This window comes from Haloferax sp. ATB1 (assembly GCF_000730175.1).
In genome coordinates this window covers 1-105,715 of the sequence record NZ_JPES01000041.1, presented here as the reverse complement: position 1 = coordinate 105,715, position 105,715 = coordinate 1, and the positions used below count along the sequence as shown (strand labels likewise).

At 53.9% G+C, this 105,715-nt stretch carries 90 protein-coding genes and 10 pseudogenes; 52 read left to right on the top strand and 48 right to left on the bottom strand.

Translation table 11 applies throughout. From position 1 onward, the window contains the following. Positions 1-401: 401 nt before the first annotated feature. Positions 402-746, bottom strand: coding sequence for a hypothetical protein (locus tag ATB1_RS24530; RefSeq protein WP_042662881.1), 345 nt, complete (start codon positions 744-746; stop codon positions 402-404). 104 nt (positions 747-850) lie between these two features. On the opposite strand from ATB1_RS24530, the gene ATB1_RS06985 reads away from it, so the two are divergent. Continuing rightward, a complete protein-coding gene (locus ATB1_RS06985; protein ID WP_128081425.1) occupies positions 851-1,918 on the top strand; it encodes a hypothetical protein in 1,068 nt (355 codons plus the stop codon). 216 nt (positions 1,919-2,134) lie between these two features. Here the strand turns inward: ATB1_RS06985 and ATB1_RS20460 are convergent. Continuing rightward, positions 2,135-2,371, bottom strand: a pseudogene (locus ATB1_RS20460) (tyrosine-type recombinase/integrase); the annotation flags it as partial. Positions 2,372-2,435: 64 nt separating this feature from the next. Between ATB1_RS20460 and ATB1_RS06980 the strand changes: the two are divergent. Then, the gene (locus ATB1_RS06980) at positions 2,436-3,602 is read left to right on the top strand and encodes an ISH3 family transposase (protein ID WP_042662877.1); all 1,167 of its coding nucleotides are present in this window, start codon (positions 2,436-2,438) and stop codon (positions 3,600-3,602) included. A gap of 138 nt (positions 3,603-3,740) precedes the next feature. Here ATB1_RS06980 and ATB1_RS24525 read toward each other — a convergent pair whose 3' ends face one another. Further along, positions 3,741-4,025 (bottom strand): site-specific integrase, encoded by a 285-nt coding sequence (locus ATB1_RS24525; RefSeq protein WP_052367829.1) that lies wholly within the window; start codon positions 4,023-4,025, stop codon positions 3,741-3,743. A 1,157-nt stretch (positions 4,026-5,182) separates the two neighbouring features. Here ATB1_RS24525 and ATB1_RS06970 point away from each other — a divergent pair. Together ATB1_RS06970 and ATB1_RS06965 are read left to right on the top strand one after the other, a co-directional pair. Further along, positions 5,183-6,109, top strand: coding sequence for a MarR family transcriptional regulator (locus ATB1_RS06970; RefSeq protein ID WP_042662875.1), 927 nt, complete (start codon positions 5,183-5,185; stop codon positions 6,107-6,109). Continuing rightward, the gene (locus tag ATB1_RS06965; RefSeq protein ID WP_042662874.1) at positions 6,106-6,909 is read left to right on the top strand and encodes a DUF6036 family nucleotidyltransferase; all 804 of its coding nucleotides are present in this window, start codon (positions 6,106-6,108) and stop codon (positions 6,907-6,909) included. The genes ATB1_RS06970 and ATB1_RS06965 overlap by 4 nt, the downstream gene beginning before the upstream one ends. Positions 6,910-6,922: 13 nt before the next feature. On the opposite strand, the pseudogene ATB1_RS06960 reads toward ATB1_RS06965, so the two are convergent. Both ATB1_RS06960 and ATB1_RS06955 read right to left on the bottom strand, forming a co-directional pair. Then, a pseudogene (locus tag ATB1_RS06960) lies at positions 6,923-7,332 on the bottom strand (hypothetical protein); the annotation flags it as partial. 218 nt (positions 7,333-7,550) lie between these two features. Then, positions 7,551-7,991 (bottom strand): hypothetical protein, encoded by a 441-nt coding sequence (locus ATB1_RS06955; RefSeq protein WP_042662872.1) that lies wholly within the window; start codon positions 7,989-7,991, stop codon positions 7,551-7,553. 1,055 nt (positions 7,992-9,046) lie between these two features. On the opposite strand from ATB1_RS06955, the gene ATB1_RS06950 reads away from it, so the two are divergent. Further along, a complete protein-coding gene (locus ATB1_RS06950) occupies positions 9,047-11,107 on the top strand; it encodes a DUF262 domain-containing protein (protein WP_157837725.1) in 2,061 nt (686 codons plus the stop codon). A 133-nt stretch (positions 11,108-11,240) separates the two neighbouring features. Continuing rightward, entirely contained in the window at positions 11,241-12,845 is a 1,605-nt protein-coding gene (locus ATB1_RS06945) for an ion channel (protein ID WP_042662870.1), read from the top strand. A gap of 90 nt (positions 12,846-12,935) precedes the next feature. Here ATB1_RS06945 and ATB1_RS06940 read toward each other — a convergent pair whose 3' ends face one another. From ATB1_RS06940 to ATB1_RS06880, 13 genes and pseudogenes are all read right to left on the bottom strand, one after another. Next, positions 12,936-14,459 carry a primase-associated protein gene (locus tag ATB1_RS06940; RefSeq protein WP_042662869.1) on the bottom strand — a complete coding sequence of 508 codons (1,524 nt, stop codon included), beginning with the start codon at positions 14,457-14,459 and terminating at the stop codon, positions 12,936-12,938. Continuing rightward, positions 14,456-15,337: a DNA primase gene (locus ATB1_RS06935; RefSeq protein ID WP_042662868.1), complete on the bottom strand. Its 882-nt coding sequence runs from the start codon at positions 15,335-15,337 to the stop codon at positions 14,456-14,458. Before ATB1_RS06935 ends, ATB1_RS06940 begins: the two co-directional genes overlap by 4 nt. Continuing rightward, entirely contained in the window at positions 15,334-19,185 is a 3,852-nt protein-coding gene (locus tag ATB1_RS06930) for an ATP-binding protein (RefSeq protein ID WP_042662866.1), read from the bottom strand. The genes ATB1_RS06935 and ATB1_RS06930 overlap by 4 nt, the downstream gene beginning before the upstream one ends. Further along, positions 19,178-21,381: pseudogene (locus ATB1_RS06925) on the bottom strand (VirB4 family type IV secretion system protein). The gene ATB1_RS06930 and the pseudogene ATB1_RS06925 overlap by 8 nt, the downstream one beginning before the upstream one ends. After that, positions 21,374-22,495, bottom strand: coding sequence for a hypothetical protein (locus tag ATB1_RS06920; protein ID WP_042662864.1), 1,122 nt, complete (start codon positions 22,493-22,495; stop codon positions 21,374-21,376). The pseudogene ATB1_RS06925 and the gene ATB1_RS06920 overlap by 8 nt, the downstream one beginning before the upstream one ends. Before the next feature lie 2 nt (positions 22,496-22,497). Next, positions 22,498-23,559, bottom strand: coding sequence for a hypothetical protein (locus ATB1_RS06915; protein WP_042662908.1), 1,062 nt, complete (start codon positions 23,557-23,559; stop codon positions 22,498-22,500). Continuing rightward, positions 23,552-24,424 carry a hypothetical protein gene (locus tag ATB1_RS06910; RefSeq protein ID WP_082256310.1) on the bottom strand — a complete coding sequence of 291 codons (873 nt, stop codon included), beginning with the start codon at positions 24,422-24,424 and terminating at the stop codon, positions 23,552-23,554. The genes ATB1_RS06915 and ATB1_RS06910 overlap by 8 nt, the downstream gene beginning before the upstream one ends. Then, positions 24,421-26,157, bottom strand: a complete 1,737-nt coding sequence (locus ATB1_RS06905) for a hypothetical protein (RefSeq protein ID WP_042662862.1) — start codon at positions 26,155-26,157, stop codon at positions 24,421-24,423. The genes ATB1_RS06910 and ATB1_RS06905 overlap by 4 nt, the downstream gene beginning before the upstream one ends. Before the next feature lie 29 nt (positions 26,158-26,186). Then, positions 26,187-26,600 carry a hypothetical protein gene (locus tag ATB1_RS06900; protein WP_008094371.1) on the bottom strand — a complete coding sequence of 138 codons (414 nt, stop codon included), beginning with the start codon at positions 26,598-26,600 and terminating at the stop codon, positions 26,187-26,189. Positions 26,601-26,604: 4 nt separating this feature from the next. Continuing rightward, positions 26,605-26,853 (bottom strand): hypothetical protein, encoded by a 249-nt coding sequence (locus tag ATB1_RS06895; RefSeq protein ID WP_004968218.1) that lies wholly within the window; start codon positions 26,851-26,853, stop codon positions 26,605-26,607. A 467-nt stretch (positions 26,854-27,320) separates the two neighbouring features. Then, the gene (locus ATB1_RS24330) at positions 27,321-27,848 is read right to left on the bottom strand and encodes a hypothetical protein (RefSeq protein WP_042662858.1); all 528 of its coding nucleotides are present in this window, start codon (positions 27,846-27,848) and stop codon (positions 27,321-27,323) included. Then, positions 27,845-28,381 carry a helix-turn-helix domain-containing protein gene (locus ATB1_RS06885; RefSeq protein ID WP_042662856.1) on the bottom strand — a complete coding sequence of 179 codons (537 nt, stop codon included), beginning with the start codon at positions 28,379-28,381 and terminating at the stop codon, positions 27,845-27,847. The genes ATB1_RS24330 and ATB1_RS06885 overlap by 4 nt, the downstream gene beginning before the upstream one ends. A gap of 166 nt (positions 28,382-28,547) precedes the next feature. Then, the gene (locus ATB1_RS06880; RefSeq protein WP_042662855.1) at positions 28,548-28,922 is read right to left on the bottom strand and encodes a helix-turn-helix domain-containing protein; all 375 of its coding nucleotides are present in this window, start codon (positions 28,920-28,922) and stop codon (positions 28,548-28,550) included. A gap of 403 nt (positions 28,923-29,325) precedes the next feature. Between ATB1_RS06880 and ATB1_RS06875 the strand changes: the two are divergent. From ATB1_RS06875 to ATB1_RS20445, 7 genes and pseudogenes are all read left to right on the top strand, one after another. Beyond that, positions 29,326-29,731, top strand: a pseudogene (locus tag ATB1_RS06875) (winged helix DNA-binding protein). 404 nt (positions 29,732-30,135) lie between these two features. Beyond that, complete coding sequence (locus ATB1_RS06870) at positions 30,136-30,456, top strand: hypothetical protein (RefSeq protein ID WP_042662853.1); 321 nt, start codon at positions 30,136-30,138, stop codon at positions 30,454-30,456. Positions 30,457-31,130: 674 nt separating this feature from the next. Next, complete coding sequence (locus tag ATB1_RS06865) at positions 31,131-31,988, top strand: ParA family protein (RefSeq protein WP_008094379.1); 858 nt, start codon at positions 31,131-31,133, stop codon at positions 31,986-31,988. Beyond that, positions 31,988-32,419 (top strand): hypothetical protein, encoded by a 432-nt coding sequence (locus tag ATB1_RS06860; protein ID WP_008094382.1) that lies wholly within the window; start codon positions 31,988-31,990, stop codon positions 32,417-32,419. The genes ATB1_RS06865 and ATB1_RS06860 overlap by 1 nt, the downstream gene beginning before the upstream one ends. A gap of 833 nt (positions 32,420-33,252) precedes the next feature. Beyond that, on the top strand, positions 33,253-34,536 hold the full coding sequence (locus ATB1_RS06855) for an orc1/cdc6 family replication initiation protein (RefSeq protein ID WP_042662905.1): 1,284 nt from the start codon (positions 33,253-33,255) through the stop codon (positions 34,534-34,536). A 982-nt stretch (positions 34,537-35,518) separates the two neighbouring features. Then, the gene (locus ATB1_RS06850; RefSeq protein ID WP_042662849.1) at positions 35,519-36,094 is read left to right on the top strand and encodes a hypothetical protein; all 576 of its coding nucleotides are present in this window, start codon (positions 35,519-35,521) and stop codon (positions 36,092-36,094) included. Further along, positions 36,091-36,537, top strand: a complete 447-nt coding sequence (locus tag ATB1_RS20445) for a hypothetical protein (RefSeq protein ID WP_049913505.1) — start codon at positions 36,091-36,093, stop codon at positions 36,535-36,537. The genes ATB1_RS06850 and ATB1_RS20445 overlap by 4 nt, the downstream gene beginning before the upstream one ends. Positions 36,538-37,337: 800 nt before the next feature. Here the strand turns inward: ATB1_RS20445 and ATB1_RS06840 are convergent. Next, entirely contained in the window at positions 37,338-39,185 is a 1,848-nt protein-coding gene (locus ATB1_RS06840) for a DUF4365 domain-containing protein (RefSeq protein ID WP_042662845.1), read from the bottom strand. Between the two features lie 469 nt (positions 39,186-39,654). After that, on the bottom strand, positions 39,655-40,836 hold the full coding sequence (locus tag ATB1_RS19815; RefSeq protein ID WP_052367823.1) for a hypothetical protein: 1,182 nt from the start codon (positions 40,834-40,836) through the stop codon (positions 39,655-39,657). A 390-nt stretch (positions 40,837-41,226) separates the two neighbouring features. On the opposite strand from ATB1_RS19815, the gene ATB1_RS23025 reads away from it, so the two are divergent. Together ATB1_RS23025 and ATB1_RS06830 are read left to right on the top strand one after the other, a co-directional pair. Beyond that, positions 41,227-41,844 (top strand): hypothetical protein, encoded by a 618-nt coding sequence (locus tag ATB1_RS23025; RefSeq protein ID WP_241768111.1) that lies wholly within the window; start codon positions 41,227-41,229, stop codon positions 41,842-41,844. Further along, positions 41,730-42,755: an SIR2 family protein gene (locus ATB1_RS06830; protein ID WP_343122538.1), complete on the top strand. Its 1,026-nt coding sequence runs from the start codon at positions 41,730-41,732 to the stop codon at positions 42,753-42,755. The genes ATB1_RS23025 and ATB1_RS06830 overlap by 115 nt, the downstream gene beginning before the upstream one ends. A gap of 55 nt (positions 42,756-42,810) precedes the next feature. On the opposite strand, the gene ATB1_RS06825 is transcribed toward ATB1_RS06830, so the two are convergent. Next, positions 42,811-43,491 carry an IS6 family transposase gene (locus ATB1_RS06825; RefSeq protein WP_042662843.1) on the bottom strand — a complete coding sequence of 227 codons (681 nt, stop codon included), beginning with the start codon at positions 43,489-43,491 and terminating at the stop codon, positions 42,811-42,813. 303 nt (positions 43,492-43,794) lie between these two features. Here ATB1_RS06825 and ATB1_RS06820 point away from each other — a divergent pair, with 303 nt between their 5' ends. Then, a complete protein-coding gene (locus ATB1_RS06820) occupies positions 43,795-44,607 on the top strand; it encodes a hypothetical protein (protein WP_241768110.1) in 813 nt (270 codons plus the stop codon). A gap of 71 nt (positions 44,608-44,678) precedes the next feature. On the opposite strand, the gene ATB1_RS06815 is transcribed toward ATB1_RS06820, so the two are convergent. Both ATB1_RS06815 and ATB1_RS22350 read right to left on the bottom strand, forming a co-directional pair. Beyond that, a complete protein-coding gene (locus ATB1_RS06815) occupies positions 44,679-45,152 on the bottom strand; it encodes a hypothetical protein (protein ID WP_042662839.1) in 474 nt (157 codons plus the stop codon). 117 nt (positions 45,153-45,269) lie between these two features. Beyond that, positions 45,270-45,446 (bottom strand): hypothetical protein, encoded by a 177-nt coding sequence (locus tag ATB1_RS22350; RefSeq protein WP_198526055.1) that lies wholly within the window; start codon positions 45,444-45,446, stop codon positions 45,270-45,272. 94 nt (positions 45,447-45,540) lie between these two features. Here ATB1_RS22350 and ATB1_RS22345 point away from each other — a divergent pair, with 94 nt between their 5' ends. The 9 genes from ATB1_RS22345 to ATB1_RS21460 all read left to right on the top strand — a co-directional run bounded on the left by ATB1_RS22345 (position 45,541) and on the right by ATB1_RS21460 (position 54,130). Beyond that, positions 45,541-45,798: a hypothetical protein gene (locus tag ATB1_RS22345; protein ID WP_198526054.1), complete on the top strand. Its 258-nt coding sequence runs from the start codon at positions 45,541-45,543 to the stop codon at positions 45,796-45,798. Further along, positions 45,788-46,189 (top strand): hypothetical protein, encoded by a 402-nt coding sequence (locus tag ATB1_RS22340; protein ID WP_198526053.1) that lies wholly within the window; start codon positions 45,788-45,790, stop codon positions 46,187-46,189. Before ATB1_RS22345 ends, ATB1_RS22340 begins: the two co-directional genes overlap by 11 nt. A 256-nt stretch (positions 46,190-46,445) precedes the next feature. Then, positions 46,446-47,174, top strand: a complete 729-nt coding sequence (locus ATB1_RS06805; RefSeq protein WP_042662838.1) for a DEAD/DEAH box helicase — start codon at positions 46,446-46,448, stop codon at positions 47,172-47,174. Positions 47,175-47,248: 74 nt separating this feature from the next. Then, positions 47,249-49,216 carry a helicase-related protein gene (locus tag ATB1_RS06800; protein ID WP_042662836.1) on the top strand — a complete coding sequence of 656 codons (1,968 nt, stop codon included), beginning with the start codon at positions 47,249-47,251 and terminating at the stop codon, positions 49,214-49,216. A 229-nt stretch (positions 49,217-49,445) separates the two neighbouring features. Continuing rightward, complete coding sequence (locus ATB1_RS06795; RefSeq protein ID WP_128081423.1) at positions 49,446-49,964, top strand: hypothetical protein; 519 nt, start codon at positions 49,446-49,448, stop codon at positions 49,962-49,964. A gap of 51 nt (positions 49,965-50,015) precedes the next feature. Further along, positions 50,016-50,561, top strand: coding sequence for a hypothetical protein (locus ATB1_RS06790; RefSeq protein WP_128081422.1), 546 nt, complete (start codon positions 50,016-50,018; stop codon positions 50,559-50,561). Next, the gene (locus ATB1_RS21465) at positions 50,548-52,023 is read left to right on the top strand and encodes an AAA family ATPase (RefSeq protein WP_128081421.1); all 1,476 of its coding nucleotides are present in this window, start codon (positions 50,548-50,550) and stop codon (positions 52,021-52,023) included. Before ATB1_RS06790 ends, ATB1_RS21465 begins: the two co-directional genes overlap by 14 nt. Positions 52,024-52,260: 237 nt before the next feature. After that, positions 52,261-52,725 (top strand): hypothetical protein, encoded by a 465-nt coding sequence (locus ATB1_RS19810; RefSeq protein WP_052367822.1) that lies wholly within the window; start codon positions 52,261-52,263, stop codon positions 52,723-52,725. Positions 52,726-53,089: 364 nt separating this feature from the next. Then, positions 53,090-54,130 (top strand): hypothetical protein, encoded by a 1,041-nt coding sequence (locus tag ATB1_RS21460; RefSeq protein WP_128081420.1) that lies wholly within the window; start codon positions 53,090-53,092, stop codon positions 54,128-54,130. Here ATB1_RS21460 and ATB1_RS06775 read toward each other — a convergent pair. Both ATB1_RS06775 and proB read right to left on the bottom strand, forming a co-directional pair. Further along, positions 54,120-55,319, bottom strand: a complete 1,200-nt coding sequence (locus ATB1_RS06775; RefSeq protein WP_042662829.1) for a tyrosine-type recombinase/integrase — start codon at positions 55,317-55,319, stop codon at positions 54,120-54,122. The two genes, ATB1_RS21460 and ATB1_RS06775, sit on opposite strands and share 11 nt — an antisense overlap. A gap of 411 nt (positions 55,320-55,730) precedes the next feature. After that, positions 55,731-56,564, bottom strand: coding sequence for a glutamate 5-kinase (gene proB / locus ATB1_RS06770; protein ID WP_042662902.1), 834 nt, complete (start codon positions 56,562-56,564; stop codon positions 55,731-55,733). A gap of 375 nt (positions 56,565-56,939) precedes the next feature. On the opposite strand from proB, the gene ATB1_RS24520 reads away from it, so the two are divergent. Then, positions 56,940-57,320 carry a dihydropteroate synthase gene (locus tag ATB1_RS24520; RefSeq protein ID WP_082256309.1) on the top strand — a complete coding sequence of 127 codons (381 nt, stop codon included), beginning with the start codon at positions 56,940-56,942 and terminating at the stop codon, positions 57,318-57,320. A 107-nt stretch (positions 57,321-57,427) separates the two neighbouring features. Here the strand turns inward: ATB1_RS24520 and dapA are convergent, their stop codons facing one another. Both dapA and ATB1_RS06760 read right to left on the bottom strand, forming a co-directional pair. Continuing rightward, positions 57,428-58,333: a 4-hydroxy-tetrahydrodipicolinate synthase gene (gene dapA, locus ATB1_RS06765; RefSeq protein WP_198526052.1), complete on the bottom strand. Its 906-nt coding sequence runs from the start codon at positions 58,331-58,333 to the stop codon at positions 57,428-57,430. A gap of 156 nt (positions 58,334-58,489) precedes the next feature. Continuing rightward, positions 58,490-60,004: an aldehyde dehydrogenase gene (locus tag ATB1_RS06760; protein ID WP_042662827.1), complete on the bottom strand. Its 1,515-nt coding sequence runs from the start codon at positions 60,002-60,004 to the stop codon at positions 58,490-58,492. Between the two features lie 1,111 nt (positions 60,005-61,115). Here ATB1_RS06760 and ATB1_RS06755 point away from each other — a divergent pair. The 3 genes from ATB1_RS06755 to ilvA all read left to right on the top strand — a co-directional run bounded on the left by ATB1_RS06755 (position 61,116) and on the right by ilvA (position 65,938). Then, entirely contained in the window at positions 61,116-62,579 is a 1,464-nt protein-coding gene (locus ATB1_RS06755; protein ID WP_042662898.1) for a sodium/proline symporter, read from the top strand. A gap of 563 nt (positions 62,580-63,142) precedes the next feature. Continuing rightward, the gene (locus ATB1_RS20435; protein ID WP_042662826.1) at positions 63,143-64,351 is read left to right on the top strand and encodes an FAD-dependent oxidoreductase; all 1,209 of its coding nucleotides are present in this window, start codon (positions 63,143-63,145) and stop codon (positions 64,349-64,351) included. Positions 64,352-64,720: 369 nt separating this feature from the next. Then, positions 64,721-65,938 carry a threonine ammonia-lyase gene (gene ilvA, locus ATB1_RS06745; protein WP_042662824.1) on the top strand — a complete coding sequence of 406 codons (1,218 nt, stop codon included), beginning with the start codon at positions 64,721-64,723 and terminating at the stop codon, positions 65,936-65,938. A gap of 133 nt (positions 65,939-66,071) precedes the next feature. Here the strand turns inward: ilvA and ATB1_RS06740 are convergent, their stop codons facing one another. Beyond that, the gene (locus tag ATB1_RS06740) at positions 66,072-66,383 is read right to left on the bottom strand and encodes a hypothetical protein (RefSeq protein ID WP_198526051.1); all 312 of its coding nucleotides are present in this window, start codon (positions 66,381-66,383) and stop codon (positions 66,072-66,074) included. A 29-nt stretch (positions 66,384-66,412) separates the two neighbouring features. Continuing rightward, positions 66,413-67,873 (bottom strand): sodium-dependent transporter, encoded by a 1,461-nt coding sequence (locus tag ATB1_RS06735; protein WP_082256308.1) that lies wholly within the window; start codon positions 67,871-67,873, stop codon positions 66,413-66,415. A 42-nt stretch (positions 67,874-67,915) separates the two neighbouring features. Between ATB1_RS06735 and ATB1_RS23020 the strand changes: the two are divergent. After that, positions 67,916-68,208, top strand: a pseudogene (locus ATB1_RS23020) (IS630 family transposase); the annotation flags it as partial. A 263-nt stretch (positions 68,209-68,471) separates the two neighbouring features. Here the strand turns inward: ATB1_RS23020 and ATB1_RS06725 are convergent. Further along, on the bottom strand, positions 68,472-68,852 hold the full coding sequence (locus ATB1_RS06725; protein ID WP_042662822.1) for a Rid family detoxifying hydrolase: 381 nt from the start codon (positions 68,850-68,852) through the stop codon (positions 68,472-68,474). Between the two features lie 118 nt (positions 68,853-68,970). On the opposite strand from ATB1_RS06725, the gene glyA reads away from it, so the two are divergent. The 9 genes from glyA (at position 68,971) to ATB1_RS19790 (ending at position 80,578) form a co-directional block, all read left to right on the top strand. Then, a complete protein-coding gene (gene glyA, locus ATB1_RS06720; RefSeq protein WP_042662821.1) occupies positions 68,971-70,218 on the top strand; it encodes a serine hydroxymethyltransferase in 1,248 nt (415 codons plus the stop codon). Between the two features lie 228 nt (positions 70,219-70,446). Then, positions 70,447-73,020: an FAD-dependent oxidoreductase gene (locus tag ATB1_RS06715; RefSeq protein WP_042662820.1), complete on the top strand. Its 2,574-nt coding sequence runs from the start codon at positions 70,447-70,449 to the stop codon at positions 73,018-73,020. Between the two features lie 251 nt (positions 73,021-73,271). After that, the gene (locus ATB1_RS20430; protein ID WP_082256307.1) at positions 73,272-74,033 is read left to right on the top strand and encodes an IclR family transcriptional regulator; all 762 of its coding nucleotides are present in this window, start codon (positions 73,272-73,274) and stop codon (positions 74,031-74,033) included. Positions 74,034-74,995: 962 nt separating this feature from the next. Continuing rightward, entirely contained in the window at positions 74,996-75,793 is a 798-nt protein-coding gene (locus ATB1_RS06710; RefSeq protein ID WP_042662819.1) for an IclR family transcriptional regulator, read from the top strand. A 103-nt stretch (positions 75,794-75,896) separates the two neighbouring features. Further along, a complete protein-coding gene (locus ATB1_RS06705) occupies positions 75,897-76,862 on the top strand; it encodes a D-isomer specific 2-hydroxyacid dehydrogenase family protein (protein ID WP_042662818.1) in 966 nt (321 codons plus the stop codon). Between the two features lie 303 nt (positions 76,863-77,165). Next, complete coding sequence (locus ATB1_RS06700) at positions 77,166-78,077, top strand: ABC transporter substrate-binding protein (protein WP_042662815.1); 912 nt, start codon at positions 77,166-77,168, stop codon at positions 78,075-78,077. Between the two features lie 21 nt (positions 78,078-78,098). After that, the gene (locus ATB1_RS06695; RefSeq protein ID WP_052367809.1) at positions 78,099-78,926 is read left to right on the top strand and encodes an ABC transporter permease; all 828 of its coding nucleotides are present in this window, start codon (positions 78,099-78,101) and stop codon (positions 78,924-78,926) included. A gap of 1 nt (position 78,927) precedes the next feature. Continuing rightward, on the top strand, positions 78,928-79,734 hold the full coding sequence (locus ATB1_RS06690; RefSeq protein ID WP_042662813.1) for an ABC transporter ATP-binding protein: 807 nt from the start codon (positions 78,928-78,930) through the stop codon (positions 79,732-79,734). Between the two features lies 1 nt (position 79,735). Continuing rightward, positions 79,736-80,578 carry an ABC transporter permease gene (locus ATB1_RS19790; RefSeq protein WP_157837724.1) on the top strand — a complete coding sequence of 281 codons (843 nt, stop codon included), beginning with the start codon at positions 79,736-79,738 and terminating at the stop codon, positions 80,576-80,578. 197 nt (positions 80,579-80,775) lie between these two features. Here the strand turns inward: ATB1_RS19790 and ATB1_RS06680 are convergent, their stop codons facing one another. Next, positions 80,776-81,471, bottom strand: coding sequence for an MBL fold metallo-hydrolase (locus ATB1_RS06680; RefSeq protein WP_052367805.1), 696 nt, complete (start codon positions 81,469-81,471; stop codon positions 80,776-80,778). 209 nt (positions 81,472-81,680) lie between these two features. Between ATB1_RS06680 and ATB1_RS06675 the strand changes: the two genes are divergently transcribed. From ATB1_RS06675 to ATB1_RS20425, 5 genes and pseudogenes are all read left to right on the top strand, one after another. Continuing rightward, entirely contained in the window at positions 81,681-82,046 is a 366-nt protein-coding gene (locus ATB1_RS06675; RefSeq protein ID WP_042662812.1) for a VOC family protein, read from the top strand. Positions 82,047-82,189: 143 nt separating this feature from the next. Next, on the top strand, positions 82,190-82,936 hold the full coding sequence (locus tag ATB1_RS06670; RefSeq protein WP_241768109.1) for an HpcH/HpaI aldolase/citrate lyase family protein: 747 nt from the start codon (positions 82,190-82,192) through the stop codon (positions 82,934-82,936). Between the two features lie 59 nt (positions 82,937-82,995). Further along, positions 82,996-83,487, top strand: coding sequence for an HD domain-containing protein (locus ATB1_RS06665; protein WP_157837723.1), 492 nt, complete (start codon positions 82,996-82,998; stop codon positions 83,485-83,487). A gap of 144 nt (positions 83,488-83,631) precedes the next feature. Continuing rightward, positions 83,632-83,759 (top strand): annotated as a pseudogene (locus ATB1_RS24515) (IS1595 family transposase); the annotation flags it as partial. A 133-nt stretch (positions 83,760-83,892) separates the two neighbouring features. Then, positions 83,893-84,067, top strand: a pseudogene (locus ATB1_RS20425) (IS5/IS1182 family transposase); the annotation flags it as partial. A gap of 328 nt (positions 84,068-84,395) precedes the next feature. Here the strand turns inward: ATB1_RS20425 and ATB1_RS06660 are convergent. From ATB1_RS06660 to ATB1_RS06650, 3 genes are all read right to left on the bottom strand, one after another. Continuing rightward, positions 84,396-85,121 carry an HXXEE domain-containing protein gene (locus ATB1_RS06660; protein WP_052367800.1) on the bottom strand — a complete coding sequence of 242 codons (726 nt, stop codon included), beginning with the start codon at positions 85,119-85,121 and terminating at the stop codon, positions 84,396-84,398. Positions 85,122-85,531: 410 nt separating this feature from the next. After that, positions 85,532-86,173, bottom strand: a complete 642-nt coding sequence (locus tag ATB1_RS06655; RefSeq protein ID WP_042662807.1) for an HXXEE domain-containing protein — start codon at positions 86,171-86,173, stop codon at positions 85,532-85,534. Positions 86,174-86,465: 292 nt separating this feature from the next. Further along, positions 86,466-87,128: a helix-turn-helix domain-containing protein gene (locus ATB1_RS06650; RefSeq protein ID WP_042662805.1), complete on the bottom strand. Its 663-nt coding sequence runs from the start codon at positions 87,126-87,128 to the stop codon at positions 86,466-86,468. 236 nt (positions 87,129-87,364) lie between these two features. Here ATB1_RS06650 and ATB1_RS06645 point away from each other — a divergent pair, with 236 nt between their 5' ends. From ATB1_RS06645 to ATB1_RS06620, 6 genes are all read left to right on the top strand, one after another. Further along, a complete protein-coding gene (locus tag ATB1_RS06645; protein ID WP_042662803.1) occupies positions 87,365-88,123 on the top strand; it encodes a glucose 1-dehydrogenase in 759 nt (252 codons plus the stop codon). 510 nt (positions 88,124-88,633) lie between these two features. Further along, complete coding sequence (locus ATB1_RS19785; protein WP_052367798.1) at positions 88,634-89,329, top strand: HXXEE domain-containing protein; 696 nt, start codon at positions 88,634-88,636, stop codon at positions 89,327-89,329. Positions 89,330-89,565: 236 nt separating this feature from the next. Then, positions 89,566-91,497, top strand: a complete 1,932-nt coding sequence (locus ATB1_RS06635) for a COG1361 S-layer family protein (RefSeq protein WP_042662801.1) — start codon at positions 89,566-89,568, stop codon at positions 91,495-91,497. After that, positions 91,494-92,261, top strand: a complete 768-nt coding sequence (locus tag ATB1_RS06630; protein ID WP_052367796.1) for an ABC transporter ATP-binding protein — start codon at positions 91,494-91,496, stop codon at positions 92,259-92,261. The genes ATB1_RS06635 and ATB1_RS06630 overlap by 4 nt, the downstream gene beginning before the upstream one ends. Next, positions 92,258-92,977, top strand: coding sequence for an ABC transporter permease (locus ATB1_RS06625; RefSeq protein WP_042662799.1), 720 nt, complete (start codon positions 92,258-92,260; stop codon positions 92,975-92,977). Before ATB1_RS06630 ends, ATB1_RS06625 begins: the two co-directional genes overlap by 4 nt. A 170-nt stretch (positions 92,978-93,147) precedes the next feature. Further along, a complete protein-coding gene (locus ATB1_RS06620; RefSeq protein WP_241768108.1) occupies positions 93,148-94,089 on the top strand; it encodes an NADP-dependent oxidoreductase in 942 nt (313 codons plus the stop codon). A 178-nt stretch (positions 94,090-94,267) separates the two neighbouring features. On the opposite strand, the pseudogene ATB1_RS24510 reads toward ATB1_RS06620, so the two are convergent. The 4 genes and pseudogenes from ATB1_RS24510 to ATB1_RS06615 all read right to left on the bottom strand — a co-directional run. Next, positions 94,268-94,735: pseudogene (locus ATB1_RS24510) on the bottom strand (PQQ-binding-like beta-propeller repeat protein); the annotation flags it as partial. Between the two features lie 88 nt (positions 94,736-94,823). Further along, positions 94,824-95,030 carry a PQQ-binding-like beta-propeller repeat protein gene (locus ATB1_RS20415; RefSeq protein ID WP_157837722.1) on the bottom strand — a complete coding sequence of 69 codons (207 nt, stop codon included), beginning with the start codon at positions 95,028-95,030 and terminating at the stop codon, positions 94,824-94,826. Positions 95,031-95,096: 66 nt separating this feature from the next. Further along, complete coding sequence (locus ATB1_RS24505; protein ID WP_394324766.1) at positions 95,097-95,318, bottom strand: PQQ-binding-like beta-propeller repeat protein; 222 nt, start codon at positions 95,316-95,318, stop codon at positions 95,097-95,099. Between the two features lie 185 nt (positions 95,319-95,503). Then, positions 95,504-96,431, bottom strand: a pseudogene (locus ATB1_RS06615) (transcription initiation factor IIB family protein). Positions 96,432-96,813: 382 nt separating this feature from the next. Between ATB1_RS06615 and ATB1_RS06610 the strand changes: the two are divergent. Continuing rightward, positions 96,814-96,999 carry a hypothetical protein gene (locus tag ATB1_RS06610; RefSeq protein ID WP_042662797.1) on the top strand — a complete coding sequence of 62 codons (186 nt, stop codon included), beginning with the start codon at positions 96,814-96,816 and terminating at the stop codon, positions 96,997-96,999. 37 nt (positions 97,000-97,036) lie between these two features. Here ATB1_RS06610 and ATB1_RS20410 read toward each other — a convergent pair whose 3' ends face one another. The 8 genes from ATB1_RS20410 to ATB1_RS06575 form a co-directional block, all read right to left on the bottom strand. After that, positions 97,037-97,444, bottom strand: coding sequence for an SWIM zinc finger family protein (locus ATB1_RS20410; RefSeq protein ID WP_082256301.1), 408 nt, complete (start codon positions 97,442-97,444; stop codon positions 97,037-97,039). 173 nt (positions 97,445-97,617) lie between these two features. Continuing rightward, positions 97,618-98,229: an HD family hydrolase gene (locus ATB1_RS06605; protein ID WP_042662795.1), complete on the bottom strand. Its 612-nt coding sequence runs from the start codon at positions 98,227-98,229 to the stop codon at positions 97,618-97,620. Positions 98,230-98,452: 223 nt separating this feature from the next. Further along, entirely contained in the window at positions 98,453-99,382 is a 930-nt protein-coding gene (locus ATB1_RS06600) for a hypothetical protein (protein WP_042662794.1), read from the bottom strand. Between the two features lie 75 nt (positions 99,383-99,457). After that, entirely contained in the window at positions 99,458-99,796 is a 339-nt protein-coding gene (locus tag ATB1_RS06595) for a hypothetical protein (RefSeq protein ID WP_042662793.1), read from the bottom strand. A 98-nt stretch (positions 99,797-99,894) separates the two neighbouring features. After that, the gene (locus tag ATB1_RS06590; RefSeq protein WP_042662792.1) at positions 99,895-100,290 is read right to left on the bottom strand and encodes a hypothetical protein; all 396 of its coding nucleotides are present in this window, start codon (positions 100,288-100,290) and stop codon (positions 99,895-99,897) included. Positions 100,291-100,445: 155 nt separating this feature from the next. Then, positions 100,446-100,706 carry a hypothetical protein gene (locus ATB1_RS06585; RefSeq protein ID WP_042662791.1) on the bottom strand — a complete coding sequence of 87 codons (261 nt, stop codon included), beginning with the start codon at positions 100,704-100,706 and terminating at the stop codon, positions 100,446-100,448. A gap of 18 nt (positions 100,707-100,724) precedes the next feature. Next, a complete protein-coding gene (locus tag ATB1_RS06580) occupies positions 100,725-101,216 on the bottom strand; it encodes a hypothetical protein (RefSeq protein ID WP_042662790.1) in 492 nt (163 codons plus the stop codon). A 631-nt stretch (positions 101,217-101,847) separates the two neighbouring features. Continuing rightward, on the bottom strand, positions 101,848-102,327 hold the full coding sequence (locus ATB1_RS06575; protein ID WP_128081419.1) for a hypothetical protein: 480 nt from the start codon (positions 102,325-102,327) through the stop codon (positions 101,848-101,850). Positions 102,328-103,598: 1,271 nt separating this feature from the next. On the opposite strand from ATB1_RS06575, the gene ATB1_RS06570 reads away from it, so the two are divergent. Continuing rightward, positions 103,599-103,883 carry a PadR family transcriptional regulator gene (locus ATB1_RS06570; RefSeq protein ID WP_042662788.1) on the top strand — a complete coding sequence of 95 codons (285 nt, stop codon included), beginning with the start codon at positions 103,599-103,601 and terminating at the stop codon, positions 103,881-103,883. A 35-nt stretch (positions 103,884-103,918) separates the two neighbouring features. On the opposite strand, the gene ATB1_RS20405 is transcribed toward ATB1_RS06570, so the two are convergent. Beyond that, complete coding sequence (locus ATB1_RS20405) at positions 103,919-104,419, bottom strand: hypothetical protein (protein WP_082256300.1); 501 nt, start codon at positions 104,417-104,419, stop codon at positions 103,919-103,921. Positions 104,420-104,655: 236 nt separating this feature from the next. Continuing rightward, a pseudogene (locus tag ATB1_RS06565) lies at positions 104,656-105,554 on the bottom strand (SOSS complex subunit B family protein). Positions 105,555-105,715: the final 161 nt, after the last annotated feature.

Below are 105,715 nucleotides of genomic sequence, written 5' to 3'. Positions count from 1 at the left end.
CAACGGCAGCGCGAAACGCCCGGGCCCGGCAGGAACGGTCTGCCCGCCGGAGCGCGCGCAACCCGAGCAGTCGCCCCCCAAACGTACCGACACGATTCACTTACCGAACACGTGAGGTAGCCTACCAACGAAAGCCCTCCTCAGTAGATGAGTGTCTGAAAGGATTGAGGACCGTATCCAAAGTACGAGTCGAGGAGACATTCGATGGGTTCAACCCCGATCTGGTCGCCCCCAAGCGGCGGCGAAGCACAGTTCAACCAAGGGAAGCGATCACGGTGGGCATCGAAGGTTGGAGTGCGGAGGAGTTCTTCCAAGCAACCTCTCGTGTTCCCTGTAGACTTCGCGGTGAACGAGTTTTGTTGTCGGCCTACCGAGCCAGCCTACCCGATGTTGTCCATTCGTCAGCCGACGAGCGTCACTCCAATCAGGCTCCCAACGCCGTCGGTGAGGACCGCAGCAGCGAGTCCAATTCCGACCTGACACAGTCCGGAAAAGAGCACGAACGCCCTGTGAGAAGCGTGATGCCGGCGCTGATAGCGAATATCCGAGATTGTTTCGTCGGTTTGCTGGTGGGGCTCCTCACCGGTGAGCAGATTGTGGTCATCGAGGAATGTGCGTCTGTCCTCGGTGATACCGAGGTTTGGCGGCTGAAAATCGGGAACAGAGGCGGAACAGTAGATCACCGCGTGTTTTTCGATGTCGACGATGATGGCCTGGTCTTTCTCGCAGTAGAACACTGGGACCACGCATACCAATAGAAAAACTCGTGGTTTTGTCGACTGGCTGGTAACAAAAATCCGGATTGGGTTTTATATTAGTCAGGTCAATAACACGTAGATAAGAACCAAGTATGGAAGACCAAACGCTATCCAAAGCTGTCAAACAAGGCTTAGAACCCCAACGTGGCAGAAAAAGAAGAACGCTACTCAAACAGCTCGGGGCTGCCAGTACAACACTTCTCGCAGCAGGATGTACAGGAAATGCACCACACGAAACAACAAATACACCTACAGAAACAACAGCTGAAAAAACAACCACAGAAGCCGTCGGAAACCAAACAACAGCAAGAAACCAAGGGCCAAAACTAGACATACCAGAATGGATAGGAAAAGACGAAGAAATATACAATCCAGAAGGAAACGTCGAAGAAACCCTAAGAATGACCAGAGGACAATCATCACGAGATAAGAACCCAACTAGACACAAAATGCTCGAAGATACCTACATCTCCGCAAACAACGTGATGGGAAGAAGCAACCGACGAGAAGCAGTCGCAATATGGAACGTAGCCGCCGACAACCTACACACAGAAGGCTATTACAACTTCAACGTAGGACAAGACACGCATATACTACCAGAACTCGGTATACTCAACGGAATCCTACAAAGCGGCACAGTAGTCTTCATCGATGAAAACGGCAACCAAAGATGTCAATTTATGGAACCCGACATAGGGGTGGAGCTAAAAGACGCCAAAGGATCAGAGGCATACACAGTAGAAGGAGACGACGTCTACGAACACGCATCATTCGCCTCAGGCCACGCAGTGGCAGGCTATCTAAAAGGGATAGGATACCTAGAAGACGATACAGAAACAACAGAATTCTGGGAAAACATACACACCAATGTCACTAAATCGCTGAACGGCATTATCCCAAGACAGAATGGTGTAGCTACAAACTTCCAGACACAATTAGAGGTCGGGAGACGAAGAACCAACCCCGATGAAGGAAACATAGTAGAATTCACCAGAGACCACCTAGATGCCATAAGACAAGCACAGAGACAGAGCCATGAAAGTGGAGTCGTTGAGCAGGTAATATACGAAAACGGCGAGTTCACACATCAACCAAGAAATCGCCAAGACATAATACGGGAATATGAAGAAGATCTCAGAACGTATGCCGAATCTATCTGACTCACCACCCGATCTGCCCACATCCTTCAGAAAGAACAGTTACTGTATTCTAACAAGCCAGTGAGATCAACTTCAAGAAAGACTTCTCAAAGAAAAAAGAACCAGATCAGTTGAACCAGACAACTCCGAAAACCGGCTTCTGAATCAGCCTTGAAACTGTTAACGACTAACCACCGTACTATGATCTCTGCCCCTCGAAAGGGTAGAGCGAGACAGTTAGTCGATGTTGTTGACCGCGTTGCTTTGCCGAGTCACTGAACTGTGTTCGTATTTTTCTGTGGTGCGCTTGGATTTGTGCCGGCACTGTGCGGCTGCGACAGCTAACCCTTCCTGTTCAGCTACGTACGTCGCCGTTGAGTGACGGATGCTGTAAGGCGTCAAATCCCGGTTCTCGAGGTCGAGGCCGGCTTCGGTGGCGATGGTGCGGAACACGGTTCTGAAACTGTCCTTGTTGTATCGGTTTCCATACTCAGTACATCACAAAGCCGGTTAGTTGAGACGTCTGCTTGCAGAAGGTGTGTTCAAAACCCAGCAAGCAGACGGTGAAATCCACGAGGACCAGCTCCTTAACTTCCTCGTCAATTCCCTTGACGAGGAAGTTGCTCTCACTCTCGGTGAAAACGCTGAACTTGATGCTGAAGACATCTACGAGGTCCTCGTCGGCGCGTGCGCCGACGGGACCTCGGTCTCAACGCTCTGTGAGAGAAGCGAAGATGCACCCCACAAAAACTCGGTTCTCTACCATCTCCGCACTAAATTCGACCTAGAGACGCTCGAACAAGTTGGCAACACGCTCCTCCAGAAAGACGTTCTTGACGTCCTCCCCAAGCAGGTGGAGGTCGTTTCAGACCTCCACCTGCGGCCCTACTATGGTGACGAAGATGACACGGACGGTCTCTATCACTCCCAAGCGAAGCGTGGAACCACTGCGTTCCACGCTTACGCGACACTCTACGCGCGTGTGAAGAACAAGCGCTACACGCTGGCGGTGCGCCGTCTCGAAGACGGCGACACCGCCAGCAGTGTCCTCGCTGAGTTTCTTGGTCTCCTCGACGGCCTTGACCTCGACGTCAAGGCCGTCTTTCTTGACCGTGAATTCTACGACAGCAAGTGTTTGACGCTGCTTCAGGCGCACAACCACGCCTACGTGATGCCGATCGTCCGCTGGGGAAAAACCATCAAGCAGGAACTCTCGGAAGGCTGGAGTCGCGTAATTCAGCACAGCCTGACGGCGAAACTCGACGGTCACAGCTGGACCGTCGAGTTTCCCGTCTACATCGACTGTACCTACCAAAACGGACGGTACGACGACCATGGCGTGGCGCGTCACGGCTACGCCGCTGACGCGCCGTTCATCGACTCACCACGAGACGCTCGATACCACTACGCGAAACGCTTCGGTATCGAGGCGAGCTATCGACTCTCTGAACAAAGCATTGCGACGACCTCGACACAAAATCCGGTCGTGCGGCTGTTGTACGTCGTGGTGAGCTTGCTGTTACAGAACGTCTGGCGGTATCTGCACTGGGAGTACGTGGCGACGCCCCGCCGAGGCGGGCGTCGCCTCTGGCAGTGGTCGTTCAAGGAGTTCACCAACATGATCCGACGGGCAGCGTGGACGGCCCTCGCGACGCGTCGGGCCGTCCCCGCAAACCGACCACCGGACGACCGGTTCCACCGGTAATCACCACCCAGACAGCCTCCAGCGGGAGTGGCGACGCTGTCGCGTCGGCGGCAGCCGCCGCCGACAGCGACGTCTCTGCATCGATTCGTTTCTGATTCTCTCGTCAAGACCGTCAGTGCAACCGCTTCGCCACAGAACTCAGGCTTCAGAAACAACTAGCCGAGGATGCTTTGTGAGGTACTGATACTTGGTCAGCCACAACGCAACCCGGCCGTTGTACTTGGATTTCTGCTTTCGTTCTTCTATCCAGCGTGAGAGGATGCTGCTGGTTTCGGGTTTCAATGCGACAATCCAGTTCTCCCGGTTTTTCGAAGATTCCTCTCGTGGAATCCGGAGTACGGAGTTGTCAACATCTACCCAGTGAATGTTCGCCCGGTTGATCTCGATGGGTCGGAGACCAGCGTCTAATGCGGTATAGATCATCGAGGTGTACTTGAAGCTGTTCGCCTGGTTCCAATCCGTTTTCGAGACCTATTCTTTGGGTTTTTGAAGGCGTCGTTGTGCGAGATAGATATTCCACTGTTCTCGCTCGGCAGGTGTTACAGAGTTATAGTGGGGTATACTGCCATATTCCATTGCGGCTTCTCGCAACCGCCTTCTATCCTGTTTGGTCAGGTAATCCCGTGGTTGGTAGCTTGTGGATGGATCACTGTATTCGATTTCAGGATTCCATTCAGTGTCTTGGTTGCGTGCGCAGCGTTTCCACTTGAACAGTGTTTGTGCTGCTTTCTGATAGTGGCATTTGGTGGATTCTTTGTGGTCCTGTCGTGCGAGGTATCGCATCCAGCTGTCAGCGTGTTTTGTCGTGAGTTCTTGGATGAATCGGCCTTCACGCTCCCAGACAAAACGGGAGAAGAGGTCTAGGCGGTTTATCCGGTTTTTGACCGTGCTGTGACTGTAGCCTTCGGCTTTACCCGGGTTTCCTCGAGTGCGAGCATCCATTCTGCGAGATCACGTCTGTGTTCGCGGTAGGTGAGTTCCTGGAGAGTTGGTTACGATCCGACTTCGGAGTGAAAGGGGATGAGGGAACCTTCTGACGTGTATCAGGTCGGGCACCCCGAGACACGCCAATGCTGGTGGGTTAGAGGCACTCAGCACGAGTGTAGCCGTTCACGGGTGTATTTAATTTGGCGATTGGGGCTATCCTTGAGATATCGATCGGAGATTTTGATCGTGAAACAGAGAGAGTACTGAGCCCACCGGTCGTGAACAAATCCCCTAGTCCACTCGTCGTTGACGATTCATGGAGATACGTATTACCAGTACCACACCGCAATTTCCAGTAAAGCACCTCAGTTTCGGTCTGCTAGGCCTCGGTGTGGCTTCGTCCGCAGTCCGCAGGTCCTGCCGATCGCTCACGGGCGTCTACGAACCTGTCACGTACGTGGCGACGATGTCGAGAGGAAGTCCTGATAGGGCAGTGGTGGTATGGAGGACACCATAGCTCAACTCAAGTTAACCAACATAGTCCACGGATCATAATTTTTGTTGGTTAAGACGATGTGGGGCGGTTCTCGCGATTACTGACTGTAACACTACTCGAAACTTCTTTATATATAAGTTTCGTACTATGTTACACCATGCTCCGGCGCATCGAACTCGAGGTCCTCGCCACGGTCGACCGCGGCGACACGATCTCCGAGCTCGCGACGAAGCTCGACCACAGCGAGAGCTACCTCTCCCGTGCCGTCGGCGACCTCGTTGAGAAGGGGCTCGTCTACACGGAACGCGATGGCCGGCGAAAACGCGTCGTCCCGTCGGATGCTCGCGCCGTCGAACTTTATCGAGACCTTGTTCGCCAACACTCCCACATCGAGTTCCCCGAGCTGCTAACCGGCAAGGCACTCGAGGTGCTGTACTACCTCGACCAGCCGCGAACCGTCTCCGAGATCGCCGACCGGAGCGACAACTACCGCAACACGGTCAACCGGATTCTCAAACGGTTCCGCGACCGTGGTCTCGTCGGGACGGCCGACGGCCACTACGAGTTCAACGCCGACTTCGACCGCCTCCACGCGTTCGCCCGTGAACTCGCACACCATCTGCATCGTCAACGCCTCGAAGCCGTCGCCCCGAAGGGCACGATTCTCTGGGAGGACTACGACGAATTCCTCGCCCAGGCCGAGACGGAGATCGACGCGGAGGCGTTCCACGAAACCGGCCTCGCTCGGTTCGCGGCTTTCGACCTCCAGTTCCTGCTCACCGGCCACCGCTACTACGTCTACTCCGAGGAACTCGACGCAGTCTCGCCGGCGGAGCTCTGCTGTCATACCCTCTTAATCGACGACGGCAGCCGCCACCGCTCGTACTGTCTCCTCCTGCTCAGCCACGTCGACGTCGACGAGGAGGACCTCCGAGCGCAGGCGGCGAAGTATGGACTTGAAGACGAGATCGACGCCTTGCTCCGCTACCTCGAGACCCACGGCGAGGTCGATGATGACTGGCTCCCGGCGTGGGATGAGTTCCAGGAGCTGGCGGCTGACTACGAGGTGCCACTACCACAATGAGACCAACATTCGGACGCGAGTACATCGAGAACGAATTCCAGCGAATCGGGGACGGGCTATCTGAACCGCTCACGGTCTACCTGATCGGTGGTGGCGCGATGTCGCTGCGCGACCTCAAGGGAGCGACGAAAGACATCGACCTGGTCGTCCCGGATGGCGACGCGTACGGCCAGCTGTGGGCCGTCCTAATGGACCTCGGGTATGCGGAGGTCCAGTCTCTGGATCCAGATTACCGGGCGCTGGGCGCGACGAGCTGTGTCGAGAACGACGATGGGTGTCGCCTCGATATCTTCAACCAGCAGGTCGCGAACAAGCTCGTGCTCACCGACGGGATGCAAGAGCGCAGCGAGCCGTTCCTCGACACGGATGGACTGACGGTCCGGCTGGTCAGCAACGAGGATATCTTTCTGTTCAAGGCGATCGCCGGTCGCGACGACGACATCGAGGACATGAATATGCTCGTGCAGGCCGGCCTCGATTACGACGTCGTCCGGGCTGAACTCGAAGCCCAGATCGAACGCCTGGGAGACGATCAGTTCGCCACGTTCGCGAACGAGGCCCTGGTCGAACTTGAGGAGCGGTATGGGGTGACCACGCCAATCGAGGCCCGCGTCCAGGAGCTCACGAATAGGTACTACCGGGGGCTCGAAGTCCTCCAGGCACTCGATGAACCGATGACCATCGACGAACTGGCCGCCGAACTGGAGCTGGATACCGACGAGGTTCGCGACCGGATCGCGTATCTCGCGACGTTCGACCGAGTCAAACGAGATGGCGACACAGTCCGTCCCGTGGAGTAGCTCACTCGTCGGCCTACTGGGAAGGAAGGCGGCCGTCTGGGCGGGGAACGCGGCCCCGTTTGATCTCGTGATCGACGCGACGCAGGTGCTTGCAGCCGCCTTCGGGTGAACGCTGCTGCCAGTCGGGACAGGTACATGATTCGTCGACGATGTCGACTTCGCACCTGTTGCCGGACGCGGACTGCACCTCGTAGCGGCCACCTTTCGAGAGAAGTGAGACGTCCATCGCTTCGGCGACGGCACGCTTCGTGAGGGGCTCAAGATCGTCCTGTGACTCTGGGTTCTTGTCAACGACCAGCCGGTCGCGAACGTCCCCCGTTCGACCTCCGTCGGGAGCGACGGCTTCTGCAGGGCCACTGAGCCGCTCGTGGAGCACTTCCTCCACCGATGGCCTTCCGGCCACAGGTAGTGGACCTCACGGCGCGCGCTCAGTTTGGTGACCTCCTCGACGACGACCATACTCGCACTCGACGAACAGTGCCCCGATAAAACCCGTCGCGACGGGCGTTCGAGCGGACCGGCCGCCAGGATACACTCACTCGAGGGACAGAGCGGTGGGTGGGGGCGAGGGAGTGGATCCAGCCCCAGAGTTAACCAACACGGTGTCGGTATCGGTTCGGAATGTTGGTTAAGTCTAGCCGCTACGGGTTCTGGAGCTCTCGAACTGGCGTCACGACGAAGGTATCTGGCTCGCTGGCTGCTTCTTCACCTGACCGCTCCGCCGTCGTTGACGCCGACCGCGTGAGCTGAGTGATGAGTTCGTCGCGAACGGTTCGTCGAGGGACGGTGGTCTCGTGCCAGCCCAGCCGGTCGTCGAAGTGCCGCTTCTGGAACTCCTCGCCGACGTCGTCGGCCGCGACGTACTGCGTCCGCGTCGACCGCCCGACCTGCCGGGAGATGAAGACGGCTCCCACGGCCTCGTGCGTGAGCTCGACGAGAGTACACTCCACGAGCGCGACGACCGACGCGTGATTCCGGTCGGTCGGAACCGTCATCTCGAGGTCCGCCCACGGCGCCTCACCGTCAGTGGTAGTTGCTGCGTGATCCGCTGCTCGTGTCTTACTGCGTTGTTCCGAAGCCATCGTCTATTGGGGGGCACGTGACGCGCCCCGCCACCCCCTCGCGGGGGCAACAGACCCCACCGAAACGCACCCTGTCAACCAATGCGCTAAATCTGATACTTCCGTAGTTCCGCTACCCCTGTGATGGCCCCTCGGCCTGAGAGAGCCGGCGGCCTTCGCACATTGCATATCGTCTCTTTCTTTGGACGAAAACCGCGATATGCAAGACAATATGACGTCCTCAAATCGAAGAAGAACCCCGTCGGGCCGATTTGAGGCGGTAGAAAATACCTCGACGAGTTCCAAAGTAATGATGTAATCTCAAAAATTGCTCGACGGCTGGGTAACGAAGGTGATTACGGCCGGATCTGGATACCTTGGAACCGCTGCATTACCTGTGCTGAGTCTCTCGAAGTCCTCCTGATCGGCCCTTATAATCGTGAAATACCCTCGGTTCTCCCAATTCCGGTCGTGTTAGCCTCTGAGAATTGCTCGACGGAAGTTCAGAAGAACCTAATTCTTGTCTGCAGTATAATTTTCGATATGCTGAGAGGAGCGGATCTGCTGGAACCTTCCTAACTCACACACCTGGCTTGCTGAACACATGGGATAAATGCAGAATGTTGCCAATGTTTGCTTCGCACCTTCGATAGAGAATTGGCCGTTAATTAGGTGTGCTCAACTACCACAGGGACTATGCCGTAATATCTAATATCTTTACCATGGACAGTGAAGATGCCCCATATATTGTCGGTGGAGAAGCGAATTCCTTGCCATTGTGCTAGCTACCTTCCTGCTCGGGGTTCTGCAGTCATTCACAATATTCGTAACCCGGACAGTCGGAGTCGATATTATTGCTGGTGCCGGAGGTTTTCTTCTGACTGGCTGGTCTCCCACACTGACTGTGCATACCCGCTCACGGGGCTTTCACCGACGGTAATATTGAATAATAGGATTTCAACGAAGCCATTCATCAGCAATAGATAGTACTCTCGTTTGCCCTGCTTCGTTTCTGCAGGTGCTACCCGACTTCAGAGCCTCCACAGTAACTGTCAGGGATTATATTTGCGTGGCTTGTGAGACGTTCATATGGCCAACCCGGGACCAGTTATGAGGGAGATATCGAACTAAGCCACTCACGGACGTCCGTTGAATCGATTCTTGGCCGCCTAGTAGACCCCTACCAATCTGATTCACTCACTGATGAAGCGCCGGTGTTCATCCCTTCCCTCCAACGGGAATTCTGCTGGGGGCTGGAAGATATTGAGGACCTCTTTGATTCACTCCTCCGCGGGTTGCCCATCGGGACGCTCCTGCTGTGGAACGCAACGGCTGACGATGCAGATCCAAACCAGGAAGCGAAATACAAATTCATTCGGCACTATGCAAATCGGTCGAACTTCCCCAATACGGACGCGCCGGAGACGGTCAACTATCATAGTGAGAAAGTAGCTACCGACGCGGCGTTTGAGTCCTACACGTTCGCTCTCGATGGGCAACAGCGGTTGACCTCGTTTCTGATCGCCCTTCGCGGGAGTTTCTACGACCACCGCTATCGGAAGCACACAGACAAATACAACTCATATCACCAGAAGCAGCTGTGTCTGGACCTCCTGACGGACCCTGACCGGTCACGACCGGATGACGCCCAAGAGAACATCTACCGCTTTGAGTTCCGCCGCGAGAGCAAGCAGGACTACGCAAACGAGGCCGACGCATACGACCTCGAAAATGACGAGTACTGGTTCCCGATCAACGCCGCTTGGCGTGACCACAACGAGATATCCGTTGACGGGCTCCTTTCACCAGCATCCTTCGGTGCCGATGAGTTGCCCGAGAGAGTCGCGGTGAACCTCGAGCGGTTGGAACGCGCCCTGACGGCTGAGCAAATCCCCTGTGAGGAAGTTCGGGACATGGTGAGTGAAGAGGCGCTTGAACTGTTCGTCCGCCGGAACAAGGGCGGTGAGGAACTCAGCAATTCCGATATCGCGTTCTCTCTGATTACGGTGTACTGGGACATGTTCGATGAGGATGGAAGCGACCCAAAGGACGTTTTTGAGAGTCGCGCTTCCCAGCTCACAAGCGAATTCAGCACGTACAGTTTCGGCTTCGGGAAGGGGTTCCTCATCAGGTCGTTGCTGTATCTGAATGGCGAGAAACCCTCGTTCGAACAGGACAATCTCGTTCCGGAAACGATTAGCCCACTTGAGGATGTTTGGGGAGACTCGTTCTTCGACACGGTTCGAATGGCGTTCACTCTCGTCACTCAAGAGTTCGGTTTAACTGGGAAGTGTCTCACCGGGAAAACCGCCCTGTTACCAATTATGCAGTACTGCTGGGAGGGGCGTGAGGATCTGGACTCCTACACCGATATCTCATCCGATGACCGGAGACGGATGGAGTACTGGCTTCAGCTGACCGTCTTGAACAACATCTTCAATGTGAGTTCCTCGATGAGCGTGCTGACTGATGTACGGGAGTACGTCGCTGCTGAGTCGTTCAACGTTGCTGCACTCCTCAAAGAGTACCGCGATGGCTCAGTTACCCTCGGGGTTCATGTAAGCGATACCGACACGCCAGCAGCTGAATCGGTCGGTCGCAGCGTCACGTCTCTGGTTACCGACGCCGACCACAGCTCTCGGACGACGGCTCGTAACTACCTCTTGACGAAACTCTATGCCGAACGTGGTGTCGGAAAGGATTTCGACCCTGACGATGACGCGATTACGCTACTGGAAATAGAGGCCAAAGACGACGTTACTTCGATCGAGATCGACCATTTCTACCCGGCAGGCAAACTCCGGAACAAGGATAACTATCTTGAAACCAAACTCACGGCGGCCGAACTGGACGCCGAGGAAATCGAGAGGATAATCTCGTTCTGTGATGAAAATGTGAACCAGTTTGCGAACTTCACACTCCTTCCTCACGGGGCTGGCAATCAATCGAAAGGTGAGAAGGACCCCGAAGATTGGCTCTCAAGTTCTAGCGTCGATAGACGGCTTGCAAAGGAGATTCACCACCTCCCGGACGCTGGCGCCTACACCTATCCACGGTATGAAGAGTTCTTGGAACATCGCCAAGATGCGCTGATCAACATTCTCGAAACAGAGCTCGTGGTAGAAGACAACCTCTGACTGGGACTGAGAAAACCAGCACCGCAATTTGAGTTTTCGACTTCCAATGGGCCTGTATTTTATCGCATTAGAGCTATGCTAACAAGGCAGCAGATGACGAAATATATTTGCAATGAAACAAACACGAAATAGTATGTGCGACCATGTATTCTCTCCTGAGGAGTGGGAGAGGACACATCAAACCAAGGCTGTCCCCGACGAACCGTTCGAATGTGGGGTAGAACCACTTGATGGAAAAGATTTCTGTCGATACCATATTGACACCTCAATTCGAAAAGAACACGACCTCTCTGATGAAGATGTATTCACCGAACTCCTTCAAGAGAGTCAGGATGTCTTCGGAGCAACATTCCAGTCAGTCAACCTAACCCCCGACTCTATTTCTGATATCGAAACGGACAGCACCGAATTGACGAACACAGTAATAGATTTTATCGAACTGAAGAACACTACCATAGATTTCGACTTTCGTGCTGTCCAATGTGTGTTCAAGAGATATCGGGAAAGTAAGACTACGGTTCAGGGGCGGCGTGAGTTTGTCGGCGTTCATTTCCGAAATCACCTCCATTATGCGCCGAATCGGACCTACGGTGAGACCACGTTCAACCGCTCACGATTTTCGACCCCGTTCCATCTTGAGGGCAGGTATGATGACTATTTCCGACTGAAGGCTTGCTATCTTAATAGGGAGCTGAAGGCCAGCCACACCGAATTTACCGAACGATTCCAAATTGAGAATGGGGCGATACGCGGCAATCTCCATTTCACGGGTGTTGACGCAAAACAGGATTTCATCATTAGGGATGTCGACCTACCCCGCAAAGTAGTCCTTTCAGAGTGTGACCTCCAAGAATTCAACTGCGACCCCGGGGGCGGACTTCCATCAGTAGTTGATCTCCGTGCTGGTACGACTGCCCACAGTGGCAATTTGATGGTGCCTGAGGGTGGTGGCGTCTTCTATGATTTACGCTACTGTACTATCGGCGATGTACAGCTTGATTTGATTCGGGGGACGCTCGGTGAGTATCTGTTTATGTGTACAAAATTCTCTAATTTCGACTTTATCCAGATAGAAGACCAACTGGAAAAGAATGGGTTTGACATCCACACGTTCGATTACCCCGAAGATTCACTCGACGAATCACCGATATACGAAACTGAAGACCGGTTAGTAAACGGACCTTACAGCAGCTCTACCCAACTCCAACACCAGGCGGAAACATACACCCGCGCTAAGAACGGCGCCAAGGCGCTAGGAGCGGACTCAATCGCATCCGGCTTCTTTGTCAAACAGAAGAAGGCAGAACATGCTAAGTTCGAGCAACAGCTCAGAGATACTGAAGACGGGAGTAAGGTGAAGAGTCTGCGCCGGAAGCTTTGGAAGAATAAGTTACTCAGATACTCCTGTAAGTATGGGGAGAGCCCGTGGTATCCTTTGGGTTGGTCCGTATTTGTACTCCCTGTCTCTGGCAGTCTCTATTCTCTTTTGGGAATCTCGACGCCGGACGGTGTACAGAAGATACTGCCTTGCTTCAGTGAATGTGGGCCTGCTACAGACGTTGGTGTTATTTGGCTAAAAGGTCTATATCTAAGTGCCGTAACGTTCACCTCCTTAGGATCCGCTATATATTCTCCTGGTTCCTCCCTTGCTCGATTTGTTGCTGGTACCGAAGCCCTTGCCGGGGCGTTTCTGATTGCACTCTTCGTCTTCACGCTAGGCAGACAAGTTAGCCGATAAACTTGGTTTCAGTCGTTCTAGACAAGGTTGAACGGTGGTACATTGTATTTCTGTATCGAAGGATTCCACAGATTCGGGATAGTCTATGATTCAGAATTGCTCAGCGGGACCAGCTGATTCCTCATCAACCTGCTCATACATCTCATCCGGGAACGGAAGACTGCCCCAGATCGAGTAGGGACATTGGTCTTTGCCGATGCAGTACCGTTGCATATCGTCGTTATCGCAGTTCATCGGCAACGGCGTGTCCCCGCCGATCGTGTTCGAGAACTCGTAGCGGACTTGGTACTCAGTTTCCTGCTCGTCGTACCACGGCCACCTGGAGAAGATGTCCTTGAGGTCCGCGACGATTTCGTCGAGGCTGCCGTCTTGGTACTGCGGCAGCCACATCACCATCCGTGCGAAGTTGTAGAGATCCTTCCGAACCGGCTTCTTCTCGTGGAGTCGCTCCTCCATATTCGCCATACAGGGGAGTTCGAAGAGATCCTCGATTTCCCGAACCTCGATCTGTTCGGCGCCGGCTCCGGCCCTCCCGATTCGATAGGTGTTGACGCGCCCGTCGCGGTCGATGGTGACCGCCGAATGTGACTCGTGGTCGGCCAGCGTCTTCGCGAGACTGCTCGGACTCGAGATCCAATCCGTTACAGACGATTCCCAGTCGTCATCGGCCTCGTACGCCTCGACTGCTCGATAGAGCTCTTTCGCTGTAAAGAACTCCCCTTTCTGGGCGACGTCGTCGGGGGCGTCACTCAGCGCCCGTCGAAGGACTCTGATTGTCCGTTCCCCACGGTCCCAGTTCCGCCAGATACGCTCGTGATGGCCGGTCTCGAGGAAGCGGTCGATCCGCTCCGTGATCGCGGACTCGTTCGTGGTCAACCACGTCAGCTGGTCGTCGGAGAGCCCGTCTTCTTGCACCCGCAGGAGCTTCTTGAACGCCTGCTCAGCGTAGTCCCGATACTTACTGTCAAAATCACCGACCGGGACGTACAGGTGGTTGTCTTTCACTCGCGTCAGTATCTCTCCGCCGTCGTCTGTCTTCGTTGATTCCCCACCCTTCCGAACGAGACATTTGCGTGATGCCGCCGCCATCGGGATTTCGAGGTACAGGCCGTCCCCGAACTCCGGCATCTCCGTGATGCCCGTACAGACCCGTCCGGGATGCGGCCCATCCTCGCCGGGTTCCTTACTGTACAGCACCTCGGCAATGTCCTGCTGGAGCGTGCCATCACCGTGGTTTCGGAGGAGTGATGCGAGATTATTGACGTACAGCTCTCGGATGTCGTAGAGTACCTGGATGTTCCGGGGCGACGCGTGCTCAAACTTCGGATGTGCTTTCACACAGATCGCACTCAGAGTCGCAAGCACGGCGAGTGTCGCCGGTTCGTCAACGAACGGCTCTTTGGCAGCGTCGGCACGAACCTGCTCTTTGAACGCGGCCGTCCCAAACCGTTCAATGTCGTTCACGAGGTCCGCAGGCTGCTCTTCGCCGTCGACAACGTATCGATTGTAGCCACGCGTGAACAGTTGGTTGATACGGGTGTCACCGTACTCAGGCGGAAGTGCCGCAACTCGATACGCCATCTCCTCGTCGTCGGTGGGCGTTCTCGGACTCATTCGTCGATCACCTCCGGAGTTGCCGACTGCACGTCGAAACCAGGGCTCTCTATTGGTTGGACGATGCTGCAGACGTCGGCGTGGAGTGAGTAGGGCAGGCGTGCGACACGCCGGCGGTCGGCTGTCACGACGGGATCGATAGGGATGTCATAGGTCTCTAAGAGGAGGTCGTTCAATACCTCGCGACTCTGTTCGTCGTATCGATGTGCAAGGTCCGTATCGAGGAAGTAGACGTGGACGCCCTGTCCACTATACACGACCATCGTTTCCTCGGCGTTGAAGTCCACCTCAAAGATGTCTCGCACCTCGAATCCGTATTCGATAGCGCGGTCGATATCCTCGAAGGCATACGGATAGCCCGCGGGCTCGGCGTCGAGAATACCGGCGGCGTCGAGGAGTGCCTCGTTGTCCCGGTCGTTATCCTCGAAGACCGTATCCGAGGCTCGTTTCCGAGCGATCTCTTTCGCGTCGATATCGACGAGAAGCACCCATGGTCGTTCCCAGTGGTCCAACGCATAGTAGACGGCATCAGGGCGTGGGTTCGGCTTCTCGAGGACCGACGGATCTGCGAGTGCGAAGTTGCTCCGACCGAGGGGGTCGCTGCGAGCGGGGTCCCGAATGAACCCCACAACGTCCTCGAACTCGTTGAACGCGGGTGTCGTCGGCTCACCGGACCGGTCTGTCTGCCACGTATCCCGGCGGATGAAGTCCCTGTCAGGGATATCATCTTTGCGAACCGGGTGTGGGTCTCGAAAAGCGACGGCATACTGTTTCGGCCCGTTTGCGGTGATGAACTCAGGGAGGTCGGCAACGTAGCTGGGGAATTCCTCGGCGTAGTAGGTGTAGATCTCTTCACGAGTTGCCTGTCGCCAAGTCATGAGTCGACCTCCTGTTTGAGATTTGTGAACCCGCGAACGGTGGCCATGCCTTCGGCATCAAGTTCGCTGATTGCGTCTTTGATGTTCGAGAACGACCGTGCTGCCCGTCCGCTGACGCTTTCCTCGATTCGGTCCGCTTCAGCAAGTGTCTCAAGCACTTCAATAGCGGTCTGGCGGCTGTTGAATGCCCAAATCGCGTCGGCATCCACCGCGCTGAGCTTGTCGTAGTCGTCGACCGGTGCGTGGCTGTTGTTGCTCGGGAGTTCAGCTTCGCCGACCCAAACGAGTTCGCCAGCGTCGTTGAACGCAGCTACGTCGAACACCGTCCTGTCGTCGTATTCGTAGTACGGTTCGACGCGAACGACATCGTCCTGCTGTTGGAGCCACCGTTCGAGGAGGCGAACACCGACCTTGTGTGGTGTTTTCTCCCCGATATCGCCTTGGCCAGGGCCAACTTGGAGCTTCTGTCCGAGCAGCTCCCGCCCTGCCGGGAGGACAGTATAGTACTTTTGACCGGCTGCAGACGCGTCCTCAACGAGATTCTGTTCCGTCAAGCGTTCCAAGTGGAGGTCTTCGTACTCGTCTCGGAGGGCCCGCATCGAGTTGAGGAGTGTATACTCAGTAGCTTCACGGTTCATCACCTCAAGGACGTGGCTGAGGAAGTGGACATCATCATAGCTGAGGCCACGCTTCCGAAGTTCGTTATCGGAGACAGGGACCTCACTAGCTTGGACGGGCGATGAGCGATCTTCCGGGTGCCCGTTCCCGTCGCCCGGTGGCTCCTCTTCACCCTCAGTTGCCACGGTAAACAACGAATTACTCACCTGGCCACTCTCCTGTGGCTCAACGTCGGAAACATCCGTATTGCTCGATACCGACGACACGTCTGGTGTCTCGTGTCCGATGAACGAGGATTGCGTGGAGTCTGTTTCCACGCGATTGCTATCAGCGGTAACTGTTGTATCGGCTCCTGAACTCCCCCAATCAGGCTCATCCCGGGTCGGGCTCGACTTACTCACCTCACCAAGCCCATACTGGGCCTGTGTTCGCTCCGACAGTCGTGGCAAGGCCACGGTCTCGAAGTGGTCCGCCTGTTCGACAGAGAGCGGCTCGTCGCTCTCTGGATGGCCGGCCGCTATCGGGAGCGGCTTCACTGAGAACGGGGCTGGGCCCGTCTCCCCGAATGACGGACTCGGGAGTTGGGCGATCCACTCCCCACTGGGGAGCGTGTTGATCCGATTTCTGAGGTCAGTCGGGCTCAGATCTTCGTGGGCCAGCGATTCAGCGAGGCCACGCTCGATGGAGATGTTTCCAATGAGCTTCGTCTTGATGTTGTTGAGGACCTCGTCGTAGGCGCGTTCGCTCCGATTTCGGACCTGGCCGGGGAACTGCATCACCAGTCCCATGCTCAGACCGAACGACCGCCCCTGTGGAAGCAACTGCTCGGAAACGAGTTTCGTTGATGCGACGGGGGCTGCCTCCTCGATGATGAGGTTGGTGAGATTTTCGTAGTCCGTGTTCCCGTCACGTCGACGCACCTGCACTGCGTCCCAGAGGTTACTCAACAGGAGGAGTGTGATCGCTCGCTGTGCCTCCGGGCGGAGGTCGCCCAAGTCGAACAGAATCGTGGCGTCTTCGTCCAGGAACTCGCGGAAGTCGAATCGGTTGTCGACGTATTCGCCGTTGTCGTCCTGCTCCGGAACGTGGCTGAAGATCCGTCGCAGGTGGGCGTCTTCTCGGAGCTTATCGAGGCGGTTCCCGACGGCGTCCATCGATACCTGGAACTGGTGGTCGTCCTTCGCGAAGTGCCGTGTAAGCGACTCCTCGATGCTCCGGTTGTCCGCCGAAACCGGCGGCACAGTTCGTTCCCGCTGCATCTCAAGCGCGGCCGCGAAGAGGTCATCCAACCCGAAGACATCGCTGCCGTACTCCTCGTCGAACAGCGCCTTGATGAGGTAGCTGAGGATCTCGTTGGCAACGAACGCTTGTCCATACTGCTCGCGGCCCATGATCATCCGCATGATATCGTGGAAGTGGTCGACCTTGTCCTGAATCGCGTCTTCTCGGTTCCTTCCGGCTTCGAGTGCTGGTCGAATGTCGAAAAAGGAAAACGCGGGAATCGTCTCGGGGACACGGAACTGGTAGACATCGTCCAACCCGCTGAAGCGGTCATAGTGACTCCGAAGGTAGTTGGCGCACATCCCGTCGCCCTTAGGATCGACGATGACAACGGGACCACCGGTCGTCTCGCGTAGCGACAGCGCATCGTTGATGATTGCTTTCGACTTCCCGCTTCCAGTCGAGGCGAACCGGCCGTAGTGTGTCGTCAGGAGCTTCGGCGGAATCCGAATCGGACGCTGTTGCGGCGAACCGTTCTCATCGAGTGCATACCCGATAGCCATCCCCTCCTGGAACTGCTGGACTAAGTCGGGGTTGGGCCACGGAAGCGGATCACGACTCTGCTGTTCAGCACGTGTCCCGCGCGTCCCTTCAACCGTCAGTTGGTCCGACGATGGTACTAAAATGAAGTTCGCAAGCTCAGCACCACAGAGAACTAACTCCGGCCGGGTCTTACCACGTCCAGTCGTCACCTCTCGCGAGAGGAGTCGCTGGAGCGCTGCTCGTGCGTGTTGTTCTTTCTTCGATTGTCGGAAGCCACGGTCTCGAAGCCGCGTCGCTTCGATCTCGTAGAACGGGCCATCGAGTGGGTCGAACACCGGCGCAAGTGACGACAGGCGGTCATCAAGGGCGTCGCGACCAACCTCACTCGTTGGTACGCCAATCGCCCGGATATTCGTCGTGTACGAGCGCTTGGGATTGACCGCATCAATCGCATCAAGCCGCTTGACGACGATGTCACTCAACTCGTCGCGGGTGCGTCGTTCGTACTCCAGTTCGGGGTCGAGCAGGTCGCCAAGGATTTTCTGCGACAGCGTGTCCCGGCCATCATTCAAGTCCTCTTTGCGGAGTTCCGCATCGGCTTGCCAGCTCTTTCGGCGCTGAAACACGACTTGGAACGCGAGCGGTTCGCGTGCATCGTTCAGATGGTCGATTAGCGACGCAAGCACAGCTCCCGGTTCGTCGACGGCTGGCAGCGTGCTCTCGTCGGGCGTCGCCGTCAGCGGTGTCAACGACGACATCCAGTCTTGTTTCCGAACTTCCGACCCACACCACCGCACGCCCCGTGGTGAGACGGCGTCGGCTGCGGGGCGGGCGAGAATCGTCCCGTCTGCGGTCACCGTCGGCTTCTCGACTGACGTGGGCGGAACCTCGTCTGCTAGCGAATCAGTCGTTTCGAGTTCGACAACTGTCTCTCCAATCGACACCAGTCCGTCCGCCGTTCTTCCACCCACGTCGTCCTCAGCAGCCGTGGGTGAAGCCTCAGACTTCGTTCCCTCTATTGCACCACCGTCTGGCGTCGCGTCCGCCTCGGCATCTGCAGCCGAATACTGTTCGTCGTCGGCGAACTCATACTTCAGATCACCCTGCTGGTAGCGCTCGACGAACTCCTCGTGGGACAATGCAACCGGATGAATCAGCTTCGACGCGACGTCCACCTCGACACGCTCGATGTCGAACGTTTTCGGATAGATCGATCGAAGCCGGTCTTCGAGTGTTCCGAGATAGTCGTCAGCACCATAGTAGAACTCAACCGGCGCATCTTGTCCCGTACTGAGTGCGAGGAACTCGAAGCGCGGTGGGGTCGCGGATGTAAACGGGTTGAGTTTCGACCGCAGGCCCGAGCTGTCAGGGGTCAGTTTATGGAGACTCTCGAGCGTCTGTGGGATACCACGAGGAGTAAGTTCCTCTGAAGTGGGCGTCACGCGAAGATACTCACGCTCACGCATCGTCGGTACCTCCAAGCTGGCCGTTGTCAGTTGCTGTTGAATCAGTCTGCATGTCTTGTGACTCTCCGTTTGCTTGCTGCGCTAACTCCGTCCGAAAGGCCTCAATCTCGGGTGAAACCGCCGTCTCACCAGCTCCGGGGAGCGACGCCCGGCGCTGCTCGGTCGGATCGAAGTCGATGACTTCCTTCTCTTTGGGCATCGCTTCGACTCTAATACCGCGCCACTCACCGTCGACGCCGACGAGTGCCTCGGAGAAGCCGGCGTCTTCATTTCCAGGAACCGCGTCCTGCACATACCGCATCTGGGCGTGGTTCAGTCCGAACTCGTCGGCCCACTCCGCGTCCATCCCATCCAGCCGATGGAACTGCTTGACGGCACACTGGTCGAGGATAGCCTCACTTTCAGCGTGCTCGAAGAACTCGTCGACGGTCTGAGTAACGAGGCGAATCGAGAGATCGTGGTGGCGGTGGTGTCGGAACACCGTTTCGAGGAACGCCAGACTCGCGGCGTCCTGCATGATGTACCGCGCTTCGTCAATCACGAACACGACCTCTTTGTCCGTCTCTTTTGCTCGCTCGTAGACGAGCGAGATGAGCAACTGCATCGTCAGCGCCGTACTGCTGTCGACGCTGCCTTCTTGCTGGGCGAGGTCGAGATAGATGACTTTCTCGTCACGGATGTCGAACTCCGATTCCTTCCCGAGGTTCGCGTAGCGGCCCGCTTCTTCGAAGGGCCGCAGTTGATCGATTAACCATGTTGCATCGTCGCTAAGTTTCTCAGCTTCTGCGTCCGACCGAACGACGAACGACTCGGGGTCGTCGACCATCTCTTCGAAGACGTCCAACATGTCTCGAATCGTCGGGCTCGGGTTGCCGTGTGTCGTGATATCATCAGTAATGCCATGACGCTCGTAGGCCTGTCTGAGTCCGAGTTCGAGTGTTGTTCGGCGGTCGCCAAGTGAGATACCGCGGAGAGCGAAGAAATTCGTCAGGAAGCTCATCGCGTCGTCGAGTTTCTCGTTGAACGGGCTCGCGTCTTCACCCATCGCCCGCTGGACGTGTTCGGGCGTCTGGCGGATTTCGAGCGGGTTTAGTCCGAGTGTCCCGCCAACGGTGATTCGCTTGGCATCGAGCGCTTCGGAGACGCCCGCCCAGTTGTTGAGCGGTTCGAGAATAATGCCGATGCGGTCCTTGCTCTGTTCGATCGACCGGATGAAGTTCTCCTTCGCACCGAACGATTTGCCAGAGCCCGTGTCGCCGACAGTAAACATCGCATAGCCGTTATCACGGGCGAACGGGTCGATGACGACCGGACTCTGATTGTCCTTGTGGATCCCGAATTCGACGCCTCCTTCTTCGAGAATCGTCGCGTTGTGTGGCGACGCCAAAAGGGACCCAACAGCACCGCCGAGGGCAATCGACTCCCGACCAAAGACGTTGTCACCGATTGGCGCGGCGGACTGGAGTGCGAGGTCCTGCCGGCAGATAGCCGTCTTCGGCGTGAGATTCGCCGGTTCGTCACGGAGCGCGCTTTTGACTGCTCTGACGGCGTCTTGGAGCTCGTCCGTGTCGTCGGCACGGACGGTGACGAACAGTCCTTGGTCGAACACGCTCGCTCCACTCTCGACGGCCTTGTACGTCGCCGCCGCTTCGTTGGCTCGCTCTTGGAGATACTCGCTTCGGACGCTCTGTTCTAAATCCGCGTCGACCTGCAGGTCGTCCGCGATGTCCTGTAGTTCGTTCCGCGCGCGCTGTTGGTTCTTCGGCGTGATGTGCGCCGTGAGGTCGAACTCGACGTCGGTCAACTCGAAGAGGTCACTCAGATAGCCGTCGTTCGGGTAGTCGGCGTAATCAGCGATGTACAGCGTCGTCGTCCATTGCTCACCGACACGGGCGGCTCGCGTCTCCCATTCGATTGCCGCCGGTGCTGTCGCCGTCTTGTGTGACTCCGAGATATCATCGAGGAGCTGACCTTCCGCGTCACCCGCTTCAAGGGTTTCCTCGTCGAGGACATCCGAGAAGTCGACTTCCTGCTCGTCGTCGGTATGATATCGTTGCCAGAGGACTGTCCCACCGACGCTGAGGAGTACGATGGTCCCCAGATAGAGTGCTGCACCTTCGGGGGATGTCGGCTGTTGAGCCACTGGGTGAGCTGCGTGAGAATATCACGGCTCGACTGCAACGGGAGGTTACGCATCGAACGCCTCCTCGCGACGTGACCGGCCGAGAATTGGCTGCTCGCGGACCACGTCTGCGTCGGTCTCAAAGTCGTGTTCTTCGCCGTTCCAGAAGTCCATGTTCAAAACGAACAGTTCGACCGTGCTGAGCCGGTGGGCAGACCAGCCGGATGCCTGCTGGATGAACTCGGAACGGACGTCAGCAATCCGGTCGTCCAGCTTCTCGAACATCTGGGCGCGACGTTCCACGTCGGAGAGGTCTGCACGCCGCGTGACGAACGGGTTGAAAAGAATCCCAATCACGGGGAACTGCGTCAGCTTTTCAGCCGGCGTGCCTTCGTCGCGGTATCGGTCATAGACTTCGAGTGGTGAGACTTCTACGCCGATGTAGTACCGAACTTGCTGAATACCGCGGTCACGCATCTCTTTGGGCCGTGTCTCCCGATACTCTTCGAGGAGTTCCCGGAAGATCGGGTTCTGTGTGACGTCCTCGTCGGTGAGTCGCTCCTCGATTGTCTCGGTGATCTGTTCGACCGGGAATGACCGGGTTGTTGCGTGGAATTTGAGCTTCGAGTCGAGTTCTTTGTTGGCGAACTCAGCGCCTGCATCCTGGAGTTGGGCCCAGTCGTCGGCCATCGCGAAGTCCATGTTCCCCGGGTTGATCTCGATGAACGCCTCCATGGCGCCATCGGTCCGCTGAATCGCGCCGGCGCCGGGCCACGCTCGCTCGATATTCGTGAGGTCTTGGGTTCGCTCGTCGGGAGTAAACGGCGTGTAGTTCGCGAGTCCGCCCTCATTGCGCACAGTTTCGTCCGTTTGGCCGTCAGGGTGCTCTGGCGCACTCAGCGTAATCCGGGGCCGTTTGACGTAGCGATAGACGTCTTTCGTCCAGGTCCACGCGTTCAGATGGTCGGGAGTGACGTAGACGATGGCTGCGCCCATCCCGAGGCCGCTTGCGATACACGGCACGGCAAGTGATTCAACCCCAGTAAGGCCAGCGAGGAGCAACCCACAGATTGGGAGGGCGATGAGGACGCCGACGTCACCCTCTTCGATGTTGAGGTAGGGAATACGACTCGCTTCGCCGAACTGGTCCATGATACGCCGGGCGGCTGTGTCTTGGTCTGTCGACATTGTTAGTGGGTGCGAGGCTCGTTTTCGGTCCGCCGGTACGACGGCAGTCCGTCGCCGTCATCAGTCGAGTCACGCTGTGCGGCTGCTCGCTGGGCGAGTGCTTGACCGGCGGCGGCTTTCGGCCCCCAGCGGGCGACAGTCGTCGCGACGCCAGCACCACCGACATACGCACCGGCTGCAACGCCGCCGATGAGTGCAGCGCCTCGCGTTGCACCACCGATCACCTTCGCGGTGAGGGGCGTCGCGTACGTGAACGTCTTCCACGTGAGATAGAGCGCGATTAGCGGGAGCGACGTTGCTACAAGATATCTCAAGAATGGACTACTTGGAGCGAGAGCATTCTGTGAGAACAGTAGGTCGTACCCCTTGAATACGACTGCTGCAGGGAGGGGAAGTACTGCAAGAGGAGCAAATCGTTTGCTGAACCCGATTGCGATATCAGAGATGACCGGGAGGTTACCGTAACCGAGGGCGAACGCAATCGGCATTCCATATACGTAGACATAGATGAGAACCTCACGAATGAAATAGAACGCCTCAAGGGACCACATTGACAGTCCACCTGCGACACCGAATAAAAAGGCAAGAACTGGGTTAGTTAGCGACACCTCTAGGAGTTCGACCATCGTGTCTCCAAGTGAACTCAGACTCGGTATCAAGGCGATCGTGAAACCGTCAACGAGATAGAGTGACAGAATACTAACCCAGTACCAAGATACGATGAGGAGCGCACCAACCCACGCAGTTTTCTTAGTGCGTCTTGCCTCGTACGCACTACCGATATTGAAAATTCGGAGCGCATGACGACCCTGAACACACATCACCAACAACAACAGCGAGATCAGCATGATCTCACCGCCAACTAAAGCGTCTTGTATCGCAGGCCACGGTCCATTAGACGCTGTTCCAAATACAATAGGCCCATCAGTACGTGGGGTTGGAGTTCCGAACATACCCTCTGTGAGAGACTGGTATCCAGTTCGGAGACCTCGCATGAACAGACCAGTCAACCAGCTAAGCGCCTCTTTGAATCCCTCAAGTACAACGTCGATTAGATCAACCATCGTGGTCACCGATGGAGATACTGCAACCCTCAGTACTAGTCGAGTCTGTATACTGAACGTCGTAGGTCTTAGACACTTCAGAAGCAGCTACACGTGTTTTGAGGATGAGGTTGAACTCACCACTCTGCTCCCCGTCTTGACACGAGATATCTGAACCGGGAACAAAAGCGAACGGAGACCGGAAGCTGTAGATCGTGAGTTGCTTCCCAGCTGGAATAACAACTTCAGCTACTTCAGAGTCAGACTCGGGATCATAGATCCCACTAACATCGTCATGGTTGGCGTAGTTCGTCCCCTCTTCATCGGAGGGGTACGGAACGTCCCCGATGAAGAGAAGTTTCGTGACCGCGTTTGGCCCCGTTCCACGGTTCTCAACGGTTACAAACGCCTCATCAGCAATCTCATCACTCGAAGAGTTCCACATCTGCTCTGGCTGATTGCTCCCAATCCCCATCTCGACGATGTTGAGATCCGGTTGAATCGAAAGCGAGCCCTCAACAACAGTCTCCTCACCATCTAACGCGACGACACGGTACTCGCCGGGGTCGTAGGCAGTCCCAATTTCGAACGAGACTTGTCGTGCGCCGGCTGCAAGCCCACGTTTCCCGAACAGTTCCCCATTGGGTTGAATGAGGTTCACCTGCTCAACGGGCGCGTCAGCATCAACCTCAACAACAATGGCTTGCCCCTCGACAGCGATGCGTGAAAGCGGGCCAGCACGCTCAGTCGCCGCCGGCGTCTGGTCAGATGTCGTTGTTCCGGAGCCGCGACTACCATCAAGGCAGCCGGCAACGCTGGCGAGGGCGGCCCCGCCGAGTGTTCGGAGGACGGTACGTCTATCAGTTGGTGAATCAGTCGGAATCATTGATTTCGGTAGTAGCTATCTGTCGGTCCAAACATGCGGAGGAGTCGACGACCGGCGTAGAACGTCACGACGAACGGAATCGCCTGCCAGCCGACTTCGAATACGAACGCAACCCAGCCCTCGAGAGTCCCGAGTGGGTGCCAGCGAACGGAGGCCGTATCGCCCACATACGCGGGGTCGTGGCCAAGCCACGTGCCGGGGTGGTAACGGGCGGTGTAGATCCCCGGCTCGTCGAGCGTGACAATCGCGATGCCACTCTCGTTGGTCTCAACGCGCTGGTCACCCACCGTGATGTACCCGCTATGTGACGACCCGCCAATCGGGTACTGTCGGTCACTCCCGTTCGACGCGATCGGTGCACCCGTCTGATTATCGCGCAACTCAACTCGGAGTGTTGCGTTCGACGTCGTCTGCGAAACGAGCTCGACAGAGAGGTTACTCTCACGAAGCTGTCGCGCCGACCCAACTTGCGGGTCGACAATTGTGGCATTCACCCCGCGAACGATCCCGCCGACCCGAAGCGCCTCCCGGTCGACAGTCTTCGCACGGACGGCCAGCCCGTACGTGGGCGTGTACGACTCGTTGACGACTTCGACAGTCACGTTCTCGCCGATTGTCTCACGGGGAGACGCCCGGTCAGCCCCCCACGTGTCGATGATATCCGGGCCATCCCGAACGGGCTCTGCTCGCGGGCCAATCTGCGACGGATACGCGTGCACTCGCACGGGAATCGCATCCGACTGTGTTGTGTTCGTCGACGCGCTGGTCGATGTGACGAGTGTGTCCCAGTCTGTGTTGCGAGCGGTGTAGAATCGCCAGACGCCACGAACGCGGGCAGACTCATCGTCGGTGAGCGTATAGCCTTGCCACGGTCGGGATTGGAAAACTGCGACGCCAGTATCGCCGTTCGGATACTGCGCGTAGTAGGGGTACGCCGCGAGGTCGTAAATCTCGGTATCGAGTGTATCTGAGACGGTTCGTGTCTCGGTCCGATAGTTGACTGTCGTCTCGGACTGGCCACCAACTGTTGTCTCGATGGTCTTCTTGAGGCGAACCGAGATGGTCGCTTCGAGCGTGAGATTTGCACCCCACGAGCGCGTTGTCTGATACTGCAGCGTTGGCGTGTGAGTACCGCTCGCAGTTGCGACTGGGATACCGTTGATTTTCAGACGGATATCCTCAATCTCATGGGAGACGAGTGCCCAGTCGACCGTCTGGTTGCCCGTTTCGTTCCCGGTTGGAACGCGAACGCGGTAATCGACGAGTCCACGAACCGTTCCGTTAGGAGCGATATAGAGGGACGTCTCGCTCGCTTCGAGGTGCCCGCGCGTCGATGGCGTGACCGCGAAAATCGTCGCGTGCGCATCATCGATGAACGTCCCATCTTCGAGTGACGCATGGGGCGGGTACGTCGACGTGTCTGGGCCACCGGCCTCGAGGTCAGCGAAGTCGTTGCGCGTCCACGTCGCGGCCGTCGCCGGCGGGCGCGTGAACGTGATGTCAGTCCCGTTGGCGAGTTGGTGGAGTGCCGTTCGATCGTCGCCGTACTGCTGCTGGTAGGCCTGTTGGCTGACGTAGCGGTCGCTATCGCGAGACCAGAGCGTCGCGGCCTCGTTTTCTGTGAGGCCGTTTGTTTCAGTCTCTGGTCTTGGGGGCTGTGCCGCCGCAAGGCCGATAATGGAACTCGACACGAGCAAAGCGGCTACCAGTACGGAGGGCACTCGATGCTCCATGGGAGGGTAAAGGTGGATTGGTGGGGCGCTTACCAGGGAGTGAGGTTCACGCAGTCGCCGAGTGGGAGGCCCATAATCGACGCCACAACGGTATACAGCGGGCCGAGCACCGCCAAGATGAGGGCGGATTTGAGTGCTGCGCGCTTGTGGACTTTGAGTCGCTTTTTCTGTTCGGGGCTGGCGGTGAAGATCTCAGCGAGGGAATCGGCCTGCCAGATGACTGCCAACCCAATGAAGCCGAGCGTCGTCGTGATCTGGAAGAAGCCCTCGACCATCCCCGGCAATTTCTCAGCGCTGCAGACCACGCTGTCTTGTGCGGCAACTGGCTGGACGGCAGCGATCGTGAACAGGACGCTCCCAATCGCGACGTGTCGAAGGATGGATTGGGAGGACCGTTGCTGGTCGGCGGAGCGAGCGTCAGTCGAGGAGTGTGAGTCAGACATGAGGTCACTCGGTGTGGTCGTACACGAGCGCTTGGAGGTCGGCGTAGCGACTCGTCATGGTTGCAATCTCATCGAGCGAGTAGCCCAACTCACGCGCTTCGGTGAGTTGTGCGCGGAGTTTGTGCGGCTCAACGTCGCGAAGTTGCATCTCGTCGCGGAGGGCTTGCCGATAGAGGGCCGATGCGTTGAGATGGTCGTTCCACCTGAGGAACAACTCATCGATGTCTTCGACGGTGACTGAGCGGGAGATCATGTGTTCGGTATCGTTCCGCACCGATTGTCTTGCGGTGCGTACATGTCAACCAGATTTCCGGAATAGTATATATTTACTGGCCAACATGAAGTGTGGGAGCATGCCAAACCAGATGTAAGGTTCACAAAAGGAATCTCGAAGGCAGATAGATTTGTATCGTATTCTGCTTGAGTCCTTGGTTCCAACCTGACTGGCAGGCGTACTCTGGGAAGACGCACGCGTTGAGATCCTCGAAGGTGAGTTCTCGGTAAACGTCGTCGGACACGATTGCCGTCTAGTCATCATCAGTATGGTCACCAGCGGCCCACTCGGAGAACCGCCAGCCAATGAGAGGGTTGCGTCAATAGTTCCTGTCGTCACCACCGCGACGTCATCCCCTGTTCTAGGGTAATGCTCAAAGCTTCGGCGAGAGTTGTTTTGGAACGGGAGGATGATCGTCGTTCATCGGTCCTCACCTCGTTGCTGTGTTATCGAAATTCATTGGCCGTGATCGTCTCGAGATACTCAACGCTGACATATCGGAATTCGATACGGTCACTGAAGCCATGTTGAGGAAGGAGTGTTTCGGCCGCCCGACCCGCCGGTTTGTCGGTCGTCAAGAGAACGACGTGATCCGCCTGCTCTGTATCGAGTACCTGAGCAGCAAGCCCCACGAGTGCCGTGTCCGCTTTCTCGGTGATATCTTCGTCACGGCCAGTCTCGTTAGCGATAAACCGGCGGGCTTCGTCCATCACCGTCGAGACAAGCGGGTTGGTGTAGTCAAGTTCGTCGGCAACCACGATCCAGCCCTCCTCGAATCCATCGGGATAGGGAATATTTCCCGAGGGATACGCGTCCGCTGCCGGATCGCCACCGAGTTCTTCGTAGACGCGTTGGGGGACACGCAATGAGACACCAGCCTGTTGGAGTGCTCGACGGAGCCGTTGAAACTTGTCCTTGTCTGGCCCACCACACCGAACGAAGACACCGGTATCAGCGATATACACCGTCTTCATGCACCGGAACCGGCGTACTCAGTGGCAACTGGTTCCAGCGCCTGGAGAATGATCTCGGCTTCAAGCGGTGAAAGGTCAAGTTCCCGGGCCGCAATCCGATGGTTGACCGTCCCGTCGACGTACTCGGAAGCGTACTCGAGGGCGACAGCAAGGCCGTCGAAACCATGTCGCTCGATGTAGATGTCGATGTCCTCGTCCTGGTCGCGCCGGGCAACAGCGGCGATAAGTGCTGGTGTGATCGTTTGGGTTTCACCGTCTGTCGAGAGCGTAAGTGCGATCGACTCGGCATCGTATTCGTACGGACGCTGCTCACAGACTTTCTCTACTAACCCAGCTGTTTCGAGGTTCTGCATATAGTCGTAGGCAGTTCCCTGTGGAATATCGAGTTTGCCGACCAACTCGGACACGGTGACCGGTCCGTGTTGTAAGATATGGGCATACAGCCGAGCAAGTGTGGGTGTGTCGAGGAGGTCGGCCACCGTCTGAAGCTGCTGAATTGGTGGGCGGCCTGACCGGGGAGGTGATTGCGCCATTTCAATTACGAATTATCCATAATTCGTGATAAGACTTCCGGCAAAGGGCCAAAGCTCGAAACTAACTTGCCACTCACCGAAGGCCAGTCGCTCGCTGCGGCACCACCCCATTCTTGTTCTACAGAGAAAACAAGGCGAGTGCCTCAGGGCTTGATCCCGAGACGGTTCACTCTGCACCCGAGTCTGCATCTTCATACTCATCGAGATCAGGGAGATTTGCATCCCAGTCCGGATTCTCGTCGTAGTAGTCGCCCTCAAACTGCTCGCTCACGGCGGCCAAGCCAATCAAGCTCGCAGTATGTGCATCGTAGGCGTCGAGATTGATCGCCCAATACTCGCCCTTATGACGCACAAACCCCTGATTATGGAGTCGGCTAAGCGTCGTCCCAACACTTCCTCGTGGGATGTCGAGCGCCTCAGCAATCTCACCTGCTCGATACCCTGTTTCTGGAGTCGCTGCGAGGAAGCGAAGAATGGTCCGCCCATTCGTATTCGGTCCTGGAAGATCCGATGGCTGGTAATTTTCGAAGTCAACGGGCATATGTAACAGAATGTAACGGAGAGTAATAGACTTGCCGGAGTAGTTGTTCCAGAGTACTCTTTGGACGCTGGAAGGTCTCGATCGACGCGTTCTCCCAATAGAAGTGCGACGAATCTGAGGTCGTTGGGGGATACTAGTTTTTACTGGCAAGAGTGGTGTGTCTGACAGAGTATTTAAAGAGTGGCGAGTTATCTAGCGAGGAGACTGTTGAAAGCCAGAGACGGCACAGTATCCGCATCAATAGGCGTTGTCAGGGGGAACACCTACTTCTTGGCCTAAAGTTCCCTGCGAACTTGTCGGGGAGATTCAAGATGCAGCGGAACTCAATTTCACAGAACGGTTGGGCTGTTCTGCCTGTAGAAACGCACCGGAATACCAGTAGGAATCATCTCCACCACAAACCATGACCGAAAACACACTCACCGTCCGCGTCGAATCGAACGACGAGTTCTTCGACCGTGCACTCGAAGCCGCAGCGAAAGCCGACGCTGGTGAACTGACTGATGACCACACTGGCGTCTCACTTCCAGACGAGGCTGCACTTGCACGTGTTCTGCGCGAAAAAAAATCTCGAACTTATCCGGACTACTGCCCGCGAAGAACCGAAGAGTCTCCGCGAACTCACGCGGCTCGTTGATCGTGACATCAAGAACGTCTCGACCGCTATCAACGACCTCGCAGAACTCGGACTTGTCGAATTTGAGCAGGATGGCCGATCAAAGCGGCCGGTCGTCTGGTACAGCCATATCCACGTAGAGTACGACCTTGGCGTTGGGACTGATGATACCGAGGTCGCTGCACAAGGGTGAAGAACGTACTCAACTTTCTACTTCCTTCGTGAAGTGGCTTCATCTCTATCTACAACAGTATCACATGCGTCTCCACAATCCCCTATGACGAGTGATTCGACGATACTTGGTCGATGTCCTGACTGTGGCGAAGAGATTGAGGCATACCAGTCGATCATCGAGTTTGAGGATAGCGATGGCTCAACTGGCGTGTTCGCAGAGTGCTATTCATGCGACGAAGTTGTCCGCCCAGAGTGACGAACTGGCGCTACTTGTCCACGAGGAAGTCTATGCTTGCGCCCGAATGTTGGACGATGCGTCGCATCACGTTGTAACCTAGCTCGAAGCAGGAAGTCGGCGTCATCAATTTAACCAACAAAATTTTTGATTAGCGTCGGTTGTTGGTTAACACGAGTCAACAGCCGATGTCCTACGAACCACCGACGCCGCCGACGAATCTCCCCAGCGAAGTCGTCAACGCTCTCAACAAGTTGGGGCAGAACCGTCTTCGAGACGTTGCCCGCTATGCCGAAGAGTTGGCCGAACACAAGGAGCGCGCGGCTCGTCTCGAGGAAGATACACCGGAAGGGGAACTCAAAGAGCGGCCCGACGACCTTCCAGATGATGTCCCCACGAAGGCGACGATTACGATCAAAGAGATCAACGACAATCGCTACTACTACTGGCAGTGGCGAGAGGGTGACAAAATCAAATCCAAATATAAAGGCCCAGTCAACGACAACTGAGTTGGTTCTGGTTAGGTCTCCTCAGTGAGGTGAGTTATTACTATAACTTTAAAATATAGATATATACTATAGTTATGAAGTATAGTTGTAGTTCGCATGCTACTGCTGAGCTATTCCGTTGATGCCTCTAATCTGGCCGATTGACGTGTGCTGCTGGAAAGTACGCCTATTCTTGACGCCGGTCTCGCACGACCACACACTTGATAATCTTCTCCAGATCCTCATTTGAGCATGGAACTGCTCAGTGTTGTAGGATAGTGGCGACTATTACTGAAGAGTATAGGTAGGAAATACAACTATAGTCTGCAACTGCTCTTGTCTATGATCGCCATTCAGGGTGGCATTGATTGTGAAATCAGTATAGCCAGATAGTATAGTCATGAGCTATAGCTATATCAAAAGTGGTGTCTGGCCTACCCACTCGTCAACCCCCAGTCAAGAAGTATGGGGAGTATAGTCAGGCACTATAGGTGTATAGGTGGCCAGCTAATCTCTACTGTCAGGTATTCTTAAGGCCGAAATTCCCGATTTAGTCCACAGAGTATGGTTCGGATCATCAATGGTCAGCAAAACCAATGGATATAGCCATACACTATAGCTATACAATATAGCTGGGTGATGTCGCTACAATGTCTGACCTAGATTTATATTCATGTCTACTGAATACTCTCGTAATGCTCACTTATGCCCCCGTCTCGGAGGCTGGCGGCGTCGGCAAAACGACGACTGCCGCGACGCTCGCAGCGAGTCACGCACGCGCAGGACACGAGGTCCTCGTAATCGATATGGATACACAAAACGGGAGCCTCACGTACTTCTTCGGTCCTGACTACGATCGCGGTGACCCAGAAGTCGACAACCTCGTCCGACATCTTGTCGGCCGTCCGAAAGGTGGTTTCCACGACCTCACCATCGAAGTCGAGAGTGGGATCGACCTAATTCCCTCGCACAACATGCTCGAGGACCTCCATGAGTTCCTCCTCAACGAGAAACAGCAGGCCGAGAACTTCGGTGAGTCCTACAGTATGTACCACCAACTGCATCGTGTCCTCCGTGAAGCGAACGTTCGAGATGAATACGATGTAATCATCGTCGACTCTGCTGGTAAGGCAGGTCCCATCCTCTACAACGCTCTAGTTGCTGTCAGAAACGTCGTGATACCGTTTGAGGCGACTGCAAAAGGCCAAGAGTCGATTGAAGGACTCGATGACCTCGTCGACGGGTTGGAACAGAGCATCGACGTCGATGTGGGTGTTCTGTCAGTCCTCCCTATCGGGTACAAAGACACACGTGACCAGCGGGAGATTCTCGAAGAACTTCGTGAAAGTGGCTTCCCTGTCCCGGTCGTGATCGGGGAACGTGGCTCTCTGATGGAAGGGTGCTGGAAACAGCAGTGTAGCCCATACAGATACGTGGAGGAACATCGCGACCGAAAGCGTGACTACGAACTCAAGACACTCGACCAATTCGATGAACTCGCCCGATATCTCGAGAAACAAGCCGAGCTTGAAGCTCCCGAGGTGACTGCGTGATGGGACTCAAATCTGGCTCACGAGATGCTGGTCTCGACGATTCTGAAGGTGATGTTGAGCAACCTGAAGAACAAGGGATCAACGAAACAGTAGACGACACCACTACTGAACCCCTGTCCATCGACACCGAAGAGACCGAGACGGAGTCAAAAGATAAGTTAGACCACAAATCCGAATCTCAGCGGCCGACGATGGATTCACTCCCGTACAAGCTCCGCCGTGATAAGGTAAATGAGGGTCGCGAGCAGGTTCCGTACTTTCTTCGTGAAGAGGTAATTGATGGCGAGGCCGAGCTTCAGGATACACTCGAAGAGTTACTGGATGAGAAGGTCTACAAATCAGACTACCGAGAGGCTGCGATGGTTGTTGCCCAGCGGAACCCCGAGCTAATCGCAGAAGTCCTCCGTGAGTGGGGATACGACCTGAGATGACTTGTTGAGACGTAGTATCTCGTGATTCAGTAAACGGCCTTGGGTGGACACCACGTTGGTACTTGGCCAAACATCTTTGCTGTGACACCACGTGGTTACTACTGGAGACAATCTGTGTCACACACGTCTCCACAACTCCCCCATGACGACTGATTCAACGATACTTGGTCGGTGTCCTGACTGTGGTGACGAGCTTGCGCCGCATCAATTGCTGATTGAGTTTGAAGAAGCAGATGGTACAACCGGCGTGTTCGCGGAGTGCTACTCGTGTGATGACGTTGTTCGACCGGAGTGACCCCTTTTCTTTGTTGTATATCCGTACGCAGGAATCGACTTTTACACATCGATGATGGGGGGGTGCCGTATATGCAGGAGAGTACCAGTCGAGGGCTGCAGGAGATGTTCGGTTTACACATCGACGACGGGGGGTGTGGCTGACAAATTAGTTGAATGACAACAACATAGTAGTATCCAAATTCAGTCGAACTTCCTGATTTTACACTTCGAACACGGGGTGTGGGTCGCTACAATATACTTCGTAACCGGTACTCACCCAATAAAATCCAGAATGTCGAATTCGGGGGGTAGCTCAAACAACGCGTAGATATATACATCGATGGAGGTCAATCTTTTTAACACCTCCGACACACAGCAGAAGTATGGCCGGCAGCAACCAGAGTGGTACTGATCAATCTACGTTGGAAGATGAAAGAACGCAATCACAGACAGAAGACGCGTCCAAGGTCACTCAGAAAGACACTGCTGTCGACAACGCGCCCCCCGAAGTTTCCGAAGGCGAGGTTGAGAGAAGCACACAGCAGTCGATCCGAGATATGCTCAACGAGGATGGTGGCGGGTCAGTCTTCGTCAACCGTGACCTCGTTGAGCCCGACACCATTATCGACGAAGAGCGAATCGTCGGTCGCGACGACCAACTCGAGTCCGTCGTGTCGTTCTTGAAACCAACACTCCAAGGAAACCGGCCGCCAAATATGCTTCTCTACGGCCCTGCCGGTACTGGTAAATCACTTATTATCGGCGCCGTGACGCAGCAGATCGTCGATCTCTGCAAATCGAGGGGTGAGAGCTTCGGGGTTGTCGATATCAACTGCCAGCCGATCAATACCCTCGACCAAGCCGTCTACGAACTCGTCCAGACAGTCGCAAAAGACGTCGGCGCAGAAGTGGGTGTGCCCGAAACTGGCGTGTCGACTAAACGGAAGTACCGACGTCTCTACGAACTTATCAACACCCACTACGACTCGGTCATCTTCATCCTCGATGAGATCGACCTCCTAGTTGGACGCCGTGCTAACAACGAACCCGCCTACTCGAAGTTGCTCTACCAGCTCTCGCGAGCCAGCAACACGAACGAGATTGAGGGACGAGTATCCGTCGCAGCGCTGACGAACGATCCGAAGTTCATGGAGGACATCGACGGCCGAGCCGAGAGTTCGTTCAACCCCCGAGACGTATACTTCCCGGACTACGATGCTAACCAGTTGCGCGAGATACTCCAGAATCGCCGCGACGCCTTCCGAACGGATGCGCTCTCTGATGACGTGATTCCACTCGTCGCTGCCTTCGCAGCACAAAGTCACGGCGATGCTCGGAAGGCCATCGACCTGTTCCGTGGCGCTGGCGACCTCGCCGATGAACGTGGTGACGATAGCGTTGAGGAACACCATGTCCGCGAGTCACAGGAAGAGATCGACAAGGATCGTTCACTAAAGCTCGTTGAGGGACTCACGACACAGAAAAAGATCTCCCTGTATGCTACTGCTGCCATCGCACATTACGCAAAGCGCTCAGGAAGTTCCGTTCCGAGCCCCGTCGGATTCAAAGTGTATCAGTGGGTAACGGACGAACTCGACGCGGATCAGATGACTCGGGAAACGTACGTCAAGTACATCAAAGAGCTTTCCACGTATGGATTGATTTCGACGTCAAGGAAGAGTCGAGGTCGCGGTGGCGGGATGTACATGGAGTTCACCTTCACGGGTGACCCCACGGGTATCATGAAACGGATCACGGAGGATACTCGTTTGGAGAGTATTGCCGAGCAAGAGGAACTCCTCCGAACGGTGGTCAATGCACAACTGAAGGACTTCCATTAGAGCTGAGGTGGACGCTTTTCGTGGAGGACGAGTGTAGACACACCCCCCGTCGTCGATGTGTAAGTTCCCAACCCCTCCCCCCGTCATCGAAGTGTAACTGATATCGACAGAGTGACTGGTTGTACGAAACCTATCAAGGCAGTCTAGTGTTACTGAACGAGGAGTTCAAGTCGCCAATACTGCAGGCCATTCTTGTGAGAGTCTACTGATTAGGAAGATCGCTCGCCCAAACGAGGGAGGAAGGCTTTGACGAGTTATCTCGAGTCAATAACGCAACCCCCTCCCCCCGCAATCGATGTGTAAATCACCGATAGACGATGGGTAGAGACGACAAAGCGAACGGACTCAATCAAGAATAGAAGGTCTAACGCTAGTAATTCTAAGGAAAAGAGCGATCAGAATAACGGTCATTCAAAACGGTAGATCTTGTTCGGTCGGATAAATTATTACTTAGTCAATATTCACTTTAGCTCCACTACGGGTTCGGTTAACTTGGTGGATACATAAAACTTCGTCAGACAATAGTCATAACTTCTAGAGAGGTTATTTCTAGGGCGTTACTGCCTCTCGTGCATATATACAGCTGTTACGTCCGGTTTGCCCTCATTTCATCTTTTCCCCCCATCTCTTCTCACGGTTTTACACATCGATGACGGGGGGGGAGGGTCTTCAACCTCGACCTCGGTGGACACGTCAGTCGTCGCGTTGAGTGTGCCAAATGGTTCGTGGCCCGACCCTCTACTCCCTGCGACGAGATTCTATCCTGAGTGACGAACTAACGCTACTCAATCTCAACGTCCAGATGTCTCATTTCCAGTGTACTTGTAATAATGCACTACATCGGATATGAGACATCGACAACTGTGTTAACCAACAACTGGGTGTATCTAGCCGGCCTGTTGGTTAATACAGCCTCTCGAATCATGTAGACGGAATAGTCCGTGCTAGCAAGATTTATTCCTGTTAATCACGTGGTGTGAGTATGGAAGAACCGCGCTCTGAACTACAGGCCAATGCCGAGGAGCGAACTAAAGCGCCAGATTTCGACGTCCTGACCTCGCCAGAGGAACTTGTCCGTGGAGAGCGGACGCGAGACGATTTTTTTGACGCTGTGCTTGGGCTCAGCACTCCAGCGACCGCCAGCGAAGTTGCTGACCTCGCAGGCCACGGCGTCGACGCCGCGAGAGAGTACCTTGAGTGGTTCGAACAGATGGGTATCGTGAAGCAGGTTACCGAGTCGCCGGCCACGTATGTACGCAACCAATCATACTTGAACTGGCGACGGGTCCAAGCGCTCCAAGATGAATACTCAACGGCGGAGCTCCTTGACTTCTTGAAAGACGAAGCAGCACGGGCAGAGGAATTGTCCGAGGAGTTTGATGTCGCGTCGCCGGAAGCGGTCTCTCTCTCAAAGCACGCATCGACTACTGATCAATCGATAGAGGATGTTTGGGAGGCCGTTTCTGCGTGGAAGACCGCTCGCCACCGGGTTGATCTGCTTGAGCGGGCATTAGCAACCGAGTCGGGTGACGCTGCTGATCAGCGAACGGCGGTATGACAGGGTGGGATGAGAGTAGTGGGTCCCATTCAGTTTCAGGTGCCCCAGTTGATTTTGACCGCTTGGACGTCATTCGAGATAGATTTGCTACCGACGAGCGGTTCACGCAGATAGTCGACCGACCTGAATTCGCCCCTGAGCGGCTGGTCTGTGTGTACGATACGCGGTTTTACCCCCCGAGTGTTCAAAATGCTCGAGTAGAGATTGTCTGGTTCGAGAACGGGGACTTCTCGCTCCATTACCACGAGGATCACGTTGAGGGGACGTTCGATCATCGATGGGACCGCCACCCGTCGGAGCACAACGCTCGCGACCACATCCATCCCGGTCCAGATGCACCGACACCTGGAGATGATTCACCGCATCCCAGCGATTGGCGCGATGTCCTCTCAATGGCTCTTGTCGAGATTGAAGCCAGGCAGCGTGCATTCTGGGAAGGCTGATTGAAACCTCACGTTTACAGTACAAACGAGTAGATTGCCTTGATAGCCTCGCTTAGGTGGAAAAGTGAGGGTGCGAATCTTGGTTGACTGTGAACAGCCTGACCCGAATCTTCGTGAGCAAGTGTCCTATGAGTGCCGAGGGTCGCGCTTCTAGGCACAGCCCCGAATTGAGGCCTTGAGACGGCTATTAACGCCGTCCTCAGAGAACCTAATTTCCAACCCATTACATAGGGCACTCATCTGGTACCAGATGACTAATTGGCAGGATAATACGGGTCTCGCGGACGAGACTACACTAGCGAAGATTTACTCAATAACCACATCAAAGCAGAGTGTTAAAACGGAACTGATGAACTCAACCGCAGTCCGAGCAAGCACCTCTTCTACAAAGTCCAAGAAGCACGGCTACTCGACAACGAAGATTTTCTCGAATCTCAACCTCGAAAACTGATGAAGCCACAGAGTCGAACGAGGAAGTAGACGAGAAAATCGGGAACTACAGACACGAATTCAGGAGCTAGAACAAGAGAAGGAGAATTCGAGCAAATAGGCTCGGGAATCATTAAAACCGGGATTGCTAAAGAGATTCTATCTGAGAAGTGTTCCTCGCTGGAGGAGTTGTTCGAAGAATTGATTGAGTACACGGAGTTCCGAAGCAGAATCTATAGTAAATTGAAACTGGCTCTGTTCAGTCTTGGTGCAGAACAAGAAGCGACTACGTGCGTGGATATGCTGGAGAATAAAGCAGTAAATGAGATAAGCGCGGCTTCTGAAAACCAACTAATTGAAGAATTTGCTACTTACGAGAAATGCTCCCCTTCGTATTCTACCAGAAACTCAGCAAAGTCGCCAAATTCAATCTGATCTTCATACCAGCCAAAAGTACACATCCAATCGCTGCCGCGAGGTGAGTGATACTCACAACCTTCGCAGTAACAATTCTTGAACTTGGAGAATATTGATTCTAAGTTAGAGCCAGATATATGCCCGCCGTGCTTACACCACATTACCTTTTCTCCGAGTGTGTGAACCCCGGTTGCCTTGCCTAAGGTACTGGTAGTATAGTATCGCATCCGTAGATGCTCACAGTGCCGAAAGTATTCTGTGGGGTCAGCATCTTCGATCCCCTGTCTCAACGCAATCTCGTATTCGTTGGTCGGATTGTCGACGTCATGACCCAAGTGTTCCACTATACGTTTCATCATGTCTTGGCGTTCCCCCATCTCTAAGTTACGGTCATCCTCAGGAAGGTCGGGATTGGAGAATTCCGCATACGGATCTGGCTCGTTTTTGATCTTTTCCACCAAATCGTGGCTCAAAGGTATCAAACGCTGATCCTCTAATTGCTCGGCCAGTTCAACGCACTTCTCGGCGTGAACAAGTGCAGTATCCGGATTACAAGTATGATGTCGATAGAGTGCTAAGCTCTTATGCAGGTTGTATGCTTCCTCACGCTCCGGTAGGAAGTCTATCAGTTGCTCGGCTTGCTCCACAAATGGGTGCTCTCGTTCAGAAAGCGCGTCACGGTCAACTTTTCGTAGCGCTACGAATCCCATTACTTGACGAGAAATAAAATCAATGACATCTGACAGACAGACTGCATATTCGAAGAATAAGCCTTCGTCAAGCAACGCCGCTAATGCATTGTTCAGTTCGGTAGACACTTCTAGCTTCTTTTCCAATAGCTCTCTCTCCTCCATAGAAAGGGGTACAAGGACATCGCCACCACTGTACGTTGCCTCTTCCTGAATCGAGCCGATGATCGCAATATCTCGCTGCTTATCCAGCAATATGTAGAGCTTCGCTATTTCACGCTGCACACGAAGGAACTGTTCATCACCAACCAACCCCAACTTTTCAGCCAATTCAATCCCATGGGTGCTAAGCTCCAGAACTTGGATTGCGGCATCGGGATCCATGGGATCTATAAAGAATAGTCTTGCAAGGATAGATTTCACCTTACCCTCATCGTCCTTCGGCGCTTGAAGTACCTCTTCAACTATTTTGCGGGCCTCGCTTTCTTTCCCTTGTTTCATCAACTCATTTGATTTCAGAAGAGAATGACCTTTGTAATTCATAATGTCGGACTCGATTTGGTCATCCATATCACGAAAATCATAGGCATTGATGGCGACCCCTTCACCAATATCGAGCCCTCGGCTTTGACGCCGTAAGATACGTTTTTGCACGTCTTCGACAGTACGGTTCAGGATGTCCAAATCCTCAAAAGTGTAGTCCTTGTCTACCTTTATTCGGCAGGTCGTTTGTCGTCTCCAGTCCGGCTTTTCACGTTCTAATTTATTCCAGACATATTCTTGAACCACACACCAGTAGAATGTGTCCGATTCCTCACCGTAAAGAGCGAGAACCACAGGGATATTCTGTTGGATGTAAAATTTCAGGTCAGCAGTCCGAATATCAAATTTAGCTTTATCGCCTTCGAAGCTACTGGAGGCTTTCAACTGAATATAGAAATTCTGAGCACTTACTTTTTGAACATCGTCCGTGTCTTGTTCGGTTAATGCAACCTCCAAATCAAGACCAAAATCATTGTCTAGCTCATTAACAACGAATTGGCTTAACAGAACCTGAGCTTTCCCGCGAGAGAGATCTTCAAGTCGCTGATTATCACTTCGCTTCTTGGTCATTACTGGCTGTTGTCACACCGATAAAATAAGATTACTGTCGTGCAAAACAGTAGTCGCAATGTAGTTGATTATTGGCATTAATTACTTCTCAGTGAATTCGTCGATTAGTCGAAATAGGGTTGATCGAACGTTCTCGACTTCGGCTCGTTCTACCTCTCCCGTTTAATGATGTGCTGCCCATCGTCTTTCAGCAGAATTCATGTTTTCCAGCTTACTGATTGTCTTCTGTGAAGCAGGAGTTCAGTTCCGGATTTTAGCTACCAAATGATGGAAAGTAAAATGCTTGTCCTCTGTTCTCTGTTCCTCCACCAAATCTGTCTCTTCCTGAACTACCTTGTAGCTCAAAATCACCCACTCAATAGCGTGGATGTAGCAGGAAAGAGCCGCATGTAACAGATCCTTCTGTAGACACTGGTCGCCTTCACCAAGGATAATCTGGTTGTCGGAGTTGGGACAGCTCTGTCTACTTTTAACGACTACTGTTTATCCATTCGTCTATGTGTTCCGCCAACTCCGAGTCCCATCCTTCTTCCTCATCATAAAGTGGAGATCGTGCTCTCCCAGCAGCGTTCCAAACCACGTCAATTTGGTTGCTTAACAGCTCTCGAACGTCTTCCTCGTAGCTAACGACTTTTGTTTTCGGAGGTTGAATCGTATCCTCGTCAAAGTAATTATGATTGACTATTTCCATTGGGTTATTCGTTAGCAAATTGAACCCCGAAACCCCAGTGAGAGTGAGGCAAATGAACGCTGGGAGTGCAATTCCCTGTGCTTGTAGAAAGCGGAGGTATTCTTTGACCCGAAGTGTCAAGAAGAACTCGAAGTCCTGACTCGGGATGTAAGGGCCGTCATCATCGAGATTCAGTGTATCGAATATACCTGTCGAAACTGATTCGATGATTCCAGTTCTGAAGACCTGGACGTAGCCATCGAGACTGTCAGTTCTCCTATTAGTATCAGTATAGACCGCACCCTTTGAGTTGAGTGAGAATCCACCCCCGACGTTTCTTCCTAGTGGCTTCATTTTGTCAGTCCTATACGACAGTTCACCGACCTCAATTTGGTAAGGATTAGAAAACGCATCTTTAGGGACAATATGAATGATGAGGGCAGAGTCTGATTCGAAATCTACGGGTGCCTCGCCCTGCTGAATCTTTCTCACCCGTTCTGTGTGATGATTCTCTGCTCGCTCACCAAGGTCAGTAGTTAGGCCGGGTTCTGGAGATATCTCCAAATAATCCTCCCGAAGGTCCTGATGGTAATTGTCGAGAAGAACTCTAAGCCGCTCTGCGTCATACAAATCTAAGGCCCATCCGTATTCGTCTTTAGCTTCCTCCTTGACGCTATCTTTCTCTGTACCTCCTACCTTGCGGTTAGTTACAAAGATGAACTTCTCTCCAGAGAGGTCGTTCTCGTTTGCTTTCTGGAGGTCACTACGGAGTTTTGACCGCCATTCCTTCGCCGTGCTGAAGTGACAGACAATATCGCCATCTTCCGCATATACCAGAGCGTCTTTTCCACCGTCTTTTCCTTCGACACCTTGTGGGTCAATCCCTTCATAACCCTGACGTGCGAGGATATCTGAACACAAGCGCTCGAATTCCACGTAGTCAGTGAAATGTTCCAGCGCCTCAATTGTCCGTCTATACATTTATGTGAACCATCGAACTCCTCGATTAAGAATGCTTCCTGCTGATAGACTAGTCGTTAGATGGGTGACCGTCTGAAAGGGGGGATTCCAAATTTTGCAAATTGGCTCATGTGTATATGATTGTTGATTTCAGAGAGTCGCTTTGTCAGCGTGTTTGAGACTCTTCTATCGGGTTTCTGATGATCTCACTGTGTAGCTGAATGTGGAAGACACCGTGCCAACTTGTCCTTCGAAACGCCTCTCGAATGTATTGACGTGAAACATCTCCATCAGCATGCTTGTCGTCACCGTGGACGACGTATTCGCGGTGGAACTCGTTGCCGTCCTCACTGAGTAATTGCCTGCACGTATTCCCACACTGTCATTAGGTGGGGGAATGGATTTGACCGCATGACTGACTTCGAGGAATACCGAGAGGAGATGGTCGCCGATATTCAAGAGACAGTTACGAGAGCCAACTGTCAACCCGTTATTTTCGCCGGCACTGGCCTCTCTATTCGGTACTTCGGGGCTCCCAGTTGGGATGGACTACTAGAGACGCTCGTGGAGGACTGCAACGGTATTGAACAGAAGTACGGTTTCTACCGGCAGACTAGAGATCCACCCGAGGTCGGCCAGTTTCTCGCTGAACAGTATGCCGAGTCGGCATGGGGCGACTACGGTGAGTACGACGAGGAGGATGACGAGAGCGAACTTGTCGGATGGAATGACGATCTATTTGACCACGAGAACGACCGTGATGTCTTCCTGAAGGCCAAGATTGCCGACCATATCCGGGAAAAGACTCCCAAGATAGTTGGTGATCTGAACGAGGAAACCGTTCACGAGAAGATCTCGCTCGACGCGGCCTACGGGAGATTGAACTGCTGCAGGAGATACAGCCCCACGCGGTCATTACTACCAACTACGACCGCTTCTTTGAAGCCATCTTCAACGAGGAAGTCACCGACGACAATCTACTGGACGATGACCGTGTGGGAAGTGCTGGCTTCGACAGGGATGAGGTGATTAACCCCGAAGAAATTCCCTCCTACCGGGTCGTTGTCGGCGAACAAGTGTTACGAACGCGGTACCGGAACATCGGCGAGATTCTACACATCCATGGATCTGTTTCCGACCCAAGGTCTCTCGTACTTACCGAGGAAGACTATCACGAGTTCAACAACCGCCGACGGTACCTCAGTTCAAAGATGCTGACGTACTTCGCCGAACATCCGCTCCTCATCGTTGGTTACCGACCAGATGACACCAACGTCCAGCAGGTACTCACGTGGGCCGACGAGGTACTGAGCGACGACCAGACCATCACAGAAGACATCTACTTCCTCCAATGGGACGAGGATGCCGAAGATCGAGATGAGTACCCGCGAGAACACGACATCAAATTGGATGACGGTGGTCACCTCCGCGTGAAGAGTATCGTCGCCAACGACTTCGACTGGGTGTTTGAGGCGTTTGCTGAGGGTGACGAACTGGCTGTCGATCCTCGGTATCTTCGCAGTCTACTCGCACAGACCTACGATGTCGTATCTTCAATGTCATCAGGGGGTGAAGTCGTGGACGTTCAGCGGTTAGAGGATGTGGCGACTAATCAGGGTGAGTTACGGACGGTGCTGGGTTATCTCGGCGATGACGTTGATGGGGTACCTCCAGTTGAGTTTGACCACACCATCCCCCCTGAGAAGGCTGCTGAGCGGATCGGATTTGACCACTACACACCCCTGAATCAAGATATAATCGCCCAAATCGAGGAGGAGACTGGTGTCGACATTCGGGCTTTCAATAATCGCTATCACATCAACCTCGAAGGAGGTGGGAATCCTCGTCGGTATTCCGAGGAGGCCATCGAACTGTTTCGGAGGGTAAAGAACGGTGAGGATTACAGTCTCGACATCTCTGACGAGCGGATACCTGACTAATCCCGATCTCGGGAAAGGAGTAAAAGGACGGCCACCACGGCCTCGAGGGTACTGTCTAGTTAATCGCCTCCTCGACCGGTGTTCGTCCGTCGAGCGCTTGATGTGGTCTTTGAAAGTTGTAGTATTGCGCAAATTGTATGAACCACTCGCGGACGCTTCCGTGACTGCCCACCCACGAATTATGGAAGCGGTCGACTCGCATTTTGAGGGTGTGAAACCACTTTTCGATGAGGTTTCGCTCAACGTAGTCCAGCCGACCGCTCAATCCTAATCGAGAGAGGGCAGTCTGATAGCCGTAGCCATCAACGAGAAACACAGCGTCTGAGAGATCGTGTTTCTCGGAAAGTCGATGGAGAAACGCAGCAGCCGGGTCGGTACCATGTCGTCCAAACAATTCGACGTCAAGAATCAGCTTTGTCTCGATGTCTATTGCAGCGTACAACCAAGACCACTCGCCATTGATTTTGACAGCGGTCTCGTCGACCGCAACCCGCTTCGGCTTCGCCTCAGGCGGGTTGTGACCGCTGTCAGCCAGCCGATGTACCCATTGCCAAACCGCTTGGTGGGAGCGTTCAACGCCGAGTAATCGAAGAACTTCTTTTGTCTCTCTGAGTGAACAACCGGTCGCGTGGAGCTGGACGGCGAACGCCCTGACGGGCGTTGCCGTCCGCTCACGCTCCCAAGTTTCTTCTAAATCGGTCGCAAAGCACTCGCTGAGCAGGTCTGCGAGCGTCATGACCAATTCACTCAATGACCTGCTCGTTCCTCAAACTGGCTTAACTAGACAGTGCCGCCTCGAGTGATGTGTCAATGTAGTGAATAACCGGATTACTGGCCGTGTGTGTTTGGTGGTCGACGACAAGGGGTGGGACATGCCGCTTGTGAGACGGCGGAGTCCTTTTTAATCTGTTACCGAAATTTGGAGAGTATGTCTACTCGTCTTCGTTCTCTTGCCGACCGTCTCCGATCGCGCCTTGCTGTCGCTCGCTCGAAACTGCATATGCGAAGGGCTGGTCTGAAACGACACATTCGCTTTGAGTTGGATGGCTGGAAACCGAAGGTAGTCCTCGACGAACGGTACGAGAGCTTCGTCGTATGGGGCTCTAGAACAGTCACTGCTCTAGGTATCCTTACGAGTCTTCTTCTAATTCCTCCACCGATCAGTATCGTCCTCGCAGTCACGTTGGCCTCCCTTGAGCTGTTCTTTGAACGCATCTCCCTGATGGTGCAGAGTATGTTTGTCCAGCCCTTGCCGGAGACGTGGGATTCGGGTGCGTGGCAGGGCAACCTCTACCAGTATGACCGCGGGATGTGGGGTATTGGCCTGTTGTTCGACGACGAGGAAATTGCCCGAGTCGCGCTCGAAACGATTCGGGCATGGAACTACGACGAGGACGTTGACCGAGATGGTAACATCAAAATGAGCCTTGTTGAACTGAACGAAGGGGGGTATATGACCTACATCTATCCCTCCGATGAACGAGAGAGTCTGAAGGAGGCCGCGAAGGAGGTCGAGCGGAAACAGATTGAGGAAGGGAAGATCAGAGAGCACTACCAGAATCGGTTTCAAGTGATAATGGCGCAGGACTTTGACAACCCTCTGGGTTCACATTTCAGGCGGTTCAAGGACCACTACGAAGGCGACCGGGTGATGCTGAACACGTTCACTACCGAGCGATTGGTGGACAGAGGGTCAGGGCCGATGGACGGCCTCCCGGACGAGTTCGGTGGTGTGGAGTCGATAGACCCCATCTCGCTGAAGGAGGTTAGGATCGCGCAGGAAAGCGATCTCGAACGTGACTCAGTGGAGTACCAGCATCTGAAGTACGTGATGCCACTGTTAGAACACTAGGTCCGGATGTACGCCGAGATTCAAACTAACGGAATGGTTTGCGAACAGCGCGCCCGGTTCAACGGATGGGATCAGCGGCGCTCCAGGCACGTAAAAGTCGTCTGTAAGGAATCGTTCCCGGCTGGCGTCTCCACCTCGATTGTTGCTACAATTTCATCCGGGTGAGAGTTGGGGAGCGTGGTGGTCCTCCTGAAAGACAATTCACGCGAAGCGTGGCCGTCGAATTGGGTTGTGTCGCTTTGCTCACCATCCTGCAGTTCCACCTCCGCCGGGTCTCCGTGCTGAGGGGTGAGAGTCACACGAGACACGCTGAAGCCGTTACGCCCTTTATTCTCAATCTCTACGGAGAAGTTGAACGAAGCTTCCCGGAGGCCGTCGGATTCCCCCAGACTGCGTGAGCGGAATTCTGGATTGATCGCGTGTATGAGTGAGGGTTGAGCCGGGCGTTTGCGAAAGTCCTGAATCTGAAAATAGCCCGTGGTAGCGGCGACGGCGAACGCGAGGACGGTCAGAATATCATTCCAGTGCGCCAACGGGTCGACCATATCCCTTCGTTTTCATCAATAATACAAACCTCTTCTCAATGCGCGACCTCCATTTTTATTCTCCTTCCGCGGTTGACGTTATTTAGGCAATCGATCTACGAGGAGGGCTGCCCTTCTTCACCGCGTACCGGCCATCGCCTGCTCAACCGCAATGTAGCTGGCAATGGCGACGACGAGCGCGACCAGCCAAACGGCGAGCTGGGCGTCACCGGTGAACGTTGTCGGGAGCATCCCTGCGAATACATTTGTCAGTGCGAACATCGCTACCGCCGCGAGTAGTCCAAGTCCGGACATGCATGACCAACCAGAACGAGGATGAAATTAATCAATTTGCACCCTGAGCCTAGCGACTAAGTGCTTAGGGCTAACAATTAGCTACTAAGCTAATATGTCCGAAGAATTCGATTGGGTCGAACGAGACCGGGGCGTCCTGACCAAGCGCGACCGGGAAATCCTTCTCGGCCGAGCTGGTGAAAATCTCGACAAGAATGCCCAGAATGTACGCCGGTACAATATCCGAGAAAGAATCAAGAACTCCCTCTACGACTTCCACATCATCGCCCAGAACCTCCCTCTTGCAGACATCCAGCAGCTGTTCGAACCCGCCTACGACTGGTCGACGGGAGCGTCGACAGTTGGACGATGAGGGACGGACATCGGCCCAACCAGACATTGACCAGCTGCTCTGGAGTTGGTTGGCTCTTTTTGAGTTCTTCAGCTACGGGATGTACGCCGGAGGCAAGCAGGAGACACAAGTCCTGATGCAGGGGCTTGTTGAGGGAGGTATTGAGCGGGGATACCGTGAGTACCAGCACGACAACCTCCAGACGTACCGGGAGATCGATGTCGATATCGGTCTCAACTACGGGAACCTTGTGCTGCGGAACAACTACCTGCAGGGTGTTCAGCAGGACTTGCCGTCAGAGACATCAGAGATAGCCGAGGAAGTGTTACGACTCCGCCGGCTGCGGAAAATTTCTCGGATAGATGCGTCTCGCTGGTTCGATGAGTACGTCCGAAAGCCAGAGTTTGATTAAGTGATTGTTCTATACGACCGCACCATCCTTGAACCTGGATTTGTCGAAGACCCGGAAACGAGGCGAACCGCGCTGGACATCGCTGAGGACTACTTCAACGACGGGGACGACAACGCAAAACAGTTCTTGGACGAACACACATAATTCGTTACCCCATCTATTTCGCGCGCTCACCGAGCGCTAACCAACATTCGGTCTTGTTTGCCTCCCCCCTTCGCCACCAAGATATATTGTAATTGGCTTTATTTGACCATTTATGACTTCAGGGGATTTAGTCGAAATCGGGGAATCATACGGGTTGTGGGATGACCACATCGAGCATCTACAAGAGAATCGAAGTATCGAAAAGCTGTGGCCGCCCCAGACCCAAGCGTTGGATGAGGGTGCCACCGACGATGTGAATTTCTTAATGGTCTCCCCACCGGGAACAGGGAAAACGCTCATTGCCGAGATTATCGCTGTCAATGAATGGGTGTCATCCGGCAACCCTGCGGTATACCTCGTCCCCTACGTCGCCCTTGCCCAGGAGAAATACGACGACTTTGACCAGCACCTCGACGATGAGATGGGGCTTGATATCGAGAAAGCGACAGAGACTGATTACCCAAATCCCGCTGAACTGTTCGAGTCACAGATCATCGTCATGACTTACGAAAAGTTCGATTACTATCTCCGCAACTACCCCGACTACGTCTCGGAAATCAGTTGCGCCATTGTCGACGAGTTTCATATGGTCTCCGACAACACCCGTGGTCCCAATCTTGAGGTCGCAATCACCGACCTCATGATGAACCATCCGGACGTTCGTATCGTCGGACTCAGCGCGACCACACCGAACCCGGAAGCGGTCAGTGACTGGCTTAGCGGTTCGTTCAGCCACTCGCCCGACTGGCGACACAACGAACTTCACGAAGGCATCTGCTTGATCAAGAGCGGGAAATCAGGTTCTATGCAGATGGTGAACAGATCCGGACTGAGGACATAGGGGACCACCTCAACGGGAACTACAAAACCAACGCCATCCTTGATTTCCTAATCTCCGAAGCTGAGTGGGATAAGATGGGGCAGGCCCTCGTGTTCGCCCCGACCCGAAACGACACGAAGAGGACAGCCACCAGCTTGGCAAACTTCATCAACTCACGGGAGCGGTCACAGGATTTTGGACTGAACAGGGCGGCCCTCAAATCGCTCAAGGAACAGATTGAGGACGGACCCGACAGCGGAAAAACGGAGGGTGAGCTGAAGAACTGCCTGGATAGCGGTATTGGATTCCACCATGCTGGACTCTCCAGACACGCCAAATCCGTCTTAGAAGAGGGGTTCGACCAAGGACACATCAAAGCTGTCGTCGCCACAAGCACACTTGCAGCTGGCGTCAACCTGCCCATCAAACGCGTGTTCATCCTCGAACCGAAGCTCGGACGCTCAGATATGCTCGTCAGCCAGTACAAGAACTTGGCCGGACGTGCGGGGCGCCCACGTATAGATGAGCCCGGAGAGTCCGTTTTGTTCGCAACGAATCAGAACCAGGGCATACCTACCGTTGCGAACTACATCAACGGCGACATCGACCCCCTACAATCTCAGATTGACTTCGGAGAACACTACGACGTGCTGCTGAACTTGGTCCGGAGCTGTCCTTCGATGCCCAAGTTGCTTGAGTTCCTGAACCAGACTTTTCTCGGCCATGCCCAAGACGTGACCCACGCGGACATCGGTGACGGTGTCGGCGAAGCCGTGACAGACCTCAGTCGGTGGAACATGCTTGAGTTCTCTTCCAATGAGTTCCACCTCTCTCAACTCGGAACAGCCGCCTCTAAACAACTCATCAGCCCCCACTCGATCCATTTGGTAATAAACTATCTCCAGACTACCGAGGAGATTGATATCCAGCACCTGTTGATAACGATCGCTGCGTCGCCTGAATTTGACATGGGATACCGCCTATTCATGGCCGGAAAGTACTGGAAACAGCGGGACGAAATTAGGAACGAACTTAACCTCACCCACATTGAAACCGATGAGTTCGACAACGTGATCACGACCGCGCTCGTCATCTACGATTGGATTGGGGAGGAACAGCTCACTACTATTTACGAGGAACGAAGCGTTAACGACGACTATTGGGGAACAGCCGACGTCAGGGAGCGAATCGCACCTATCTTCGTCCGGATCCTCTCCTCTGTGGCCGAAGTTCTTGAAGAAGCACAATCGGCCCTTCATGAGGAATATGGAGACGAACTTTCTCGGCTCGCACAGCGCATCGACTTTGGACTCAGCGAGGAGGGTGTTCCCTTTGCAACCCACGGAATCGAACGCAACCGACGGCGTGTCATCGACCTCCGGACCCGCGTTGGCATCGACTCGCCGGACGATCTCCTCGACGTCTCCGTCCAAGAGCTGGCGACCAAAATGAAACGCAGACGAGCACTTAGATATAAGCGACGAGCAATTAACCGGCTGCTTGACGGCACTGAACGGGACAAGGAGGCAGTCCTACTTGATGTCCACGAGCAGGGCTTGAACGCGGAAGCGTTCCGGAACCTCTTGTCTACATGGGAGATCGAGTTCCAGAATTGCGTGATCAACGAACTCGACCGAGTCTCTGGTATCGAAGTTAACGAAGTCGATGAGGATGGTCCCGGATACGATCCCGAGGCGTACTGCTACATCTACAGCGACGATGGAGGTTACCTCCAAACCTACGAGGGGAAGCCCTTCGAGATCGCACTAGAGTGTAAATCGAAGGTCGAACTGAACGGAGAGGTCGGCACAGACGATGCAACAGAGGTTCTCAAGAAGGCCCGCGACAGTAGCGACGCCCTCGTTACAGTCGGGGCACCGGCATTCACCGACGAAGCGAGGGACGCCGCCCGAGAGACTGGAGTCCTCTTGTTAGACGCACCCGCTTTCGCAGCAGCGATGGTACGGATGCAGCAAGGCGAGTTCGCTCCTGAACAGCTCCTGGAATTCTTCAGCCAACGAGGATACCTCTCTCGGTCGGATGTATACGACTCCGAAGTATGATTCTCTGAGACGACTTCGACCAATTTCTATCTGTATGTCGTACTTGGATGGCCTAACGTAACGAGGCTTCTTCGTCGAAGCCGCCCTCGCAGATCCGTCTCGTCGCCATTGGTAGTTTGCGAGGCGTCTCGTCTGTACGCCGCACCCTCTCAGGATGTAAAAGCACACCTTGAGTTGTTGGCGATTCTGAATGTTTATATCGGCGTCTAACGTTTTGTTTTTTCAGATAATGATAGATTGGGCACAAGACCAATTTGAGGCTAGTCGATATGATAACTGGGAGCTCTATTTTTTATTGATAGCAGTAGGATTAGGTGCAGGTATCGTATTTCGAATTGACGTCATCACGGGTTTTCTGTATAGGCTTGATGGATTCGATGTTGCGTACGGATACACGATGGATCGGATTCTCATCGCGGCGATTCAGGGTATCGTACTGTCGATTATAGGTAGTATGCTCTTCTCCCAAGGAAATTCGTACTTCGCGTTCATCACTGGCTCATTCAATACAAAAGAGACCACGTTCTTAGTCCGCGTTGGGTTAATGACCCTTCTCAGTATTGCTGTAACGATAGTGCTCCCAGAGTTCATCTATGCCCATTCGGAGTTCGTAGTTGTCCAAACGCTCGGCGTGGTCGTTTTCCTGGGTTACTATATGATACACAACGATATTGGTGACTGGAAAATCAGTAATGAAGCTCCAGTACTGCTCGCAGGATTCGTCCTTTTTGCTGCACCCATGATTTGAGGTGCACCAAAACACATCAGCCACCGAGACTTTTATTATTGACACATCTAATTGTCAACCGAACTTAGAATGGGTCTTACTTCTCAGATCAAAAACGGGGGTTGGGGGGCACTTGCTCTGTATCTATATTCTCTGTTTATACTTCTCTACTGGGAAATCCCTTTGGTCACCTCTGACCGCATAGCAATGGCCAGTGCCGCGGCTCCCGCACTTCTGGTCATGTTTGCTGTTGTGGTTTTGAATCATCAGCTCAATGAGTTCTGGGCTGGAGGAAACCTGATTGAATCCGCAAGGACCATTAGGCAAATAACAGGTGAACGTGATTTCTACCACTCGGCCTCAGAGGAGATTCAATCTTCAATTAACGATTTTGATGAGAAAGCCTATAGTCACCATATCTCAATCCTTTCAGGGCTCATTCTTACAATCGCGATACCAATAACGGGCTATTTTGCGATTGGTTGGAAAGGCGTTGTCGGCGGAGTTGTTTTGTCATTACTCTCGTTTCGGACGTTAACAATTCGATCATATCGCGAACTGAATAGATTAGCAACAGAACTGTCGACCCCCTACGAGGAAAACTATGAAAATCAGTAGACTTGAAATTGAAAACTTCGCAATCGATGAGAGCCCGACAATCACCCAACAATCCGTTAGTGGAAGGGATCTCCTGCTATACGGTGGGAACCGTTCTGGAAAAACACTCACATTCAATGCGATACTGTACGGGCTATACGGGAGGTCCGGAACCTTTGGAATTTCACCAGGGCAGCGCAGCAAAGTAAACCTCCATTTTGACAATTCCGATGCGGTACTTCGAGAACGGAGTCATCGGTTTGAACATGATGGCGACTTATTCGACGCGACAGAAGGTGTCGAAAGGTTCGTCGGACCTGAAGAGAGCGTACGGCTACAGTTCATTACATCAAGCCCACCGAATCAGCCTATCAGTACCTTGAACGGTGATGAACTTCTTGACAGAATTCGAGGTATTCTAAGTAGTGGAAATCAATCTGAGATTGAGAGACATCGGAGAGCAAAAGCTGATCTAAAGCATCTCGAAGAGATCAGACGACGAGGGGAAGACAGTCCAAGCGTTGGCCAACTCAAGCGAGATTTACAGTCACTCCCAATTTCGAGGACCGAAAATAGAATTGAGAATATAATAGAACTTCAGAGACTCATTGATTCGGGAGAAATCAAGATTATTAGTGCCCGACTTCAAAAGAAGGACGAGGTTGCGGAACGCCTCAGCGAACTGTACGACGAGCGGCGAACCATTGAACACAGTTTAAAAAAGAAACGTGAGGAGCTTAGTGACGCATCACGGTATACGCAAGAAGTAAATGATTTACTTATAGATGCAATCGAAGAGTTCACTTGCCCCGTCTGTGGTCGCTTGGTTGAGGAATCCATTGCCCGAAGTCGACTTCCTAGTAACTGCCCACAATGTGGGCGTCCACGAGATCTTTCAGAACTTCGTAATCGGCTCCGCGAGAAGGTTGACAATGCAGACACGACGATTCAGAAGATCAAGCAAGACATCGCTGATTTGGAAGAACAACTGGCTTCGGTGAAAGCTGAAATCACAGAACTACAAGAAGCTGACCCAGAGTTGGAAGGGCTGAATCAATTTGTGAGAACTGCCCTTAAACAGGCTGAACACGACATGGAGCAGCTCCAGGTGCGAACATCAAATGAGCTCAAGAATCATCAAGAGGAATTATCAGAATTTAAATCAGCCAAAGAAGGATTGGAGGGACAGCTCGAATCTAGACAGGAGCTGCTCGCCTCGATCGATGAATCGATTGAGCAAGCAGAACAAGCGATTGATAGACTTGAACAGGAAGCGTTTGAAGAGATTCGTGACGATTTTACTGACCGTCTCTCGACAATCTACAAGAGCATTGCACCTGATTTGGGCACTAATGTTAGCCTGTCTCCAGAAGGGGAGTTAGAGTTCCCAGGTACTGGATCAGAAGGCTCTAGATCCTACAATCGACTTAGTAGTGGAGAACGTCGATTAGTGAACCTTGGCTTTTGGACTCACACTAGCTAAGTTCGCTCAAGAAAACGAAGATGCTCACAACTGGGAAGTTCTCGTCCTCGACGAGCCACTTACAAATCTCGAATCGGAGATTCAAGATTCGGCAGCTCGTTATCTTCGGGACACGGACATCCAAGTGGTGATGACGTCTCCACTCGATCGAATTCAATCACACTTCCAAGATGATGAGTCTGCGATTATTCCCCTAGAGCGAATTCAGACAGAAAACTCCACGCTTGAGGAATATCTATGAGTGACGAAGACCACCAACCTGAGCTCTTGTTACTTCACGAAGCAGGTGGTGAAATCGAAGGGCGTGGTAAGTACCACAAGCTTTTGGACCGGTATCGACGGGAATCCGATGAGACGAGTGTCGAGCATATCCTCAAGGAACGGGGCCCGTTTGATGAGGGTTTATCGAGGTCAATTAAGCGATATCTCGATTTGGGGTTAGTTGAAACGGACGAGGAAGGCTTGTCACGTGATGTTTCAGAGACCGAGAAAGGTGACCGATACATGAGCGGGTTCGAGCGAACGAAGCTCTACCTAGATAACTCATTCAAAGCTACACGAGACCGGGCACGCAATGTGATTTCCGAATTTGGCGACATGAGCATGAACCAGATGGTCCAAGAACAAGATGTTCAGGAAGACAAACAGCGGCCCCTTGGGACACGGCTATCCACTGAGTATGAATTAGGTGATGAGGAGTGACTATCTGTAGTAAAATGTGGCTCTATTGATACCCTCACGACTGCGGTGAGTCATGCTTGTTAATATTCATTTGATGGCAAGACGCTTGTTAGTGAATGTAGTATGGTCCGTTCCGGTTAGGAAATATTTGTTTGACCCATCTATTAGCGCCATTAAGTAAGGAAATATACCACTGTAGAGGACGTCTCAAGGAAATGAATTTTATTCATGTTGAAATAATCGAACTAATAGAATGGGAGTGCGCTCAAACATTGACAGAGTGTTAAGATATACGTTTAAGTGGTCGAGACAAGCTGTAAGTGTCGGAATCCGGCTTCTAATACTCTCTGTAGGTGTTTTCATTCTTTCAGCCCTTGTCTTTTTATTGGCATCTTCACTCGGTGAGATTGGTGTCTTGCTTTCGATTATTGAATCGTCTCTTGTGTTGCTCGTTGTCGTTGCTGGGACCACTGTAATCTTCAAATTACTTGACGCTATTGGTGGTTTGTCAGGCTTTGACCCCTTTGACAAATTCTATTTGGTCGATCTTGCTCTTGGCTTGGTCTTTGTTGGGGCCGGAGGGTGGGCGATGATGCTTGAATTTCCGACGCTGGGTAGTGTGAGTCTAAGTAACGTAGATGAACAAACACTACTCATCCGGCCATTCCTGTTCTTGGCGGTTTCAGGTGCCTATACCCTCATATCTGGAGTATTTCTAAATGGATTGAGTCGTATTCTTCTCCAAGTCATTCATATTCGCGATCGTCTTGAGATGTACTGGCAAGAAATTCGCTGGATCTATGATTCTTTATTACTTCTTCGGTCGCTTCAGGTGTGGCGCCGAATCAAATTGCTGAGCGAGTCGGAGGAAATTTCTAGGGCTCGTGCTCTAGGTCGTGTTTTTCTTTTTGGGATACAATTAGTAGAGCCAAGTAGCGGAGAAGTACCTTCGGGGTTGAAAACAAGCGATTCTAGAGGAGGATCTCAACTGCGAAGCCGAGAAGATATATTGTCGGAACACCAGTATGCACTATTTACTTATGTGGTTGTCGGAATTGCGGGGCTCGGGCTTCTTACTTGGGCGCATTTTCGATTTGGGAAGAGCGAGGAGGCGAGACTTATTATTGGGATCGGAGCTTTGGCTCTCGGTTTACTCGGATATGGGATTATCCCTGCATATCTCAAAGATTACCAAACGATTAGAACCAAGTTTGATTTCCGACACCCTGGTCGAATCACTGTGGTTTTGTGCATATTTATCCCGACCTTTGTTTTTATATCTTCGACACATCTGCAAAATTTCCAGACTAGCTGGGCCTTGTTCGGCTTTTTATCTCTATTTATTAATGTATCAAACTTTGCCATCTATCTCCTTCGACGTCCTGATTTCTCAATTCCAGTGTTCAAAATACACTCTAACAACTAAACGCCGCTTCCAACTTCTCATACATCCGCCTACGCCGAGCCTTCCGCTCTTGCTCTCTTGACAGGTAGTTCCGAAGTACAACCTCCGTCGACGAACTCCCCTGATCTTCAGCAACTCCCTCTAATCCTTCAAGAACTTCCCCAACAGCTTCCTGATACGCCGAGTACCAGAACCGCCGCCCCATCTTGGGCGTAGGTGTACCACCATCGACAACCACCTCTGCACGGTCAGCAAGTTGCTTGAATCGACGACGAACCGTACTCACCGACACGTGACCCGTCGACGACGACCGAGAGGGGAACAGATACCCGTTCCACGTCTCACGGTCGGTAAGCGCATCGATCCGGTCAGCGACGACGTCCACGCCATACAACAGCGTCACTTCACCAGGGCCGTTCTTTCGCTCTCCATCACCGAACGACAGATGCGGGTCTTCAGCATCCAATACCACCTGGTCTACGTGCAATGCGGCAACCTCCGAAGGTCGTAGCCCCCACCCAGCAAGCCCAACGACGAGCAACTCCGCTTCGGGCGAATCGACCTCACTGTAGACACGTTGCACCTGCGACGCCGATAACGCCTGTGGGTCGAGCTCACTGGCTTCCCATCCGAACTCCTCACCCGCCTCGGCGAGTGGATTGTACTTCGCGTACTTCCGGCGCTTCACGAATGCGTACCACGCTCTGGCGACGTGCAGGTACTCGAGCTTCGACCGGTCCGTCGATAGCTCCTCGTCGAACACGTCGAGGACGGCAAGACACCGTTCTATCTCTCGCGGCTGCTGGTCTAACTCAGTCAGCGGTTCGAGCAACGCACTAGTCCCGTGCAGTTCTCGATACGTCCGAACCCACTTCGACAACCGTGTCCGGTGGGTCTCGACGGTACTCTTTGCTCGTCCACCACGGGTTTCTATCGATGTGAGGTACGCTTCGAGCGCGTTCACCGTGTCGTCGTGGTCAATGTTCCACTCCCATTCGTCCGAATCCTCGTCTTCGAGGCCGACGACGTCGACGAAGAATTGCATGGGCGTCAGGTCGTGATGCTCGCGGAGCGCGTACGCAATCCCACTGTATCCGTGTTCAGTGAGCCACTCGTAGGTCGGGACGTCGCGGTCCTCGTCGAACCCGCCGCGATATCGTTTCGGCGCGATGTCTTGCCAGTAGACGTCGACAAGTTCGTCGAGGGTCATTTGTGACCACTTGTAGCGGCGCTCTCTCGTCCCTTCGTCTGAAACTGTCTCTTCAACGCTCGAACCCTTGGAGTCAGTTTCCGAATTCACGCCTGCTCACCGGGGAGTAACCTGATCGCTCCGTATTGGGGTGATTCTGAATGTGAGATTTTCATTACTCACCGACTTTCTCACAGTGAGTTAATACTTCGGCTTGTGCGGGAGTGGAGTTTACACAACTGCAATTAGTAAATTAGCGGCCTGAGCGTGCAAATCAGTAGTATATCACATGGCGCTATACCGAATTGAGCGGAGGGGTAGTCCACAATCTCGGAGAATCGACATCAATCGTGGCGTGTTCATCGTCAGAGAGTTTTGCAACCTCAAAGTGCAGCTGTCTGGGCCTCTTGTACTTTGACTTCTGCTGTTTTCTTAGTGATCGGCGACTCCATTTACCGGAACAAATATTGTGCCAACCGATTCACCAGCGGCGATTTTTTCGAGGACGCTCTCTTCGGTGGACTTCGCGATGATTGCCGGGATTCCGTGTTCGCTCACATCACGTGCACCCTGAACTTTCGTCTGGATACCGCCGAACTTGTTCGTTGAACTCTCGTTGGTAATCGCCAGCACGTCATCGTAATTCTGACCGACAGATTCAATCCGCTCTGCGGTAGAATCTACCTTTGGGTTACCAGTATAGACGCCTCCGACGTCCGTTAGCGTGACAAGTAAGTCGACGTCAATGTCGATTGCGATTGACGACGAGAGCATGTCGTTGTCACCGATTTGAATCTCCTCAGTTGCAACAGCATCATTCTCATTGATAATAGGGATGACATTCCATCCAAGGAGTGTCTCGATTGTATTACAAATGTTAGTAAATCGCTTTGGCTTATCGAGATCATGCTGAGTCAACAGTAACTGCGCAATTTTCTGGTCGTGGCGCCCGAAGCTCTCCGTGAACCACCGCATGAGATAACTCTGCCCGACCGTTGACAGCGCTTGAGCCTGTTCAACGTTCGTTTCGGAATATCCCACTCTACCTTTTCCAGCACCAATCGCACCCGACGAGACGAGGATTACGTCCTTATCTCGCTTACGAAGACTGACAATGTCGTCAACAAGCTTGTCGAGTTTCCTGTCGTCTAGGTTCGATTGTTCGTCGGTGAGTGAGTTCGTCCCTGCCTTAACGATTACACGGTCAGCGTCTGCTGCAAGCCGTCTTGCTTGATTAACTTCTTTTTCTTGTCGTACGTCACTCATCATTGTGTTCGTGTGCTAGTTCCTCTGCTCGGTGTTCAGACGCTATTACTCCATTGATGACCGTCTCGTTTGCATGACTATTCCACAAAACATCTATCCCTTCCATTGTTACCTCTAGCAATGAGAAAATCTTGTTAGTGTATCGCCCCGTCCCAGACAGGCTCGAAGTAAGGTACCCCCCATGTGCGGCATCCGATAACAGTTTCACTAGTCATCTTATGGAATATGAGAACAAGCAACTATAAATGGATACCTGTTGGCGCAATCAAATTCTCTTGTTCTTCGCTCAGGCTCGTCTCCTCTCCCGGAACGAATTAGTAATCAAACTCGCGTAACCGAGTTCTCTGGACCGGACCCACACCATGTGCTTTCAGCATCTCAACGCGCTCTCAATATCTGTTCGGAATAAGCCTTACGAGCAATTTCAGAGAAAGTACTACTTGCAGAACGCGCGGGTATAATCGCGAGCAGATTATCGTTGACCCCGTGTTTGGGTTCGGAAAGGGGCCTGCACAGTATTTTGAACTCATTGATAGACTCGAAGAGTTTCAAGCTCTCGACTGTCCAGTCATGGTGGAGCACTCACAGAAATCGATGTTCGAAATTATCGACAATCAGGGCCCCGATTGGCTTTTCCCAGCCCTATCGGTGACAACCATGGCAGTAGAACGTAGTGCAAACATTATTCGAGTTCATGATGTGCCAGAAAACGCAACAATCCTCCAAACAGTCGAAACAGCACGACGCAGGCAGTAATGTGAAACTCCAACGGTTATAGAGTGGTTCAGACTAGCTGACCCCGGAAAAATACAAACGATTGAAGAAAACTATCCATCACAGTCGCAATTACGGGACCGAGAGCTCTATCCTGATTGATATGCTTGTAGAGCGTCCCGAATCACCGTCTTTTGCTCATCATTTAGTGGATATTGGGGTTTGCGGACATGAGGTTCGAGGAAGCCAAGCAAACTCATCATGTATTTCACAGTTATCGATGGGTGTTCGGTCATTAATTCCCGCTCGAGTGCCACAATCTTATGATGCTTTTCGAATGCCTCAGAATAGTTCTCTTCTTTTGCGTTTTCTAGGATGAATTTCACATCTTCAGGGAAAATGTTCGAACCCAGACCGATAATTCCGGTACACCCAACGCTGACAGCGGGGAGTAATAGCGAGTCCCATCCAGTCATAACATCGAACTCAGTATCGATAGTTCGATTGCAGAGTTCGTTGACTAACTGCATATCACCTGCGGATTCTTTGATGCCGACGATATTCGGGTGTTCTGCGAGTTCGACAATGACATCGGGCGACAGACTAAACCCCATACCATCCGGATGATTATACAGGAGTAACGGGAGGTCTGTCGCATTCGCAACCTCTCGATGGTGCTTGATCAGGCCCTGATCACTGGGTGAACTGTAGTACGGTCCGATGACAAGCGCCCCATCAGCACCGACATCTTCAGCGTGTTGAATAAGTTCGATAGTCTCCTTGGTGGATGGAGATCCGGCACCTGCAATGACTGGTGTAGTTGCCTCTTCAGACACAAATTCAATAATGCGTTTGTGCTCTTCTAGACCAATTGTCGGACGCTCACCGGTAGACCCGCAAGGAACGATTCCATCCACTCCTGCGTGTTCAAGGCGACGAATATTCTCAGCAAATGCATCGTAGTCTACGTTGTCATTCTCGTCGAATGGCGTCACTATCGCTGGGTATACCCCATGGGTCAGCTTCTCCATAGTCGTTACAAAGGTGATCATCATATCGTAAATAAGTATGTGTTGGGTTGTTATTTGCTTCATTTCTCTGGTAGATGGCGAGAGATATGAACCACGCGCTTGAAAATGTGATTAGTGAACAAAAAGAGGTCTGTAGACTGAACTACCAGCCTTCGAGTTCGACGTCAACGGAGATTTATTCTATATTTGAGGCTCATCAAAGTTGATGCCGACCGTTTTTGTTCGTGAGTAGTGTTCAAGGGCCTCCTCTCCGAGGTCATTCCCAAACCCGGAGTCTTTGAAGCCACCAAACGGCGTCTCAGGAAGTATAGGACCGTAACCGTTGATCCAGACACTTCCTGCATCAAGGTCTTTAATCGCGTTCTGCGCAATAGAGTTATTCTCAGTACCGACGCCAGCTGCGAGACCGTACCGGCTATCATTCGCAATTTCAATTGCTTCGTCGTAGGTACTGAACGAGTTAATTGTCTGAACGGGTCCGAAGATTTCTTCCTGAGCGATTCGCATGTCGTTATCGACATCAGCAAACACAGTTGGTTTCCAGAACCAGCCATCAAGGTCGGTTTCGTACGGTTCACCACCGGTGAGCAGCGTTGCACCTTCCTTCTGACCAAGTTCACAGTACCTTTTCATCGACTCGAATTGTTCTTTGTTTGTTAGTGGACCCATCGTGGTTTCGGAATCAAGTGGGTCACCAACTACGTACGACTCTGCCTCCTCGACGAAGCGTTCCGTGAATTCATCGACAATATCCTCGTGAACAATTGCCCGAGACGCCGCTTCGCAGACTTCACCCGTGCTGTAGAAGATGCCAGTACTGAGTGAAGAAATGACTGTGTCGAGATCGGCATCAGGGAATACAATAAATGGTGACTTTCCACCCAGCTCTAGCGACACGGGTGCAATATGATCTGCCGCAGCTTTCATGGCGATTTTGCCGATTTCTACACTCCCTGTAAAGGCGACTTTTCGAACTTTGTCGTGTTCAGAAAGCGCCGCACCGGCTTCACTTCCTTTCCCAGGCAGAACGTTAAGAACGCCATCGGGTAGAATGTCCTTCGAGAGTTGTGCTGCGCGGATTGAAGTGAGTGGGGCGTATCGTGATGGTTTTAACACAGATACGTTCCCGGCAGCAAGCGATGGTCCAATCTTCCAGCCGAATGCCCACATTGGGAAGTTCCACGGAGTAATTTGTCCAACAACTCCGTATGGCTCTTTCCGGGTGTAAATATTTGCGTCAGTACTCGCCTGAATTTGACGCCCTCCGTGGGTTCGAATGATGGATGCATAATACTCTATTGTGTCAATACCGCCCTGTACTTCCCAGCGCGCATCATTAAGCGGTTTCCCGGTATCGATCGCCTCTAGAAGAGTTAACTCATTTTCATGTTCGCGTAGAACATCGACCCATTCTAAGAGACATTTTGCTCGCTCAGTTTGCGTTGTCTCTTTCCACTGAGACTCAAACGCCGACCATCCTGCGTTAACCGCAACATCAACTTCAGCGGAGCCACATTGAGTAACCTCCGTAATTGGCTTGTCCACAGCTGGGTCGAGGGTTCTAAACGTGTTTTTACTGTCCGCCTCTACCGACTCTCCATCGATCCAAGCCTCAAACTCGAGCTCTTCAACGATGTCATTAATCGCGTCTTCGTGCGAAGTTAACTCTTCGAGTGACGCATTTGTAGTCGCCATATTACGGTAGAAAAGTCACACCAACTTTATAGTTTCGGAATGTTGCTTGTCACCGCCTTTCGGGGAACGCTATCTGGCAAGTCAGTCGGATGTGGTGGCTACTGTCGCTAGTAAAACGTAGAATATCTTGATTATCAGAATTTATCTGGACCGTGTTCTACGGTAGTTCTGACGAGCCGAATCAGTTTGAACTTTTGATTCATATAAAAATAATTATGAGAACTGGCAAATTAAAATGACATGTAGTTATAAACACTTTGATTTTGGAAATTAGGAAAGTGGTGCGGCAAAAATCTGAGATCGTTGTTACGTTAGTGCCAGAGTTATTCCTTACACTACTAGGTGTGTAATAGAAAATCCGGTGTACATTACAATCATATTTCCGTAATTCTAGTGTGGTGAATAGGAATTAGCCATGGAAGAAAATTTAGTCCATAGCCTATAGCTGTGCAACTTTATCACGCCCTGAATCAACCCACAAAGAACGACAGCGCAAAATTGCTTATAAAACTCTCTATAATAGAAAACAACATTGTATCTCCAGATATTTTCTTGTCGTGCACATACCTACATGAAGTCGTGAAGTCTCAGCTGTTGTTCTCAGTTCCATACTGCCACATTACGTTGAATCGGTGAACTTGCGGTCGACACGCTATACCAACGTCCATAGGAGAAGTAGACGTCGCGTCAATGTGTGAATCGATACGGCAACACGTGGAAGTACTAATACACTAGTTTTTGGGTACACAGATTAGCGAAGCTCGAATTGCAGGGAGGTGGTTGACATCAATGCAGACAAAGCAGATAGTAGAGTAATCATTAGATATATATACTAGACTACCATGTGTGAGAATGCCGTGTCACATGATAGCTACTCGGATGGCCTCGAGAACGAATTTCCATGGAAAGTATTGGGTGTAAACATACTAGTGTGGTTGCTACCAGTAGGAGTGTACGGCGTCTTCATGCAACTCCCGACTAGATCGTCAGGGGTAGTTCCGATGCTACTCCTACTGGCGCTCACTTGCCTGGTACCAGTTACTGCACTCGCTCTCTACTTAATCGATAAACGTCGTGCAAACGGCTACATCGCTGTGTGGGGGTACAGATAATGGTTTCACTATCGCTTATGGTCGTCTCAGTGTACATAGTTGGGCTCCTCGGTATCGGGGTCTACTTCTATGTCACTAGTGAAACGGAACGAATATCCGATTTCATGTTGGGTGGTCGAGATGTAGGAGTGACACAGATTGCAATTTCAGATGCGTCCTCACTCCAAAGTGGATTCGTTCTGTTAGCGTGGGTCGGAGTAGGGTATACAACTGGGCTATCTGGGTTATGGTACGCAGTCCCGATTACATTTGTGCACCTCTTTGTGTACCGATTTATCGGGTCTAAATTCCGACGGCAATCGGAAGAGTTGGATAGCCAAACGGTCCTAGACCACCTGTCACTGTACTTCAAGCATAACCGATTGAGCAGTTGGATCCGAACCATGGGTGTACTCGCAATTGCAATATTCATGACCGTATACATCGGTGCACAGATTATTGCGGTTGGCGAGACAGTAAATACGCTATACGGAATCAACTACAACATCGGTATTGTGATCGGTGGAGCACTGGTGTTAGCGTACGTCTTGCTAGGAGGATTTGATGCATCAGTTTGGACAGACTTTATTCAGGGTATGCTTGCCATCGTGGCAGTCGTGGTGCTGCCAATCATCATGATCATGCATATCGGTGGGTTCTCTGCGTTTATTTCTGAGGCCCAAGCAATCGACCCGACGTTGGTTTCCGCCAATCCGGGCCTCGGTCTATCAGAGTTCCTTCTATTTGCACTCACGTGGTACGGATTTGCACTCGGACTTCTCGGTCAGCCCCACGGATTGATGCGCTTGCAAGCAATCAACTCTGAGCGGAATATTAGCGCTGCATCAGTAACTGCGGTAACGTGGATGACGATCTCGTTCATTGGTCCGCTCTTCATCGGTGTTGCGGGTCGGATAATCTTTGGAGATGTGGGTAACCCAGAAACGGTCGGGCTAGTAGCTATGCAAGGTATGTTCCCCGATGTGATTGGTGGCATCCTTGTTGCTGGGATTCTGGGAGTAATCCTGTCTACGACTGATTCGATGATGCTCGTTGTTTCAGCTGACTTCACGAGCTACTACAGGAACGTTCTCAACCCTGGCGTTAGTGAGAAAAAGCTGATTTACCTAGGCCGAGTTGTGGTGACGGTCGTTGCCACGATCGGTGTCGCCCTTGCGTATGTGAATTCATCGACGATCTTCGCTGTCATTCAATTTGCATACATGGGTCTCGCTGCAGCCTTCGGAATCCCACTTGTCGCTACTCTCTGGTGGAATAAAACCACTAGTGAAGCGGTATTCGCGACGATTCTCATCGGAATAATGAGTACCGTGGCAAACAAGTTGCTCTTCCCAGATTACTTCCCGATTTTCTCGCTGCTGGCAACTGTGGCTACCATGATCGTCGTTGGCTACCTATCTCATGAGAACGGTGTGCTAAGTATTAGCTCCACTTCAGACAGAGAAGTGAGCGTAAATGACTAACCAACATCAGTACCCAACAAACCACGCTTGATGCGGCAACGTCGACGGTGACCCAAGGTACGAGTGGATATACTAGTTAGCTACCTTGTGAACTACCCTCCTTACTCTACGCCTGGCCTCGATTTGGAGATCCTGGCCCCAAAAACACACTTCATCAAGGGGGCGATAACTCTAGCTCGTACGCGCGCGTGCTGAGGTGTTGACTCTGACTGGGTTTCGCCAACTGATTTCGTGCCATGAGGGTGAAGGGTTGTTCGACGCTGCGTTTTATCCCCTAGTTGGAGTAAGGCCATAGTACTGACTCCCGTGGTCCCATGTGGCCTGTCCGCTGACTTCACACTCGTGTACTCCAAGGTATTAACAAGATGTCGTGATGTTTTGTTGGAGGTAACATGGTGCACACCTACTTGTCGCCATTTTCCAGTCGTTTGCCCTGTGCTGTTTTCGCGGGGGGACGCACGTCGCTCGCTGAGAACGGAACTTAGTATTTCCGTGAAACTATCATCTCAAGAATCTACATCAATAAGCAAAACAAATATATACGCCTACCCATAACATTGGGTATGGCTCGCTATGACATAGCCATCGTTGGTGGAGGCATCTACGGCTGTTCAGTTGCCAAACACTTGTCAGAAAAATCTGACAAGTCGATTTGTGTAATCGAAAAAGAGTACCATGTTGGCTCTCACCAGAGTGGTCGGAACTCCGGAGTTCTCACGCCAGGTATTGTGCTTGACTTTGAAGAAAACCCGCGTATGGGTCATTTCGCAGAAAAAGGTTTGAGAGATATCCAAGAGTACTGCCGTCAAAATAATATCCATTACAAGGATTACGGCCTGCTGGTTGTTGCGAAGAACGACGAAGAGGAGAGACGGCTCGAAGAGATAAGGGATAGAAAGTCTCAGCACGGCATCGAAAAACAACTCCTTACTGGAAGTGAGCTCGCGGAAAAAGAACCCCATATTGATGGACAAGCGGCGCTGTTCGCCCCAGAATCCGGGGCTGTTGACTCTTTGCCGATTGTCCATAGTTTAGCTAGTGAAGCGATGGGGAATGGCGTTGATTTCTTCCTAGGATATAACGTAAACGAGATCGATAATGAATCGGATTTGATACGGGTTGAGACCAACAAGGGAGTTATTGAATCCAGCTATCTAGTGAATACGACTGGAGCTCATGCTGCTAAACTCGCTCGAGAGATGGGTGTGATTGGTAATCAGTATCAGGCACTTCCGTTGCGAGGTCAGTATTATGAACTCAAACCGGACAAACGTGATTTGATACAGACAGACGTGTACCCCACTCCAAGACCTGATCGTATCGAGGACGTTGGAATCCACTTCACTCGGCGTCCAGATAACAAGGTAATTATCGGGCCTACTGGCATGCTTGCCCTCGGTCCGGAGACATATGGAAAAACGGAAGTCAATTTCGAGAAGATTGCGGACACAATATCTTCGAGTAACTTCTGGAAATTTATGAGCTCTAAGGAAGCAATGAAGTCCGCATGGGACAATGTGAATATGGTATACAGTAAGTCTAAATTCGTATCTGAATGCCAGCGCCTTCTCCCAGAAGTCACTGAAGATGATCTGGTTGAGAGTTATGTTGGAATAATTAATTATCTAATAGACGATAACGGAAAACAAATCAAAGACCCCGTGTTTGAGTTCGGTGAACGCTCTGCACATATACTCATGGTGTTGCCCGGAGTCACCTCTTCAATTTCGATTGGAGATTACATGGCTGATGAGATCCTACAACGGTGTTAATTGGTTTACACTACTACAATGATGGGAGATAGCGAATTGCCCCGTTAACTAAGTTCCAGAGGTGTGTGTAACAAAGTACAAACGAACGGTCGCTAACCCAACCAACAGATAGAACGGCAGGGGTAAACAGAAATGATGTGCGTCGAAGGGTGTTGTTGGAGACATCTGTGAAAGGGTGAGCTTTAGAACGCACCCAGTCTGACGGTCATGAATCGACAGCCCATCTACTTATCAGAGAAGCTTATTCCCTGTCTCTTGAACACAAATATCGAATCGACATGGAGAAGTCATTACCCACAAATATATGAAGAGCGACAGAGATTATCATTCAAGCAAGGCTGGTCACCAGCCTAGCTAATAGTTAGAGCTATGAGTGTATCACTATCGGAGATTCAAAAAGCAGAATCGAACCTCGACGACGAGTCAGTAGTCCGTCGAACACCCATCGAGACAAGCCGCTCCTTGGAAGCTGAAACAGATGCGGTGGTCCGGTTGAAGATGGAACATCTACAACGGACAGGGTCGTTCAAGACCAGAGGTGCGTATAATAAACTCAAAAATGCCGTTGAACAGGGCAGTTCAGCAACACAGGTGGTGGCTGCTAGTGCTGGCAACCATGCACAAGGTGTTGCCCTCGCTGCCACAAAGACAGGGTTCGATGCAACGATTGTCATGCCAAAGAACGCGCCCCAGACGAAGATCGATGCAACTGCCGGCTACGGGGCTAGTGTAGAACTCCACGGGCATACATTTCAAAAAGCAATGAGTCACGCCAAATCGATCACCGGGGATCAATCGCTGTTTGTTCACGCGTATGATGACCCCGAAATCGTTGCAGGACAAGGCACAATAGGATTAGAAGTCCTTGAACAGGTGCCAGGGGTCGATACAGTCGTAATTCCTATCGGAGGCGGTGGACTCATCGCGGGAGTTGCGACTGCAATTGGCGAACTCTCACCAGAAACACGCATCGTCGGTGTCCAAGTGACTGGTGCAGCGACAGTACCTCAAAGTCTTCAAAAAGGTGGTCCCCAGACAATCGAGGACGTACAGACAATCGCAGATGGGATTGCAACAGGAGGGATCTCAGAGTTAACGTACGAGAAGATTAATAAGTACGTTGACGAAGTTGTTACTGTCAATGATACTCAGGTTGCCGAGAGTATTCTATTCATGTTAGAGCGTACAAAGCAGATGGTAGAAGGCGCTGGTGCCACGTCTATCGCCGCGATACGTAGTGACGACCTTGATGTGGCGGGTGAGACAGTCGTTCCAATACTTAGTGGAGGTAATCTTAGTATGACCGATCTACAAACAGTACTGACACACGGTCTCACATACCGAAACCAACTGGTTCAGCTTCGAGTGCATATCCTCGACGAACCAGGAAAAATGGAGAATATTTCGAATATAATCGCTAACCACGGCGCAAACATTCGAGACGTGCGCCACGTGCGATCGGTTGATGACTTGTGCGTTGGAGAAGCCTATCTCGACTTTAAAATCGAGACGAGCGGCCCAAACCAGACGGACCGCATTATGGAGTCGGTTCGTGACGCGGGCTATGAGATACAAAAAAATAGCTGACGTCACTGGGACAGGAGGTCATAGAAAACTCCTCACACCGTGATCACCCCCAAATTGCCTCCACGTTCGTAGTTAGTGGTTGCGACGAGAGGCTCAAACACAGAGCGAGGAACACGCACGGTGGGAGTGGACGTCAGTTGTCCGTCGATTCCTCCCCGATCGTTTCGAAAGACTCGATTTCTGCGTCCGTCCAATCATAGAACGACGCATCGTTCTCTCGGAGAATCTCGACACACTCGTCGTGGCGATAGACCGCCTCTCCATGGTAGGGGTCAGCAGGGTTGGCATCTATCCAATTCCTGAGTTCCCGCAGGGCGGTCGGGGAGTAGGTGTCAATCGTTCCCTGACGCTCGATGAGCTTGACCTTCCGATCCTCGTCAACCAGCGTGCGATACATCGCCCAGCCGCCGACCCCCCAGAGGAAGACGATCGAGCTGAGTATCATGACCCACGTGATTGGTGCTAGTGCCATAATCAGTCACCTCTCGAAACAGGAGATCGTTCGTTTTCAGTACGCATATTCAGCACTTGCGCCAGCCCCAGACTTATAGTAACGATGATTGTCATAAGCGCGAGGCCACCAAACATAAGAGTCTCATTCTCGGACCCAAGGCTCGTCACCGCACCATAAGCTATGATGAAGAGCATCACGGCCGGGATGACGTACTGGACGATCGGGTTCCACCAAGAGCCGATGTAGATATCGGCGTTTCGGTTCAGTTCAAGGACGCGACTACGTTCAGGCTGGAACTTCCACCCCACGAGCGTGATGACAGCCAGAGTAGCAATCGGCAACCCGAAGTTCCCGAACATGTAGTCTAGCGTCCCCAAGATGTCCTGGGAAATCGCGCTCGGGATGCCCAGAAGCCAGATGAGGAAGGCCACGCCCCCGACGGTCTGGTTCCGCGAATAGCCAAACTCCTCGCTGAGAGTGGTCACCATTGGCTCAGTAAGTGCGAACGCAGAGCTGAACGCGGCGAAGAAGAATCCAAAAAAGAACACAATTGCCCACAGGCCGCCGCCCGGCATCTGTGGGAAGACTTCGACCAGCGAGATGAACGCTAGGCTCGTTCCCGCGGTGGGCTCCAGTCCGAAGGCGAATACCACAGGAAAGACCGCGAAAATCGCGAGCAGACCGATGCTGGTATTCCCGACGGCCGTGAACAGCGCCCCGCCGAGTGGCACATCGTCGTGCTTACGCAGATAGCTCCCGAAGGTCAGAGCGACCCCCCATCCGAGTCCGGTGGAGAAAAGCGCCTGACCTAACGCTGCAACCCAGGTCTCGCCACGAAGGAAGTATTCCCAGTCGGGATTGAACGCGAAGGCCAACCCTTCGACGCCGCCTGGAAGGGTCACACCACGGATAGCGACGGCAACGAGCGAGATCGCCATTAGTGGGATCATATACTTCGCCATTCGCTCAACCCCGTCTTTGATCCCGAGAGATAGGACGACGGCTACGCTGATTGCCACCGCTGTGTGGGTTCCAACGGTTAATATAGGTGAGTTGATGAAGTTGTTCCAGAATGGCTCTGGCTGGAACGTGGGGTCCATAAAGGTGAAAAGCACCGAATGGACCGCATAGTACAGGATCTCACCAACGAGTGGGAGGTAGTAAGTCATCAGCGCGAAGTTAACGATAACCACTACGAACCCAAGTCCCCGCAGGGTTTGATTGTCGAATGTCTGTTTGAACGTCCCGATAACGCCTTTCCCGGTGTACCGACCGATCATCGTCTCAGCCATCAAACCAGGGATGGCGATGAGGTACAGTAGAATGATGTAGGCAAGGAGAAACGCACCTCCACCGTTCATTCCGGTCGTATATGGCATCCGCCAGATGTTGCCCGCACCGACCATTGCCCCGATCATCGCCATCATGAACCCGAATCGGGTACCCCACTCCTCACGTGACGTACTTGCTTCTTCTGTCATATGTCACCAATTGTTTCTCAACTGTTCCTGCATTAAATTTTGGTGTTTCATCAATTTTCTTTTCATGATGTACGATACCTGAGTGAAGATGACCTTGATTGTCTTCGGCGATGCAGACTATGAGACGGAATCCGAACGCCTCGTGTTCATCGTACGGTTGTACAAGGGTACTACGCTGAAGGAGGACACCGATGACGTTGGGAAATCTGACGGACCGCCACCAACCACTGGAACCAAGAAGGCCTTGGCAAACTCATCTGAATCTCGGGGGTAGTCGTTCCCAGAAGCTCGACGAAAACCAACAAGTCGAACTCATCGATCAACTGCGTGCGGGGGTAACGACGATGACGAAGAAGAGAACTGTTGCACCGATGAGGACATCTGTACCGATAACGCGACTGTGGTGGTGTTGAGAAACTCGAAGGAAAGGTGCTCAAACAACGCGAGCCTCCTATTACTACAATGAGCAACGACTCTATCGAAGGATTACCTTGCAGGGCTGCTGAGCACATGCCGTCCCAGCGTTACCCGGCTCTTTGGTGTGGTAATCGTTCTATGACTCCCTCGTTACTAGGGCACCACTACTGTTGGTGCTTGTTTACTTCTTCTCGGCAATTGCTTCAATCTCGATTCCGACGCCTTTTGGAAGCCTCCCGGCCTCGAATGCGCTTCGGGCGGGCGGGTTCTCGCCGAAGTAAGATGAATACATTTCATTCATCGCTTCAAAGTCGTCGATGTTATCGAGTAATACTGTCGTCTTGAGGACGTCATTCATTGACAGCCCTTCGGCAGCAAGCACGGCCTGAATGTTCTCCATGACAAGTTCTGTTTGGACCTTAATCGGTGCATCAGATTTTAACACTCCATCCGCGGTTAGAGGAATCTGACCTGCTGTGAAGACCAAGTTGTTGTCAGTCGTTGCCTGACTGTACGCGCCTACTGCTGCTGGTGCTTCCTCTGTCGATATTGTTCGAACCATCGCATTAAGAGCCAATTGCTATCTTCAAAAAGGTTGGTGTAGTCACATGCAACCAGTAGCATGTGAATCGCCATAAGACATGCGAACTATTATCAGACTGCACCTGATTGAGCCTTGTATGCTGGACAGCAACCTTGCTGAAACAGACGCAGTTGTAGCGAACGCAATCTCCGCAGAGGAGAACCGACAAGAGAACAACCTAGAGATGATTGCATCAGAGAATCACGTCTCAGAGGAAGTTCTCGAAGCTCAAGGGAGTGTCCTCACCAACAAATACGCAGAGGGCTATCCAAATTCACGGTACTACGGTGGCTGTGAGCACATGGATACGATTGAGCAGGCTGCCATTGACCGGGCAAAGCAACTGTACGATGCCGAACATGCTAATGTCCAACCCCACAGCGGGACACAAGCAAACATGGGAGTCTATTTCGCCGTATTGAACCCTGGTGACAAAATTCTCTCGTTAAATCTGAATCATGGCGGCCACCTCTCGCACGGACATCACGTCAATTTCTCTGGGCAGTTCTATGAGGTTGAGCAGTACGGCGTCGACCCAGAGACTGGGTACATCGACTACAATGAACTTGAGTCGGCTGCTCACGAGTTTGATCCAGACCTAATTGTTAGTGGTTCGTCAGCGTATCCTCGTGAATTTGATTTCGAGAGAATCAGTCGTGTTGCCGCTTCCGTCGATGCGTATCACCTAGCTGATATCGCGCACATTACTGGTCTGGTTGCTGCTGATATTCATACCAACCCTGTCGGTATCGCCGACTTTGTCACCGGGTCCACCCACAAAACCATCCGAGCAGGAAGAGGTGGAATGATTTTAACGAATGAAGAGTACGCTGAAACAATTGATAAAGCAATCTTCCCTGGTGGTCAGGGAGGACCCCTTATGCACAACATCGCCGGCAAAGCCGTTGGCTTCAAAGAGGCTTTGCAACAGGAGTTCACAGAATATGCTAAACAAACGGTTGCCAACGCCAAATGTCTCGCAGAGACCCTCCAGGATCGAGGTCTCTCGGTAGTGAGCGGCGGAACAGACAAACACCTAGTGCTAGTTGACCTCAGGGATTCACATCCCAACGTAACTGGAAAAGACGCTGAAGAGCGGTTAGAATCGGTTGGGATAACTATTAATAAAAACACCGTGCCTGGAGAAAGCAGATCACCGTTCGTCACAAGTGGCATCCGCATTGGGACGCCAGCAGTCACAACTCGTGGCTTCACAGAACCTGAAATCAAAGACGTGGCGAACTACATCGCTGACCTCCTCGACAACCCTGACGATGAGGAGTTAGCATCCAATATTAGCCGTAAAATAGATCAACTGACTCAAGAGTATCCCATCTACGACTAACTGACTCTTCTCTACTCGTTCCCTTCATTTCGGTAGTTCTTTAAGAAGAATTTAATACGTCGGTTCAGTAGACCTCGATTGCTTCTCACTCACGTTAAGGCCAATGTTGGGGTACTTTTCGAGCGATGTCGGAAATTCATGCTGAACGGTCTAGTCCATCATTTGTAACAGATATCATGGTTACCGGAAGCTATATTTGTTGCTGTATGTAAACTACTTACGTCGTTTATGAGCACAAATGCCAACCTACCGGCAGAGGCAGATACTGTTATTGTCGGTGCTGGGATCGTCGGTTGTAACCTTGCATATCAACTGACTGAACTTGGCCGAGATGACGTCGTCGTGGTCGACCAAGGTCCAATGCCAACCACCGGTGGATCTTCGACCCATGCACCGGGTATCATGTTTCAGACTGACGAGCCAAAGATCCTCAGCAAGTTCGCACGGTATAGCCGAAGACTGTACTCGGACTTAGAAGGACAGGATGGTGAACAAGCATACAATGAAGTTGGTGGGATCGAAGTCGCACGAACTGATGAACGGATGGACTATCTACAACGGCGCGTCGAGTGGGCAAAATCTTGGGGGGTCCCGGACCCTGAGATACTTACGCCGGAAGAAGTAGAAGAAAAACTCCCGCTGGTTGACAGCGACCAAATCAAAGGAGGATATTACTCACCGACTGATGGCCAAGTTTCTGGTGTCGTTGCCTGTGACGCCTTAGCCCGTGAGGCGATGGAGAACGGTGCCCAGTTTGTTCCACACACACGAACCGAAGACGTTGAAACGGACCACAACGGGGTCCAATCGGTCATTACTGAAAAAGGAACAATCGACTGTAACGAAGTCGTAATCGCGACGAATATTTGGGCACGGCAGTTAGGCGAGAAGCTGGGCGTTCACCTCCCTATCACACCGGTTGAACATCAGTACACAATTACTGAGTCACTCGATGAGCTAGCTGACAACGCGACTGATGTCTCTAACCATCCACTCTTCGAGAATTACCGGAATGTCTCCGGTGAGAAAGCTAAGCGCCTGCTTGCCAGTCCTGATAGACCAATTCTTCGCGATCAAGATAACGCATTATACTTCCGTACCCATGGGGACGCTTACGGCATCGGGTCGTACAATCACGAGCCAATCGTTCCCAATCCAAAGGATCTCGGCGGCAACGAGCCAGATGGTGAACAAGGGTCTGTTCACGAGTTCACAGACTATCACATGGATAACGCGACCCATCCGGACCGGCCGGACAAGGCTCCGCGACAGGCTAGTGACGAACTCCTACCAGCTACCGAAGGAGCAGAACTCGAACACAAATACAACGGGATGTTCTCCGAGACGCCAAATGGTCTCCCCGTGATTGGGCCGGTTCAGGAGTACGACGGTCTCTGGACGGCAACAGGTATCTGGGTTACTCATGCTGGTGGTGCTGGGAAAGCCCTTGCTGAGTGGATGGAGAATGGTGTTCCACGGCTGGAGAACGAGCGGATTGACCTTGCACACGCAGACGTCAACCGATTCGATGACCACGAAGGAAGCTGGGACTTTGCCCGCGATATCGGGGGTGAAGAGTACCGTATTGTCTATAATATCATGCATCCCAAGTGGGTCTGGACGGATCATCAGCGCGATATCCGGCGGACACCGATGTACCACAGTCACAAGGAACTCGGTGCCGAACTGTGGGCCGAGGCTGGCTGGGAGGAACCACAGTGGTTCGAGTCTAATGCGGACCTCCTAGCTGAGTACGGCGATAAGATACCGGAACGTGAAGGTTGGGAGGGCGAATATTGGTCACCTATAGAGGGTGCAGAGACACTAAACGTCCGTAACAATGTCGGTCTTCATGATATGACCTCGTTCAACAAGATGGAGGTCATCGGTAGTGATGCTGGTGAGTTCATCCAGTATCTCTGTACGAACAACATGGACCTTGACGTGGGCGATGTTCGTTACACCCTAATGTGCAACGAGGCAGGCGGTGTCCGAGCGGACATTACTGTTACTCGAACCGGTGAAGATCGGTACCTCGTGTTGACAACAGGTCGTGAGGTCGGGAACAACCATCTTGCATGGGTTCGTGAGCAGGCACCAAGTGATGTGGTTGTTAACGACGTGACCTCGAGCCTCGCTGCGATGGTCTGTACCGGCCCGAATGCTAGGAAGGTACTCTCGAAGGTAACCGATGTTGACCTCTCAGACGATGCGTTCCCCTTCTTCACGAGCCAACAGTTCTTCGTTAAGAACGTGCCTGTCACGGCGCTTCGGGTCTCCTACGCAGGAGAACTCGGGTGGGAATTCTACACACCCTCCGAGTACGGTGAGCAACTTTGGGAACACATTATGGCGGCCGGAGAAGAATACGACATCCGGCCCTACGGAAACGGAGCACTCAACGCCCTACGAATCGAGAAAGGATTCCGACTCTGGGGGCAAGATCTCCATACTGAGCACAATCCCTACGAGGCTGGGCTCGGGTGGGCTGTTGATCTCGACACAGACTTCATCGGCAAGGAGGCTGTCGCTGCAGCAGCCAATGGAGATAACATAGAGCACAAGGTCGCCTGTTTGACGTTGGACGACGAGGACGCGACCGTCCTCGCACACCGGCCGGTACTCGATGGCGACGAGACTATCGGCTATGTCCACAGCGCTGAGTATGGGTACACCGTTGGTTCCTGTGTCATCTATACGTATCTCCCGCCGGAGTACGCGGAACCGGGAACAGAACTCGAGGTGCTATACGAGGGCGACCGCTACGCCGCCACCGTCCGCGACGAACCGCTTCTCGACTGACGCGAGCTCACACGCTCCTTCGCCGAGTCGCCCGTGTGGTTCGCTTTTTATTGGTTGACACCATAGGTAGCGACGCAACTAAGCTGACTTCGTCCTTGATTCGAGTCACCGAGTGGACCTGATGCTTACGCTGAGAATAGACACACTTCAATACGGCCTGTCTTCACCCAGGTATGTTTCCCACTTTGAATTGTTGCACTAAACCAGTATGTCTATAGCGTATGGCACTTACTTTCTAATGTGGAAAAATTATGAATTCAGAACGGAGAAAAACAACCGCGATATCATTAAAAGTTGTTGATGCTATTAACGATCTCGATGGGGCGAAACTCACTACTATCTCTGAATACATGAATCTCCATGAGAGCACTCTTTATACTCATCTCAAAACCCTTGAAGAAAGTGGATATATTACAAAAATAGACGGCGAATATCATCTAGGTATTAAACTATTCCACCTTGGAAAACAAGCTCGAGAGAGAACTGACTATATGCTTATACGTCAGAAAGCATTAGAAATCGCTGAGAAGACTAACCAACAGTCTAGCTTTTCGGTTGAAGAGAGTGGCCGGATCCTCGTTCTATTTGACCAATCAACAGGTTCATCAGTAGATGGGTTTCAGGTTGGTGAATACTATCATATGCACAACTCTGCATGTGGGAAGGCCATCCTTGCAGAATATTCCAAGAGTCGTGTCGAGGGGATACTGGATGAATGGGGCCTACCGAAAACGCAAGATAATACGATTACCGACCGCGAGGAGTTGTTCAATGAACTAGAGCGTACTCGAGAGCGGGGGTATGCGATAAACGATCAAGAATCATTAGAAGGTCTACGTGGGATTGCTGTGACAGTCAAAGACCCACGAGGAGAGATTTTGGGAGCATTAGATCTATTTGGTCCTCCTTACCTTCTACCAAGTGATGAAGAACTTGCTGGAACACTAGCCTCCGCTGTGGAAGACTTAACAGAGGAGATCAGAACGGCAGTTATGAATGAGGAGAAAACATAGAACGTGCCAATCATGAAATACCTGTAGAGGTCGCACCCCGCTACGAACATTGGATCGGATTCTACTTTAGGGGTGAACGGTGAATGCGTGAGCGAGGAGAGCGAAAAGGAAGTCATTCTGGCTGCAAGAGGCCATTATCGGCCTCTGCAAAGAATATGAGTTACTTTCACCTCCCACCGATGGCTATCAGAATCTGTCTATTTCTCCAGAAGTTGCGCAAACAACTTAGTCAACCACAGCAACTTGGAGCCAAATAGCCTTTCCCAATATGGAAAATTGAACCTATATTATGGTTATTCGATGGTTTGACTCCACACGAAATCAATTTGGGTGTATGGTTCACAAACCAGTCTGTGCGCTCTGTTACAGACCAAAGCAGAATTACAATACTAGAGCAGTAATTTTATGGCTGAGATCGAAGAAGAGTTCTCCAATCATTGACTCGTTGAGATGTCTCGTGTGTGCATGGTTCCACATGCATCACTCTGTGCGCTGTGTTACGGCCCACATTAGCATTACAACACTAGTGTAGTAATTTTATGGAGGGGATTGAAGAAGAGTTCTCCAATCATCGACTCGTTGAGGTGTCTTGTCTGCAGGACAGGTTGTGGCCGTCTCCCCGCATCATCGAGATATTATTGGCGCCAACCGTTTTCTGTTTCCTCGTGGTAAACACCATCATGAATATTTAGTGTACAAAATAATTTATAAATCATATGTTTCAGAACTCATTTCTGTCCATGTATCCAAATAAAACCATCTATAGTGGTCTTACTCGGGAACTTGAGTGTTGAAGATCGGTTTCTGATAGGAAACAATCTCAGAATCGGATTCGCGGCACAGTCGGTACGCGGACCGGTTTTTCGATTGAAGAGCGGGACAAAGTATCCCAGTAGTAAACGATTATCATAGTTGTTTCTTGATAAAAAATACTAAGTGCTTATCCAACACTACCAAGTATCATGGATAAAGACACGACTCCAAAAAAAGGTCAGTCAGGGGGAACACCGACGATTGGATCAGTCGAAACTTCGTACACCGTCATCGATGCACTCCAGAAACTCAACACCGCAACAGTTACTGAAGTCGCATCTGAGGCAGGTTTGTCCAAAGGTGGCACGTTTAAACACCTGAAGACACTCCAGCAAAGTGGTTACGTCGTCCGAGAAGAGAACCTATACAGACTTGGACTTCGTTTCCTGGATATCGGTGGCCAACTCCGATACAATCATCCTGGTTCTAGAATCATCAAGGACAAAATGCAAGAACTTGCTGTCGAGACCAATGAGACGAGTATCTATACTGTCCTTGAGAACGACCGGACGACGACGTTGTTTCGAGAAAGCGGGAATCGGGGGGTCCCCACACGCACTCGAATTGGCAAACGACTCTATCCACACGAGACCGCGGCGGGGAAATGTATCCTCTCACAACACACGCGTGAGAAGGTGGAGCGTATATTCGGGGGTGGGCCATTACCGAAAGTAACAGATAACACCATTACTGATATGCACCAGTTTATGGAAGAGCTGTCGCAGGTCCGTGAGCGTGGCTACGCGTACAACTTGGGTGAGAGCGTCGAGGGGCTGGTTGCCATTGCTGCTCCGCTCGCCCCCGATGGCAAAGTGCTGGGTGCGTGTTCCGTAACTGGTCCGTATCATCGTATGAAAGGTGACCCGATCGACGAAGATATTAGAACGACGTTGCTGAGTTTCGTCAACGAACTCGAACTGAGCATCGCACATTCGGACACGTTTTGACGTCGAAATATGCTGGGGAATATGGGCTTAAACCACGTATTGCAGCTCCTGTCCATTGTAGCAATGAAAACGTGTAATTACTTGGCCTCCATTGTTTGTTTCGATGCCAGCTTACCACGGGCTTGTAGACCGAGATATCCAACCACGTGACCGACTCTGTGAGAACGTCGACCGCATGGTCGACCTCAGTATCGGCGGTCCAAATGACGAGGATGCACTAATTGATGCGCTCAATGAGGTCGACGTCGTCTTCACGACGTCGCGCCTTCCTCTCTCTGCGCACGTCCTCGAATCAACCAACCTCGACTTGATCGCGAAGATTGGAACTGGAATCGACAACATCGACCTCGATACGGCCCGCAACTGTAATGTCACGGTTACCCACACCCCTGGGATGAACGCACTATCCGTTGCGGAACATACTGTTGGCCTCGCTCTCGCCGTGACGCACCGCATTAGTGAGACACAAGATATGCTTCGGGCAGGGAAGTGGCGCGACGAAGCACCGCTCGGTACACAAGTGTGGGAGAAAACGGTGGGGCTGATCGGCTACGGGAACGTCGGTCGACGGGTAGCCAAATTACTCGCCGGATTCGAACCCCGATTATTGGCTTTTGACCCCTATGTGAGAGAGATCGATGGCGAAGTAACGGGAACAGAACTCACATCGCTCGAGCGCGTGTTACGTGAAAGTGATGTAGTTTGTGTGACTGCCGAACTTACTCCTGAAACACGTGGACTGTTCGGGTCAGAGGAGTTCGCGATGATGAAGGATTCATCAGTTCTCGTCAACACGGCACGGGGGCCGATTGTACAGACCGATGCGCTCGTTGATGCGCTGACTGCAGGTGACCTGATGGGTGCCGGTCTCGATGTCCACGAGACAGAACCGCTCCCGTCGGATTCACTACTCCACGAACTCTCAAACGTAGTAACGACACCCCACACCGCGGCTATGACTCAGGAGTACCGTGAAACTGCCATCGATACTCTCACGAATAACGCACTCGCACTCCTCCGGGGTGAGGCAGTCTCCGACGAGTACCTTGGTGTCGCAACAGACAACTGAATCCTGGTGAACAGTTCGACGTTGGACGTGGATAAAGCGCGCTCAGATCGTTCTCCTCGGTGAGTCTGGCAGAAGATGACACCCACTCACCAATAGATTTATTAATCATTACTATTAACTTGGAGTCACGACAGCATGTTTGGCAATAACAATCTTGCAGAAGTCAGTCCTAGGGTCAACCGACGAAGCGTCATCGCAGGTGGAGCATCGCTCGCAACGGCTGCACTCGCGGGTTGTACCGGTTCCAGTAGTTCCTCTGACGGGAATGGGTCGGGCAGCGATGATTTGACTCAGATTAAAACGATGAACCTCGAAGGCTCCATGTTCGTCCCCGTGTTTTTCTACGGGCGAGAACAGAACCTCTGGGAAGACCGTGGCATTGACCTCAAGATGGAGGTTACTGGGTTCGGAAAGTTCACTCGAACATTCTCTCAAAACCTCGCGACGGGAGTATCTCCTCTGTCCTCATTACCGATGGCAACGAATCTGGCAGGAGACACACCAGTGAAGTGCTTCGGACAGACGATGAATTTCATCAACCAGTGTTTCGTTCCTGCTGGTTCTGATATCGAGAAGCCAGAAGACCTTGAGGGCAAAGTCCTCGGTGTCCCCGGCCGTGGTTCATCGACGACGCGATACTACGTGGCACAATGGGCAGAACTCTTTGGTTTCGACCTCTTGAACGATCCAGAAGAGATCGTTGACTCCTCAACGTCGACGCTGTACAACTTCCTCGACGAAGGAAAGGAGGTTGACGCTGCGCTTCTGTTCACTTCTTCGACAATTAAGGCGCTCGCAAATGACGATCTGCGCTCCATCTACGACCCTGTACCCCAGTGGAAAGAACAATCCGGCTACCCCCCATCGGTCACGATGTTCGGTGTTTACGATGACTTCCTCGAGAGCAACCCCCAAGCAGTCTTAGACTTCTGGGAGGGCTGGGCCGAGGCAGTCGAATTGTTCCGTGACGAGTTCGACTCGGCAATTAGTCAGTACGGGGCGGTCGGTGGTATCGATCTTTCGTCGGAAGGTGAAACTGAGGTCGTTCGCCAAATGGTAAACAACGGCGAACTATTCCCCACTGAATGGAACGAGGAGTGGGTGCAAGCGAATGCCGACCTCTGGAAACTCGTCGCCGAACAGGGCGGTATCGAATCGGCACCCGGCACCGACCAGTTCCTCACTACTGAGGACCTCGAGAACAAAGTCAACTAGACCACGGACGAATATAGATCCATGTCACAACAACCGTTGTTCGGGGTCACACTCGTCCGGAAACTAAACGAAAGAATCATTCATCCGAGTGTGGTTGCCATCTTGCTGTTCTTCGGCATTTGGCAATTCGTATCTCTCTCGTTCGACCCAACAGTCTTTCCAGGTTTAGGACAACTATTCGAAAACATCGTAACCGTGGTTATGAACAGCGATCAATTCGAATTTGTGGGTAACGTTGTCCCGACCCTCGTCCGCATTGCACTTGGGTTCCTCATCTCCATGTCAATCGGAACCATACTTGGTGTGTCCATGGGAATCTACAAACCCGTAGAAGAATATCTCACCGCACCGGTGATGGCGATAATGACGTTTCCAGCAGTCGTCTGGGCATTTATGGGAATCCTCTGGTTTGGCATCACTGATTACACTGTCCACATCCTCGTGATTGCCCTCGTGGTCACACCATACGTGGCGGTGAACATCTGGAAAGGGGCCGAGTCAGTAGATCACGAACTCGTCGAAATGGCGGATACGTTTGACGCGTCACGAATTCAGGAGTGGCAGCATATTCACATCCCGCACCTCCTGCCATTCCTCTTCTCATCGGCGCGACTCGCGTTTGCTCTCTCGTGGAAGATTGCGCTCGTCGCTGAAGTGTTCGGCGCCACGAGTGGGGTCGGATACGTGGTTAGCTACTACTTCCAAACCCTCAGAGCCGATATGATTATCGCCTGGGCAGTTCCGGTAATGGTCTTGATGTATGGTGTGGAGCGAGGGTTCAAGCGACTCGAAGACCGTTCGTTCGCGTGGCGCCCTGAGCTCGAAGAAGAAGTAGAGAGGAGAGCATAAAATGGAACTCAAATTCAATAACATCACGAAGACGTTCGAATCGGAGAGTGGCGACAATTTCGTCGTCCTAGATGACATCACCGCGACTGTCGAAGAGGGGTCGTTCACAAGTATCATGGGACCGTCCGGCTGTGGGAAGTCGACGCTGTTGAATATCCTCGCCGGATTGCACACGTACCAGTCGGGTGAGATAGTTTGGCGTGGCGAAACTATCGACCCGAAAGAACTACCGATCGCATACGTCTTCCAGGAGCCTCGGTTGCTCAACTGGCGGAGTGTCGAAGACAACATCAAGTTCGCGCTGAACGCGCAGAACGTCCCGAAGACGGAACATGACTCAATGATTGACGAGACGCTCTCAACTGTCGGGCTCGCATCCGAGAGGAAGACGTACCCGCTTCGCCTCTCCGGTGGTATGCGGCAGCGCGTCGGCATTGCGAGGGCGTTGGCGGTCAACCCCGAGATTCTCCTGATGGACGAACCCTTCAGTGATTTGGACGAACTTACTGCTCGTAACCTTCGACAAGACCTCATCGAACTGTGGCAAGAAACCGGCAAGACGATAATATTCGTCACACACGACATCAGCGAGGCAGTGTATCTCTCTGACGAGATTATCTTCCTCGACACGAACGGCGAAATCTTTAACGAGGTGAGCGTCGATATTCCGCGACCACGAGACCCAGATGACTCGGAACTTCTCCAGTTAGAGTCTGACCTCATGGACGAGTTCTTCGACCACATGGAGTCTCTCAAAGCCGGGACAGCCCGAGACGGCGTCGCGGTGGATGCTAATGGGGGAGACTAACGTGACGTCGGAAGTCGACGATGGAGTCATCACCTCGTTAGACTCCGGATTTGACGCTCTACCAGAGAACCTCCCCAGTCGGATCCTCACGCGGGTAAAGCAGATTCTGGTCCCGCTCACCGTCATCATCCTCACCTGGTACGTCGCGGCGACGCTCATCGCGAATCCCAGCCAGCTTCCATCGCCGGGGGCGACATTCCAACAAGTTGTGACGATACTCACTACTGAGGACTTCAGAGGACTCACTGCGCTAGACCACCTTCAGTTGACGCTTCAGCGCGCGTTCATCTCTAGCACGGTTGGACTGCTCGTCGCCATGGCCGGTGGCATCCTCATGTCGACGAACGACCTCGTCGAAGACAGTATCTCTAATTGGTTACCGTTCTGGATGACGACACCGACCGTGGTTATTATCCTGCTGTCGATGGTGTGGTTCAACTTCAGTGAAACCGCCGTCATCTTTGCAGTCGTCGTGGCGTCGACCCCGTTCGGGATGGTCAATATGTGGGAGGGATCGAAGGACGTAGACGTCGATCTATTGACGATGGCAGATGCGTTCGACGCAAGCAAGGTCATGGTGTGGAGACACATTTACATCCCCCATCTCCTCCCGTACCTCTTCGGAAGCTATCGCTATATCCTCGGGATGGTCTGGAAGATGGTCGTCCTCGCAGAGGTATTTGGCCTCTCGGCCGGTATTGGCGCTATGTTCCGGTACTACTTTGACCAGGGTGAACTCGTCATGGTGTTCGCGTACCTCATCCCGTTTATCGTCGTCGTGCTCACCATCGAATACGGCGTCCTGAAGCCACTAGAAACCTATCTGTTCCGCTGGCGGAGCTAACCGAACCTCCTCATTTTGTCGACGTCGAATCTGTGAGGTTGCTTGAGAACGGCGTCTGCCCAACAAACCCAACACAGTATTGGAGTGCATTTCTCTTGTGACGAGTTGGATACAATCCACCTGCGAGGCTGACGAGGTCGTTGGAGTGTGATAATAAAAGAACGCGGCGGAGACAGTCGCCGTCCCGCGAATCGTGTTCAGTTGGCGTTGCCGCTGACTTCAGCGAGGAGTCCGTCGTAGACACGCTGGATGTCTGCGCCTGTCGCTTCGATGGGTCCGCCGTGGAAACAGACGATTTGTTCGACGTCGAGTTCGGTGAGTGTCCCGATAGCGTCTCGAGACGTCGCGAGGTCGGGTGTGACAGACCGCTTGGGTCCGCCCAGGAATTCGCCATCCGACCGAAGGAGATCGCCTGCGATGAGCACCCCGGCATCTTTGAGATAGAAGACGAGGTGCCCAGGCGCGTGACCGGGGGTAAAGATGGCCTGAACAGTCCCAGCGCTCGTCTGGAATCGTTCCCCATCGGTCAACTGGAGGTCGACCGGAACACCTGGGTACGGCTCTTCCGGCCGCTTGAGCATCCGAATCTCAGCGGTGACGTACGGTGCTGCCTTCTTGTGGGCGACAACCTCAGCAGACGCCCGTTCGTACACCTCAGCCAGACAGCCGAGATGGTCGTAGTCGTGGTGCGTTAGAACGATCTTGTCGACGTCGTCGAAAGAGAATCCATCAGCTTCCATCGCCGCTTCGAGTTTGTCTGCGTCACCGGGGCCACCCACGTCGAATAGGACTATCCCCCGCCCGGTTTCGACCCCAACCGGGTGCCAGGTACGGTCGTTTCCAAAGTACTCTGTGTCGAACTGGAAGACGTACACACTGTCAGTCAGTTCCATGCTTGTGAGTCTCAGTACTGGGTGGTTAAAGTTTCGAAGCGTAGGCTCATTCCGTCGTCATCTCTGTAGCACGAAGTCACCAACCACATCTAACAGGAAGAGACAGGGTGAGAGGATGTGTGGTATGAGAAGAAACACCCGACTCCGTGTGCGGAAACCACGGTTGCAGGAAGCACAAGAAATAAATAAATCGGCATTGAAGAAATATTGTGCTTGGTAAGATAGACCATATCGAGATAGAGGCTAGTAACGCAGAAGAGATGGCGGGATTCCTCAAAAAACTCGGTTATGAGGAACTCCGGCAGACCGAACACCACGGGACTTCGTACGAGCTCCAACCAGCCGACGGTGACGGTCCAATCTTCGAAGTTCATACTGTCGAAGGTGAGGAAGTGCCAGGAATCAACCATATCGCCTTCGCCGCTGACGATGTAGAAGGTGTTGCAGAAGACCTCCGCGAGGAAGGTGTCGAAAATGTGGTTGACCCGTACTACGTCGAGAAGACCGGTCGAACCATCTGCAACTTCCGCGACCCCGACGGACGCAGATTCCAAGCCGTCTCGGGCAGCGAATAATCCACCAATCGAGCTAGAGCGGAAGACGGTCCACCCACCGTTAGCGTGCAGAACGCGGCCGGAACGGGCCTTCCGCCCAATAACTATATTATCCATCGTGAGAGTGCAACATTCGACAGATGGATCAGCAGAACTCACTACGGATGAGTATCGAGAACGGCGAGTTCGTTCTTGGTGCACGAGCCGCAACGTTTTCCCCAACCGTCGTCGAAATCTTGGGTGGGCTCGGCCTCGACTTCATATGGCTTGATTTCGAACACACAGGTCCAAGCCCGTACGATAGCACAGTTTTCGAAGGTCTAACGAGAGCGGCAGAACTCGGCGGGACAGAACTGTTAGTTCGACTGCCATCGGGTGATCCTCCACTCATCAGAAAGGTCCTCGACGCAGGTGTACGGAACCTACTGATTCCGCGTGTTGACTCCGCCGAAGAGGTTAGAGAAGCGGTCAAGGCAACTCGGTTTGTCTACGGGGATGGGCCGGGTGAGCGCGGGATGGCAAGTGGCCGGTCGAAATCGTGGGGACACGCCGAAAACTACGTCCAGACCGAGGACGAACAGATCTGCCTCGGTGTGATGATCGAAAAGATGTCTGCCGTCGACGAACTCGACGAAATCCTCGCAGTCCCAGAGCTCGATTTCGTCTTTATCGGACCGTCTGACCTGTCTGTGCAGATGGGACACCCAACCAACAACTCCCATCCAGACGTGGTTCAACAGGTCGAAGCGATCCGTGATGCCTGCCTTAACGTCGGTGTCCCAGTCGGTCGGATCACGCACGACCCAGCAGCAGCAACGGAGGCAATCGACGACGGATACCAGATTCTTCGCATCGGTGGGGAACTAGAAGCTGCTCAAAAGACACTCCAAGAACGGCTTCGGCAAATATAGAACCTATGATACAATTTGAGGATACGTTTCCAGAGGTTTCCATAATCGAGGACGAAGACGTGCGGGCTCAAGTCGTCGCCGCCTGGGAGACCGCGATTTCAGAGAGTGAATTCGATCACATCAGCAACGTACCGTGGTGGCCACCACACGAAGCCGTCGTGGGTTCCTACGAGTTAGTCGCACACGTACGCGACGTGCTCCAATGTGCACTCACCATCTGCGATTCGCTGACCACGAGCCAGTCGAGCCTGGAGATTAGACGTGACGACCTCGTCGCGGGAGCACTCCTTCACGACGTGAGTAAGCCATTCGAGATGGTTGATGGTGCGCTCAGATCCGACCACGAACTCCTTCCCCACCCACATTATAGTGTCTATCTCCTGGCCAAGTGCGACCTGTCTACGCATATCCAGCACATCGTCCTCGCACATAGTGGTCTCTCAGGGGTTACACCACAGACACTAGAAGCAAAAATAGTGTCCGTAGCTGACACGCTTGCGGTCGACGCGCTGTATTGGACGTCAGAACGTCATCTCAAGCCAGAATCGTGAGGTTCCAAAGAACGAACGCTAGCGAATAGAACATCGATTCATTGCCATGAATTGAATAAGGTAGGCGTTCAGCGTAGCCTTGACCAGTTCTTTAAGCGGGGAGACAAACCACCGGTCTTCACCACCGTTGACTGCCGAACGGGACAGCAATTTGTCGTCCACGGTGACAGCGAATACGTAGATGGTGGCGTTTCTGTCTACACCTGCGAAGTTACGCGTCGTGGCGTGACGGTAGTTCTCACCGCACCAAGGTGTCTCGGAGGACAAGTTGACACAGTACCTTTGTTTTAGCCACGTAGTGAACTTCAGAAGACTGGGCGAAAGCACTCAGACATGCTATCAAATCTACTCTTTGAGATAACCAATCTGCTACATATGAGCTTACCGTGAAATTGCACTACAGTCAACGCGCATAGCGCGCGGTCCGATGGGCCTCGCTACCGCTACGATCGATGTGTGAGATCGTCTTCTCGTCATCAAACGCACGCACCGCGACACCGTGCGAACGTGCTACCGAAAATTCCGTGAACTCGTCGTAAAGTGTATTGTTCACAATACCAAGCGTGCCGCAGCAAAGTGAAACCAACTGCAATATGGTAATTCACCAGAGTCATTCGACGCCTTTGTGTTCGTCCTATTTGAACCTCGCCTCTACGACGAGGCGAGCGTCTGATTCAAGCGTGGGGGATGAGCGATTGAACAGTGGGCTAGACTCATACGTGGTCAGTCGGTGTACGACCGTTAAGACGATGTGGCGGAAGACAGTATGGTGGGACTCACGTGTCGAAGCCACAACAAGAGGTTGACCACCACATGCCCAAGTACCCGTCTACTGCTCAATACAGTCAGGGCTGTACCAGATACGGTAGACGAACGCTCGGACCCGCTCCGCGCCTATCCTACTTGCATCAATCGGCGTGGTGCACCTCTGACGAGTGGCTCCAGTTCTCCTTCAGCCAGGGGATGGCAATCACCACCACCGGGTTGACGACTTGGATGGCCACCACCACGTCACCCGAGATAACGCCGTTAGCGAACAGTCTGAGAGACCCTAACAACACAACGGTGTACAGAATCCCAGCACCGAACAGCGTGGCGATGCCGGACTTGCCCACGTCTTCGCGGTCGGACATCGCGTACGCGACCCAACTGAACAGAGGCAGAAGGATGACCGCCGAGGTAACGGAGCCGGGGTTGTAGGTCTCCGTGACAACAGCTAGTTCAAGATGAGACAGGCTATTCGTACCGTGAATGGCGTACACGCTGAGTCCGACGAGGGGATGCTTCCAGCTCAACAGCCCGCAGACGAGGCCCGCTCCCCAGATTATCGAGATATTGATGGCGACGAACGTAGCCGTGGGGACGCTACACTCGGGATACGGCGCCATCCCGAAACTGGCGCACAGGAGATCCGGGAACGCGAACGTCCGACCCAGCGCGTCGATGCCGTACTCCTCGAACTGGTGGATCATGTAGGAGGCGGGTGCTAGCCAGGCGAGCCACACCGGGTCTCGCCAGCGGGACGTGTTCGGTTCGCTTCGGAAGAGATCCGTCGCGAACAGGAGGACGAGGAGGATGACTGAGAGCCCCAACCCGATCCACGGCCAATGGAGGTCGAACCACGTGAAGGGCATTACTGTGCCTCCTCGCTGGTTTTTCCGAGCGACATGTGGGCGTGTATTCCGGATCCCGTGTTCGATGTCGAATCTCGAATCGTCGAAAAACTCTCTCCACGAATGTTACCGGTGGTGATTCTATCGCTCGCAGAGAGTACCGCGAAATTGCGGTCGAAGAGGTCATTCAGCCCCACTGCTGGGGCCACCGCACTGTGAGTGCTTGCTGTAACGGTCACGATGATGTAGACGCCCTCCTTTATAGTGTAAATTGACCCGACTATAGTCGGTGTATTAATAAATAAAATACCAAGGAAGTGTTATTCATCCAGTCGAGCAGTCGCTCGGTTTCCCCCCTCAGAAGTCGGCCTCCTGCGACGGTAGTAACGCGGACCGCGAAAATATCTTCCCCCGACATCCCTGCTCTCAAACTACTGACTCGATTTGAACAGACTCTTTCGGACGTTTTCCAGGAACTCCGCGTACGACATGCCGCTCATACGGATCACAACCTGTTGCGCTAACATCAACCCCGCCAACATGTACACTATCGAGAACACCCACTGTAGGGGTTCCAACAGGCCTTGTCTCAGCGTGTAGACGATGCCAACGACCGAAATAGGCAGCATGAGGAATACGGCAGTCAAGAGGCCCGGAGAGTAAAAGCGGTCCAAATCGAACATCCTGATCATGGCGAGATGGGCAACGACTTCTACGACACCCAGCATCATCGGTGCCATGGCTAAGAAGACCACCTGGGGGAAAAACAGCGGTACCAAGGTGATGAACAACACGTACGTAACGGTGATGATCTCGCCGAAGTGTTGGTTGTCGGAAACGAAGTCTAGCTGTTCCGCTATCAGATCCGTGAATCCACCGGGTATTTTGCCCTCTTCCCAGAGGTGGAGGACCGTGGCAACGAAGAACAACCCGACCAGTCGCTGAAGGAGCGGGAGCGTAGACCAGTTCAACAACACCCAAGCCGCGACGATAACGCCTAATCCAGTTACTAGGTATAAATTGTTCTCGACGATGGAGTCAACTATAGATCGGCTTTCATTATCAGGTGCCATAGACGATATAACGTATCGCATCTAATATATTATATACTCTGCCGAGTATAGTCGGCTCATATTTACTGTAGGTTAATTAAAAGAGAAGTTGCACTCGAGACCACTTCACGGGTCGTCTCAAAACGGAGTACAGACGGATTCGGGCACAGCGTTTTCCAGTTCTAGCGACCGCTCCACTCACGACGAAGGAGAGCAGATGGTGTGCCAGAACTCCGTTTCTCCGTCCGAGAGGTAAGACAAAGGTGCGTCGATAGGAGAGCTACGATCTCTGTCGGTGACGTGAACCGAGCAGCTAGAAGACGTCCCGAAGTGCGTCTGCGATGATTTTCGCTTCCGCTTTCTGAAGGTGCTCTGATACTGTGTGCGGTTTACACCCGAGACAGGCCGCGATGTCCGCGTGCGTCGCTTGACGGGGATGTTCGTAGTAGCCTCGTTCGAACGCTTCCAAGAGCGCTTCGCGTTGGCGATCACTCAGCGCCGACAACGGGGAGTCACGGCTCCGGTGATAGTCGCCGACGGCGGTGATGTCCATCGATACGTTCTCCGGTACACTGTCCATCATCGCTTGCAGTGTCGCGGCGCTCCCGACGACTCGCATGCTGGCCTTCATATCTTTGTAGACGACCGGTTTCTCTATGATGAGACCGGGTTTGGTGACGGCAGTGAACGACTCGCGCAAGAAGGGAACCTCGCTCGGATCGACCACCAGAATCAGGGAGAATCGCCCGTCCGATATGGCGGTCACCTCTGCCGACAGCGTCCCCGGAGCGGTTTCGACCGCGTCGCGAAACCGGTCGATGTCGCCGTCGACCTCGAAGAATCCGGTCACGGTGTCGTGAGAGGGGTTCCAGTCGTGTAGTCGCGTCTCGCTGACGTACGGTGCCCCGGCGAGCAGTGTGAGGAGGTCCGGCGCGGAATGTTTCCCGAGGGTCACGACGATGCGGGCGTACTTCATCTACTCGCCCTCGACGCCGAACATATTTATACTAACCGACTATAGTCGGGTAAATGGGTTCGTAGATGGGCAACAATCGGTACTGTGCAGATGACTCGTAACTCAGGCGAACTAGGTGCTGTATGGGAACGACAGACGACGGTGCTCGTGACAAATGACGGCAACCCGGGACCGTGCACGATGGGCCAGACCGTCGCACAACAGAGAGACATCATTGAACTCGCGGGTGATCTCGAATGAAGGGTATCGAGGGCGGTGTCGCGTTGGTTTCAGGTGCGGCATCGGGTATCGGCCGCGCGACTGCACAGCGGTTCGCAGAGGAGGGCGCGAGCGTCGTCGCCGCCGATATCGATGTCGAGGGCGGCGAGGAGACGGTCTCTCGGATAGAGTCCGAGGGCGGCGAGGCGACGTTCATCGAGACCGATGTAACCGACGAAGACGACCTCGCCGCTGCGGTCGAAACGGCCGTCGATACGTACGGCAGCCTCGATTTTGCGTTTAACAACGCCGGTATCGAGGGCGGTGACGCGGTTTTTTCCGAACAGGACGACGCGAACTGGAATCAGGTTCTCGATATTAATCTCAACGGGGTGTTCTTTGCGATGCGAGAGGAGATTCCGGCTATGATGGAAAGCGGCGGCGGAGCCATCGTGAACACGGCCTCGGTCGCCGGCATTCTCGGATTCCCCAACCTGAGTCCGTACGTTGCCAGCAAACACGGCGTCGTCGGGCTGACGAAGTCGGCGGCTGTCGAGCTCAGTAGCGACGGTCTCCGGGTGAACGCGGTGCTTCCGGGGGTTATCGACACGCCCATGTCCGCCCGTGCGGGCGATCAAGACCCGGAGGTCATGGAGCAAACGACCGCTGGCATCCCTGCTAGAAGACTCGGTCAACCAGAAGAGATTGCCGCTACGGTGGTCTGGCTTTGTTCCGAGGATGCGTCGTACGTGACCGGGCAGTCAATCGCCGTCGACGGCGGGTTCTCGGTCCAGTAACTCCGAGTCGGGGTTTCCGACTCCGAGCGCGGTCGAGGGGAGCGACGCCGCTCGGTACGGCCAGCAGTCCACCAGACCGGTGATTTGGGACTACCCGTATCCGGGAGGATTAGTCGACTCCCCCGTTGACTACAAAGCTGAAGCGCCCATCGCTCGGAATTCCCGCGTCTTCGGGTTCCGGAACGAGTCAGTTCTCGGGATGTCTAGACGACTGACATCCAGTTATACTACCCGACTATAGTCGGGAGAAATTCCTCGTATCTGGGCAGAAAACGGTTCCGTATTGATGACTCGTAACTTGGGCCGTTGGGACCGGGCGTCGCGAGGCGACGAGTCGGACAGAGGCTCCCTTGTCCGCTACGCCCCGCCAACTGCTGTGCGACCCGCCCACCGATCTACCTCACAAGAGGGAACGTTACCGAGACAGAATATATCGGACCCGATGAACGTCCCCCTCGGTAATCGGGCTACATTCCCTTCGGAAAACGGATTTGAGGGGCAAGCAGGACGATGAATACAGAACAACTACTAGATAAGTGGCTGAAAATTTGGCTACCCAGTTTAGGAGTGTTGGGCGTCGGTGCCGCGGCCTACTTGCTATTGAATTGGTCGGCGCTGTCGTTTCCTCGTAAACTGTTGTTGGCCTCGTTAGCGATGATAGTTGCACACATCTTCGAGGAGGAACGTTTCCCCGGCGGATTCGGGTATTTGTACAACGTGGTTCGATCTGACAGTGACGTACCCGACCGGTATCCCATGAATCCGTTTATCGCTATGACTGTCGATGTGGGAGTCACTCTCCTCCTATTTGTTCCCGCTCTCGCGTTCCCGAATCTCTACTGGTTCGGCGTCGCTGCGATGTTTCTCGCAGTCTTGGAAGTGTTTGCTCATAGCTCGTCAGCCGTGCATCAGTTGAGGAACACGAACATGGGCCCGTACAACCCCGGCCTCGCCACGGCGATACTCTGGGGGGTGATTGGCGTGGTTTACATCTGGACAGTGTTCTCGCAAGGATTAGTTCACGGACTCGAGTGGCTCTGGGCCGTGCTTTACTTCGCGGGCGTGATATTCGTAGGGTTAGTACTACCCGAGAAGGGACTGAGTTCGAGGACAGCAAGAGGGGGGTTCGACCCGGACCATTTCCTCGGGTACTATGAAAAGTACACGAGCCTAGAAGAAGCACTCGGGAACAGTCATGAGCAGTAAATGAGCAGTAAACGCTGTTCCACCCGTATACTGCAGGTCAGCGGTGAGTTAGAGCCCGGTCCGAACGACCTCTCCGAGGGCGTCTCCACCGAATCTGCGTGCGATTCGGCAGCGAAACTGGAATGCCCTGTGATGCGGCATCAGCTTATCTTTTTGAGACGCCGCGGCGTCTACCGCACCCCTGATCCTACCGGCTATCGTCCGAGGCTCGTCGCACCTTCGCTACGGACTGCGCTATGAAATACGCAAAAATCGGCGCAGTACTGCTCGTCGTTCTGCTCGTCGCATCGACGCCGGCGACGGCCGTCGTCCGTGGCAGTCCCGACCTCGACGTGACAGCGCCACCCCAGACCTTCGTTCCGGGAGAGGAGTCGACGCTGACGCTGACCGTCTCGAACGCCGGGGACCTCGACATCGGTTCGGGGTCGAACTCCGCGCTCAACACCGAGGTTACGACCGCCCGGGCGGTGGACGTCGAACTCGATACGAGCGGAACCCCTGTCACGACGACCCCCGGGACGCGGACGATCGGCAGCCTTCCGGAAGGCGGCGCCGCACAGCTCCCGTTCCAGATCGTCGTTGACGAGGACGCGGCCCCGGGTACCTACACTCTCGAGGCCGACGTCGAGTACGTCTATACCGGAAACGTCGGCGAGCTGAACGGCGCACGACAGACGCGGACCGCAGAGCGATCGTTCGACGTCGAGGTACGGGTCGACGACCGCGCCCGGTTCGAGGTCGTGAACACCGAGACCAACGTCCGAGTCGGTGCGACGGGAACGGTGTCGGTAACGCTCGAAAACGTCGGCGAGGAGACCGCTACGTCGTCCGCGGTCGCGCTCCAATCGCAGAACTCGGATCTCGGGTTCGGTCAGTCGAGGAGCGGTACCCGGGTCGTCGGGCAGTGGGACTCCGGCGAACGACGCACGATCCAGTACCAAGTCACGGCCGCGTCCTCCGCGGAGCAACACGCCTACGCCTTCACGGCACAGGTGCTCTTCGACGACGGTGAGGGTATCCCCCGTCGGTCCGAAAACCTGACCGTCGGTGTCACACCGGAAGCCGAACAACGGTTCTCCGTCGTCTCGACGGAGAGTGACGTTTCGGTCGGCGAATCGGGTGATCTCGCCCTCACCCTGCGGAACGACGGTCCGATTCCGGTGGGGGACGTGGCGGTAACCGTCGAGTCACAGAGCCCGCACGTCGTCTTCGGCGGAACTGAGACGGCGACCCGCTTCGTGGGGGAGTGGCAACCCGGTGAAACCCGGACCCTCGGATACGATCTCACGGCTACCGACGCGGCGGATGCACGTGCCTATGCGCTCGAAGCGACCGTATCGTACGACGACCAAGCGGGTTCTCGGGCGACCGCTCGGCCGCTTTCGCTAGCGGTTTCCCCCGAATCCGAACGGGGATTCTCCCTGTCAAACGTCTCGTCGACGCTCCGGGTCGGCGAAGAGGGGGAGATCACGGGAACGATCACGAACGACCGTCGGTCCGTGGCCCGCGACGTCGTCGTTCACCTCGTTTCCAACCACACGACCGTTCACCCGACGGAGACCGAGTACGCCGTCGGGACGCTCGAGTCCGGCGAATCCGCGAACTTCAGTGTCTCGGCTCGGGCCGACTCTCGGGCCGACCCGGTTCCCCGCCAGTTCGCCTTCAGAGCCACGTACCAGACGCCGGACAACCGTTCACAGCGCAGTGACACGTTGCTGGTTCAGCGTGCAGTGGCGCCCGAACGCACCCGTCTCGAGGTCACCGGTATCGAGACCAACGTCACGACGGACGCGTCCAACCGAATCGTATTGGGTGTCCGGAACACGGCGGACGTTCGGTTCCAGAACGTCACCGTTCGCGTCGTTCCGTCCGCACCCCTTTCGAGCGCGTCGCCCGAAGCGTACACGGAATCGATCGATGCAGGCGAACAGAAGGAGTTCACCTTCGAGTTGGCGGTGGCCGACGACGCCGTTCCCACCACACACGGGCTCCGAGTCGCGGTCGTAGCCGAGGAGCCGGACGGCGATCTGTATCGGAGTGACCGTCAGGTCGCGGTGCGCGTCCGAGAACCCGGGTTGCTCGGACAGGCCTGGGTAATCGTCCTCTTGGGTGCGGTCGTCGTCGGGGTCGTCCTTCTTGCCGGCCAGCGGCTCGCCAATCGCCAATGAACGACACGCCATCCATCACTACGACGGATCTGAGAAAAGAGTTCGGCCCGGTCACGGCGACCGCGGATGTCGACCTCTCGGTCAGCGGTGCGCAGATTATCGGCGTCGCGGGCCCGAGCGGAGCCGGGAAATCCGTGCTACTCAAAATCCTCCTAGGACTGATCCGCCCGACGAACGGGTCCTCTCTCCTGTTCGGCGTGAAGAGCGAAGACCTCGGCCCGACGGAGCGCCGACGAATCGGATACATGCCGCAGCATACGGCCCTCTACGACGAACTCACCGTCCAACAGAACGTCAGGTTCTTCGCGGAGCTCTACAGCGTCGAGACTCCCGACGAGCAGATCCGAGAGATATTGGAGTTCGTGAACCTCTGGGACAGGCGAGACGCCCGAATCGACGAGTTGTCCGGCGGGATGACTCGCCGGACGAGCCTCGCGTCCGCGATCGTCCACGACCCGGACCTCATGATTCTCGACGAACCGACCGTCGGACTCGACCCGAAGCTTCGCGCGACGATGTGGGATTCGTTCCGGGAGCGGTGTGACGCCGGCGCTCTGATTCTCGTCTCGACTCACTACCTCGGGGAGGCCTATCGCTGCGACCGAGTGCTCTTCTTGCGGAACGGACGGGTACTGGCGATGGATACGCCGGACAGGTTCCTCGAACGAACGGGGACGCGGAACCTCGAAGACGCGTTCCTCGACCTGCTCGAGGACCCCGCGGCAGAGACCGATACGGAAGTGTCCGACGGAGAGGACCAGTGACGGGCGGCACGTGGACGGTCGCCCGACGAATACTTCGGGGCATTCGGGGGGACCGAATGACGATCGGGCTCGTGATCGGGGCGCCCGTGTTTATCATGTACCTCGTCAGCGAGGTATTCGCGGATACGCAGGGTCTCGCACCGATGATCCTCGGTATCTTGGTGTTCGTACTGACGTACATGCTGACGTCGATCGGGTTCCTCCGAGAGCGACAGGCGGGTACGCTCGAGCGGATTCTCGTCGCCCCGATCTCGCGTACCAGTATCGTCGTCGGGTACTTCCTCGGCTACGGTGTGCTCGCGACCATCCAGTCGCTCGTTCTCTTGATGGCGGCGCTCTTCTTTCTCGAAGTCGAGTTCGCCCACGGCATCTTTCTGTTCTTCGTCCTCGAGATACTCGGTGCCATGACGGCCATCGGAATCGGGATCCTCTTGTCGCTGTTCGCCGACAACGAGTTTCAAGCGATCCAGTTCATTCCCCTCGTGCTGACTCCACAGGTCGTCTTGGGAGGAACGTTTACACCGATTGATACGTTGCCGCTCTATCTGAGACTCCCGGCGCGGGTGATGCCACTCACCTATCTCGTCCAAGGCATGGACTACGTCATCGCTGGAATCGGGTTTCTCGACGATTTCATCATTGCGGTCGCGGTACTGATTGAGTTCACCGTCCTCGCTATCGGAGTCTCTCAAATCGTGATAAACAACCTCTCTTGAAAACCGGTAGACGGTGTCATTCAGAATCTGTCTGCGTCTCGTGTATTTGTAACAGCCGACTATACTCGGAATAACTTACTCAAGTCTAACTCGCCAATGTTCGTCTATAGATGAATTCCGATGCGAACCGACAGTGGCGTCTCGCGAGTAGACCCACCGGGACGCCGACGATGGAGAACTTCGAGCTGGTCGAGACAGCGGTTCCCGAACCCGGAGCGGAAGAGGTTCTCCTGCGGTCGAAATACCTCTCGGTCGATCCGTACATGCGCGGTCTGATGAGCGAGGGCGGAGCGTGGGACGTCGGCGAACCCATGGGGGCGAGTGTCGTGGGCGAGGTCGTCGAATCCGATCACCCCCGTTTCGAGCCCGGCGATATGGCTACGGGCGACCTTCTGTGGGCGGAGTACGCGACGGCCAGCGGAGACGAGCTTCAACCGATCGACCCCGACCTCGCTCCGGTCTCGACGGCACTCGGGGTATTGGGGATATCGGGCAGTACCGCCTACTTCGGGATGCGCGACGTGGGCGACCCGAAACCAGACGACACGGTCGTCGTCTCGGGTGCGGCGGGGGCGGTCGGCTCCGTCGCCGGTCAGATCGCCAAACTTGAAGGATCTCGTGTGGTCGGCATTGCGGGTTCGGAACGGAAAGTCCAGTGGTTGACCGACGACCTCGGCTTCGACGACGCGATCGACTACAAAAGTGCAGATGATCTCTCAGCGGCGGTCGCGGAAGCCTGTCCCGAGGGCGTCGACCTGTACTACGACAACGTGGACGGTGAGGTCACCGACGCCGTGTTCGAGCATCTGAACGAGCACGCCCGTGTCGTGGCCTGCGGTCAGGTCGCGCTGTATAATGCGACAGAGGTGCCGATCGGGCCGCGCAAGCTACCGACGATAACCCAGAAGAGAGTGCGTGTCGAGGGCTTCTCGATCAATGACTATATGACCGAGATTCAAGACGCAACTGAGCAGCTCGCGCAATGGATCCAGCAGGGTGACGTGCAGTATGAAGAGACAATTACGGAGGGCTTCGAGAACATGCCTGACGCCTTCCTCGGGTTGTTCGAGGGCGCTAACATCGGCAAACAACTGGTGAAAGTCGAAGGCTGATTCGTAAGCCCCTAGCGGGCCGTCGGCCTCAGTCCGAAGCGGATCTGAAGGTTTGTTAGTTAAAATTTCTGTAACAAATAGACTGCACCCTTTGCAGACCCGACATAGGCCAAATTACTGTCAGCCGACCAGCTAGTAAGTTGGGTTCCATCCTCAAACACCTACTGTTTCTCACCTGTCACCACATCAAGCGCGAACTTGAACCAATTCTGTGAATCAACCCTTCCCCACGAGTCGACATATAACGAGCCACCAACGGTGACAGATAGCACCAGGCCCTCAACACCCTCGTTGGGGGTCCATGTCCAATCGAGATCACCACCCTTAGTGTCGAAAGCGCGAACCGTACCTCCACCGGCAAAGAGAACATCAACCTGCACCGGTACCGTAGGACGAACCCTGACTCGTCCGCCTGCCACCGTTGTCCACCACTAACTGGGTCGAATGCGGCGATGTGCTGGCCGCCGACATAGAGAGTGCCACCATGGAGGGTCGTCGGCGTCGCGAGCCAGTCGTCGTGACTCCATGTTTCCTTACCCGTCTCGCTATCCAGCGCAATGAGTTTTCCACGGGTATCACACTCGTCGGCAACGAAACAGACTGTTTTGTCGGTAGCTGCAATTGTCTGGTGAGAATAATCTTCGACCGCTACAGTCCACTGCTACTCACCGGTGGACGTAGATCGCCTCAGTAGCCAAGAGTCAACCAGAGGGGTCACCAATCTCCCCGGACCACTACTCTGCTCCATCAGCAGCAGAGAGTGCGTAAAGTGTCTGGCCGGCATCTGCAATCGCGTCGTCTTCAGTCCTCACATACAGCACATCCTCAGTAACGCCAAGAATTCCCAGCAACCATGCTTCAGGACTGAACGTCCACTCTACAGCTCCGGTTTCGGCGTCAAGGACGACTAACCCGTGTTCTCGAACAATTCGTTTTCCCAACAATAACGAATACTGTCTCGCCGACGTGGACTGGTGAACTACGGAATTCGGTGTCTGCCTTATATACTACTGTTGGCTTCCGTTAGTAGTGTTCAGCGATGCGATAGACCCGTACTTCGTTCCCACGTAGAGATGCTCTCCTGTACTCGTCGGGGGAGTCGCGATCGCTGAACCAAGCGTTTGCTGCCAGACGACAGGAGGGTCTGGCTGTGTGGTTTGGGCACGTGTGGTCGTCTCCGTCCCGGTTTCTGTCTGGGTCTCTGCGTCTGTCGTCGTCTCTGCAGGCACCTCAGAACCAAGACAGCCAGCGGTTCCGAGCCCACTGGTGGCGGCACAAGCACGAAGGAATCGGCCACGGTGAGGGGAGGGGAGCCACCATCAATTTCGTTTTACCTGTTAGATATTTTGTGGTCAGCTGATGGAATGTAGTGACGTGGCAACAGATTATCTCGCTCATCCCCCAGCGCAGACGTTCAAGTGGTAGCTTCACACAACGTCTGGTAGTGCGTCCGAATTGTTTGAGTTGAGGTATCACTCACGGCCGCAACACGCGCCTGCGTGAGCGGCCAGCCCCGCTCAGTCGCAGCAGTGTACACACACGCTGCCGCGACTGCATGCGGATTCGCGCCCCGATGAGCCCACTCATCGCTCGATGTCTCAGCTAACGACCGTGCTCGTCGTCGAATCTGGTCCGTCACATCAAGCGCATCTGCCACTCGCGGAACGAACTCAACCGGTGGAACTGGCTTCGCAGGCAGCCCGAGTTCTGTATTGAGTGCGTTATACGCTGACCGGACACGCGACTCTGCCACCCGTGCCAGCGGGACGAGTTCAGCGAGCGTCCGCGATAACCCCTGCACATCGACAGGCCGCATGGACGCTCGCAGCTGCGACTGCTTCAATCGACCGCCCTGGCAGCAGATCCGCCTGTTGAGCTGACCGGAAACACCGACAGGCTTGGTCACGCAGACTGTCCGGGAGGTCAAGCGCACCGATGAGTCGCCGGACTTCGTCCAACCCGTGTGCGAGTCGACGCTCGCGACTCGACTGATACCGACTCCGGCTATGCTGGGTGCGGAGTCGGGAGAGTTGCTGTCGTCGTTCGCCCGGGATCGGTGTCCCGTTCGCGTCGACGTGTCTGCCGATTTCGGTCGCGAGGCCATGGTCGTGCCGCGTCGGCGTTCGCGGCGCACCCACTCGTTTTCGCTCCTTGCGCTCGAACGACCGCCACTCCGGGCCGCGGTCGATACCGTGGCCGTCGATGATGAGCCCACAGGAGTCGCACCGTCGCTCACCAGCGTCCGTAATGACCTGCCCACCACACTCTGGACAGGAGGCGTTCCCACAGGATTTCCCGCACGATTCGTCGAACTGTCGCTCGTAGACATCTCGTGTCGCCATCTCGAACACCGCGCGACGCATCTCGGTGCGCCCCGCACCCGTCAGGGGCCAAAAAAACGCGGTTGCTGTCTCGAACAAGCAGGCTTCAGTTGGGGAGTCATTAAATGATTGAACCACAACATCAAACAGGCTAGCAAGTGGACTACCGTTGCAGGCTCGTCGTGTCACACAAGACGCGCCCTGTTCTGCAACGGGTGCGAAATCGCGTACCAAGCCATCTGCATCCACCCCTTGATAACTCCCTTGTGGGCCTCGTGCCCACCGAGTTTCGTGCACTCGACACTCGAGTTATCGATATCTATGAGTCACGGGTCGCGGACTGCGTTAGTCGGAATTGCTCACCAGGCGAACAGTTAACTGAAACAACAAAGGACTGTCTTGTATGAGTAGCTCACCATGGACTGCGAACTTTGCGACTGAAAAAAGCAGATGTGCAGCCGATATCCAACGCCTCCTCGAGAAGTATCCTCAGCCGGTCGTCTACGAGGTCATGAGTGAACTGCTCCGTCGAGAGATGCGCGAGCAGTTTGCTGGTGCGTACGCTGCGTCCCAGCAGTCTGACGACTGACGAGTGACTGGTTGACGTACGAAACTCTCACCAACGGCTACTCAGACAGGTCACGCCGCCCAGCGTCGACACAGTTCCAACAGGGAAGAGCTTCAGACAGTTGTTCACACTCGCAGGGCAGGCCTGGTGTGTCGTCATCGCCGTTTGGTGGGCTACCACCGTCAGCAACGACGCGCATCTGGACCGCAATTTCGAGTATTCGTGGGCGAATCGCGACCGCAACCCGATGTTTACACGGGCCGTCACCATTCGCATCGGCGGGACATGAACACGAATCGGGCACGCCATCCCGAATTCGAACGCGGTACTCGTGCGCGGTCGGGTCGGCATAGCTCTCGTTGCGAACACGGACATCGCCGTCGAGGAGTTCGAACGCGAACGCCTCGTACTGTGCCCGCTTGAGGACGCGCGTAGGAGGATCGAACTCTGGTAGTACAGGAGTCATGATAGTCAGCGCGCAATGCGCGCACCCCTTCGGGCGCATCAAAAACTACACTACTGAACAGAGTGACAGGTGACACAGAATCAGGTCGGATTCTTTTTGCTGCCCTGTCCTGATCGTCCTGCAGTCAATACAGGTTCGACACCGACCAGGGGAGTCGTGACTGAAAGACGTATTCAGAGTTGGCAGGGTCGCCCGAGTTCTCGTTCGTACTGCGATTTGATTTCCTCGAACAAATCCTGGCCGAACTCTGTCTGGAAGCGAGGCGCGGCGGTAGCAAAGAACTCGTCCAGATTCTCGAACTCGGCAAAGTGGTCGTTCGCCTCGGCCTCGTCGTACCGGCCTTGGCGCTCGTACTTGAGCGCCTGGAGACAATTATCGATTAGATCCATGTCCTTGACGAACTGTGCCGTCGGGGTGTCACGTGCTTCGTACTCTTCCCAGAGCGTCAGCAGTTCGGTATCGTTGAAAGGTCCGACGAGATCGGTTACTGCACTCCGTTCAGCTGTCTCCTTCTCGGACGTGGAGATGGTCTGGCGTCCGTCTTCCGCGCGGGTTGCGATATCGCCCGTTCGAGCTTCGCCGAGGTCGTGAATAAGTGCCATCGTCACTGCTTTCTGACGGTCAACCTCTTCCTGGTCGGCATAGAGCAGACAAAGCGACGCTGTCCCCCACGTGTGAGCTGCGACCGATTCAGGCGAGTCGATATTCCGAAGCACCCATCCCGTCCGAAGTTCGTCCTTCAAGTCGAACCATTCAAGCAAGGAGTCGAGTTCGTCGGTCATCATATCGTGGAGAAGGGAAGTGGCTAGTTCAACTCATCGAGACTATTCCGCCGGGTCGTCGACAGTCAGTCAATAAATCCGCAGGAACGGTGTGCCGAGCGATTCACCGCTGGACCTGCGAAAACAACACCCGGTGAAAAGTTCTATACACCCTCTGTTACAGACAAACTACGTCTGACAAAGAGGCATCAACAAAGGGCGACAACCGAGCGACAAATAAGAAGCCTCAGACCGCGTCGAGTGTCGAGAGAATCTCTTCGGCCGTCCCGCTGATCCGGCCCAGTCGCTCTTGGAGCACGTCCGTCTCGTCGTCCTGCCACGCCGCGAGGTAGAACGCCGACCCACTCGTGTCTAAGCCGAGATAGCGACCGACGACGTACGCAACGGCCTCCGCTTCGACCTCGCGTTTCGCCCGCTCGGTCGCGTCAGTAATGTCGAAGTGCAAAATCGCGTGGGCGTACTCGTGGATGACCGTCGACGCGAGGTCTGCGCGATTCGACCGGTCCTTCACTTCCACGAGTGGGGTGAGATCCTGGACGCTCCGCGACTGGCAGACGCCTTTCGCCTCCCCATGTCGCCACTCGTCGGGATCGACGATGCGGACCGTTACACCGAGGTCCGACGCAATATTGGTGAGATCCTCGACGAGCGTGTCAGGCTCGCCGGTCGCCGCCGTGTCCAGCTCTGGGAGTGGCTCGCCCTCGGTCTGCGAAATATCGAAAACTGGTGCGGGTTTGAAGCCCACGAGACCCTCCGACCACTCTTCGGGAGGCGTCTCGTCGTACTCACACTCGCTGTTTTCGTGGTAGCTCGGTGCATTCCCACACTCGGGACACTGGGTTGTGATGATCGGTGCCCAAATCCAGATCGCCGACTCGCCTTCTTCGACGTATCGGTCGAACTCTTCTTGCCACGTCCGGTAGCCCGCGACCTTCGTCGCTTCGGGACACTGGAGGTTGATGAGGAGTGTGTTGCGGTGGGAGTAGTCGTGGAACCGGCTCTGGACGTCCAGCCACGCTTGGAACTGCTCGCTCGCCCGAGCGTCGTCGACGTCGGCAGCGAGGTCTGCAAGCCACTGCTCGATTGTGCGATGCATCTCATCGTGTCGCGTGTCGGTCTCGTCGAACGACACCGACGGAGAACTCGTTGTTGCCATTGGTTTCAGTTCTAACACGTCCTTCCAGGACGCGCCGCACCCCTCTGGGGCGCACAAAAACAGGCGGGACGACACCTACTGGTCAGTGTCCTCGCGCTCGAGGCTGTGAAGATACTCTCGACACTCGCTGAACAGGCCGCTCGCAGTCGCCTCGCCGGTCGTGAGGTGACGAACCCACTCAATCGCCCAGCAGTACACGGGATCTGACTCACCTTTCCCGTGGATGTACCACCAACGAGCCGCTTTGAGAACGACCAGTGGGTTCGTCGGTGGTTGCTCGCTCAAGAGAGCCCACGTTATCGACTCAATTTCATCGGGAACGTCGACTCGAGAGAGGTCAGTACTATGTACGAGTTCGAGATCAACTGGAATCTCGTCGATCGAGACGTCTGACTCTGTCTGTTGGTGACTCATGGAAATCACGTCACACGGACTATGTTTTCAGCCCGCACCCATCACGGGCACAAAAAATCTCGATGTCGCGCGGGTACCGAGGAGTCTCTCGATCGACGCTATGCGAGGTGCGACACCGCCTCGGGTTCGGATTCGTCAGCGAACTCGTTGCGCTCGACTGGCGTCCAGTCTTCGGTCGTGGTTGGTGCCCACCAATCGACGTGGTAGTCACCGGGCGCACCGAGAATCTTAACTTGTGCTTCATCGTCGGGAAGCGGTCGGCGAAGTTTCTCGTCGACGTGGAGATTCCACGTCGTCGTCGCGTCGAATGTGATGATGACCGCCTCATCGTAGCCACGTGACTCAGGCGACTCACGGCACGTCACGCTGGTATTGCACTCTGTGCAGAACACCCCCTCGAAGGGAATGTGCGTGAACGCTTCCGTGCCACACACCGGACACCACAGAAACTCGAACAGCGCCTCGTCGTGGCGGAACACGCGCTCGAGACTCATCGATTACTCACCTCCCTGGCGAGCATCGCGGGCGACTGGTGGTGAACGCGGGACAACTCAACTGCGAATGTTGGAATCGGCATCTGTTACTGCGCCTCCGCCCCTTCGGGCGGCGCAAAAACAACACCAAGCGCACCACCAGACTACTCGGTCGCTCAGTCTGTGTCTGCTGCTAACCTCGCGAGGACGTCGTCGTGTGAGACCGTTCGGACGCGCTCAACAAACGCACGTGCAGCAGCGCCAGTTGCAAACACCGACGCATCGTAGCCGACGGTGCCACCGAACACAGTCCACTCGTCGGTCATCACACCGCCAGACAACGGCGTGTACTCAACTCGATACTTGGCAGTTGCGTCGTCAACGACGAGTCGAACAGCGAGACCACGATCAGGAAGCGTCTCTCTCAGGAGTTCCATCGGGCACAGCCTCCAAAGTCAGTAATGGACATCAGCGGGAACGATCCACAGATGGTCGTTCGACCCGACGAGTTGCTCGAGTCGCTCTCGATGCCGAACCCCATCACCGAACTCATCGTAGAGGTACACCGCCGGCCCGCGGTACGCCCCGAGATTGTGGCACGCATGCCTGACGAGGTCCTCATCGCGCATGATCGCCGCGACGTCAAGGTCGTCAACGCCCTCTCGAACACGCTCGAGATTCCGCTCGAACTCGCGTGTCGTCGCCTGCCAGCCGCGCTCAAGCAGTTCTTGGCCGTCCTCCGAGGCAATGGGAACTGCAACCGGGAGATCACCCCAGCGAGCGCTGCCGGCGACCGTTGTTGAATCGTCATCGAACGTCACATAGTAGTCGAACACCGCCTCGGCTTGGGGGGCGACTCCCACAAGTTGGTCGAACACATTGGCGGCCCGTGAGAGGGCTTCGTCTGTTGTCGATGCAGTCACGAGCGCGTAGATTACTTGGTGCATTCGTCGTTACCTCGTCAACTCAGGAGTCGAAGTCTATCCGACCCGCTGCGCCGGCGCCTATCGCCGGCGCACACAAACACAACCCACCACGACGCACCGGTGTTCACGTGTACTGTTGCTCTTGAGCCCCTAGAGGACATATCACACTGATTCTGCTGAATCCTCAGTCGTTGATAAACCGGTGAAACCATACTGAACTCAGGGCGCAAGTCGATCCCCAGCATAACATCCCGCCTGAGAGAGTCGAATCGCTCAAAACTGACCAGTAGTTAATTACCGGTTGTTTCGGGGATCGGGGATAGGTCTCTGTTGAAACACCGAAGGCGATGCTCTACAGTTCTACGTAACCATCATTCGCAGTAGCCTCTACTCGACAAGAATGTCAGGTTCTGATTACAGCAAGAGCAGTCCCAGTCCGATTGCGATCGACAGGATGCCTAGCGCCCAGCACGTGAGTGTGAGTCCAAGCAGTTTCAACACAGAGGTTGCCTCCTGTCTTGATCGACTGACGGGGGCGTATTAGGCACTCCGCCGACTGTACTCCTCGCAGTACAGTCTGTAGTACTCAGGGGAATCAACGCTGCACCAAGTCAGACAAGCGAGTACAACAGCCAGATATGTTTCAAATCAATCAGGCTTTTTCGCGACAGATAGTGACATAGTCTTCGACGATTGATTTGAATTCCTCGAGGTTCCTCTCCGTGACTAGTGTTTGGAAGCTCACCTCTTGGTCACCCCGGGGGACACCCCGGAGAGACTGGAATGCGTGTTTGAAGTCGACGTAGTCCTGTTCGTCCCAACCAACCGGTGGTTCAGATTCGTGATTGTAAGGCATCTTAGCGGGCCAGATTTTCACCAACCCACTCACATTCGCCGAGAACACGCTTGGGTTGTTCTGGTAATCGCCCCGATGAGCGTCGACAAACATTCGAAAGTTTGCATTCTTTGCCTCTCCTATCTCGATATCGTCTCCGAGATCTTGGGCGAAGTCATACAAATCTATGAATGCCTGCGATACTTCCTCAGAAATCTGTCCCTGCTTCCGTTTGAGGTCAAGATCCTGGTAGAGTTCAGATTCCGATTCGACGTATTCTGGCCCAGTTCGTGACATAGTATATTCTATCACGACATACTGTTGGCCTATAGACCTATTGACACCAGTTAGTTCCACTACCGAGTCTCTCGACTTCCGCGATAACCTCACGATTAGAGGAGAGCACCTACGTACAGCACCGAACCCAAGACAACGAGAATCGACGTCGCGGTAACCGAACCAGTCCTACTCATCGGTTAGTTCAGCGTGGTAGAGATGGAATAAACGGGTTCTGAGATGAATGCACCGTCTATCTGAGTCACACGATTTCTGTTAGGTTCTAAGAATCTCAACAGAACTCTGGTCCACTCCTCGTACCAACATCAGATGTCTGGATCAGGTCCATACTGCGGTGTTCGACATACGGAACACCGCCAGATTGCTCCACCAGTCCACGCTGCAGGTGGACTATCTTCGCGTGAATCGAACCGATGCGGTGTCTGTTCACTACACGACTGACAGCGGAGCAGTTGCCGTGTTAATGAGGTAGACATCGGCTGTGACGGCGACGTGTCGACAGACGTTCGTCGAAGCGCAAACGCTGGGACAACCCACGTCTTCGGGTCCGAGAGCAACTGCTCACGCCGGGAGCCCTCAGTAATCTGCGTCCCAGCAGCATCGTACCATCGGGAGGCAGAACCCTCCGCTGAAGGAGAATCGGACCACAGCGGGACTGTCCTCGCTTTCTCCACGAACCCATCCGCACGTGACCCAGTTGCTGGGACGACGTCCGGGAGGTGACCCCATCGCGTCTGGAGTGGTTCTGCGAGCGACTGTTCAAGTGCCGCGATGGGCGTGCACTCGTCAATGGTCGACGAGTGAGAACGCTGCAGTAAGCGTGCTGCGGCAGTCCCTTTTGCGACCGCCCCACGCGAGGACTGTGAGGTGACGAGCAAACAGATGATGCCGTGAAGTGATTGCTCGCGTGACTCTGAAGCGCTGTCTGGGCCCGAGACATCCTGTTCGAGGCAGAACCGACACTGGCTCTGAGTCCGAGGAATGGCCCGCTCACAGGTCTGACAGATGTCCGTGTCTATATCGTCACCAACGGGGTAGTCACGTTCTGGAATTGCGTCGCCGTGCTCGGTGTGGTTGGGTTCCAACTGCACGTCCGGAATCTGCGTCGCTTCGCCATACGGTCGAAATTCCGCGGTCGGATCACGGTAGGGCGGCATACCGCGTCGTGGCTGTACCTTCCGATATAAACGTTCGTCCAGCGAGGGCGCTCTGAAACCCGGCCGATGGCCAACAAACGTATATGTATTCTGAAACTAGCCATAGGCAGCAAAATGTACGATTTGACCGGGTTCCAACGCGACCTGCTGTATGTCACCGCCGGCTTGGACGAGCCACACGGGCTAGCAATCAAAGACCAACTCGAGGACTACTACGAAACCGAGATCCACCACGGCCGGCTGTATCCCAACCTCGATACGCTCGTCGAGAAGGGACTGCTCGACAAAGGCGAAAAAGACCGCCGAACGAACGTCTACGCAATCACCGCTCGCGGTCGCCGAGAAATCGAAGCCCGCGACGACTGGGAACAGCAGTATACGAGTACACTCACTGAGTAAGAACTAATAAGGCGACCACAAGCGGCGAAGATACGCTATGTACCTTGTTGCGAGTTATTCCTTGCATCAAATTCTGTTACCGCTCGCTTGATTACTACTGGGCGACGGCTGACGCGACCTGAAGCAACCCGCATTAATCCTTGAGGATAGTACTCATCCCCATACCCAAAGATTCGATTGACAGCAGCTCGCGGAACAGCAACCTCATCGAACTCAGTAATCGTGTAGATGAGATTCGAAGGTGCGTTCCGCCAGAACGTTGTGCTTGCCCAATTGGAAGAATCCTCAAATGTTAGCCCAACGAACCCAGTGCCTACGTATTGACCATCCTGATAAAACAATACAAGATCGCCTGACTCCATTTTCTCGAAGTAGTTTCGGTTACTCTCACCATCACGGGCACCCCAGAATCGGACAGACTCAAGGTTGGAAAGTGCAGCAGGGTGATCCGGATATCCATCTAATTCAACGCGGTTGAGAACTGTTCTGCGGAAATTTCCGGGGTCACACGGGACGAGAAAGACATTTCCAGCCATGACTAGTCACTACAAATACATGTTTTATAGTACTTCTGGACCTCACGTTATTAGACCGTGATTCCTACGGTCCATATCAGGAAGGTTGCCGCCATGGACATGCATCTCGATGTTGAGTATGGACCAAGGTCGTGGCTGCGCGCGCAGCTCCGAAGGAGCGAGCACGGAGCGGAGGGTGGGGCGGTGGGGTCTGGGTCGGCCCGGCCACCAACAAAAAAGAAGGCTGCGTCGCGACGTTAGGCGTCCCACCAGGCGTCGCGCTCGGGGAAGTGCACGGTCGTCCACCCCGTCAGCGCAATCGAGACACGCCCGTCGTACCAGTTTCGCGCCGCTCCGTGAATCCGCACGCGTTCGCCCTCGCGAATCCACGGCACGTCCGACGCTTCCAACTCGTCAGCTTCACCTGCCCGCTTTCGTCTTCGAGTATCCCCGCTTGCTGAATCGCTGGCGACTCTGACTCCCACACCGTCGTCAGCGTCCCTTCAATGCACACCTCGCGTCGCGACACGCCCTCAAGCTTCCCAATCGGCACCATTGTTCCCGGTGCGTCTTCGAGTTCCTCGAACACGCTCACCGCTGCCGACAGCATGTCTTTCCCGCTCAACACCGCTTCACTCAGTCGCCGACTGATCGCCGCTCGCGACCAGCCATCCAACTTCTCCGCCAACCGTTTTGCCTGAGAGTTCACCGCGCCCAACTGGTCTTGAGTTAGCTCCGTCCGAGGGTCAGCCCGGTCGGGGTCCGCCATCGGATTCACGCTTGCCGCACGCTTCTGGAACTGCCGCCGCCGCTCAGCGCTTCGTTCGGCCGCAATTGCCCGCGACCGCGCCTCACGGCCCTCTTGCGAGCCCAGTTCTGCACGCGCACTAATCCGTTCGAGTTCGGCTTCCCGCGCTCGAATGCGCTCTTCTTGGGCCAACGTCACGCCGTCAATCCGCTCGTCGCTCGTATCTGCAATCCCGTCAGGGTGGTTCGCATCCACTTTTGCTTGGATCTCCTGTTGCACCGTCGCCTGGAACGTTGGCGTCTCGTCGACGACCTCAAACCCGTCTTCATCGACTGTCGTCTCATCCGCTTGCTCGAACGCCTGTTCAGCCACCGAAACTACCTTTCGACTGGAGTTGTTACTAGACATTGTAGTCCTTGAAGGCACTGGCGCGCCAACGCCCGCGACTCCACTCGCGGGATTCTCACGAACCAACCTGCTTGAGCCACGGCTTCGACGTCGACCGATGACGCCGTCACCGAGGTGCCCGCGCCGCGCCTTCACGCCGGACCCTGTCCGGCGCGGCGCGG

Excerpts from the sequence above, each read along its gene's own strand:
- ATB1_RS06970 (WP_042662875.1), top strand. The coding sequence starts at position 5,183 with ATGCTCCGGCGCATCGAACTCGAGGTCCTCGCCACGGTCGACCGCGGC.
- ATB1_RS24330 (WP_042662858.1), bottom strand. The coding sequence starts at position 27,848 with ATGAAGACGGTGTATATCGCTGATACCGGTGTCTTCGTTCGGTGTGGT.
- ATB1_RS06865 (WP_008094379.1), top strand. The coding sequence starts at position 31,131 with ATGCTCACTTATGCCCCCGTCTCGGAGGCTGGCGGCGTCGGCAAAACG.
- ATB1_RS06880 (WP_042662855.1), bottom strand. The coding sequence starts at position 28,922 with ATGCCCGTTGACTTCGAAAATTACCAGCCATCGGATCTTCCAGGACCG.
- ATB1_RS06585 (WP_042662791.1), bottom strand. The coding sequence starts at position 100,706 with ATGGAACTCCTGAGAGAGACGCTTCCTGATCGTGGTCTCGCTGTTCGA.
- ATB1_RS06805 (WP_042662838.1), top strand. The coding sequence starts at position 46,446 with ATGACTTCAGGGGATTTAGTCGAAATCGGGGAATCATACGGGTTGTGG.
- ATB1_RS20410 (WP_082256301.1), bottom strand. The coding sequence starts at position 97,444 with ATGACTCCTGTACTACCAGAGTTCGATCCTCCTACGCGCGTCCTCAAG.
- ATB1_RS06655 (WP_042662807.1), bottom strand. The coding sequence starts at position 86,173 with ATGGCACCTGATAATGAAAGCCGATCTATAGTTGACTCCATCGTCGAG.
- ATB1_RS06590 (WP_042662792.1), bottom strand. The coding sequence starts at position 100,290 with ATGAGTCTCGAGCGCGTGTTCCGCCACGACGAGGCGCTGTTCGAGTTT.
- ATB1_RS06850 (WP_042662849.1), top strand. The coding sequence starts at position 35,519 with ATGGAAGAACCGCGCTCTGAACTACAGGCCAATGCCGAGGAGCGAACT.
- ATB1_RS21465 (WP_128081421.1), top strand. The coding sequence starts at position 50,548 with ATGAAAATCAGTAGACTTGAAATTGAAAACTTCGCAATCGATGAGAGC.
- ATB1_RS06710 (WP_042662819.1), top strand. The coding sequence starts at position 74,996 with ATGGATAAAGACACGACTCCAAAAAAAGGTCAGTCAGGGGGAACACCG.
- ATB1_RS06735 (WP_082256308.1), bottom strand. The coding sequence starts at position 67,873 with ATGACAGAAGAAGCAAGTACGTCACGTGAGGAGTGGGGTACCCGATTC.
- ATB1_RS06945 (WP_042662870.1), top strand. The coding sequence starts at position 11,241 with ATGTGCGACCATGTATTCTCTCCTGAGGAGTGGGAGAGGACACATCAA.
- ATB1_RS06870 (WP_042662853.1), top strand. The coding sequence starts at position 30,136 with ATGTCCTACGAACCACCGACGCCGCCGACGAATCTCCCCAGCGAAGTC.
- ATB1_RS06885 (WP_042662856.1), bottom strand. The coding sequence starts at position 28,381 with ATGGCGCAATCACCTCCCCGGTCAGGCCGCCCACCAATTCAGCAGCTT.
- ATB1_RS20445 (WP_049913505.1), top strand. The coding sequence starts at position 36,091 with ATGACAGGGTGGGATGAGAGTAGTGGGTCCCATTCAGTTTCAGGTGCC.
- ATB1_RS06570 (WP_042662788.1), top strand. The coding sequence starts at position 103,599 with ATGTACGATTTGACCGGGTTCCAACGCGACCTGCTGTATGTCACCGCC.
- ATB1_RS06825 (WP_042662843.1), bottom strand. The coding sequence starts at position 43,491 with ATGACGCTCGCAGACCTGCTCAGCGAGTGCTTTGCGACCGATTTAGAA.
- ATB1_RS06660 (WP_052367800.1), bottom strand. The coding sequence starts at position 85,121 with ATGCCCTTCACGTGGTTCGACCTCCATTGGCCGTGGATCGGGTTGGGG.
- ATB1_RS06900 (WP_008094371.1), bottom strand. The coding sequence starts at position 26,600 with ATGTCTGACTCACACTCCTCGACTGACGCTCGCTCCGCCGACCAGCAA.
- ATB1_RS20435 (WP_042662826.1), top strand. The coding sequence starts at position 63,143 with ATGGCTCGCTATGACATAGCCATCGTTGGTGGAGGCATCTACGGCTGT.
- ATB1_RS06965 (WP_042662874.1), top strand. The coding sequence starts at position 6,106 with ATGAGACCAACATTCGGACGCGAGTACATCGAGAACGAATTCCAGCGA.
- ATB1_RS06680 (WP_052367805.1), bottom strand. The coding sequence starts at position 81,471 with ATGGAACTGACTGACAGTGTGTACGTCTTCCAGTTCGACACAGAGTAC.
- ATB1_RS06630 (WP_052367796.1), top strand. The coding sequence starts at position 91,494 with ATGAACGACACGCCATCCATCACTACGACGGATCTGAGAAAAGAGTTC.
- ATB1_RS06815 (WP_042662839.1), bottom strand. The coding sequence starts at position 45,152 with ATGGTCGACCCGTTGGCGCACTGGAATGATATTCTGACCGTCCTCGCG.
- ATB1_RS19785 (WP_052367798.1), top strand. The coding sequence starts at position 88,634 with ATGAATACAGAACAACTACTAGATAAGTGGCTGAAAATTTGGCTACCC.
- ATB1_RS06700 (WP_042662815.1), top strand. The coding sequence starts at position 77,166 with ATGAACCTCGAAGGCTCCATGTTCGTCCCCGTGTTTTTCTACGGGCGA.
- ATB1_RS06595 (WP_042662793.1), bottom strand. The coding sequence starts at position 99,796 with ATGAGTCACCAACAGACAGAGTCAGACGTCTCGATCGACGAGATTCCA.
- ATB1_RS06740 (WP_198526051.1), bottom strand. The coding sequence starts at position 66,383 with ATGATACTCAGCTCGATCGTCTTCCTCTGGGGGGTCGGCGGCTGGGCG.
- ATB1_RS06575 (WP_128081419.1), bottom strand. The coding sequence starts at position 102,327 with ATGTCACGAACTGGGCCAGAATACGTCGAATCGGAATCTGAACTCTAC.
- proB (WP_042662902.1), bottom strand. The coding sequence starts at position 56,564 with ATGAGTGACGTACGACAAGAAAAAGAAGTTAATCAAGCAAGACGGCTT.
- ATB1_RS06635 (WP_042662801.1), top strand. The coding sequence starts at position 89,566 with ATGAAATACGCAAAAATCGGCGCAGTACTGCTCGTCGTTCTGCTCGTC.
- ATB1_RS06605 (WP_042662795.1), bottom strand. The coding sequence starts at position 98,229 with ATGATGACCGACGAACTCGACTCCTTGCTTGAATGGTTCGACTTGAAG.
- ATB1_RS22345 (WP_198526054.1), top strand. The coding sequence starts at position 45,541 with ATGTCCGAAGAATTCGATTGGGTCGAACGAGACCGGGGCGTCCTGACC.
- ATB1_RS06650 (WP_042662805.1), bottom strand. The coding sequence starts at position 87,128 with ATGAAGTACGCCCGCATCGTCGTGACCCTCGGGAAACATTCCGCGCCG.
- ATB1_RS24525 (WP_052367829.1), bottom strand. The coding sequence starts at position 4,025 with ATGATCTATACCGCATTAGACGCTGGTCTCCGACCCATCGAGATCAAC.
- ATB1_RS06610 (WP_042662797.1), top strand. The coding sequence starts at position 96,814 with ATGAGTAGCTCACCATGGACTGCGAACTTTGCGACTGAAAAAAGCAGA.
- ATB1_RS06840 (WP_042662845.1), bottom strand. The coding sequence starts at position 39,185 with ATGACCAAGAAGCGAAGTGATAATCAGCGACTTGAAGATCTCTCTCGC.
- ATB1_RS06715 (WP_042662820.1), top strand. The coding sequence starts at position 70,447 with ATGAGCACAAATGCCAACCTACCGGCAGAGGCAGATACTGTTATTGTC.
- ATB1_RS06775 (WP_042662829.1), bottom strand. The coding sequence starts at position 55,319 with ATGACCCTCGACGAACTTGTCGACGTCTACTGGCAAGACATCGCGCCG.
- ATB1_RS06940 (WP_042662869.1), bottom strand. The coding sequence starts at position 14,459 with ATGAGTCCGAGAACGCCCACCGACGACGAGGAGATGGCGTATCGAGTT.
- ATB1_RS06760 (WP_042662827.1), bottom strand. The coding sequence starts at position 60,004 with ATGGCGACTACAAATGCGTCACTCGAAGAGTTAACTTCGCACGAAGAC.
- dapA (WP_198526052.1), bottom strand. The coding sequence starts at position 58,333 with ATGATGATCACCTTTGTAACGACTATGGAGAAGCTGACCCATGGGGTA.
- ATB1_RS06905 (WP_042662862.1), bottom strand. The coding sequence starts at position 26,157 with ATGGAGCATCGAGTGCCCTCCGTACTGGTAGCCGCTTTGCTCGTGTCG.
- ATB1_RS06935 (WP_042662868.1), bottom strand. The coding sequence starts at position 15,337 with ATGACTTGGCGACAGGCAACTCGTGAAGAGATCTACACCTACTACGCC.
- ATB1_RS06895 (WP_004968218.1), bottom strand. The coding sequence starts at position 26,853 with ATGATCTCCCGCTCAGTCACCGTCGAAGACATCGATGAGTTGTTCCTC.
- ATB1_RS22350 (WP_198526055.1), bottom strand. The coding sequence starts at position 45,446 with ATGTCCGGACTTGGACTACTCGCGGCGGTAGCGATGTTCGCACTGACA.
- ATB1_RS06755 (WP_042662898.1), top strand. The coding sequence starts at position 61,116 with ATGGTTTCACTATCGCTTATGGTCGTCTCAGTGTACATAGTTGGGCTC.
- ATB1_RS06600 (WP_042662794.1), bottom strand. The coding sequence starts at position 99,382 with ATGGCAACAACGAGTTCTCCGTCGGTGTCGTTCGACGAGACCGACACG.
- ATB1_RS19810 (WP_052367822.1), top strand. The coding sequence starts at position 52,261 with ATGAGTGACGAAGACCACCAACCTGAGCTCTTGTTACTTCACGAAGCA.
- ATB1_RS06725 (WP_042662822.1), bottom strand. The coding sequence starts at position 68,852 with ATGGTTCGAACAATATCGACAGAGGAAGCACCAGCAGCAGTAGGCGCG.
- ATB1_RS06620 (WP_241768108.1), top strand. The coding sequence starts at position 93,148 with ATGGAGAACTTCGAGCTGGTCGAGACAGCGGTTCCCGAACCCGGAGCG.
- ATB1_RS06985 (WP_128081425.1), top strand. The coding sequence starts at position 851 with ATGGAAGACCAAACGCTATCCAAAGCTGTCAAACAAGGCTTAGAACCC.
- ATB1_RS23025 (WP_241768111.1), top strand. The coding sequence starts at position 41,227 with ATGACTGACTTCGAGGAATACCGAGAGGAGATGGTCGCCGATATTCAA.
- ATB1_RS20405 (WP_082256300.1), bottom strand. The coding sequence starts at position 104,419 with ATGGCTGGAAATGTCTTTCTCGTCCCGTGTGACCCCGGAAATTTCCGC.
- ATB1_RS06695 (WP_052367809.1), top strand. The coding sequence starts at position 78,099 with ATGTCACAACAACCGTTGTTCGGGGTCACACTCGTCCGGAAACTAAAC.
- ATB1_RS06955 (WP_042662872.1), bottom strand. The coding sequence starts at position 7,991 with ATGGCTTCGGAACAACGCAGTAAGACACGAGCAGCGGATCACGCAGCA.
- ATB1_RS06915 (WP_042662908.1), bottom strand. The coding sequence starts at position 23,559 with ATGGTTGATCTAATCGACGTTGTACTTGAGGGATTCAAAGAGGCGCTT.
- ATB1_RS06795 (WP_128081423.1), top strand. The coding sequence starts at position 49,446 with ATGATAGATTGGGCACAAGACCAATTTGAGGCTAGTCGATATGATAAC.
- ATB1_RS06920 (WP_042662864.1), bottom strand. The coding sequence starts at position 22,495 with ATGTCGACAGACCAAGACACAGCCGCCCGGCGTATCATGGACCAGTTC.
- ATB1_RS06910 (WP_082256310.1), bottom strand. The coding sequence starts at position 24,424 with ATGATTCCGACTGATTCACCAACTGATAGACGTACCGTCCTCCGAACA.
- ATB1_RS06800 (WP_042662836.1), top strand. The coding sequence starts at position 47,249 with ATGGGGCAGGCCCTCGTGTTCGCCCCGACCCGAAACGACACGAAGAGG.
- ATB1_RS06855 (WP_042662905.1), top strand. The coding sequence starts at position 33,253 with ATGCTCAACGAGGATGGTGGCGGGTCAGTCTTCGTCAACCGTGACCTC.
- ATB1_RS06705 (WP_042662818.1), top strand. The coding sequence starts at position 75,897 with ATGCCAGCTTACCACGGGCTTGTAGACCGAGATATCCAACCACGTGAC.
- ATB1_RS06690 (WP_042662813.1), top strand. The coding sequence starts at position 78,928 with ATGGAACTCAAATTCAATAACATCACGAAGACGTTCGAATCGGAGAGT.
- ATB1_RS06860 (WP_008094382.1), top strand. The coding sequence starts at position 31,988 with ATGGGACTCAAATCTGGCTCACGAGATGCTGGTCTCGACGATTCTGAA.
- glyA (WP_042662821.1), top strand. The coding sequence starts at position 68,971 with ATGCTGGACAGCAACCTTGCTGAAACAGACGCAGTTGTAGCGAACGCA.
- ATB1_RS06930 (WP_042662866.1), bottom strand. The coding sequence starts at position 19,185 with ATGCGTGAGCGTGAGTATCTTCGCGTGACGCCCACTTCAGAGGAACTT.
- ilvA (WP_042662824.1), top strand. The coding sequence starts at position 64,721 with ATGAGTGTATCACTATCGGAGATTCAAAAAGCAGAATCGAACCTCGAC.
- ATB1_RS20430 (WP_082256307.1), top strand. The coding sequence starts at position 73,272 with ATGAATTCAGAACGGAGAAAAACAACCGCGATATCATTAAAAGTTGTT.
- ATB1_RS06645 (WP_042662803.1), top strand. The coding sequence starts at position 87,365 with ATGAAGGGTATCGAGGGCGGTGTCGCGTTGGTTTCAGGTGCGGCATCG.
- ATB1_RS06670 (WP_241768109.1), top strand. The coding sequence starts at position 82,190 with ATGAGTATCGAGAACGGCGAGTTCGTTCTTGGTGCACGAGCCGCAACG.
- ATB1_RS19815 (WP_052367823.1), bottom strand. The coding sequence starts at position 40,836 with ATGTATAGACGGACAATTGAGGCGCTGGAACATTTCACTGACTACGTG.
- ATB1_RS06580 (WP_042662790.1), bottom strand. The coding sequence starts at position 101,216 with ATGCACCAAGTAATCTACGCGCTCGTGACTGCATCGACAACAGACGAA.